General features: G+C 72.4%; 99 protein-coding genes and 1 pseudogene (1 of these 100 only partly in view). 40 read left to right on the top strand and 60 right to left on the bottom strand.

All coding sequences use genetic code 11. From position 1 onward, the window contains the following. Positions 1-261 precede the first annotated feature (261 nt). The 4 genes from ACIP5O_RS07395 to ACIP5O_RS07380 form a co-directional block, all read right to left on the bottom strand. A complete protein-coding gene (locus ACIP5O_RS07395; RefSeq protein ID WP_401289682.1) occupies positions 262-780 on the bottom strand; it encodes an ATP-binding protein in 519 nt (172 codons plus the stop codon). A 135-nt stretch (positions 781-915) separates the two neighbouring features. After that, positions 916-1,683, bottom strand: a complete 768-nt coding sequence (locus ACIP5O_RS07390; protein ID WP_401289679.1) for an enoyl-CoA hydratase/isomerase family protein — start codon at positions 1,681-1,683, stop codon at positions 916-918. 84 nt (positions 1,684-1,767) lie between these two features. Continuing rightward, the gene (locus ACIP5O_RS07385) at positions 1,768-3,021 is read right to left on the bottom strand and encodes an Ig-like domain-containing protein (RefSeq protein ID WP_401289677.1); all 1,254 of its coding nucleotides are present in this window, start codon (positions 3,019-3,021) and stop codon (positions 1,768-1,770) included. 226 nt (positions 3,022-3,247) lie between these two features. Next, positions 3,248-4,465 (bottom strand): Ig-like domain-containing protein, encoded by a 1,218-nt coding sequence (locus tag ACIP5O_RS07380; RefSeq protein ID WP_401289675.1) that lies wholly within the window; start codon positions 4,463-4,465, stop codon positions 3,248-3,250. Positions 4,466-4,629: 164 nt separating this feature from the next. Between ACIP5O_RS07380 and glgX the strand changes: the two genes are divergently transcribed. Beyond that, positions 4,630-6,831, top strand: a complete 2,202-nt coding sequence (gene glgX / locus ACIP5O_RS07375; protein WP_401289673.1) for a glycogen debranching protein GlgX — start codon at positions 4,630-4,632, stop codon at positions 6,829-6,831. Positions 6,832-6,853: 22 nt separating this feature from the next. Here glgX and ACIP5O_RS07370 read toward each other — a convergent pair whose 3' ends face one another. Together ACIP5O_RS07370 and ACIP5O_RS07365 are read right to left on the bottom strand one after the other, a co-directional pair. Beyond that, positions 6,854-8,092, bottom strand: coding sequence for a hypothetical protein (locus ACIP5O_RS07370; protein ID WP_401289670.1), 1,239 nt, complete (start codon positions 8,090-8,092; stop codon positions 6,854-6,856). 93 nt (positions 8,093-8,185) lie between these two features. After that, positions 8,186-8,536, bottom strand: a complete 351-nt coding sequence (locus ACIP5O_RS07365) for a hypothetical protein (protein ID WP_401289667.1) — start codon at positions 8,534-8,536, stop codon at positions 8,186-8,188. Between the two features lie 152 nt (positions 8,537-8,688). On the opposite strand from ACIP5O_RS07365, the gene ACIP5O_RS07360 reads away from it, so the two are divergent. The 5 genes from ACIP5O_RS07360 (at position 8,689) to ACIP5O_RS07340 (ending at position 17,108) form a co-directional block, all read left to right on the top strand. Beyond that, positions 8,689-10,479, top strand: a complete 1,791-nt coding sequence (locus ACIP5O_RS07360; protein WP_401289665.1) for an ABC transporter ATP-binding protein — start codon at positions 8,689-8,691, stop codon at positions 10,477-10,479. Beyond that, entirely contained in the window at positions 10,476-12,314 is a 1,839-nt protein-coding gene (locus ACIP5O_RS07355) for an ABC transporter ATP-binding protein (RefSeq protein ID WP_401289662.1), read from the top strand. Before ACIP5O_RS07360 ends, ACIP5O_RS07355 begins: the two co-directional genes overlap by 4 nt. A gap of 464 nt (positions 12,315-12,778) precedes the next feature. Continuing rightward, positions 12,779-14,809 carry a M4 family metallopeptidase gene (locus ACIP5O_RS07350; RefSeq protein WP_401289659.1) on the top strand — a complete coding sequence of 677 codons (2,031 nt, stop codon included), beginning with the start codon at positions 12,779-12,781 and terminating at the stop codon, positions 14,807-14,809. 87 nt (positions 14,810-14,896) lie between these two features. After that, positions 14,897-15,553, top strand: coding sequence for a response regulator (locus ACIP5O_RS07345; RefSeq protein ID WP_401289656.1), 657 nt, complete (start codon positions 14,897-14,899; stop codon positions 15,551-15,553). After that, entirely contained in the window at positions 15,546-17,108 is a 1,563-nt protein-coding gene (locus ACIP5O_RS07340) for a sensor histidine kinase (protein ID WP_401289654.1), read from the top strand. The genes ACIP5O_RS07345 and ACIP5O_RS07340 overlap by 8 nt, the downstream gene beginning before the upstream one ends. 66 nt (positions 17,109-17,174) lie before the next feature. On the opposite strand, the gene ACIP5O_RS07335 is transcribed toward ACIP5O_RS07340, so the two are convergent. The 5 genes from ACIP5O_RS07335 to ACIP5O_RS07315 all read right to left on the bottom strand — a co-directional run bounded on the left by ACIP5O_RS07335 (position 17,175) and on the right by ACIP5O_RS07315 (position 20,338). Then, a complete protein-coding gene (locus ACIP5O_RS07335) occupies positions 17,175-17,954 on the bottom strand; it encodes a hypothetical protein (RefSeq protein WP_401289651.1) in 780 nt (259 codons plus the stop codon). A gap of 288 nt (positions 17,955-18,242) precedes the next feature. Further along, a complete protein-coding gene (locus ACIP5O_RS07330) occupies positions 18,243-18,497 on the bottom strand; it encodes a hypothetical protein (protein ID WP_401289648.1) in 255 nt (84 codons plus the stop codon). Between the two features lie 47 nt (positions 18,498-18,544). Further along, positions 18,545-19,093, bottom strand: coding sequence for a GNAT family N-acetyltransferase (locus ACIP5O_RS07325; RefSeq protein WP_401289645.1), 549 nt, complete (start codon positions 19,091-19,093; stop codon positions 18,545-18,547). Then, the gene (locus tag ACIP5O_RS07320) at positions 19,078-19,662 is read right to left on the bottom strand and encodes a hypothetical protein (protein ID WP_401289642.1); all 585 of its coding nucleotides are present in this window, start codon (positions 19,660-19,662) and stop codon (positions 19,078-19,080) included. The genes ACIP5O_RS07325 and ACIP5O_RS07320 overlap by 16 nt, the downstream gene beginning before the upstream one ends. Continuing rightward, positions 19,580-20,338: a helix-turn-helix domain-containing protein gene (locus ACIP5O_RS07315; protein WP_401289639.1), complete on the bottom strand. Its 759-nt coding sequence runs from the start codon at positions 20,336-20,338 to the stop codon at positions 19,580-19,582. Before ACIP5O_RS07315 ends, ACIP5O_RS07320 begins: the two co-directional genes overlap by 83 nt. A 261-nt stretch (positions 20,339-20,599) precedes the next feature. On the opposite strand from ACIP5O_RS07315, the gene ACIP5O_RS07310 reads away from it, so the two are divergent. After that, positions 20,600-20,941, top strand: a complete 342-nt coding sequence (locus ACIP5O_RS07310; RefSeq protein ID WP_401289637.1) for an ATP-binding protein — start codon at positions 20,600-20,602, stop codon at positions 20,939-20,941. Continuing rightward, positions 20,938-21,126, top strand: coding sequence for a hypothetical protein (locus ACIP5O_RS07305; RefSeq protein WP_401289635.1), 189 nt, complete (start codon positions 20,938-20,940; stop codon positions 21,124-21,126). The genes ACIP5O_RS07310 and ACIP5O_RS07305 overlap by 4 nt, the downstream gene beginning before the upstream one ends. Before the next feature lie 52 nt (positions 21,127-21,178). On the opposite strand, the gene glgP is transcribed toward ACIP5O_RS07305, so the two are convergent. Then, entirely contained in the window at positions 21,179-23,743 is a 2,565-nt protein-coding gene (gene glgP, locus ACIP5O_RS07300) for an alpha-glucan family phosphorylase (protein ID WP_401289632.1), read from the bottom strand. Between the two features lie 447 nt (positions 23,744-24,190). On the opposite strand from glgP, the gene ACIP5O_RS07295 reads away from it, so the two are divergent. The 4 genes from ACIP5O_RS07295 (at position 24,191) to glgB (ending at position 31,948) form a co-directional block, all read left to right on the top strand. Continuing rightward, complete coding sequence (locus ACIP5O_RS07295) at positions 24,191-26,176, top strand: alpha-1,4-glucan--maltose-1-phosphate maltosyltransferase (RefSeq protein WP_401289630.1); 1,986 nt, start codon at positions 24,191-24,193, stop codon at positions 26,174-26,176. Beyond that, complete coding sequence (gene treS, locus ACIP5O_RS07290) at positions 26,173-27,867, top strand: maltose alpha-D-glucosyltransferase (RefSeq protein WP_401289628.1); 1,695 nt, start codon at positions 26,173-26,175, stop codon at positions 27,865-27,867. The genes ACIP5O_RS07295 and treS overlap by 4 nt, the downstream gene beginning before the upstream one ends. 234 nt (positions 27,868-28,101) lie before the next feature. Continuing rightward, positions 28,102-29,451, top strand: a complete 1,350-nt coding sequence (locus ACIP5O_RS07285) for a maltokinase (RefSeq protein WP_401289625.1) — start codon at positions 28,102-28,104, stop codon at positions 29,449-29,451. A 166-nt stretch (positions 29,452-29,617) separates the two neighbouring features. Next, positions 29,618-31,948, top strand: coding sequence for a 1,4-alpha-glucan branching enzyme (gene glgB / locus ACIP5O_RS07280; RefSeq protein WP_401289623.1), 2,331 nt, complete (start codon positions 29,618-29,620; stop codon positions 31,946-31,948). 3 nt (positions 31,949-31,951) lie between these two features. Here the strand turns inward: glgB and ACIP5O_RS07275 are convergent, their stop codons facing one another. The 4 genes from ACIP5O_RS07275 to ACIP5O_RS07260 form a co-directional block, all read right to left on the bottom strand. Then, entirely contained in the window at positions 31,952-34,204 is a 2,253-nt protein-coding gene (locus tag ACIP5O_RS07275; protein WP_401289621.1) for a HelD family protein, read from the bottom strand. A gap of 173 nt (positions 34,205-34,377) precedes the next feature. Beyond that, positions 34,378-34,716, bottom strand: a complete 339-nt coding sequence (locus ACIP5O_RS07270) for a thioredoxin family protein (protein ID WP_401289618.1) — start codon at positions 34,714-34,716, stop codon at positions 34,378-34,380. Positions 34,717-34,721: 5 nt separating this feature from the next. Next, on the bottom strand, positions 34,722-35,150 hold the full coding sequence (locus ACIP5O_RS07265; protein ID WP_401289616.1) for a MerR family transcriptional regulator: 429 nt from the start codon (positions 35,148-35,150) through the stop codon (positions 34,722-34,724). 74 nt (positions 35,151-35,224) lie between these two features. Then, a complete protein-coding gene (locus tag ACIP5O_RS07260) occupies positions 35,225-35,764 on the bottom strand; it encodes an Lrp/AsnC family transcriptional regulator (protein ID WP_401289613.1) in 540 nt (179 codons plus the stop codon). 67 nt (positions 35,765-35,831) lie between these two features. On the opposite strand from ACIP5O_RS07260, the gene ACIP5O_RS07255 reads away from it, so the two are divergent. Continuing rightward, positions 35,832-36,794 (top strand): NAD-dependent epimerase/dehydratase family protein, encoded by a 963-nt coding sequence (locus ACIP5O_RS07255; protein ID WP_401289610.1) that lies wholly within the window; start codon positions 35,832-35,834, stop codon positions 36,792-36,794. After that, entirely contained in the window at positions 36,791-37,678 is an 888-nt protein-coding gene (locus ACIP5O_RS07250; RefSeq protein WP_401289608.1) for an aldo/keto reductase, read from the top strand. Before ACIP5O_RS07255 ends, ACIP5O_RS07250 begins: the two co-directional genes overlap by 4 nt. A gap of 127 nt (positions 37,679-37,805) precedes the next feature. Here ACIP5O_RS07250 and ACIP5O_RS07245 read toward each other — a convergent pair whose 3' ends face one another. Beyond that, positions 37,806-39,158 (bottom strand): cation:dicarboxylate symporter family transporter, encoded by a 1,353-nt coding sequence (locus ACIP5O_RS07245; protein WP_401289606.1) that lies wholly within the window; start codon positions 39,156-39,158, stop codon positions 37,806-37,808. 190 nt (positions 39,159-39,348) lie between these two features. On the opposite strand from ACIP5O_RS07245, the pseudogene ACIP5O_RS07240 reads away from it, so the two are divergent. The 4 genes and pseudogenes from ACIP5O_RS07240 to ACIP5O_RS07225 form a co-directional block, all read left to right on the top strand. After that, positions 39,349-40,977, top strand: a pseudogene (locus ACIP5O_RS07240) (ATP-binding protein); the annotation flags it as partial. A 371-nt stretch (positions 40,978-41,348) separates the two neighbouring features. After that, a complete protein-coding gene (locus ACIP5O_RS07235; RefSeq protein ID WP_401289604.1) occupies positions 41,349-42,044 on the top strand; it encodes a response regulator in 696 nt (231 codons plus the stop codon). Between the two features lie 168 nt (positions 42,045-42,212). Further along, entirely contained in the window at positions 42,213-42,821 is a 609-nt protein-coding gene (locus tag ACIP5O_RS07230) for a helix-turn-helix domain-containing protein (protein WP_401290171.1), read from the top strand. Between the two features lie 60 nt (positions 42,822-42,881). Beyond that, positions 42,882-43,628: a tyrosine-protein phosphatase gene (locus ACIP5O_RS07225; RefSeq protein ID WP_401289602.1), complete on the top strand. Its 747-nt coding sequence runs from the start codon at positions 42,882-42,884 to the stop codon at positions 43,626-43,628. Positions 43,629-43,790: 162 nt separating this feature from the next. On the opposite strand, the gene ACIP5O_RS07220 is transcribed toward ACIP5O_RS07225, so the two are convergent. Together ACIP5O_RS07220 and ACIP5O_RS07215 are read right to left on the bottom strand one after the other, a co-directional pair. Beyond that, positions 43,791-44,996 (bottom strand): helix-turn-helix domain-containing protein, encoded by a 1,206-nt coding sequence (locus ACIP5O_RS07220; protein WP_401289600.1) that lies wholly within the window; start codon positions 44,994-44,996, stop codon positions 43,791-43,793. A gap of 271 nt (positions 44,997-45,267) precedes the next feature. Further along, positions 45,268-46,293, bottom strand: coding sequence for an ATP-dependent 6-phosphofructokinase (locus ACIP5O_RS07215; protein ID WP_401289598.1), 1,026 nt, complete (start codon positions 46,291-46,293; stop codon positions 45,268-45,270). 381 nt (positions 46,294-46,674) lie between these two features. Here ACIP5O_RS07215 and pta point away from each other — a divergent pair, with 381 nt between their 5' ends. The 3 genes from pta (at position 46,675) to pyk (ending at position 51,558) form a co-directional block, all read left to right on the top strand. Further along, entirely contained in the window at positions 46,675-48,756 is a 2,082-nt protein-coding gene (gene pta, locus ACIP5O_RS07210; protein ID WP_401289596.1) for a phosphate acetyltransferase, read from the top strand. Continuing rightward, positions 48,753-50,045: an acetate kinase gene (locus tag ACIP5O_RS07205; protein WP_401289593.1), complete on the top strand. Its 1,293-nt coding sequence runs from the start codon at positions 48,753-48,755 to the stop codon at positions 50,043-50,045. The genes pta and ACIP5O_RS07205 overlap by 4 nt, the downstream gene beginning before the upstream one ends. A gap of 82 nt (positions 50,046-50,127) precedes the next feature. After that, positions 50,128-51,558, top strand: a complete 1,431-nt coding sequence (gene pyk, locus ACIP5O_RS07200; RefSeq protein WP_356542820.1) for a pyruvate kinase — start codon at positions 50,128-50,130, stop codon at positions 51,556-51,558. A gap of 78 nt (positions 51,559-51,636) precedes the next feature. On the opposite strand, the gene ACIP5O_RS07195 is transcribed toward pyk, so the two are convergent. The 4 genes from ACIP5O_RS07195 to ACIP5O_RS07180 all read right to left on the bottom strand — a co-directional run bounded on the left by ACIP5O_RS07195 (position 51,637) and on the right by ACIP5O_RS07180 (position 55,862). After that, positions 51,637-52,962 carry a hypothetical protein gene (locus ACIP5O_RS07195; RefSeq protein WP_401289591.1) on the bottom strand — a complete coding sequence of 442 codons (1,326 nt, stop codon included), beginning with the start codon at positions 52,960-52,962 and terminating at the stop codon, positions 51,637-51,639. Next, entirely contained in the window at positions 52,952-53,500 is a 549-nt protein-coding gene (locus tag ACIP5O_RS07190; protein WP_401289588.1) for a DUF6114 domain-containing protein, read from the bottom strand. Before ACIP5O_RS07190 ends, ACIP5O_RS07195 begins: the two co-directional genes overlap by 11 nt. Positions 53,501-53,620: 120 nt before the next feature. After that, positions 53,621-54,289, bottom strand: coding sequence for a DUF6230 family protein (locus tag ACIP5O_RS07185; protein WP_401289586.1), 669 nt, complete (start codon positions 54,287-54,289; stop codon positions 53,621-53,623). A 607-nt stretch (positions 54,290-54,896) separates the two neighbouring features. Next, on the bottom strand, positions 54,897-55,862 hold the full coding sequence (locus tag ACIP5O_RS07180; RefSeq protein WP_401289584.1) for a tetratricopeptide repeat protein: 966 nt from the start codon (positions 55,860-55,862) through the stop codon (positions 54,897-54,899). A gap of 308 nt (positions 55,863-56,170) precedes the next feature. Here ACIP5O_RS07180 and ACIP5O_RS07175 point away from each other — a divergent pair, with 308 nt between their 5' ends. Continuing rightward, entirely contained in the window at positions 56,171-56,806 is a 636-nt protein-coding gene (locus ACIP5O_RS07175; protein ID WP_401289581.1) for a TetR/AcrR family transcriptional regulator, read from the top strand. Positions 56,807-56,876: 70 nt separating this feature from the next. Here ACIP5O_RS07175 and ACIP5O_RS07170 read toward each other — a convergent pair whose 3' ends face one another. The 4 genes from ACIP5O_RS07170 to ACIP5O_RS07155 form a co-directional block, all read right to left on the bottom strand. Continuing rightward, entirely contained in the window at positions 56,877-58,577 is a 1,701-nt protein-coding gene (locus ACIP5O_RS07170; protein WP_356542808.1) for a methylmalonyl-CoA mutase family protein, read from the bottom strand. Positions 58,578-58,660: 83 nt separating this feature from the next. Next, positions 58,661-58,993 (bottom strand): DUF3817 domain-containing protein, encoded by a 333-nt coding sequence (locus tag ACIP5O_RS07165; protein WP_401289579.1) that lies wholly within the window; start codon positions 58,991-58,993, stop codon positions 58,661-58,663. Positions 58,994-59,036: 43 nt separating this feature from the next. Continuing rightward, entirely contained in the window at positions 59,037-59,546 is a 510-nt protein-coding gene (locus ACIP5O_RS07160; protein WP_030218756.1) for a MarR family winged helix-turn-helix transcriptional regulator, read from the bottom strand. Positions 59,547-59,555: 9 nt separating this feature from the next. Further along, on the bottom strand, positions 59,556-60,986 hold the full coding sequence (locus ACIP5O_RS07155) for an MFS transporter (RefSeq protein ID WP_401289577.1): 1,431 nt from the start codon (positions 60,984-60,986) through the stop codon (positions 59,556-59,558). A gap of 70 nt (positions 60,987-61,056) precedes the next feature. Here ACIP5O_RS07155 and ACIP5O_RS07150 point away from each other — a divergent pair, with 70 nt between their 5' ends. Next, positions 61,057-62,049, top strand: a complete 993-nt coding sequence (locus ACIP5O_RS07150) for a DUF5937 family protein (protein WP_401289574.1) — start codon at positions 61,057-61,059, stop codon at positions 62,047-62,049. Between the two features lie 77 nt (positions 62,050-62,126). Here the strand turns inward: ACIP5O_RS07150 and ACIP5O_RS07145 are convergent, their stop codons facing one another. Continuing rightward, positions 62,127-62,420, bottom strand: a complete 294-nt coding sequence (locus ACIP5O_RS07145; RefSeq protein WP_401289571.1) for an MTH1187 family thiamine-binding protein — start codon at positions 62,418-62,420, stop codon at positions 62,127-62,129. Then, the gene (locus ACIP5O_RS07140) at positions 62,417-62,761 is read right to left on the bottom strand and encodes a DUF3817 domain-containing protein (protein ID WP_401289569.1); all 345 of its coding nucleotides are present in this window, start codon (positions 62,759-62,761) and stop codon (positions 62,417-62,419) included. Before ACIP5O_RS07140 ends, ACIP5O_RS07145 begins: the two co-directional genes overlap by 4 nt. 121 nt (positions 62,762-62,882) lie before the next feature. Here ACIP5O_RS07140 and ACIP5O_RS07135 point away from each other — a divergent pair, with 121 nt between their 5' ends. The 4 genes from ACIP5O_RS07135 (at position 62,883) to ACIP5O_RS07120 (ending at position 65,570) form a co-directional block, all read left to right on the top strand. Continuing rightward, positions 62,883-63,521 carry an AIM24 family protein gene (locus ACIP5O_RS07135; protein WP_125665813.1) on the top strand — a complete coding sequence of 213 codons (639 nt, stop codon included), beginning with the start codon at positions 62,883-62,885 and terminating at the stop codon, positions 63,519-63,521. Continuing rightward, entirely contained in the window at positions 63,521-64,171 is a 651-nt protein-coding gene (locus ACIP5O_RS07130) for an AIM24 family protein (RefSeq protein ID WP_401289567.1), read from the top strand. The genes ACIP5O_RS07135 and ACIP5O_RS07130 overlap by 1 nt, the downstream gene beginning before the upstream one ends. Further along, on the top strand, positions 64,168-64,953 hold the full coding sequence (locus tag ACIP5O_RS07125) for an AIM24 family protein (RefSeq protein WP_401289565.1): 786 nt from the start codon (positions 64,168-64,170) through the stop codon (positions 64,951-64,953). The genes ACIP5O_RS07130 and ACIP5O_RS07125 overlap by 4 nt, the downstream gene beginning before the upstream one ends. Positions 64,954-65,093: 140 nt before the next feature. Then, a complete protein-coding gene (locus tag ACIP5O_RS07120; RefSeq protein WP_125665807.1) occupies positions 65,094-65,570 on the top strand; it encodes a MarR family winged helix-turn-helix transcriptional regulator in 477 nt (158 codons plus the stop codon). Positions 65,571-65,630: 60 nt separating this feature from the next. Here the strand turns inward: ACIP5O_RS07120 and meaB are convergent, their stop codons facing one another. Together meaB and ACIP5O_RS07110 are read right to left on the bottom strand one after the other, a co-directional pair. Then, positions 65,631-66,587: a methylmalonyl Co-A mutase-associated GTPase MeaB gene (gene meaB / locus ACIP5O_RS07115; RefSeq protein ID WP_401289561.1), complete on the bottom strand. Its 957-nt coding sequence runs from the start codon at positions 66,585-66,587 to the stop codon at positions 65,631-65,633. Between the two features lie 24 nt (positions 66,588-66,611). Beyond that, positions 66,612-67,823 carry an acetyl-CoA C-acetyltransferase gene (locus tag ACIP5O_RS07110; protein ID WP_401289558.1) on the bottom strand — a complete coding sequence of 404 codons (1,212 nt, stop codon included), beginning with the start codon at positions 67,821-67,823 and terminating at the stop codon, positions 66,612-66,614. A 137-nt stretch (positions 67,824-67,960) separates the two neighbouring features. Between ACIP5O_RS07110 and mce the strand changes: the two genes are divergently transcribed. From mce to ACIP5O_RS07075, 7 genes are all read left to right on the top strand, one after another. Continuing rightward, positions 67,961-68,413: a methylmalonyl-CoA epimerase gene (mce, locus tag ACIP5O_RS07105; RefSeq protein ID WP_356542784.1), complete on the top strand. Its 453-nt coding sequence runs from the start codon at positions 67,961-67,963 to the stop codon at positions 68,411-68,413. A gap of 221 nt (positions 68,414-68,634) precedes the next feature. Further along, positions 68,635-72,969: a polarized growth protein Scy gene (scy, locus tag ACIP5O_RS07100; protein ID WP_401290168.1), complete on the top strand. Its 4,335-nt coding sequence runs from the start codon at positions 68,635-68,637 to the stop codon at positions 72,967-72,969. Between the two features lie 114 nt (positions 72,970-73,083). Further along, positions 73,084-74,019: a cellulose-binding protein gene (locus ACIP5O_RS07095; protein ID WP_356542780.1), complete on the top strand. Its 936-nt coding sequence runs from the start codon at positions 73,084-73,086 to the stop codon at positions 74,017-74,019. 89 nt (positions 74,020-74,108) lie between these two features. Continuing rightward, positions 74,109-75,077, top strand: coding sequence for an ABC transporter ATP-binding protein (locus tag ACIP5O_RS07090; protein ID WP_401289555.1), 969 nt, complete (start codon positions 74,109-74,111; stop codon positions 75,075-75,077). A 3-nt stretch (positions 75,078-75,080) separates the two neighbouring features. Continuing rightward, on the top strand, positions 75,081-75,860 hold the full coding sequence (locus ACIP5O_RS07085; RefSeq protein WP_356542776.1) for an ABC transporter permease: 780 nt from the start codon (positions 75,081-75,083) through the stop codon (positions 75,858-75,860). 133 nt (positions 75,861-75,993) lie between these two features. Further along, on the top strand, positions 75,994-77,163 hold the full coding sequence (locus ACIP5O_RS07080; RefSeq protein ID WP_401289552.1) for an ABC transporter ATP-binding protein: 1,170 nt from the start codon (positions 75,994-75,996) through the stop codon (positions 77,161-77,163). Continuing rightward, entirely contained in the window at positions 77,160-77,996 is an 837-nt protein-coding gene (locus tag ACIP5O_RS07075) for an ABC transporter permease subunit (protein WP_401289549.1), read from the top strand. The genes ACIP5O_RS07080 and ACIP5O_RS07075 overlap by 4 nt, the downstream gene beginning before the upstream one ends. Positions 77,997-78,011: 15 nt before the next feature. Here ACIP5O_RS07075 and ACIP5O_RS07070 read toward each other — a convergent pair whose 3' ends face one another. Continuing rightward, positions 78,012-78,338, bottom strand: a complete 327-nt coding sequence (locus ACIP5O_RS07070) for an ATP/GTP-binding protein (protein ID WP_401289547.1) — start codon at positions 78,336-78,338, stop codon at positions 78,012-78,014. 199 nt (positions 78,339-78,537) lie between these two features. On the opposite strand from ACIP5O_RS07070, the gene ACIP5O_RS07065 reads away from it, so the two are divergent. After that, positions 78,538-79,572, top strand: a complete 1,035-nt coding sequence (locus ACIP5O_RS07065) for an LLM class flavin-dependent oxidoreductase (RefSeq protein ID WP_401289544.1) — start codon at positions 78,538-78,540, stop codon at positions 79,570-79,572. A 118-nt stretch (positions 79,573-79,690) separates the two neighbouring features. Here the strand turns inward: ACIP5O_RS07065 and ACIP5O_RS07060 are convergent, their stop codons facing one another. After that, positions 79,691-80,083 (bottom strand): SCO5389 family protein, encoded by a 393-nt coding sequence (locus ACIP5O_RS07060; RefSeq protein ID WP_356542766.1) that lies wholly within the window; start codon positions 80,081-80,083, stop codon positions 79,691-79,693. Between the two features lie 283 nt (positions 80,084-80,366). On the opposite strand from ACIP5O_RS07060, the gene nucS reads away from it, so the two are divergent. Further along, on the top strand, positions 80,367-81,038 hold the full coding sequence (gene nucS / locus ACIP5O_RS07055; protein WP_356542764.1) for an endonuclease NucS: 672 nt from the start codon (positions 80,367-80,369) through the stop codon (positions 81,036-81,038). 120 nt (positions 81,039-81,158) lie between these two features. Here nucS and ACIP5O_RS07050 read toward each other — a convergent pair whose 3' ends face one another. The 3 genes from ACIP5O_RS07050 to ACIP5O_RS07040 all read right to left on the bottom strand — a co-directional run bounded on the left by ACIP5O_RS07050 (position 81,159) and on the right by ACIP5O_RS07040 (position 85,394). Next, positions 81,159-83,813, bottom strand: coding sequence for an ATP-binding protein (locus ACIP5O_RS07050; RefSeq protein ID WP_401289541.1), 2,655 nt, complete (start codon positions 83,811-83,813; stop codon positions 81,159-81,161). 219 nt (positions 83,814-84,032) lie between these two features. Next, positions 84,033-84,356 carry an STAS domain-containing protein gene (locus tag ACIP5O_RS07045; protein WP_030210572.1) on the bottom strand — a complete coding sequence of 108 codons (324 nt, stop codon included), beginning with the start codon at positions 84,354-84,356 and terminating at the stop codon, positions 84,033-84,035. Positions 84,357-84,545: 189 nt separating this feature from the next. After that, entirely contained in the window at positions 84,546-85,394 is an 849-nt protein-coding gene (locus ACIP5O_RS07040; RefSeq protein ID WP_356542760.1) for a 3-hydroxyacyl-CoA dehydrogenase family protein, read from the bottom strand. Between the two features lie 803 nt (positions 85,395-86,197). Between ACIP5O_RS07040 and ACIP5O_RS07035 the strand changes: the two genes are divergently transcribed. Continuing rightward, a complete protein-coding gene (locus ACIP5O_RS07035; protein WP_381416994.1) occupies positions 86,198-86,770 on the top strand; it encodes a cob(I)yrinic acid a,c-diamide adenosyltransferase in 573 nt (190 codons plus the stop codon). Here the strand turns inward: ACIP5O_RS07035 and ACIP5O_RS07030 are convergent. Further along, entirely contained in the window at positions 86,687-87,349 is a 663-nt protein-coding gene (locus ACIP5O_RS07030; RefSeq protein ID WP_401289537.1) for a hypothetical protein, read from the bottom strand. The two genes, ACIP5O_RS07035 and ACIP5O_RS07030, sit on opposite strands and share 84 nt — an antisense overlap. Positions 87,350-87,501: 152 nt before the next feature. Between ACIP5O_RS07030 and ACIP5O_RS07025 the strand changes: the two genes are divergently transcribed. From ACIP5O_RS07025 to ACIP5O_RS07015, 3 genes are all read left to right on the top strand, one after another. Further along, positions 87,502-88,698 (top strand): sensor histidine kinase, encoded by a 1,197-nt coding sequence (locus ACIP5O_RS07025; protein ID WP_401289535.1) that lies wholly within the window; start codon positions 87,502-87,504, stop codon positions 88,696-88,698. A gap of 67 nt (positions 88,699-88,765) precedes the next feature. Beyond that, positions 88,766-89,419, top strand: a complete 654-nt coding sequence (locus ACIP5O_RS07020) for a response regulator (protein ID WP_401289532.1) — start codon at positions 88,766-88,768, stop codon at positions 89,417-89,419. Between the two features lie 118 nt (positions 89,420-89,537). Then, positions 89,538-91,385, top strand: a complete 1,848-nt coding sequence (locus tag ACIP5O_RS07015) for a glycosyl hydrolase family 18 protein (RefSeq protein WP_401289529.1) — start codon at positions 89,538-89,540, stop codon at positions 91,383-91,385. 70 nt (positions 91,386-91,455) lie between these two features. Here the strand turns inward: ACIP5O_RS07015 and ACIP5O_RS07010 are convergent, their stop codons facing one another. The 23 genes from ACIP5O_RS07010 to lysA form a co-directional block, all read right to left on the bottom strand. Continuing rightward, complete coding sequence (locus ACIP5O_RS07010) at positions 91,456-91,902, bottom strand: DUF2550 domain-containing protein (protein ID WP_365541405.1); 447 nt, start codon at positions 91,900-91,902, stop codon at positions 91,456-91,458. Positions 91,903-92,045: 143 nt separating this feature from the next. After that, positions 92,046-92,420 (bottom strand): F0F1 ATP synthase subunit epsilon, encoded by a 375-nt coding sequence (locus tag ACIP5O_RS07005; RefSeq protein WP_356542744.1) that lies wholly within the window; start codon positions 92,418-92,420, stop codon positions 92,046-92,048. 113 nt (positions 92,421-92,533) lie between these two features. Then, positions 92,534-93,976 (bottom strand): F0F1 ATP synthase subunit beta, encoded by a 1,443-nt coding sequence (atpD, locus tag ACIP5O_RS07000; protein ID WP_125661750.1) that lies wholly within the window; start codon positions 93,974-93,976, stop codon positions 92,534-92,536. Then, the gene (locus ACIP5O_RS06995) at positions 93,976-94,893 is read right to left on the bottom strand and encodes a F0F1 ATP synthase subunit gamma (protein ID WP_401289524.1); all 918 of its coding nucleotides are present in this window, start codon (positions 94,891-94,893) and stop codon (positions 93,976-93,978) included. The genes atpD and ACIP5O_RS06995 overlap by 1 nt, the downstream gene beginning before the upstream one ends. 20 nt (positions 94,894-94,913) lie before the next feature. Beyond that, positions 94,914-96,512, bottom strand: coding sequence for a F0F1 ATP synthase subunit alpha (atpA, locus tag ACIP5O_RS06990; RefSeq protein WP_125661757.1), 1,599 nt, complete (start codon positions 96,510-96,512; stop codon positions 94,914-94,916). Between the two features lie 148 nt (positions 96,513-96,660). Continuing rightward, positions 96,661-97,476 carry a F0F1 ATP synthase subunit delta gene (locus ACIP5O_RS06985; protein WP_356542740.1) on the bottom strand — a complete coding sequence of 272 codons (816 nt, stop codon included), beginning with the start codon at positions 97,474-97,476 and terminating at the stop codon, positions 96,661-96,663. Beyond that, positions 97,473-98,018 carry a F0F1 ATP synthase subunit B gene (locus tag ACIP5O_RS06980; protein WP_125661763.1) on the bottom strand — a complete coding sequence of 182 codons (546 nt, stop codon included), beginning with the start codon at positions 98,016-98,018 and terminating at the stop codon, positions 97,473-97,475. The genes ACIP5O_RS06985 and ACIP5O_RS06980 overlap by 4 nt, the downstream gene beginning before the upstream one ends. 42 nt (positions 98,019-98,060) lie before the next feature. Further along, complete coding sequence (gene atpE, locus ACIP5O_RS06975; RefSeq protein WP_093874070.1) at positions 98,061-98,318, bottom strand: ATP synthase F0 subunit C; 258 nt, start codon at positions 98,316-98,318, stop codon at positions 98,061-98,063. A 91-nt stretch (positions 98,319-98,409) separates the two neighbouring features. Beyond that, positions 98,410-99,219, bottom strand: a complete 810-nt coding sequence (gene atpB / locus ACIP5O_RS06970; protein WP_401289520.1) for a F0F1 ATP synthase subunit A — start codon at positions 99,217-99,219, stop codon at positions 98,410-98,412. Positions 99,220-99,441: 222 nt separating this feature from the next. Further along, positions 99,442-99,855: a hypothetical protein gene (locus ACIP5O_RS06965; RefSeq protein ID WP_401289517.1), complete on the bottom strand. Its 414-nt coding sequence runs from the start codon at positions 99,853-99,855 to the stop codon at positions 99,442-99,444. A gap of 262 nt (positions 99,856-100,117) precedes the next feature. Next, positions 100,118-101,470 carry an MraY family glycosyltransferase gene (locus ACIP5O_RS06960; RefSeq protein ID WP_401289514.1) on the bottom strand — a complete coding sequence of 451 codons (1,353 nt, stop codon included), beginning with the start codon at positions 101,468-101,470 and terminating at the stop codon, positions 100,118-100,120. Between the two features lie 107 nt (positions 101,471-101,577). Further along, the gene (gene glyA, locus ACIP5O_RS06955) at positions 101,578-102,822 is read right to left on the bottom strand and encodes a serine hydroxymethyltransferase (protein ID WP_401289512.1); all 1,245 of its coding nucleotides are present in this window, start codon (positions 102,820-102,822) and stop codon (positions 101,578-101,580) included. A 245-nt stretch (positions 102,823-103,067) separates the two neighbouring features. After that, positions 103,068-103,715 carry a protein-tyrosine-phosphatase gene (locus ACIP5O_RS06950; protein ID WP_356542728.1) on the bottom strand — a complete coding sequence of 216 codons (648 nt, stop codon included), beginning with the start codon at positions 103,713-103,715 and terminating at the stop codon, positions 103,068-103,070. Beyond that, entirely contained in the window at positions 103,712-104,359 is a 648-nt protein-coding gene (locus ACIP5O_RS06945; protein WP_401289509.1) for an L-threonylcarbamoyladenylate synthase, read from the bottom strand. Before ACIP5O_RS06945 ends, ACIP5O_RS06950 begins: the two co-directional genes overlap by 4 nt. A gap of 58 nt (positions 104,360-104,417) precedes the next feature. Beyond that, a complete protein-coding gene (gene prmC / locus ACIP5O_RS06940) occupies positions 104,418-105,299 on the bottom strand; it encodes a peptide chain release factor N(5)-glutamine methyltransferase (protein ID WP_356542724.1) in 882 nt (293 codons plus the stop codon). A gap of 90 nt (positions 105,300-105,389) precedes the next feature. Next, on the bottom strand, positions 105,390-106,466 hold the full coding sequence (prfA, locus tag ACIP5O_RS06935) for a peptide chain release factor 1 (protein ID WP_401289506.1): 1,077 nt from the start codon (positions 106,464-106,466) through the stop codon (positions 105,390-105,392). A 95-nt stretch (positions 106,467-106,561) separates the two neighbouring features. Then, the gene (gene rpmE / locus ACIP5O_RS06930) at positions 106,562-106,786 is read right to left on the bottom strand and encodes a 50S ribosomal protein L31 (RefSeq protein WP_125661789.1); all 225 of its coding nucleotides are present in this window, start codon (positions 106,784-106,786) and stop codon (positions 106,562-106,564) included. Between the two features lie 135 nt (positions 106,787-106,921). Continuing rightward, positions 106,922-107,974, bottom strand: coding sequence for an LCP family protein (locus ACIP5O_RS06925; RefSeq protein ID WP_401289503.1), 1,053 nt, complete (start codon positions 107,972-107,974; stop codon positions 106,922-106,924). 199 nt (positions 107,975-108,173) lie between these two features. Further along, positions 108,174-110,276: a transcription termination factor Rho gene (gene rho / locus ACIP5O_RS06920; RefSeq protein WP_401289501.1), complete on the bottom strand. Its 2,103-nt coding sequence runs from the start codon at positions 110,274-110,276 to the stop codon at positions 108,174-108,176. 413 nt (positions 110,277-110,689) lie between these two features. Next, positions 110,690-111,607: a homoserine kinase gene (gene thrB / locus ACIP5O_RS06915; RefSeq protein ID WP_356542716.1), complete on the bottom strand. Its 918-nt coding sequence runs from the start codon at positions 111,605-111,607 to the stop codon at positions 110,690-110,692. Positions 111,608-111,923: 316 nt separating this feature from the next. Next, positions 111,924-112,994 carry a threonine synthase gene (thrC, locus tag ACIP5O_RS06910; protein ID WP_401289497.1) on the bottom strand — a complete coding sequence of 357 codons (1,071 nt, stop codon included), beginning with the start codon at positions 112,992-112,994 and terminating at the stop codon, positions 111,924-111,926. Positions 112,995-113,000: 6 nt separating this feature from the next. Then, positions 113,001-114,302, bottom strand: a complete 1,302-nt coding sequence (locus ACIP5O_RS06905) for a homoserine dehydrogenase (protein WP_356542712.1) — start codon at positions 114,300-114,302, stop codon at positions 113,001-113,003. 144 nt (positions 114,303-114,446) lie between these two features. Further along, positions 114,447-114,796: the 3' end of a diaminopimelate decarboxylase gene (gene lysA, locus ACIP5O_RS06900; RefSeq protein ID WP_401289494.1), read on the bottom strand. Its footprint extends 1,042 nt past the window's final position; 350 of the gene's 1,392 nt are visible here — the last part of the coding sequence; its start codon lies beyond the right edge, outside the window — the gene reads right to left on this strand; its stop codon occupies positions 114,447-114,449.

Genomic DNA, 114,796 nt, shown 5'->3' with positions numbered 1-114,796 from the left:
TTACAAGGCAGGTGCCGCATGTCACCAACGATTCACAATTAGAATGTCAGCGTTTGTTCCGTTTTGCCCCGCTAGGAACTTTTGGTGATGCGGCACTTCTCTGACATAGTCGATGACACGACCCCCATTGACCCGGGCCAGGTCGACACGGCGGCCGTGGATACACCCCCCCGTCCACGGCGCATCACACGGAAGCCCCCAGCACGCCCCACCACGGCGCACGGGGGCTTCCGTGCGTTCGGGGACGGACCGCCGAGGGGTTCAGGCGCGGTCCGCGACCCGCATCTCGAACCAGGTGGTCTTGCCGCGCGGCGCCAGGTCCACGCCCCAGCGGTCCGCCAGCTTGTCGACCAGGAAGAGCCCCCGGCCGCTCGTGTCCAGCTCGTGCACCGGCATCAGACAGGGCAGCCCGCGCGAGGGGTCGCGCACCTCGATCCGGATCCACCCCCGGCGCCGCTGCAGCCGCAGCGCGAAGACCCGGGCGCCGGTGTGCCGGACGGCGTTCCCCACCAGCTCCGAGACCAGGAGGACCGCGTGCTCGGCGATCTGCGGCCCCAGCGCCCACTGGCGCATCACGACGTGCTGCGTGAGTCTGCGGGCCACCCACGCGGACTCGGGACGGGACGGCAACCGCACGTCGTCCTCGGCCGGGTTGCCGTACAACTCCACTGCTTCGGCGGCCTGTTCGTCGTCCGCGGCCAATGACCACCGCCCTGCGGCGGCGCTCGCGCGCTGCCGTGGTTGTTCTCTGCCCTCCAGGCCCGCCATGCCCCCCATCATGGCCGCACGGGGCGGACCGCGGGGGCCGTTCCGCGGGAAACGGCCCCCTACGGGCCCCGGAGAGGTGCCTTACGGGCTCCGGGCAGGTGCCTTACGGACACCTGGCCGACACCCGACGGCTCCCTTTCGGTCAGCTCAGCCGAATTTCGCCTTCCCGGGGCCCTCCTCGACGAAGCTGCGCATCCCGCGCTCGCGGTCCTCGGTGGCGAACAGAGCGGCGAACCAGGTGCGCTCGATGGCCAGGCCGGTGTCGATGTCGGTCTCCAGGCCCTGGTCGATCGCCTCCTTCGCGGCCCGCAGGGCGACGGCGGGACCCTGCGCCAGCTTCGCGGCCCACGCGTGCGCCCGCTCGTACACCTCGGCGGCCGGGACGACCCGGTCGACCAGACCGAGGGAGAGGGCCTCGTCCGCCTTCACCATCCGGCCGGTGAAGACGAGGTCCTTGGCCTTGGAGGGGCCGACGAGGCGGGAGAGGCGCTGAGTGCCGCCCGCGCCCGGGATCAGGCCGAGCAGGATCTCGGGCTGGCCGAGCTTGGCGTCGTCGGCGGCGATCCGGAAGTCGGCGCAGAGCGCCAGCTCGCAGCCGCCGCCGAGGGCGTAGCCGGTGACGGCGGCGACGACCGGCTTGGGGATGCGGGCGACGGCGGTGAAGGCGTCCTGGAGGGCGCGCGAGCGCTTGACCATGGCCACGTGGTCCATGACCTGCATCTCCTTGATGTCCGCGCCGGCCGCGAACACCTTCTCGCCGCCGTAGAGGACCACGGCCCGCACGTCGTCGCGGTCGGTCGTCTCCTGCGCGAGCTCGCGCAGCCGGTCCTGGGTGGCGACGTCCAGGGCGTTCATCGGGGGGCGGTCGAGGCGGATCGTTCCGACGCCGTCGGTGACTTCGAGGTTCACGGTCATGGGAGAAGGTTAGAGGTCGTTAACGCGGCGGGACCCGGTGCTGTTGCTCACAGCACCGGGTCCCGCCGAAAAGCCTCGGAGCGCCTAGGCGATCCACTCCGACCACGGCATGTTCCAGCCGTTGAGGCCGTTCTCCGGCTTGATCTGCTTGTCCTTGGAGTTCTTCACGACGACCACGTCACCGATGATCGAGCTGTCGTAGAACCAGGCGGCCGGGGTCGAGCCGTCCCCCGCGCCCCGGGCGTCCCGGAGGCCGACGCAGCCGTGGCTGACGTTCTCCGAGCCGAAGGTGCTCGCCGAGGCCCAGTAGTTGCCGTGCACGAAGGTGCCCGACTGGGACAGGCGCATCGCGTGCGGCACGTCCTTGATGTCGTACTCGCCGCCGAAGCCGACCGTGGCGCCGTTCATCCGGGTCACCTCGTACTTCTCGCTGATGACCATCTGACCGTTGTACGTGGTCGTGGACGGCGCGCCCGCGGTGATCGGCAGCGTCTTGACGGTCTTCCCGTCGCGCTCGACCTTCATGGTCTTCGCGCTGGCGTCGACGGTGGAGACCTGGCGGCGGCCGATGGTGAAGGTGACGGTCTTCTTCTGCTTGCCGTAGACGCCGGGGCGGCCCTCGACGCCGTCCAGGTTGAGGTGGACCGTCACCTTGGTGCCGGCGGCCCAGTACTGCTCGGGGCGGAAGTCCAGGCGGTCGTTGCCGAACCAGTGGCCCTCGATCGGGACGGACGGCACGGCCGTCACCTTGATGGCCTTCTCGACGGCCTCGGGGTCGGTGATGCCCCGGGTGAAGTTGATGGAGACCGGCATGCCGACGCCGACGGTCGAGCCGTCCTCCGGCGTGTAGTGGCCGATGAAGGTGTTCTTCGGGACCAGGGTGGTGAAGGTGGTGTCCTTCGCCGACTCGCGGCCCGCGGCGTCCTTCGCGACGGCGTGGACCTTGTACCGGGTGCCCCCGGCCAGGTGGGCGGTCGGCTGCCAGCTCGCGCCGTCCGCCGCGATCTCGCCCTCGACCGCGGTGCCCTTGGAGTCGGCGACCGTGACCGTGGTCAGCTTGCCCTGCTGGGCGGTCACCTTGAGGGCGCCGCTGGTGGCGACCGAGTCGGCGCCGTCCTTCGGAAGGATCGTCACGACGGCCTGGGAGGCCGCGTTCTCCTGCTTGGCACCGCCCTGGGCCTCGGGGCCCTTCGCGCCGTCGGCGGAGCCCCCGCCGCCGCAGGCGGTGAGCACCAGGAGCAGCGCCCCCGCCGCCAGGGCCTGGAACCGGACGCCCCCGCGTCGCCGGCCCCGTCCCGTGGTCCCTACCGATGCCCCCGATATCGGCTGCCCGTTCACTCTGGTCGTCTCCCCTCGCACGGCCCGGCACCGCCGCGGCCCCACCCCCGTGCGCATTCACTCGCGCACACGGCGCTAGATAATCACACCGCAGGACACGAAAGATCCTCGTACATGTCACCGTTCCGTCCCGATCGACGTGCTAGGACGACGGAAGCGGCGGGGGTGGCGGGGGACGACAGGAGCGACGGGGGGCGACGGGGCCGGACGGCCGGGAGCGGCGGGGTCAGCGGAGGGCGGACCCGGCCTTCCAGCTCTTCCAGTCCGTGTTCCAGCCTCCGAGCCCGTTGTCCGGAGCGACCTTCCGGTCCCGGGAGTTGACCACCTCCACCACGTCGCCGATCAGGGTCCGGTCGAAGAACCAGCCGGCGGGCGAGCGCTCGCTGCCGCCCTTCTCGTCCCGGAGCCCCACGCAGCCGTGGCTGACGTTGGCGGTGCCGAAGGTCTCGGACGGGGCCCAGTAGTTGCCGTGCAGGAAGGTCCCGGACTCGGTGAGCCGCATCGCGTGCGGCACGTCCTCGATGTCGTACTCGCCGCCGAAGCCGACCGTGGCGCCGTTCATCCGCGTCACGTCGTACAGCTCGGTGACGACCATCTTCCCGTTGTACGTGGTGGTCTTCGGCGCTCCCGCGGTGACCGGCAGGGTGGCCAGGACCTCGCCGTCCCTGCGGACCTCCATGGTGTGCGCGGCGGCGTCCACGACGGAGACCTGGGAGCGGCCGACGGTGAAGCCGACCCTCTTGCGCTGGATCCCGTACACGCCGGGCGCCCCCTCGACGTCCCGCAGGCCGATGTCGACGGTGACCCGGGTGCCGGCGGCCCAGTACCGCTCGGGGCGGAAGTCGAGCCGCTCCTTGCCGAACCAGTGGCCGACGACCTCGACCGGCGGGTCGGAGGTGATCCGGACGGCGCGCTCGACCGCGGACCGGTTCTCGACGGGGCGGTTGAAGGAGAAGGAGACGATCATGCCGGTGCCGACCGTGGAGCGGTTCTCCGGTTTGAAGTAGCCGATGAAGCGGGACTCGGGCACCACGGTGGTGAAGGCGGTGTGGCGGGCCGAGCGGCGCCCGTGCGCGTCGAGGGCGACGGCGTCCACGCTGTACTTGGCGGCCGGTGCGAGCCGGCCCGGGGCCAGGGGCCGCCAGCGCAGCCCGTCGGCGGAGACCTCCCCGGCGACCTCGGTCCGCCGGCCGTCCTCGATCCGGGCGACGGTCACCCGTTCGAGCCGGCCGCCGTCCACTCCCACCTCGACCGCCTGCCCGGTCGGGACCGCGCGGCTGCCGTCCTCCGGGGTGACCCGGATGACGTCGCCGGGGCCCCGTCCCTTGCCCGGCGGGGAGAGGTCGAAGCCCCTGCCGCCGTCCGTTCCGGTGCAGCCCGCGAGGCCCGCCACCAGTCCCGCCACCGCGAGGGCGCGTCCCGCCCGCTTCCATACAGATCTCACGCCCGGCCCAACGACGGCCACCCTCCAGGGGAAACGTGCGTGCGGGTCATGTTGGGAGCACGGCCGTACGGGAAGAACAGGAGGAGAACCACGCCCGGGGACCGGTGGCAGGGACGCCACCGGTCCCCGGGCGCGGGCCCGACGGAGCCGCGGGAGGCCGGACGGTGGCGAGCGCAGCCGAGCAGGAGGCGGTACAGCAGCGTGCCCTGGAGCGGGCGGGACCGCCCGTGTGGCCGGGGGCGCCGACGCCCCTCGGCGCCCGCTGCCGGGTCGGGCCCGGCGGGGTCGCGGGCACCAACTTCGCCCTGTGGGCGGGCGGGGCGGAGGCCGTCGAGCTGTGCCTGTTCGACGAGGACGGGACGGAGGCACGGCTGCCGCTGACCGAGCTGACCCACGAGATCTGGCACGGCTTCGTGCCCGGGATCGGCCCGGGGCAGCGGTACGGCTACCGGGTGCACGGCCGCTGGGACCCGTGGACGGGCGCCCGGTGGAACCCGGCGAAGCTGCTCCTCGACCCGTACGCGCGGGCCGTCGACGGCGAGTTCTCCCTCCCGCCCGAGGTGTACGGGCACGTGCGGGACTGGCCGCAGCAGCACGTGGCCGACACCGTCCGCGACGAGCGGGACTCCGCCCCGCACGTCCCGAAGGGGGTCGTCGTCCACGACGACGACGACTGGTCCGACGACCGCAGGCCCAAGACGCCCTGGCAGGACTCGGTCATCTACGAGGTGCACGTCAAGGGCTTCACCAAGCTGCACCCGGGCATCCCCGAGCACCTGCGCGGCACGTACGCGGGGCTCGCGCACCCGGCGGCGGTCGACCACCTCGTACGGCTCGGGGTGACGGCGGTGGAGCTGCTGCCGGTGCACCAGTTCGCGCACGAGGACCACCTGCTGCGGCGGGGCCTGCGCAACTACTGGGGGTACAACTCCGTCGGCTACTTCGCGCCGCACGCCGGCTACTCCTCCTCGGGGACGGCCGGGCAGCAGGTCGGCGAGTTCAAGAAGATGGTGCGGGCGCTGCACGCGGCCGGGATCGAGGTCATCCTCGACGTGGTCTACAACCACACGGCGGAGGCGGGCGAGCTGGGCCCGACCCTCTCCCTGAAGGGCATCGACAACCGGGGCTACTACCGGCTCCAGTCCGACGCCCGCCGGTACGCCGACTACACGGGCTGCGGCAACACCCTGCACGTGGTGCAGCCGCAGGTGCTGCGGCTCATCACCGACAGCCTGCGCTACTGGGTGACCGAGATGGGAGTGGACGGCTTCCGCTTCGACCTGGCGGCGGCCCTCGCCCGCTCCTTCCACGACGTCGACATGCTCTCCCCCTTCCTCGCGGTCATCGCCCAGGACCCGGTCCTGCGCCGGGTGAAGCTGATCGCGGAGCCCTGGGACGTGGGCAACGGCGGCTACCAGGTGGGGGCCTTCCCGCCGCTGTGGACCGAGTGGAACGACCGCTACCGGGACGCGGTGCGGGACTTCTGGCGCGGGGCGCTGCCGGACGTGCGGGACCTCGGCTACCGGCTGTCCGGCTCCAGCGACCTGTACGCCTGGGGCGGGCGCCGGCCGTACGCCTCGGTCAACTTCGTCACCGCCCACGACGGCTTCACGCTGCGGGACCTCGTCACGTACGAGCGGAAGCACAACGAGGCCAACGGCGAGGGGAACCGGGACGGCACCCACGACAACCGCTCCTGGAACTGCGGCGCGGAGGGCGAGACCGACGACCCGGAGACCGGGGCGCTGCGGCTGCGCCAGCAGCGCAACCTGCTCACCACCCTGCTCCTGTCGACCGGGGTGCCGATGCTGGTCTCCGGCGACGAGATGGGCCGCACCCAGGGCGGCAACAACAACGCGTACTGCCAGGACAACGAGATCGGCTGGCTCGACTGGTCGCTGCCGGAGGACCCCGGGCGGGCCCAGCTCCTCGCCCTGTCCCGGCGGCTGCTCGCCCTGCGCCACCGGCATCCGGTGCTGCGCCGCCGGGCCTTCTTCTCCGGTCGGCCGCAGCGCGCGGACGGGCTGCGGGACCTGGCCTGGTTCACCGCCGGGGGGACGGAGATGACGGAGGGCGACTGGTACGCGCGGACGGGGACGCTCGGCCTCTTCCTGTCGGGCCGGGACATCCCGGGCCGGGACGCGCGGGGCGAGCGGATCACCGACGACAGCTTCCTCGCCGTCCTGCACGCCGACCACCGCCCGCTGGACTTCCGGCTGCCGGGCCCGCCGTGGGCGGAGACGTACGAACTGGTCGTGGACACCGCCCGCGAGGACCAGTCGGGACCGCCGGGCACGGTCCACCGGGGCGGCGAGGTGCTCCCGGTGGGGGCCCGGTCGGTGGTGCTACTGCGGGTGTCCAGGTGAGGCCGGGACGGGGCGCGGGAGGTCAGCGGAGCCCGACGTAGCAGGTGAAGTCGCCGGTGACGGTGGCGTCGGGGCCGACGTAGGTGAAGGTGAGGTTCTCGTTCCCCGCCACCCCGTACTCGCCGGAGGGCCGTCCGCCGGAGGTCCAGGCGGCGGGCGCCGCCCGGTACGCCTTCCCGCACCGCTCGGACGCGAGCCGGTCGCCGAAGCCCTCCGGGCTCCGGCCCTTGACGGTCTCGTCGATCCGCTCCTGGCCGAAGACCCGCAGGTCCGCGTCCTTGCCGCAGGGGACGGGGCGGACCAGGGCCAGGTGGCCCAGACCGGTGTCGTGGGAGGCGCAGGCGCCGGCCTTCAGGGCGGACAGGGTGACGGTGGTCCGCTCGGCGTCCTCGACGGGCTCCCCTGCGGGCACCGGCGGGACCTCCTGTCCGCCGTGTCCGGTCAGGACGTACTCGGCGCGCAGCGAGGTGACCCCCTCGAGGAGGCCCTGTCCGCGGAGGACGCCCAGGGCCGCCCGGTAGTCGGCCTCCGCCCGCAGCAGCCGCCCGTCCTCGTCGAGGACCACGGTCAACGGGACGTCACCGGTCGGCTTCCCGCCGACGAACGCGTACGCCACGGAGTGCGGCAGCGCCTCCGCCGCGCTCCGGACGTCGACGTCGACCTCGTACCGGCGTCCGCCGTCCGGAGTGGAAGCGGGCTGCCGCTCGGGGTCGGCGTGGCGCACGACCTCGGCGAGGGTGCGTCCCCAGGGGGCCGCCTCGCCCGCGTACTCCATGAAGTCGCCGACCCTGTCGGCGAACTCCAGGGAGCCGGAGGCGTCGTAGCGCAGCCAGGTGCCCCGGGAGGTCCGGTAGGAGATGTCGTTCTTCTCCACGGCGTAGACCTCGCGGGCCCGGTCCCCGGGCGCGCGGCCGAGGGCCGCCGCCGCCGCTTCCGGGAAGCCGCGCGGCACGTCCACGGAGCGCTCGACGCGGGCGGTGTCCCGCGCGTAGTCGAGGACACCGGTGACCCGCTCCACGGCGGTGCCCCCGGCCGAGCCGTAGGTGAGGGTGGCGGTGAAGCGGGCGGAACCGCTCGCGGCGGTGGCCCGTGAGGCGGCGCCGAGCTGGTCGGAGAGCCGCTCCTCGAAGACCGGCTTCCCGGTCGGCGAAGCCGTCTTCGCGGCCGGCTCCTCCCCCGTGCCGGCCGTCTGGCAGCCGACGGCCGCGAGCAGCAGCGGCAGCGCGACGGCCGCCGTACGGAATCTCCCGGAGAGTCCCATGTCGTTCTTCCCACCCCTGAATCGATGTGCAGGGGAGGGATCCTACGGGCCGGTACCGGCCGGTGGGCGACGGGTTTTCCCGGCCCCGGGCGCTCAGGAGCGGCCCAGGATCCTCCGGTCGTACCCGGCGGCGAGGGCGCGGTCGGCGGTGCCCGGGGCGACGAGGGCGAGGGTCTCGGCCCCGTGGGCGGAGAGGGTGGTGCCGGCGGGCGGGGCGGCGGGGGCGCGGACGGCGGTCGCGGCCCGCACGGCCGTCGCGCGGTCGGTGGGGTCGGCGGCGCGGACGGCTGCGGCGCCGTCGTCGAGGGCCCGGGCCTGCTCCTGCGTCCGCCCGGCGGCGAGCCTCCCCCGGACGGCGGCCATCCGCAGGTCCTCCCAGTGGCCCCGGCGGGCCCAGCGCTCGGCGGCGGCGAGCCGGTCGGCTCCGGCGGAGTCGGGGGCCACTTCCTTCAGGCGCCGGGGGAGGACGACGGCGCGGTCGGCGCGGCCCGGGAAGGCGGCCGGAGGCGGTCCGGGAAGACTGCCGGAGGCGGTCCGGGAAGACTGCCGGAAAACCGGGTGAACGGTGTCAGTGGCGAACCGTAAGGTCGGACCTGATGCCCGAGAACCCCGTGCCCCCAGCAAGCGCCCCCGACCGGTCGGCGGTGCGCGTCCTGTTCCGTCTGTGGCCGTACGTACGTCCCGTGCGGGGGCGGCTGTTCACGGCTGCCCTCGTCGCGATAGTCGCCTCCTGTCTGTCGCTCGTCATCCCCCTCGTCCTGAAGTGGCTGGTGGACGGGCCCGTCGCGGACCGGGACCCCGGGGGCGTGTGGCTCGGCGCGCTGTACCTGCTGCTGCTCGGGATCGCGGAGGCGGTGCTCTTCGGCTTCCGGCGCTGGCTGGTGGCGCGGCCGCTCGCCGGGGTGGAGGCGCGGATGCGCTCGGACCTGTACGGCAGGCTCCAGCGGCTGCCGATCGCCTTCCACGACCGGTGGGCGTCGGGCCAGCTCCTGTCGCGCGGGACGACGGACCTGATGCTGGTCCGGATGTTCCTCGCCTTCCCGCTGACCTTCCTCCTGGTCAACGGCGTGACGATCCTCGCCGGGTACGTGCTGCTGCTCTCCCAGGACTGGTCCCTCGGCCTGGTGCTGCTGACCCCGGTGCTGCCGCTCGTGCTCGTCTGCTCGCTCTTCGAGGGCCGGTACGGCCGGGTGGCGCGCAGGGCCCAGGACCAGGTGGGCGACCTGACGACGGTCGTGGAGGAGAGCGTCCTCGGCATCCGGATCGTCAAGGGCTTCGGCCGGCACCGCAGCCAGGCGCGGGCCTTCCGCGAGCTCTCCGAGCGGCTGCGGGGCACGGAGCTGGCCAAGGCCCGGCTGCTCGCCATGATCTGGGCGGTCATCACGGTCGTACCGGAACTGGCCATCGGGGCGGCGCTCGTCCTCGGCACGGTGCAGGTCGCGGACGGGGACCTGTCGGCGGGCACGCTCGTCGCGTTCCTGTCGACGGCGCTCGCGCTGCGCTGGCCGGTGGAGTCGATCGGCTTCCTGCTTGCGATGAGCCAGGAGGCGGCGACGGCGACGGAGCGGTACTTCGAGGTGATGGACGCCGAGGAGGAGCCGGACACGGCCGCCGCCCCGGAGGCGCCGCGGACCGGCGGCCCGGACGGGATCCGCTTCGAGAACGTCACCTTCCGCTACCCGGACGCTCCCGAGGACGCCCCGCCGGTCCTGGACGGCGTCGACCTGCACGTCCGCCCCGGCGAGACGCTGGCCCTGGTCGGCGGCACGGGTTCCGGGAAGACGACGCTCACCGCCCTCGTACCGCGCCTGCACGAGACGACGCACGGCCGGATCCTCCTCGACGGCGAGGACATCGCGCGGATGGAGCGCGGCCGCCTGCGCTCCCTGGTGTCGGTGGCCTTCGAGGAACCCACCCTGTTCTCCGCCTCCGTCGGCGAGAACGTCCTGATGGGGGCCGACGACGCGGCGGGCGAGCCGGAGCTGCGGCGCGCCCTCGCCGTGGCCCAGGCGGACGGCTTCGTGGACCGGCTGCCCGAAGCCGCCGCGACCCGGGTCGGCGAGCAGGGCCTGAGCCTGTCGGGCGGCCAGCGGCAGCGGCTCGCCCTGGCCCGCGCGGTGGTCGGCCGCCCCCGCTTCCTGGTCCTGGACGACCCCCTCTCGGCCCTCGACGTGCACACGGAGGCCCGGGTGGAGGCGGCCCTGCGGGAGGTGCTGCGGGAGACGACGGCCCTGGTGGTGGCGCACCGCCCGTCGACGGTGATGCTGGCCGACCGGGTCGCGCTGCTGTCCGGGGGGCGGATCGCTGCCGTGGGCACCCACCAGGAACTGCTGCGGAGCAACGAGGAGTACGCCTGGCTGATGTCGGGCGAGAAGGAACGGCGATGACGGACACCACGCTCACGAAACCGACCGCCCCCGCGCCGGACGAGCCGGACCCCTTCGACCGCGACGACCTGCCCGCTCCCCCGGGGGCGACGGGCGCCCTGCTCCGCTCCCTCCTGTCCGCGCACCGCGTGCGGGTCGCGGTCGCGGTGCTCGTCCTCCTGGTCAAGGAGGCCGCGGTCCAGGCGGGCCCGCTGCTCGTGGCGTACGCCATCGACCGCGGCGTCCCGGCCTTCCGCGCGGGCGACCACGGCCCGGTGGTCGCCGTGGGCCTCGGCTACCTCCTCTGCGCGGCCCTCTCGGGCCTCCTCCAGTACGCCTTCGTCCGGGGAGCGGCCCGGATCAACCAGGACGTCCTGCTCGACCTGCGCGGCCGGATCTTCCGCCACGCACAACTGCTCAGCGTCGACTTCCACGAGCGCTACACCTCGGGCCGGCTGATCTCCCGCTCCACCACGGACGTGGAGTCCCTGCGCGAACTGCTCTCGGAGGGCCTCCAGGAGCTGATCGGCGTGGTCCTCTCCTTCGTCTCGATCACCCTGGTCCTGCTCTGGCTGGACCCGGGCATCGGCGCGGTGGCGACGGCGTCCTTCGTCCCCCTCTACCTCCTGGTGCAGCTCTACCGTCGCCGGGCGGGCCGGGTGTACGGCGAGCGCTCCACCGCGATCGCGGGCGTGATCGTGAAGTTCGCGGAGACGATGAACGGCATCAGGCCCGTCCGCGCGTTCCGCCGCGAACAGACCAACGACGCGGAGTTCTCCGCGCTCAACCACCGCCACGAACGAAGCAACGGCGACGCGCTCCTCGAAATGGCCCGCTACGTCGTGGGCTCGCGCCTGGTGGCGAACACGGCGGTGGCCGGAATGTGCCTCTGGGGCGCGTACCGAGTGGCGGAGGGCTCCCTGGAACTGGGCGTCCTGGCGGCGGCCGTCCTCTACATGCGGCGGCTGTACGACCCGATCGACCGCCTGGGCATGTTCCTCAACTCGTACGAGTCGGCGGCGGCGTCCCTCGCCAAGATCGCGGGCCTCCTGGCCCAGGAACCGGGCGTCCCGGAGACGACGACGCCCCGGGAGCTCCCCCGCCGCGAGGGCGCTCCGGGCCGGGAGGTGGTCTTCGACGCCGTGCGGTTCGCGTACCGCACGGGAGGCGAGGTCCTGCCCGCCTTCGACCTGAGGATCCCGGCCGGCCAGACGGTGGCGGTGGTGGGCGCCACCGGCGCGGGAAAGTCGACCCTGGCGAAACTCCTGGCCCGCTTCTACGACCCGACGGAGGGCCGGGTCCTCCTCGACGGCGTCGATCTCAGACGGTTGACGACCCCCGACCTCCGACGCGGAATCGTCATGGTCACCCAGGAGGCGTTCCTCTTCTCGGGCACGGTGGCGGAGAACATCGCGATCGGCCGCCCGGACGCGACCCGCGCCGAGATCGAGGAGGCGGCGAAGGCCATCGGGGCCCACGACTTCATCGCGGGCCTCCCGGACGGCTACGACACGGACGTGCGCAAGCGCGGCGGCCGGATCTCGGCGGGCCAGCGCCAACTGGTCGCCTTCGCCCGCGCCCTCCTGGCGGACCCGGCGGTCCTGATCCTGGACGAGGCGACGAGCTCGCTCGACGTACCCGGCGAACGGGCGGTCCAGCAGGCCATGGACACGGTCCTGAAGGGCCGTACGGCGGTGATCGTCGCCCACCGCCTGTCGACGGTCGAGGTGGCGGACCGGGTCCTGGTGATGGAGTCGGGCCGGATCGTCGAGGACGGCCCCCCGTCGACCCTGGTGACGGGAGACGGCCGCTACGCGGGCCTGCACCGGGCGTGGCGGGACAGCCTGGTGGGCTGAGGAAGACTGCGGCCGTGAGTGGGGGCCGTGGAGGGGGCCGCGTTCGGGACGTCAAGCGTGATGTGGGGCGCACAGGAACCGGTCACTCCGCCGGGACCCGCATGCGCCGTAAATCATGCAGTCCCGAACGCGACCCCCGGACCGGCCCCCACGCCCCCGAAAAACCGGAGTCCGCCCCACCGCCCAACTCCCACAGGCGAAAACGCGCCTCCGGCCGAACACCACCCGACGCCCACCCCACAGTTCACGAAACGTCCGCTTAACGAACGCGCCCGTACCAGCAGCGGACGATTTCTGGCCAACTTACATCTGCACTCATGACAGGTCCCCGTCATCCCTGTCACTCTCTCCCCGGCTCTCCGAACGAAAGTCCGGAGACCGACGAACGTGCTCAACCGCTCTCCTTGCTCTGCCCGACGGACTCACCCAAGCCCGCCGGTACCCCCCTCGCAAAAGGAGTCCGCGTGAGATCCACGCCCAGCCGTCGCGCCACCGCGACCGGTGCCCTGATAGCCGCCGCCGCCATGATCGCCGTGAGCGTCCAGACGGGCGCCGCCACCGCGGCGGACACCCCGTTCGGCGTCGCGCCCAAGGCCCAGCAGGGCACGTCGGCGAACCCGGGCAAGCTCCCGGCCGACCTCACCCCCGCCCAGCGCACCGCGCTGATCAAGGCGGCCGACGCCGACAAGGCCGCCACGGCCAAGTCCCTCGGCCTCGGCGCCCAGGAGAAGCTGGTCGTCCGCGACGTCGTCCAGGACCGCGACGGCACGACCCACACCCGCTACGAGCGGACCTACGCCGGTCTGCCCGTGCTCGGCGGCGACCTGGTCGTCGAGGAGTCCAAGGCCGGCGTCCGGCAGGGCGTCACCAAGGCGGTCCGCACGGAGCTGAAGAACGTCGACACGACCGCCGAGGTCGCCCCGGCGGCCGCCGAGAAGCAGGCCGTCGGCCTCGCCCGGGCGGACGGCTCCGACAAGGCCGCCGCGAGCCGCGCCCCGCGCAAGGTGGTCTGGCTCGCCGGGGGCACCCCCGTCCTCGCGTACGAGACCGTCGTCGGCGGCCTCCAGCACGACGGCACCCCGAACGAGCTGCACGTCGTCACCGACGCCAAGTCGGGCGCGAAGCTCTACGAGTGGCAGGCCATCGAGACCGGCACCGGCAACACGCAGTACAGCGGCCAGGTGACGCTCGGCACCGCGCCCTCGTACTCGCTGACGGACACCGGCCGCGGCAACCACAAGACGTACAACCTCAACGGCGGCAGCTCCGGCACGGGAACGCTGTTCACCAACACCACCGACGTGTGGGGCAACGGCAGCCCGTCCAACAAGGAGACCGCGGGCGCCGACGCGCACTACGGCGCCGCGCTCACCTGGGACTACTACAAGAACGTGCACGGCCGCACCGGCATCCGCGGTGACGGCGTCGGCGCGTACTCCCGGGTCCACTACGGCAACGCGTATGTCAACGCCTTCTGGCAGGACTCCTGCTTCTGCATGACGTACGGCGACGGCGCGGGCAACACCAAGCCGCTGACCTCCATCGACGTGGCCGCGCACGAGATGACGCACGGCGTCACCTCCAACACCGCCGGCCTGGTCTACAGCGGCGAGTCCGGCGGCCTCAACGAGGCCACCTCGGACATCTTCGCGGCGGCCGTCGAGTTCTACGCCAACAACGCGTCCGACCAGGGCGACTACCTCGTCGGCGAGAAGATCGACATCCGCGGCAACGGCACCCCGCTGCGCTACATGGACAAGCCGAGCAAGGACGGCTCGTCCAAGGACGCCTGGTACTCGGGCATCGGCTCGGTCGACGTCCACTACTCCTCGGGCCCGGCGAACCACTGGTTCTACCTGCTCTCTGAGGGCAGCGGCACCAAGACGATCAACGGCGTGAACTACGACTCGCCGACCTCGGACGGCCTGCCCGTCACGGGCATCGGCCGGGACAAGGCGGCGCTGATCTGGTTCAAGGCGCTCACCACCAAGTTCGGCTCGAACACCAACTACGCCGCCGCCCGCACGGGCACGGTCGACGTGGCCAAGGCGCTCTACGGCGCCACCAGCCCCGAGGTGACGGCCGTCGAGAACGCCTGGGCCGCGATCAACGTCGGCGCCCGTCCCGGTGGCGGCAACCCGCCCACCGGCAAGGTCTTCGAGAACACCGCCGACGTGTCCGTCCCGGACAACGGCGCCGCGGTCACCTCGACGGTCAACGTCACCGGCGTCACCGGCAACGCCCCGAGCAACCTCTCGGTCGGCGTGGACATCGTCCACACCTACCGCGGTGACCTCGTGGTCGACCTCGTCGCCCCCGACGGCTCGGTCTACAGCCTGAGCAACCGCTCCGGCGGCAGCGCCGACAACATCGTCCAGACCTTCACCGTCAACGCCTCCTCCGAGGTCGCCAACGGCGCCTGGAAGCTCCGCGTCCAGGACAAGGCCTCGGCCGACACCGGCTACATCAACGCCTTCAAGCTGACCTTCCCGTAACCCTCACGGGCAAGGCCGGAACGAAGCGACGGACGCCCCGGGGCAACGCCCCCGGGGCGTCCGTGCGTCCTCCGTAGGGTGGAACGCATGATCAGGGTGCTGCTGGCCGACGACGAGACGATGATCAGGGCCGGGGTGCGGGCCATCCTCACCACCGACCCCGGGATCGAGGTGGTGGCGGAGGCGGGCGACGGGCACGAGGCCGTCGAGCTCGCCCGCGAGCACCGGCCGGACGTCGTCCTGCTCGACATCAGGATGCCCCGGCTCGACGGGCTCGCCGCCGCCGAGGAGCTGCGCGGGGCCGTGCCGGGCGCGGCCGTCGTCATGCTCACCACCTTCTCCGAGGACGCCCACATCGCGCGGGCGCTCGGCTCGGGCGTCGGCGGCTTCCTGCTGAAGTCCGGGGACCCGCGCGAACTGATCGCCGGGGTGAAGGCGGTGGCCGCCGGCGGCGCCGCGCTCTCCCCGGCGGTCGCCCGCCGGGTCATCGACACGCTGGGCGGCGAGCGGTTCACCCGCGCCGCCGAGGCGCGGACCCGCCTGGAGCCGCTGACCGGCCGGGAGCGGGAGGTGGTGGCCCTCCTCGGCGCCGGGCTCTCGAACCAGGAGATCGCCGACCGCATGTACGTCGTCGAGGGCACGGTCAAGGCGCACGTGAGCGCGGTCCTGGGCCGGCTCGGCCTGCGCAACCGGGTCCAGCTCGCGGTCCTGGCGTACGAGGCGGGCCTGGTCCCCGATGCGTGAGCGCCCCCGACGGCGCATCCGTCGGCACATCCACCGGCACCTCCGGCGGCCCGCCCGCCAGCACGTCTTCGACGCGGCCCTCTGGTTCCTCCTCTGCGTCCCGGTCCTGTTGAGGTCGGACCCGAACGACGGCGGCTCCTGGCTCCAGGTCGCCCTGGGCGTGACGGTCCTCGGCGGCTGCGTCGCGGTGAGCCGGCGGTGGCCGCTGGCGCCGCTCGCGCTCGTGGTCGCGGCGAGCCTGCCCCTCACCCTGGAGCTGTTCACCCCCTCGTACGGCCCGGCCCTGGTCGCCTTCGGCTGCCTGGCGGGACGACGGCAGGAATGGACGGGGAGCGCGCTGTGGCTGTTCGCCGCGATCGCGGCGACGGGACTGCTCCTGACCACGGTCACGGGCACGTCCCTGGGCCAGTGGTTCACGCTGCTGCTCGCGCTGGCCCTGGCGGTCGTGGCGCCCTGGCTGATCGGCCGTTACGCGCGCCAGTACGACCGGCTGGTGCGCAGCGGCTGGGAGCTGGCGGACCGGATGGAGCGGGAGCAGGCGGCCGTCGCGGACCGGGAGCGGCTGCGGGAGCGGTCCCGGATCGCGGGCGACATGCACGACTCCCTCGGCCACGACCTGGCCCTGATCGCGGTCCGCGCGGGCGTCCTGGAGGTGGATCCGGGGCTCGGCCCGGACCAGCAGCGGGCGGCGGGCGAGCTGCGGCACGCGGCAGCGGACGCGACGGCCCGGCTGCGGGACGTCATCGGCGTCCTGCGCGAGGACGGCGCGGCGGCGCCGACGACCCCGCCCGGCGAGACGGTGGAGGAGCTGGTGGCCCGCGCCCGCGCGTCGGGCCTGCCCGTCACGCTCACCGCGTCACCGATGCCACCCCTCCCGGGGATGACGGGCCCCGCCCTGCACCGGGTCGTCCAGGAGGCCCTGACCAATGCGGCCAAGCACGCACCGGGCGCACCGGTCGAGGTCACGATCGCCCCGGAGCCGGTCGAAGAAACCGTACGGGTCCACGTGCTCAACGGCCCCGGAGCCACGGCCGCTTCCCTCCCCTCCGGCGGCACCGGCCTCGTCGCCCTCGACGAGCGGGTCCGCCTCGCGGGCGGCTCACTGACGCACGGGCCGACGGCGGACGGCGGCTTCGCCCTGGAGGCCGTCCTGCCCCGCAACGCCCCGCCGCCCCCACCCGCGGCCCCCACCTCCGCACGGGAACTGGACCGGGCCCGCCGCGAGGTGCGCCGGGGCCTCACCCAGGCGATCTGGGTCCCCCTGGCACTCCTCACCGCACTCGCCCTGCTGATGGGCGGGGTCGCCCTGTGGACCCAGCACCGGTCCCACCTGACACCGGAGGAGTACGCCCGCCTGCGCATCGGCCAGTCGTCCGAGGAGGCCGCCGACGCCCTGCCCGCCCGCCCCCTGGACGGCCCGCCCCACGACGCCCCCGCCGAACCGCCCGGCACGGACGAGTGCCGGTACTACCGCACAACGCTGCTCGCCGCCCTCCCGGTGTACCGGCTGTGCTTCACGTCCGGGCACCTCACCGACAAGGCCGAGGTGCCCTGAGGCGAAGGCCCCGAGCCGTGGTGATATGGCTTTCCTTCTCCTGGACAGACTCCAGAAGAACGAGGATCAGTCAGCCGAGTCGCTTCCTCGATCTGCTCGCTTCCCGATGGAACGCATCAGACCGACTGCCTGGATTCTCGCGAGAAACTTGCCGAGTTCACCCAAGGACTCCTTGGTGAGCAACGAAGGATTCGCTTCGAGCGCGGACCTGACATTTTCCCTGATCTGCTGATTCGTAAGCTTTTCCACTGCGCCCGACCTCGGGAGGGCACCCTCGTCATCGATCCGGGCATGACGCAGCACCCTCAGCTGCTCCTCACTGAAAAGCTTGGCCAGCAGGGCTGCGGCAAAGCGGGCCGACGCCTCTTCGCCGCTCATGCTCACTCGATCTTCTTCGAGTACGACACCCGTTTCTTTCGAGTTACCCGAAGGCTCGGCATCGATCAAGGTAACCGACTCGCCAGCTTCGTCCGGGCCGTCACTCTTACGGGCGCGGGAAAGTCTACCGCGCGCCGATTTCACGAACGGAAGAGCCTGACCGTTCCACCACCTCTTAAGGCGCGGCGCAGACCACTCCACAAACCTGATAAGGATGACCAGAGCTTCGACGATTTCCTCGAATTCCCATCGCTTTTCCGCTTTGGAATGCGAATCACAGTGACACTCGTCCGCAACGAAGAAGTACGATGAGGGCCCCGTCGACGAGTCCTCATCGCCAGGAATGAACCTGCCATGCCCGGCGAGAGATCCTTCGTCATCATAGAGATTTTGGTGGAGACCACCATCCTTCGACTGACCGGGCGTCAGCCCGTCAGGGTACTCAAAACTGCCACGGATGCTGACCATTCACCACTCCCCCTCAAGGCATACGGGGCGTATACACCCTCGGCCCCCGTGCTCATGCGACTCAGCCGGCGCCCATACAAGCAGCCCTCCGGCGAACGCGACGAACCCCCAGGAGCCGTGCTCCAACTCTACGTGCGACCGCTGACGCTTCCACGCGGTTTGCACATGTACGCCTCTCGTGGTCAGCCCCGGGGAAGCGGTGACCAGGCTTGAGGATCCAGCCGTCCGACTCGGCCTGTCACCGAAGTGCTCCGGAAAGCAGGGCCGACAACGAGAGGAAGGCCGGCTCTAGCTCTGCTTCTTGGACTCCAGCCACTCCACGTAGTTGTGGGAGGCGCTGCTGCCCTGCTTTCCGGGTGAGATCTTCATGATCGCCTGGTCCTTCCCCGGGGCGCCGGTGAGGTACGCCTCGGTCAGAACGTACGGCGGGCCGTCCACGTGGAAGCGGATGCTTCCGTCCGGGTAGGCACTGACGCGAATCCTTCGGCCGTCGGGAAGCGTGACGTCTTCGGTGAAGTGTGCCTCGACAGGCTGACCAGCCATAAGGACCTCCTGGTCATACAGGCTCGATGGGTTCGGCCACCGTACCGTCAGGTCTTCGTGCCCAAGGGAAGTTCGGCCAGCATGACGGCGTAGACCGGGGAGTCCGGGAAGGGCTGTCGTTCGCCCACTTTGCGGAAGCCCCAGGATTCGTACAGGGCCTGTACTCGGGGGTGCGCCGTGTCGACCAGCAGGACGGCGAGGTCCTCGTCCCGGCTGTCGAGCAGTGCCCGACTGAGCCGCTCGGCGACTCCGGTTCCCCGGTACTTCGTCCGGACCGCCAGCTCGGAGAAGGAGAAGGTGCGGTCCCTTTCCGGCGCCGGGTCGAGATGCTCCCGCCACCACTCGCGGTACCTGGTGGACGGGGCTCCGTACGCGAAACCCACTGCCTCGTCGCCGTCGTACGCGATCACGCAGGAGAAGGCCGAGGCACTGCCCCAGTGGTCGACGAACCACGGAAAGCGCTGGTTGAACTCGTCGTCCATCGCGTCCGCGTAGGCATCGGCGTGGATGTCGATGAGCGTCTGCCGGATCCGGGGCAGGTCTTCGTGGGCGTAGTACCGGAGGTTCGGCTCGACGGCCTTCACGATCGGCTCCATTCGGATCGATAGCGGTCCCCCCACTCTTGTGCGACCGTCGCATCCGGCGCAAGAGTGATCAAGTCCCTGTAGAAATCCCCGAGGCGCGACCGCATGCGGCCGGGGATCGGATGCCCCTCCATCAGCTCGAAGGCGGCCGAGGCGCTGGCGCACGCCTGGTCGACGTCGCCTTGGCGTACCTGGGCCAGAGCGAGTTGTGCCGTGGCCATCGCACGATTCCGGCGGAACTGCCGCGGGATCGCGGACAGAGCCCGGTGGGAGGCGGCTTCCGCCTCGGCGAAGTCCCCGATCCTGTTCCGGACGACGGCGGTCAGGGCTGTCAGCTCAGCCGGCCCGTAGAAGGCTGTCCAGCTCGGTCGGGGGTCGGCCAAGGCCGCCTTGCTCAGGGCTTCCTGCGCGTGTCCGAGAGACCTGAGGGCAGCCTGACGATCGTTGTTCGAGTGGCCGACGGCCGCGCGGGCGTGGGCCAGGGAGGCGAAGAGCGGGTCACGTCTGGTGATGCTCGTGGCCTGGGCCGCCATCGCCGAGTCCACCGCGTCCGCATGCGCCCCGCGCTGGTTGGCCAGCATCGCGTACAGATTTCCAGACCTGAAGCTCCGCGATGGAGTCCCGACCCATTCCGGCCAGATACAAGGCTCTGCCCAGAAGGGCGTGGGCCCGGTCCCCTCCATGGGCGTCCAGCGCGCTCCAAGCCGCCGTGGCCGTGTAATCGGCGGCCACGGAGAAGAGTCTCCTGCGGATGCGCTGAGTGGCACCGAGCTTCTGCTTCTCCAGAGCTTCAGCGGCTCCGGCCAGCGCGGCCTTCTCCAGTCCTTCGTGGCCGCCCTTGGTGTCGTCCAGGGCCATCAGCGCGTCCAGTCCGCTGCGGAGCCGGATGACGTCGGAGGTGCCGACCTGCGGAGGGGCGCCCAAGAAGGGGGCGACGACCGCGACCGTCGTGCCGCCGGCGCCGGTGAGGAAGTTCCTGCGGTCCACAGGGTCCTCCGGGGGTGTCGAGGGGCGTCTTCTCGTCGGTGGGCGGAAACCCAGCTCCTCGGCGGTGCGGCCGAACACCGCCTCCAGCGCTTCCCGCTGTCGGGGATGGGGCCACCTGGTTCTTCCGGTCAGCCAGTTGCGGACCGTCCGATCGCCGACTGTGCCCTCGTGTCCCTTGTCGATCAGGTGGGTGTTCACCGCGTCGGCCAACTCGTGCTGCTTCAAGCCGCGCTCCTGCATGGCGCTGTCGAGGCGCTCGTTCCCCTCCACATGCCCACGGTAGTGACTCGGTCTCCGTCCACGGGCGCAGATCGTGCAGAAATTTCCGGTCGGGCACGAGCCGGACCCACGGGATTTTTCCTCCTGCGACGGCCGGGACGGTCGTTCACTGAGACAAGGCCGTAGCTGCTCGGGGAAGACCGCGAGCGGTTCACCCACCCCATCGAGGTCCTGATGACTGTGACTGCCACGTCTCGCCCCACAGGGCACCCCGGGTATTCCCAGACCCTTCCGCGCGAACCGCAGAGCGCGGTGGCCGCTCGCAGGCTGGTGCGTGCGGCGCTGATCGTCTGGGGTCTGGAGTCGCTGATCGACGACGCCACCCTCGTGGTGACCGAACTGGTCTCCAACGCGGTCGATCACAGTCGGCTTCCGTCGATCCGGGTACTCGTCTCCCGGCCTTCGGCGAAAAGAATCCGTGTGGGCGTGGTCGACCGTTCCAAGACCGTTCCGATGCTGCGGACGGATTCCAACGGCGACCAGCTCCGCGGACGGGGGCTGGTGCTGGTCGACGCGCTGACGGAGCAGTGGGGCACCGAGCCGTACCGGTGGGGCAAACAGGTCTGGGCCGAGTTGGAGGAGGAAACGGCGTGAAGGACGGGAAGCCCTGGGTGGGTGATCAGGTACGCGACGAGGCCACCGGCAGGAAGGCCATCGTGACCGACGTCCGGGAGGGTTCGGTCTACATCCTGCGTCCCGTCGCGGGCGGGGGTGCCTTCTGGGAGGCCGAGGACCCCGGCAGGCTCACCGTGACGGAGCCGTCCGGAGGCGGGTTCTGAGAACCGTGGTGCCTTGGGGCGAGGCACCACGGTTCGGGAACCCGCCCCACCCCTACCGCAACAACACCCCCGCCCCCTCCCCCGTCGTCTCCTCCGGCAGGGTCGCCAGGCCCGGTTCGGAGGGGTGGGCGAGGAGGGGGTGGGTGGGGAGGACGCGGACCGTGCAGCCGAAGGAGCCGGTGCGGTCGAGTTCCAGGGTGCCCGCGTACGGGAGGCGGCCCTCCAGGTCGGGGCCGCCCGCCGGCTTGAGGGCGACCGTGCGGGGGGCGGTGAGGGTGTCGTCGGCGTCGACCCGGCCGGTGACGGCCTGGACCTCGACGTCGTCGGGGGTGAGGGTGCCGAGGGCGACCCGGACGCGGACGACCGGGGTGGCGCCCAGCTCCGCGTCGGCCACGTCGTCCGCGAGGCCGTCGCCGATCTCGACGCGGTCGACGGTCACCCTGGGCCAGGCCTCCCGGACCCGGGCCTTCCAGGCGGCGAGCTCGCGGGCCCGGTCCGGGGTGAGCGCCCGGCGGGCGGAGGCGGCGGGGGCGTAGAGCCGCTCGACGTACTCGCGGACCATGCGGTCGGCGAGGACCTTGGGGCCGAGGTCGGCGAGGGTGCGCCGGACCATCGCCGTCCAGCCGGACGGGACGCCGTCGGGGCCCCGGTCGTAGAAGCGGGGGGCGACCCGGCGCTCGATCAGCTCGTAGAGGGCGGCGGCCTCCAGGTCGTCGCGGCGCTCCTCGTCGGCGGCGGCCGCGCCGTCGGCGGTGGGGATGGCCCAGCCGAAGTCGGGCTCGAACCACTCGTCCCACCAGCCGTCGAGGACGGAGAGGTTGAGGCAGCCGTTGAGGGCGGCCTTCATGCCGCTGGTGCCGCAGGCCTCCAGGGGGCGCAGGGGGTTGTTGAGCCAGACGTCGCAGCCGGGGTAGAGGCCGCGGGCCATCGCCATGCCGTAGTCGGGCAGGAAGACGATCCGGTGCCGGACCCGGGGGTCGTCGGCGAAGCGGACGAGTTCCTGCACGAGCCGCTTGCCGCCGTCGTCGGCGGGGTGGGCCTTGCCGGCGACGACGAGCTGTACGGGCCGCTCGGGGTGGAGCAGCAGCGACCGCAGCCGGTCCTTGTCGCGCAGCATCAGGGTGAGCCGCTTGTACGAGGGGACGCGGCGGGCGAAGCCGATGGTGAGGACGTCGGGGTCGAGGACGGTGTCGGTCCAGCCGAGCTCGGCGGCGGCCGCGCCGCGCTGCCGCCAGGAGGCCCGCAGCCGGTCCCGCACGTCGGCGACGAGCCGCTCGCGCAGGGTGCGGCGCAGGTCCCACAGCTCGCGGTCGCTCGCGTCGGGGCCGAGCGGGCCGACCTCGGGGGCGACCCAGGTGGGGGCGTGGACGCCGTTGGTGATGGAGGTGATGGGCACTTCTTCGGGGTCGAATCCCGGCCAGAGTCCGGCGAACATGGCGCGGCTGACGGCGCCGTGGAGGGTGGAGACGCCGTTGGCGCGCTGGGCGAGGCGCAGGCCCATGGCGGCCATGTTGAAGACGCCGGGTTCGCCGCCGAGGGGGGTCTCGTCGCCGAGGGCGAGGACGCGGGCGGTGTCGACGCCGGGCAGGGCGCCGTCCTCGCCGAGGTGGCGGGCGACCAGGGCGCGGTCGAAGCGGTCGATGCCGGCCGGGACGGGGGTGTGGGTGGTGAAGACGGTGCCGGACCGGACGGTCTCCAGGGCGCTGTCGAAGTCGAGCCCCTCGCCCTGGAGTTCACGGATGCGTTCGAGGCCGAGGAAGCCGGCGTGGCCCTCGTTGGTGTGGAAGACCTCGGGGACGGGGTGGCCGGTGAGCCGGGTGTACGTGCGGACGGCGCGGACGCCGCCGATGCCGAGGAGCATCTCCTGGAGGAGCCGGTGCTCGCTGCCGCCGCCGTAGAGGCGGTCGGTGACGCCGCGTTCGCCGGGGGCGTTCTCCTCGACGTCGGAGTCGAGCATGAGCAGCGGGACGCGGCCGACCTGGGCGGTCCACAGGTGGGCGTGCAGGCTGCGGCCGCCGGGCAGGGCGAGGGCGACGCGGGCGGGGGTGCCGTCGGGCTCGCGGAGCAGGGTGACGGGCAGCTCGCCGGGGTCGAGGACGGGGTACTGCTCCTGCTGCCAGCCGTCCCGGCCGAGGGACTGGCGGAAGTAGCCGTGCCGGTAGAGCAGCCCGACGCCGATCAGGGGGACGCCGAGGTCGCTGGCGGCCTTGAGGTGGTCGCCGGCGAGGATGCCGAGGCCGCCGGAGTACTGGGGCAGGGCCGCGGCGACGCCGAACTCGGGCGAGAAGTAGGCGACGGCGGCGGGGAGGTCGGCGGACTGCTCCTGGTACCAGCGGGGGGCGTGCAGATAGGCGTCGAGGTCCTCGGCGGCGGCGCGGAGCCGGGCCAGGAAGTCCTGGTCGGCGGCGAGCGCGGCGAGCCGGGGGGCTTCGAGGGAGCCGAGGATCCGGACGGGGTCGGTGCCGGGCGGGGTGCCCGGCCCGGGGGTGCCGAGGGACTCGAAGAGGGCCCGGGTGGGCTCGTGCCAGGACCAGCGCAGGTTGCGCGCCAGGTCGGCGAGGGGTCGAAGGGTGTCGGGGAGGACGGGACGCACGGTGAATCGACGGATTGCCTTCACGTGTTCCACCTTCGCAGGCGAGTACGGACCGGAGCGGACGCACCACGCTGTGTGTCCGGCGTGCCGCTCCGATGGTAGCCCCGACCGGATCGGAGCAACGGGAACCGACGGGTACGGAAAGCCCTGTGACGGGCCGGGCGGGAGCAACGTCCTGATGCCACAGGGGCGGTGACGGCTTCGTGTCCGACTTCAGTCCTGGCCCGATTTGCTACGACCGGGTAGTTAACAAAGCGCCGGATTGCCCGAGGGTGCACCATGGGAAGGCTCCTCCGGTAACGCCCGGCACGCGCCCCTTCCTGACCCCCTTTCACCCCCGTTGATCGACCATCCGGGTGAACGCGGACGGGAGAGGGCACGCCCCCGACCCGCCGGCCGTCGGCGGAGCTAGAAAGAGCGCACCACCACCCGCACCCCCGTAACCCGTCAGGTGATGCTGTGAATCCGCTCATGGGACGCATTCCCGTACTGGACGTCCGCCCACTGGTCGACTGCGGCCGGCGCCCCGCGAAGGCGGTGGCCGGAGAGACCTTCGAGGTGACGGCGACCGTCTTCCGCGAGGGACACGACGCGGTCGCCGCCAATGTCGTGCTGCGCGGCCCGTCGGGCCGTCCCGGCCCCTGGATCCCGATGCGCGAACTGGCTCCGGGCACCGACCGGTGGGGGGCCGAGGTCACCCCGGACGCCGAGGGCTCCTGGACGTACGCCGTGGAGGCCTGGAGCGACCCGATCGCCACCTGGCGGCACGCGGCGAGGATCAAGATCCCGGCCGGGATCGACTCCGAACTGGTCCTCGCCGAGGGGGCCGAGCTGCACGAGCGGGCGGCGAAGGGCGTCCCGAAGAAGGGCGGCGGCCGGGAGGCCGTGCTCGCGGTGGCGGACACGCTGCGCGACCCGTCCCGCCCCGCCGCCGTGCGGCTCGCGGCGGCCCTGGCCCCCCGGGTGGTGGAGGTCCTGGACCGCCACCCGCTGCGCGAACTGCTCACCTCCTCGCCGAAGTTCCCCCTCCAGGTGGAGCGGGAGCGGGCCCTGTACGGCTCGTGGTACGAGTTCTTCCCGCGCTCCGAGGGGGCGCGGACGGTCGACGGGCGCACGGTCCCGGGGAACTTCCGCACGGCCGCCGAGCGGCTGCCGGCGGTGGCGGCGATGGGCTTCGACGTGGTGTACCTGCCGCCGGTGCACCCGATCGGCGAGACCCACCGCAAGGGTCCCAACAACTCCCTGTCGGCGTCGCCGAGCGACGTGGGGGTGCCGTGGGCGATCGGTTCGCCGGAGGGCGGGCACGACGCGCTCCACCCCGACCTGGGCACCTTCGAGGACTTCGACGCCTTCGTGGCGCGGGCCCGGGAGCTGCGCCTGGAGATCGCGCTCGACTTCGCGCTCCAGTGCTCGCCGGACCACCCGTGGGTGGAGAAGCACCCGGAGTGGTTCCACCACCGGCCGGACGGCTCGATCGCGTACGCGGAGAACCCGCCGAAGAAGTACCAGGACATCTATCCCATCGCGTTCGACCGGGACATGGACGGGATCGTCGCGGAGACCGTGCGGGTGCTGCGGCACTGGATGGACCACGGGATCCGGATCTTCCGCGTCGACAACCCGCACACCAAGCCGGTGGTGTTCTGGGAGCGGGCGATCGGGGAGATCAACAAGGACGACCCGGACGTGATCTTCCTGGCGGAGGCGTTCACCCGGCCCGCGATGATGCGGACCCTGGGCGCGATCGGCTTCCAGCAGTCGTACACGTACTTCACCTGGCGCAACACCAAGGAGGAGCTGACGGAGTACCTGACGGAGCTGTCCCGGGAGACGGCCGCGCAGATGCGGCCGAACTTCTGGGTGAACACCCCGGACATCCTGCCCGGCCTCCTCCAGAAGGGCGGCCGGCCCGCGTTCGAGGCGCGGGCGGTGCTCGCGGCGACGCTCTCGCCGTCCTGGGGCATGTACGCCGGGTACGAGCTGTGCGAGAACGCCCCGCTGCGGGAGGGCGGCGAGGAGTACCTGGACTCGGAGAAGTACGAACTGCGGCCCCGTGACTGGGAGTCGGCGGAGCGCGCGGGGCGGACGATCACCCCGCTGATCACGAACCTGAACCGGATCAGGCGCCGCCATCCGGCCCTGCGCCGGCTGCGGAACCTGACCTTCCACGAGGCGGACAACCCGCAGGTGATCGCGTACAGCAAGCGCTCCGGTTCGAACACCGTTCTGGTGGTCGTCAACCTCGACCCGCACCACACCCAGGAGGCGACGGTCTCGTTGAACATGCCGGAACTCGGCCTCGACTGGCACGAGACCGCGCCGGTGCGCGACGAGCTCACCGGCGAGACCTATCACTGGGGCAGGTCCAACTACGTACGTCTGGAGCCGGGCGTCACGCCCGCGCACGTGCTGGCCCTGCGACCGTCCCCGCAGACCGGAGGGTCACCCACCTCATGACTGTCAACGAGCCCGTCCCCGACAAGTTCGAGGACACCCCCGCCAAGGACCGCGATCCCGAGTGGTTCAAGCGGGCCGTCTTCTACGAGGTCCTGGTCCGTTCCTTCCAGGACAGCAACGGCGACGGCGTCGGCGACCTGAAGGGCATCACGTCCAAGCTGGACTACCTCCAGTGGCTGGGCGTGGACTGCCTCTGGCTGCCGCCGTTCTTCAAGTCCCCGCTGCGCGACGGAGGTTACGACGTCGCCGACTACACCTCGGTGCTCCCGGAGTTCGGCGACCTGGCCGACTTCGTGGAGTTCGTGGACGCGGCCCACCAGCGCGGCATGCGCGTGGTCATCGACTTCGTCATGAACCACACCAGCGACCAGCACATGTGGTTCCAGGAGTCGCGGCGCGATCCGGACGGGCCGTACGGCGACTACTACGTCTGGGCCGACGACGACAAGCAGTACCCGGACGCCCGGATCATCTTCGTCGACACGGAGACCTCCAACTGGACCTTCGACCCGGTGCGCAAGCAGTACTACTGGCACCGGTTCTTCTCGCACCAGCCGGACCTCAACTACGAGAACCCGGCGGTGCAGAAGGAGATCCTGTCCGCGCTGAAGTTCTGGCTGGACCTGGGGATCGACGGCTTCCGGCTCGACGCGGTGCCGTACCTGTACCAGGAGGAGGGGACCAACTGCGAGAACCTCCCGGCCACCCATGCCTTCCTGAAGCGGGTCCGCAAGGAGATCGACGAGCACTACCCGGACACGGTGCTGCTCGCCGAGGCCAACCAGTGGCCGGAGGACGTCGTCGACTACTTCGGCGACTTCCGGTCGGGCGGCGACGAGTGCCACATGGCCTTCCACTTCCCGGTCATGCCGCGGATCTTCATGGCCGTGCGGCGCGAGTCCCGCTACCCGGTCTCCGAGATCCTGGCGAAGACCCCGGCGATCCCGTCCGGCTGCCAGTGGGGCATCTTCCTGCGCAACCACGACGAGCTGACGCTCGAAATGGTCACGGACGAAGAGCGCGACTACATGTACGCCGAGTACGCCAAGGACCCGCGGATGCGGGCCAACATCGGCATCCGGCGTCGGCTCGCCCCGCTCCTGGACAACGACCGCAACCAGATGGAGCTGTTCACCGCGCTGCTCTTCTCGCTGCCGGGCTCACCGGTGCTGTACTACGGCGACGAGATCGGCATGGGCGACAACATCTGGCTGGGCGACCGGGACGGGGTGCGGACCCCGATGCAGTGGACGCCCGACCGGAACGCCGGCTTCTCCTCCTGCGACCCGGGCAGGCTCTACCTTCCGGCCATCATGGACCCGGTCCACGGCTACCAGGTGACCAACGTCGAGGCGGGCATGGCCTCGCCCTCGTCACTGCTGCACTGGACGAAGCGGATGATCGAGATCCGGAAGCAGAACCGGGCCTTCGGCACGGGGACGTACACGGAACTCCCGGCGTCCAATCCGGCGGTGCTCGCGTTCCTGCGCGAGGACGGCGATGACCTGGTGCTGTGCGTGAACAACTTCTCGCGGTTCGCGCAGCCGACCGAGCTGGACCTGCGGCGCTTCGCGGGTCTGCACCCCATGGAGCTGATCGGTGGCGTGAAGTTCCCTGCCATCGGTCAACTCCCGTACCTCCTGACCCTCGCGGGACACGGGTTCTACTGGTTCCGCCTCAAGAAGGGCTGAGACCGCGACGGTTCGGCCACGTCCGCGGCGGGGCGGTTTCGCCCGTCCCGCCGGGGGCACTGTGAACGACAGCACGATTCAGGTCCATACGGGCCTTCTTCCCGGGCCCATACGGATCTTCCCTTTCCGACACGTCCCGCACTTCCGGACAGTCCAAGACTCCATCCGGGACACTCTGCGCATTTGAACGTATACGAAAGCCAACTGCGCGCCCCGGGGAAAGGACGCGATGCCATGCCGGAGACCGCATCCGACACCCGGGCCCCGGACGCCCTCCTTCCGTCCCTCGCCCCCCTGCTCCACGAATGGCTGCCACGGCAGCGCTGGTTCGCGGGCAAGGGCCGCCGGGTCACCGGATTCACACTGGACGCGGCCACCGAGCTGCTGCCGCTGGACGGCCCGGGGCCCGGCCTCCTCCATCTGCTCGTACGGGTCGAACAGCCGGGCCGCCCGGCCGGTTCGCCCTCCGACTGCTACCAACTGCTCCTGGGCGTAAGGACCCAGCTCCCGCCCCGCCTCGCCCCCGCCCTGATCGGGCGGATCCGGCAGGGGCCGCTCGCCGGGCGGGCCGTCTACGAAGGGCTGCGCGACCCGCGGCTCGCCGGGCTCCTCTACGAGCGGCTGCGCACCCCGGGCCGGACCGGTCCGCTGCGCTTCCACGCCACCGCCGCCCTGCCGGCCGCGCTCGCGCCCCGCGTGCTCGACGCCGAGCAGTCCAACTCCTCGCTCGTCTACGGCGACGCGTACATCCTGAAGATCTTCCGGCGGGTCAGCCCCGGCGCCAACCCCGACCTGGAACTGCCGCTGGCACTCAGCCGGGCCGGCTGCGCCCGGGTGCCCGCGCCGGTCGCCTGGTTCGAGTCGGGGGCCGCGACCCTCGGCGTCCTCCAGCCGTATCTGCGGGACTCCCGGGACGGCTGGCGGCTCGCGCTCGACGCGCTGGCCGACGGCCGGGAGTTCACCGGCGAGGCGCGGGCCCTCGGCCGCGCCACGGCCGAGGTGCACCTGGCGCTCGCCGGGACGCTGCCGACGCGGCGGCTCGGGAAGGCCGAGGCCGAGCTGCTCGCCGACGCGATGGACCGGCGGCTGCACGCGGCGGCGCAGGCCGTGCCCGCGCTGCTGCCGCACGTGCCGGGGCTGCGGGCCGTCTTCGCGGCGGCGAGCGGCGCCGCCGGGGCGGGCGCGCTCCAGCGCATCCACGGCGACCTGCACCTCGGGCAGACCCTGCGGGGCTCCGACGGGGCCTGGGCGGTGATCGACTTCGAGGGCGAGCCCGCGAAGCCGCTGGACGAGCGGCGCAGCCCCCAGCCCACGGTCCGGGACGTCGCCGGGATGCTGCGCTCCTTCGACTACGCGGCCCGCACCCACCGCCCGTGGAACGCCGACTGGGCGGCCCGCTGCCGCGACGCCTTCTGCACCGGCTACGCGGAGGCGGCGGGCGCCGACCCGCGCTCGGACCCGGCGCTCCTGCGCGCCTACGAGACCGACAAGGCGGTGTACGAGGTCGTCTACGAGGCCCGGCACCGGCCGGACTGGCTGCCGGTGCCGATGGCGGCGATCGAACGGCTGGCGGCGATCCCGTGAGTACCCCGTTCGGAGCAGCGGGCCCGTCCCGCGGGCCCCGTCCCACCCGCGAGAACCCCCACCGGCCCCGTTCGGCCGAGTGTCCCGGGGTCCCCGCGGCCCGTTCCACAAGCGTGTTCCCCACGAATCCCCCCTTCCCCTCTCCCGTCCTCCAGGAGGCATCCCCGTGACCGCCCGATCCGCAGGAAAGACGTCCACAGCCAAGAAGGCGCCCGCGTCGGCCACTGCCAAGAAGGCGTCCGCGGCGGACCTGCTCGCCGTGCGGAAGGAGCCGGCGCCGGAGCGGCCCGCCGTACGGAAGGCGCCACCGCTCGACCCGGGCGACCGGGCCCGGCTGCTCGCCGGGGAGCACCACGACCCGCACGGGGTGCTCGGCGCGCACCCGGTGCGCGGCGGAGTGGTGGTGCGGGTGCTGCGCCCGTTCGCCCGGGAGGTCGCCGTCCTCGTCAAGGGCCGCCGGATCGTGCTCCACGACGACGGGGACGGGCTCTTCTCCGGGCTGCTGCCGCTGCTGCGGAAGGTGCCGGCGTACGAGCTGCGGGTGCGGTACGACGAAGGCGCCGAAGGTACGGAGCTGGAGGTGCAGGACCCGTACCGCTTCCTGCCCTCGCTCGGTGACCTCGACCTGCACCTGATCGGCGAGGGCCGGCACGAGGAGCTGTGGAAGGCGCTCGGCTCCCGGATCATGACGCACGAGGGCGTGACCGGCACCCGGTTCGCGGTCTGGGCGCCGAACGCGCGCGGGGTGCGGCTCACCGGCGCGTTCACGTACTGGGGCACGGGCCTGCCGATGCGCTCGCTCGGCTCGACGGGCGTGTGGGAGCTGTTCGTGCCCGGCCTCGGCGAGGGCACGGTCTACAAGTACGACATCGCCCGGCCCGACGGCTCGCACACGCTGCGGGCGGACCCGATGGCCCGGCGGACCGAGTGCCCGCCGAACACCGCGTCGATCGTCACCGAGTCGCACCACGCGTGGAGCGACGGCGAGTGGATGGAGCGGCGGGGCGCCCGCCCGGCGCACGAGGCCCCGCTGTCGGTGTACGAGGTGCACCTGGCGTCCTGGCGTCCTGGGCTCACCTACCGCGAGCTGGCCGAGCAGCTGCCCGCGTACGTGCGCGACCTCGGGTTCACGCACGTGGAGTTCATGCCGGTCGCCGAGCACCCCTTCGGCGGCTCGTGGGGCTACCAGGTGACGGGCTTCTACGCGCCGACGGCCCGCCTGGGCACCCCGGACGACTTCAAGTACCTGGTGGACGCGCTGCACCGGGCGGGGATCGGGGTCCTGATGGACTGGGTCCCGGCGCACTTCCCGAAGGACGACTGGGCGCTCGCGGAGTTCGACGGACGGCCGCTGTACGAGCACGAGGACCCGCGCCGGTCGCACCACCCGGACTGGGGGACCCTGGAGTTCGACTACGGCCGCAAGGAGGTGCGGAACTTCCTGGTCGCCAACGCCGTGTACTGGTGCCAGGAGTTCCACATCGACGGCCTGCGGGTGGACGCGGTCGCCTCGATGCTCTACCTGGACTACTCGCGCGAGCACGGCGAGTGGGTGCCGAACGAGTTCGGGGGCAGGGAGAACCCGGACGCGGTGGCGTTCCTCCAGGAGATGAACGCGACCGTGTACCGGCGCTGCCCGGGGATCGTGACCTTCGCGGAGGAGTCGACGGCCTGGGACGGGGTGACGCGGCCGACGGACCAGGTGGGTCCGGGCGGCTTCGGCGGCCTCGGCTTCGGCATGAAGTGGAACATGGGCTGGATGCACGACTCCCTGGAGTACGTGCAGAAGGAGCCGGTGCACCGCAAGTACCACCACAACGAGATGACGTTCTCGATGGTGTACGCGTACAGCGAGAACTACATCCTGCCGATCTCGCACGACGAGGTGGTGCACGGCAAGCGGTCGCTGGTGTCGAAGATGCCGGGCGACTGGTGGCAGCAGCGGGCCAACCACCGCGCCTACCTGGGCTACATGTGGGCCCACCCCGGCAAGCAACTCCTCTACATGGGCCAGGAGTTCGCGCAGGGCGGGGAGTGGTCGGCGGACCAGGGGCCGGACTGGTGGCTGCTCGACCCGGCGTACGGGGCGGCGGCCGACCACCGGGGCGTGCGGGACCTGGTCCGCGACCTGAACACGGTGTACACGGCGTCGCCGTCGCTGTGGGAGCGGGACACCTCGCCCGAGGGGTTCGAGTGGGTGGTCGGGGACGCGGCCGACGACAACGTCTTCGCGTTCCTGCGCTTCGACGGGCTCGGCTCGCCGCTGCTCGCCGTGTCGAACTTCTCGCCGGTGGTGCGGCACGACTACCGGCTCGGGGTGCCGGACACCTTCGCGGCCTGGACGGAGGTGCTGAACACGGACGCGGCCCGGTACGGGGGCTCGGACGTGGTCGGCACCGACCCGGTGAAGACCGAGTCGGTGCCGTGGCACGGGCGGTCGTCCAGCGTGCGGATGACGCTGCCGCCGCTGGCGACGGTGTGGCTCAGGCCGGCTTGAAGGTCACGACGCCGCTGAGGACCCGGCCGGCCTGATCACGCCCAGGCGCTGGGTGGCCCGGGTCAGCGCCACGTACAGGTCGTTCACGCCGTGCGGGGCGCCGGCCCGGATGCCGTCCGGGTCGACGACGAGGACCGTGTCGAACTCCAGGCCCTTGGCCTGCCGGGGGTCGAGCAGGACCACCGGCCGGGTGAGGTCGGGGGCCGGGCCGCGGTCGGCGTCCGGGAGGGCGCCGGCCAGGGCGGGGTGCAGCTCCGGCGGGGCGATCACGGCGAGCCGTCCGTCGGGGCGCCGCTCGGCGGCCACCGCGTCGGCGGCCTCCTTGACCGGGTCCTCGACCGTGCGGTCCCAGGGCTCGACGCCGGTGGAGCGGACCGAGCCGGGCGGCTCGAAGCCGGGGTCGTCCGCGCGCCGCACCTCGGCGGCGACGGCCATGATCTCGGCGGGGGTGCGGTAGTTGACGCCGAGCCGGACCAGGTCCCAGCGGTCCTCCACGTACGGGTCGAGGATGTCCTGCCAGGCGCCGACGCCGGCCGGGTCGCCGGTCTGGGCGGGGTCGCCGACCAGGGTCATGGAGCGGCTGGGGCTGCGGCGCATGAGGAGCCGCCAGGCCATCGCGGAGAGCTCCTGGGCCTCGTCGACGATGATGTGCCCGAAGGCCCAGGTGCGGTCGGCGGCGGCCCGCTCGGCGGCGGTGCGGTGGTCGGCCTCCTCGTGCCGCTCGGCGAACCGCTCGGCGTCGATGATGTCGTGGGCGGAGAGGACCTCGGAGGCGTCCTTGTCCTGCTCCTCCTTGTCCTCGAACTCGTAGGTGCGGGAGGCGTAGGAGACGTCGAGGACCCCCTGCGCGTACTGGATCTGCTTCTGCCGCTCGGCCTCCTGGGCGGCCCGGGCCGCCGAGTCGTCCTCGCCGAGCAGCTCGGCGGCCTCGTCGAGCAGGGGCACGTCGCCGGGGGTCCACGCGCCGCCCTCGCGCCGGATGGCGGCGGCGTCGGCGTCGGGCAGGTGGGTGGGGTCGGCGAGGTAGTCGGCGAGGAACTCCTGCGGGGTGAGGGCGGGCCAGAGGGTGTCGAGGGCGGCGTACACCTCGGCGTTGGCGGCGATGCCCTTGGCGAGCAGGGCGATGTCGTCGGGGCCGAGGAAGTTGGGGCCGCCGTAGGGGTCGGCGCCGATGCGGTCGGCGAGCTGCTCGGCGAGGGCGTCGAGGATCCGGAAGACGAAGTAGGGGCGGGCGAGGTTGTGCGGGAGGGCGGTCTCGCGGGCCTTGTGGCGGGCCTCCAGGGCCATGTCCCAGTCGACGACCAGGTCGCCGTCCTCGTGGGGGACGACCAGCGGCTCGCCGCGCTCGGGGACCCGCTGGCGGTCCCGTACGGCGGCGGCGAGGGCGTCGGCCATGGCGGCGGAGCCCTTGACGGCGGCGGCGCGCGGGGTGTCGGTGCCGGTGGCGCGGACGCCGGGGAAGAGCTCGGCGGGGGTGGCGAGGAGGACGCCGGTCTCGCCGAGGGAGGGCAGGACGTTGCCGATGTAGCCGAGGAAGGCGGGGTTGGGGCCGACGATGAGGACGGCCCGGCGGGCGAGCTGCTCGCGGTGGGCGTAGAGGAGGTACGCGGCGCGGTGCAGGGCGACGGCGGTCTTGCCGGTGCCGGGGCCGCCCTCGACGACGAGGACGCCGCGGTGCGGGGAGCGGATGATGGCGTCCTGCTCGGCCTGGATGGTCTGCACGATGTCGTGCATGCGGCCGGTGCGGGCGGCGTCGAGCGAGGCGAGCAGCACCTCGTCGGCGTCCCGGCTCTCGTGGCCGGTGCGGGTGGCGTCGGCGAGGTCGAGGACCTCGTCGTGGAGGGCGGTGACCGTGCGGCCTGTGGTGCTGATGTGGCGGCGGCGGGAGAGGCCCATCGGCTCGTACCCGGTGGCGAGGTAGAAGGGGCGGGCGACCTCGGCGCGCCAGTCGACGACGAGGGGGGTGCGGTTCGGGTCGTCCTCGCGGATGCCGAGCCGTCCGATGTGGTGGTCGCGGCCGTCGCGGAAGACGAGCCGCCCGAAGCAGAGGCCGCTCTCCCCCGCGTTGAGCGCGGCGAGCAGCCCGGACTGCTCGGCGACCATCACGTCCCGTTCGAGCCGGCCCTGGTTGCTGCCGGTGCCGGGGGTGCGCAGGGCGCGGTCGACGGCGGCCTCGGCCTGGTCCCTCAGGTCGTCGAGTCGGGTGTAGAGATCGGTGATGAATCGCTGTTCATTCCGAAATTCCTCGGTTGACAATTCGACTCCCGGCGCGATACAGTGCGTTTAGTGAACTTCTCCGTGCCTTTGCTTCACATAGACACGGAATCCACGAATATACGTGATGCGATACCCCGACTGTCAATTCTAGTCGGGGTATTTCTGTATGCACCGCGGAAAACCGGTCCCGGCCCTGACCGGCGGGACGCTCCTCAGGCCAGCACGTCCTCCAGCTCTTCCAGGAGGCGGCGCTTCGGACGGGCGCCGACCAGGGACTTCACGGGCTCGCCGTCCCGGAAGACCATGAGGGTCGGGGTGGCGAGGACCCCGTACCTCACCGTGGTCCCCGGGTTGCGGTCCACGTCGATCTCGACGATCCGGAGGCGCCCGGCCTCCTCCTCGGCGAGCGCGCCGAGCACCGGCTTCAGCTGCCGGCACGGCCCGCACCACTCGGCGGTGAACTTCACCAGGACCGGCAGCCCGGAGCCCAGCACCTCCGTGCCGAAGTCCGCGTCCGTCACCTCGGTCACGCCCGTCGTGTGCGTCGTCATGTCCGTCACTCCTCTTCCTGCGTGGCTTCTTCCACGGCTTTCTCCGTGGCCAGTTCGCACCGGGGTTCCGGGCCGTGCGGCAGTTCCGCCTCGGCCCGCAGGAGCTGGGCGCCCACCTGGGCGCGTACCGCCCGGAGCTGTTCGATCAGGCCGTCCAGCTCGGCGACCTTGCGCCGGTAGACGGCGATCGACGCGGGGCACGCGTCCCCCGCCGGGTGCCCCGCGCGCAGGCAGTCGACGAACGGCCGCGTCTCCTCCAGCTCGAACCCGAAGTCCTGAAGGGTCCTGATCTGCTGGAGGAGCCGCAGGTCGTCCTCGTCGTACGTCCGGTGCCCCAGGTCCGTGCGCCGGGCGGTCAGGAGACCGCGCGACTCGTAGTACCGCAGGGTCCGCGTGGTGGTCCCGGCCCGCTCGGCCAGCTCTCCGATGCGCATGTCCCCGACGGTAGGCCTTGACGTCGGGGTCAAGGCAAGGGGCGGTGCTCCGGGCCGGCCGGCCTCAACAGACGTCAGGGGTGTTTCCGGTCCGGCGGCAGCAGTGGTTTCCCCTCCACCGGGGAGGAGAGCACGATCGAGGTCGTGGTGCGGCCGAGGGCCGAGGTCTGCTCCAGGACGTCTTCGAGGTGGACGGTGTCGGTGACGGCGACCTTGAGGATCCAGCAGTCCTCGCCCACCACGTGGTGGACCTCCAGGACCTCGGGACGGGCGAGCAGTTCGAGGGTGCGGGGGTGCTTGAGGGTGTAGCCGCCGTGCGGGTTCACGCGGATGAAGGCCTGGATGCCGTAGCCGAGGCGGGCCGGGGAGACCCTGGCGCCGTAGCCGGTGACCGCGCCGCTCTCCTCCAGGCGGCGGACCCGTTCGGTGACGGCCGCCGGGCTGAGCCGGACGCGGCGGCCGAGCTCGCTGAGCCTGATCCGGCCGTCGGTCTGGAGGAGGTCCAGGATCTGCCGGTCGACGGGGTCGAAAGCCGCACGAGGGGCCGCCGAGGTTTCGTCGGCGGCGAACCGGAAACGCCGTGGTTCTTTCGGCGTGGTGGCCGAGACGCCCATGTTTCCCCCTTCAGGCGGCGAACGCTCAACGTAACACTTGTCCACAGAGGCAAGGGAGTGGGAGTTCATGGACGTTCTGGTCATCGGCGGAAGCCGTTATTTCGGCAAGCGGGTCATCGCGCTCCTGCGGGAATCCGGGCATCGCGTCACGGTGCTCAACCGGGGTTCCTCCGGGGCGCCTTCGCAGGGGGCCGAGCACCTCGTGGCCGACCGCGACGACGAGGCCGCGCTCGCGTCCGTGCTCGCGGGCCGCTCCTTCGACGTCGTCCTCGACCAGGTCTGCTACACCCCGCGCCAGGCGGAGGTCGCCCTGCGGGTCTTCGCGGGGCGCGTCCGGCGCTACGTGATGACGTCGACGGTGGAGGTGTACGGGGACGAGGACTCGCCCGTACCGCTCCCGGAGGCCGCCCTCGACCTGGCGTCGGTCGTCGTCGACACGGGCGCGCCCTGGGACGACCCGGAGTTCCGCGACGCCCATTACGGCGAGGGCAAGCGGCAGGCCGAGGCGGTGTTCGCGGCCGGGGCGCCGTTCGCGTGGGCCTCGGTGCGGGTGGCGCACGTCCTCGGCGGGGACGACGACTTCACCGGCCGGCTCGACCACTACGTGCGGCGCGTCCGGGACGGCGAGCCGATCGCGGTGCCGGCGGTCAACCGCCCGGCGACCTACGTGCACGTGGAGGAGATCGCCGCGTTCCTCGCCTGGGCGGTGGAGGGGGACTTCACCGGGCCGGTGAACGCGCACTCCCACGGCCCGCTCCACACCGCCGACCTCTGCGCGGAGATCGAGCGGCAGGTGGGCGGCCGGACGGTGTTCCGGGAGGTGGAGGTCGGGAAGGGCGGGGTCGGGGAGGCGGAGGCCGGGGAGGCAGACGACGGGTGCTTCTCGCCGTTCTCCTTCGGCCGCTCCTACGGGATGGACAACTCCCGGGCCAGAGAGCTCGGTTACTCCTTCACGCACTCCTCGGAGTGGCTCGCGCGGGCCGTCTCCGAGGCGGTCCGGGCGGTCGGGATCGCCGGGGCGGTGCGGTGACGTCGTTCCGGACGCTGGGGGACGTACGGGTCGGGGCGGTCGGGCTCGGCACGATGCCGCTCTCCATCGAGGGGCGGCCCGACCCGGCGCGGGCCGTCGCCACGGTGCACGCGGCCCTGGACGCGGGCGTGACCCTGCTCGACACCGCCGACTCGTACCACCCGCCGGGCGGCGGGCCCGGTGAGGGCGAACTCCTCGTGGCCCGGGCCCTGGCCTCGTACGGAGGTCGTACGGACGGGGTGCTGGTGGCGACGAAGGGCGGGCGGGGGCGGACGGCCGACGGCGGCTGGACCGTGGACGGCCGGCCCGCGCACCTGCGGCGGGCGGCGGAGGCCTCGGCCCGGCGGCTCGGCGGCGACGCGATCGGCCTGTACCAGCTCCACAAGCCGGACCCGGCCGTCCCGTACGCCGAATCGCTCGGCGCGGTGCGGGAGTTGCTGGACGCGGGCACGGTCCGGCTCGCCGGGGTCTCGAACGTGGACGCCGGGCAGATCCTGCTGGCCCGGGAGGTCCTGGGCGACCGGCTCGTCTCCGTGCAGAACCGGTACTCCCCCGCCGTCCGGGACGGCGGGGCGGAGCTGCGGCTCTGCGCGGAGCTCGGCCTCGCCTTCCTCCCGTGGAGCCCGCTGGGCGGGATCTCGCGCAGTTCCCTGGACGGGGCGTCCGCGCTGGAGGAGGACCCGGAGTTCGGGGCGTTCCACCGGGTGGCCCGGGCGCGCGGGACCAGCCCGCAGCGGGTGGCGCTCGCCTGGCTGCTCTCGCTCTCGGAGACCGTGCTCCCGATCCCGGGGGCGAGCCGCCCGGAGACGGCCCGGGACTCGGCGGCCGCGGCCGGACTCGTCCTGGCCGAGGAGGACTTGGCGGAGCTGGCGGTACGGGGGTGAACGGGAGTAAACGGGGGGACCGGGAGTGCCCCGGCCGCTCGTGGCGACCGGGGCACTCCCGTTCCCGGGGCCCGGATCCGGCTCAAGGCCCGGGACTCGGGGGGCTCTTCGCGGGGTCGGGGGCCGCTCAGACGGCCGCCGGGGCCTTCTCGCCCTCCCCGTCCGCCCGCTGGTCCGGGACCGGGGTCGGGGCGTGGTCGTCGACGAGGGTCTTCTCGTCGAAGGGGATCCGGCCGGCGAGCACCTCGGTCACCCGCGCCTTGTCGATCTCCTTCGTCCACGTGCCGACGAGGACGGTGGCGACGGCGTTGCCGGCGAAGTTGGTGAGGGCGCGCGCCTCGCTCATGAAGCGGTCGATGCCGACGATCAGGCCCACTCCGTCGACCAGTTCGGGCCGGTGGGACTGGAGGCCGCCCGCGAGGGTGGCGAGGCCCGCGCCGGTGACGCCCGCCGCGCCCTTCGATGCGATGATCATGAAGACGAGGAGGGAGACCTGCTCGCCGATCGACAGCGGGTCGCCCATCGCCTCGGCGACGAAGAGCGAGGCCATCGTGAGGTAGATGGCGGTGCCGTCGAGGTTGAAGGAGTAGCCGGTCGGCACGGTGACGCCGACGACCGGCTTGGAGACGCCCAGGTGCTCCATCTTCGCGATGAGGCGCGGCAGCGCCGACTCGGAGGAGGAGGTGGAGAGGATCAGCAGGAACTCGCGGCCCAGGTACTTCAGGAGGGCCCAGATGCTGATCCCGGCGACCAGGCGCAGGATCGCGCCGAGCACGACGAAGACGAAGATTCCGCAGGTCAGGTAGAAGCCGACCATGATGACGGCGAGGGACTTCAGGGCGTCCACGCCGGTCGCGCCGACGACGGCCGCGATGGCGCCGAACGCGCCGACCGGGGCGGCCCACATGATCATGGCGAGGACGCGGAAGACCAGCCGCTGGATGTGCCCGATCCCCCGGAGCACCGGCTCCCCGGCCGCGCCCATCGCCTGGAGCGCGAAGCCCGCGAGGAGGGCGACCAGGAGGGTCTGGAGGACCTCGCCCCCGGTGAAGGCGGAGACGAGGGTGGTGGGGATGATCCCGAGGAGGAAGTCGGCCGTGGACTCGCTCGCGCCCTCCGCCTGCTTGGCGCCGGCCTCGGCCAGCTCCTCGGTGAGGTGGAGGCCGGAGCCGGGCTCCAGGAGGTTGCCGACGAGCAGGCCGATCGCGAGCGCCACCGTCGACATGAGCAGGAAGTAGCCGAGGGCGAGGCCGCCGACGGCGCCGACCTTCGCGGCCTTCCGGACCGAGCCGACGCCGAGCACGATCGTGCAGAAGATGATCGGGGAGATCATCATCTTGATCAGGTTGACGAAGCCGGTGCCGAGCGGCTTGAGCTCGACGGCGACGCCCGGCGCCAGGAGACCGACCGCGATGCCGAGCAGTACGGCGCCGATGACGGCCAGATACAGATAGTGGGTGCGGTCCCGGCGTGCGGCCACGGGGGTCCTCCTCGTGCTGGGTGGGTGTCCCCCCGGGCGTCCGCGTCCCGGTGGACCTCCGCGACTATCCACCAGCCTGTGACCCGGGTCACGGTTGCGTACGTTTCGTTCATGGCCGAAACGACGGGGGTGGGGGACGGGGCGGGGCCGCGACGCCGCCGCGGGCGTCCGGACGTGCACACTTACCCGCATGCGTGTGCCCCTCCCCCGGCTCTCCCTCCTCTCCCGGCTTCCCCGCCCGCGCAGCCTGGCCGGCCAGCTCTTCGCGATGCAGGTCGTGCTCGTGGCCGTCGTCGTGGCGGGGTGCGCGGTCTTCGCGTACCTCACGGACCGGGCGCAGGCCGAGGAGACGGCGCGGCGCCAGGCCACGGCCACCGCCGCGGCCGTGGCCGACTCGCCGTCGGTGGCCGCCGCCGCGCGCTCGGCCGACCCGTCGGCGGCGCTCCAGCCGTACGCCGAGGCGCTGCGCCGCCACGCGGACGTCGCCTTCGTGGTGGTCATGGCCCCGGACGGCACCCGCTGGACGCATCCGGAACCGGACCAGATCGGGCGCACGTACCTCGGCCACATCGAGCAGGCGCGGCGGGGGAAGGTCTACTCCGAGACCCACCTGGGGGTCCTCGGCCCCTCCGTGCGGACGGTGGCGCCCGTCTTCGACGCCGACGGGCGGGTCGTCGCCCTGGTCAGCGCGGGCATCACGATCGCGCGGATCAGCGCGCAGGTGCGGGAGCAGGTGACCGCCCTGCTCGGCATGGCGGGCGCGGCGCTCGCGCTCGGCGGGGCGGGGACGTACGTCGTGAACGCGCGCCTGCGCCGGCACACCCACGGCATGAACGCGACCGAGCTGAGCCGGATGCACGACTACCACGAGGCGGCGCTGCACGCCGTGCGGGAGGGGCTCGTGATGCTCGACGGGCGGCGGCGGATCGCCCTGATCAACGACGGGGCGCGGGAGTTGCTCGGGCTCGACGAGGGGGTCGTGGGCCGTCCGGCGGCGGAGCTCGGCCTGCCCGCGCCGTTGACGGGGGCGCTGCTCTCCTCCGAGCCGCGCGTGGACGAGACGCACCTGACGGACGACCGGGTCCTCGTCGTCAACACCCGCCCGGTGGTGGGCGGGGAGCGGCGCGGCACCGTGGTCACGCTGCGGGACCGCACGGAGCTCCAGGCCCTGTCGGGCGAGCTGGACTCCGAGCGGGGCTTCACGGAGGCGCTGCGCTCGCAGGCGCACGAGGCGGCGAACCGGCTGCACACGGTCGTCTCGCTGATCGAGCTGGGCCGGGTGGCGGAGGCGGTGGAGTTCGCGACGGCGGAACTGGAGCTGGCGCAGGCGCTCACCGACCGGGTCGTGGACGCGGTCGGCGAGCCCGTCCTCGCCGCGCTGCTGCTCGGCAAGGCGGCGCAGGCCAACGAGCGGGGCGTGGAGCTGGTCCTCACCGAGGACAGCCGCATCGACGACGGCCGGGTGCCGGAGGCCCTGCCGGCCCGGGACCTGGTGACGATCCTCGGCAACCTGATCGACAACGCGGTGGAGGCGGCGGGCGGGACCCCGCACGCGCGCGTGACGGTGACGGTCGCGGCCCGCGCGGGGGACGGCGAGCTGTTGCTCCGGGTCTCGGACAGCGGCCCCGGCGTCCGCCCGGCCGACCGGGACGCGGTCCTCGGCCGCGGCTGGTCCACCCGCGGCCCGGGCCGCGGCCTCGGCCTGGCCCTGGTCCGCCAGGCGGTCTCCCGCGCCTCGGGCACGCTGGTCCTCACCGACGGGGAGGGGGGCGGGGCGGAGTTCACGGTACGGCTGCCGTTGCGGGGGGCGGGACCTGCGGGGGCAGGACCTGCGGAGGCCGGTGCGGGGGCGGGACCTGCGGAGGCCGGTGCGGGGGCGGGACCTGCGGAGGCCGGTGCGGGGGCGGATGTGGGGGCGGACGCGGTACGGGGGTCGGTGCCCGCGCCACGGGAGGGGGGCGGGTCCGGGGCGGGTGGCGCTCCGGGCGCGGGTGATGGCCTGGACTCGGGTGGCACCCCGGGCGTGAGCGGCGCCTCGGGCGTGAGTAGCGCCTCGGGTACGGGCAGGGCCCCGGGTACGGGCAGGGCCCCGGGTGCGGACGGCACCCCGGACCCGGGCGGGTCCCCCCGTACGAGCGGAGCCGCCCGCGCGAGTGGCGGCGACGGGTCCGGCGGGAACGAGGTGGTGTCGTGAGTGCCGTTCCCCTGCGGGTGCTGGTCGTCGAGGACGACCCCGTGGCCGCCGACGCGCACGCGCTCTACGCCGGGCGCGTCGAGGGCTTCACCGTCGTCGGGGTCGCGCACTCGCGGGCCGCCGCCGTGCGGGTCCTCGACCGGACGCCGGTCGACCTGATCCTGCTCGACCTGTACCTGCCCGACGGCCACGGCCTCCAGCTCCTGCGGGCGCTGCGCGCCGCCGGGCACGCCGCCGACGTCATCGCGGTGACCTCCGCACGGGACCTGGCGGTCGTACGGGAGGGCGTCTCCCTGGGGGTCGTCCAGTACGTGCTCAAGCCCTTCGCCTTCGCGACCCTCAGGGACCGCCTCGTGCGGTACGCCGAGTTCCGGGCGGCCGCCGGGGAGGCCTCCGGGCAGGACGAGGTGGACCGGGCGCTCTCCGCGCTGCGGGCCCCGCACCCCGCCGCGCTCCCCAAGGGCCTGAGCGCCCCCACCCTGGAGGCGGTCACCCGCACCCTCCGGGCCGCCCCGGGCGGGCTGACCGCCGCCGAGTCGGGGGCGGCCCTCGGGATCTCCCGGATCACCGCGCGCCGCTACCTGGAGCACCTCGTCACCGAGGGCCGGGCCGTGCGGGCGCCGCAGTACGGGCAGATCGGACGGCCCGAACTCCAGTACCGCTGGCTGGAGGGACCCGCACGAGGGCACTGAACAGGGAAAACGGTGTTACCGGGCGGTTCCCACGTTCCTACGAACCTCTGGCCTTGGGGGAACGCACCGTATCCACCCGTCACCCTCCGCACCTACGGTGGCCGCGTGCACAGACCCACCCCACCCTTCGACGCCCAGGCCGCGCGCCGCCTGCGCGAGGGCCTCGGCATGGCCCACGGCCACGTCGCGTACGGCCTGCGGGCGCAGTACGGCGTCTTCGCCACCCCCGAGACCGTCCTCGCCTGGGAACGGGGCCGGGCGGTCCCCACCGAGCAGGAGCTCACCGCCCTCGCGGGCGTCCTGTGGTGCTCCCCCGCCGAGCTGATCGCCGCCGCCTCCACCCTGCGCGAGCACCGGGTGGCGCGCGGGCTCGCCCCTGAGGAGCTGGCGCGGCGGGTGGGGCTCGCGGCCCCCGCGTACCAGCGGATGGAGGACGAGGGGCGCTGGCGCGGCACCGAACGCCAGACGGCCGCCCTCGCCGAGGTCCTCGGCCTCGGCCCGCGCGCCCTGATCACCGCGACCGGCGGCGACGAGCGCCTCGCCGAGCTGTTGCGCGACGCGGTCACCACCCGCTGGCAGGCGTACGTGAAACCGGTGGCGCGGGCGGTGCCGCTGCCCAGGCGGACCGTGGAGTCGGCGCTCCAGCGGCTGCACACGGAGTACAACGCCCGGATGGCGGCGGTCAGCAGCTGGGGCGCCCCGGGGACCACGGGCGACGAGGGGCGCGCGTACCTGGACGAGGTCGTCGACCACTTCTGGGCGGCCGTCGGAACGTGACCGGGGACGCGGGCCGAAGTCGCGTACCGGCGCCGCACGTCGGCGCCGTACATTGGCGCCGTGAGACGACACGTACCCTTCGAACGACTCCACAACTTCCGTGACCTGGGCGGCTATCGGACCGCCGACGGCGGAACCGTGCGGTGGGAGACCCTCTACCGCTCCGACTCCCTCGGCAAGCTCGCGGACGCCGCCCCCGCGGACCTGGAACGCTTCCGGGCGCTGCGCGTGGCCACGGTGATCGACCTGCGCTACCCGTGGGAGATCGCGGCCAAGGGGCGCCTGCCGGAGACCGAGGGCGTCTCCTGGCACAACCTCTCCATCGAGCACCGCCCGTACGACCAGGCGGAGATCGACCCCGCCCTCGACCCGTGGCGGTACCTCGCCGACCGGTTCGCCGAGGTCGCCGAGGACGGGGCCGCGGAGCTCCGTACGGCCCTGGAGGTCGTCGCCGCCGCCGACGGACCGCTCGTCTTCCACTGCGCCTCGGGGAAGGACCGTACGGGACTGCTCGCGGCGGTCGTCCTCGGGCTCCTGGAGGTCCCCGACGAGGAGGTCCTCGCGGACTTCGCCCTCACCGAGCTGGCCACGGACCGCCTGGTGGCCGACTGGCGCGCGGCCCACCCCGGCCGCGAACTCCGCTGGCCGGGCTACGGCCGCGCCCCCGCCGAGATCATCCGCCTCTTCCTCGCGGACCTGCGGGCGCGGTACGGATCGGTGTACGGGTACGCCACCGGTCACGTCGGCCTGGACCCGGCGGTGGTCGGGGAGCTGAGGGGCCGTCTGGTGGAGCCGGCCGCGGTCTAGGGGGTGTCTTGTCGATCGGGCCGGATCGGGGAGCGGCGTCCGGTGCCGTGCGTCGCAAGGCGGAGGAGGGAGTCGACGCGGTGGGGGTACCTCCCGTGCCCGAAGGGCTACGGGGGAGCCGTGCCGGGCGCCGCGAGCCCGGCATGATCGACGAGGCACCCCCTAGGGCCGGCGGTCGAAGTCGAAGAGCTGGCCGGTGGCGTCCGGTGCGCAGGGGGCCTGGGCGAGGCGGGACCAGGGGGCCGCGCGGTCGCCGACGACGGTGACGCAGGCGCCGGGGGTCGCGGAGCCGGCCGGGACGATCCGGTAGCCCCGGACCGGGGTGCCGTACGGCTCCAGGGAGAACTCCTCGATCCGGGTGGGGTCGCCGCACTCGGAGTCCTCGTACGGCGCGTCGGGCACGCGCCCGCCGGAGGGCAGCCCGGAGCAGCCGGCGCCGTGGTCGGGGTGGCCGGAGGCGATCCGCCACCGGCCGTCGCCCCTCTCCACGAGCGCGTACAGCGGGACGTCCGCGGCGGCGCACGGCATCTGGTGGATCCGGCCGGTTCGGGTGCCGCGCCGCTCGCCGAGGCAGAAGTCGGTGCCGACGACCCGGATGAGCACGTCCCCGGCGGCGGGGACGGTGGGGGTACGGGGCGGGTGCCCGGTGTGGCCGTCCCGCAGGAAGGCGACGACGCTGACGCCGGCGAACACGAGGGCGGCGACCGCGACCAGCGGGACGAGGAGGCCGTGTATGCCGTGTATGCCGCGTATTCGGCACCGTTTCCCGGGGCCGGGGCCCGGGGGCTCGTCGGCGGGGGCGCCGGGCCAGACGGGCGGGGAGTCGGGGGTGTTCTCAGGGGTGTCCCCGGGGGTGTCCTCGGGGGCGGGTGGCTCCTCGTGCGCCGGGCCGGTTTCCTCCAGGGCCGTTCTCTCGGGGTGCCTTTCGGCCGGGGCCGAGGTTTCCGGAGCCGTTTTCTCAGGGTTCTTTTCGACCGGATTCGGAGTTTCCGGGGCCGTTTTCTCGGGGTCCCCTTCGGCCGAGCCCGGAGTTTCCAGCGCCCGCCCCTCCGGGTCCGGATCCGGCCCCTCCACGTCCCCCCGCCGCCCCGCCAGTTCCCTCCGTACCGTCCGCCACCGCTCCAGCGCGGCCGGGCCGGTCCCGCACGCGCGGACGAAGGCGGTCAGGAGTTCCTCGCGGGGCAGGGTCGTGCGGGACAGCATGTTCGCCACCGTCGAGCGGGGCAGGACGTCCCCCCGCGCCTCCGCCCGCGCCGAGAGCTCGCGGTACGTCAGACCCGACCAGTCCTTGAGCGCCTGGAGGCGCGCGAGGAACTCGGCGGGGCTCCGTGCGCCCCTCGGGTCCGGGACGTGCTCCCCCGGCGTCATCCGCGCCTCCCCCTTCCCCCGGACGGGCGGACAGCGTCGGGACATGTCCGGGACAGGCCCCCAGCCTTGTTGATCTCGCGCTCCGGCTCAAGAGTGGAATCCGGCATTTACGGGGGCGGTGCCGCACGGGAACGGCCCCGACCGTCCACGGGGGGACGGTCGGGGCCGCTTCCGGCCCACGGGCCCTAGGGCCTGTCCGGCGGATCATGGCCGGGGCCGCGACCCTGATCCGCCGGACAGGCCCTAGGGGGCGTCTCGTCGATCGCTCCCCCTAGAAGACCGACTCCGCCTCGCGCATGCGGTCCGTCGGGACCCTCTTGAGCTGGGTCACGGCCTCCGCGAGCGGCACCATCTCGATGTCCGTGCCGCGCAGCGCCGTCATCCGGCCGAAGTCGCCGCGGTGCGCCGCCTCCACCGCGTGCCAGCCGAAGCGGGTCGCGAGCACCCGGTCGTACGCGGTCGGGGTGCCGCCGCGCTGGACGTGGCCGAGGATGACCGGGCGGGCCTCCTTGCCGAGGCGCCGCTCCAGCTCGACGGCGAGCTGGGTGCCGATGCCCTGGAAGCGCTCGTGGCCGAACTGGTCGATCTCGCCCTTGGCGTACTCCATGGAGCCCTCGGCCGGGTGCGCGCCCTCGGCGACGCAGATGACGGCGAACTTCTTGCCGCGCGCGAAGCGCTCCTCGACCATCTTGACGAGGTCGTCGACCTCGAAGGGGCGCTCGGGGAGGCAGATGCCGTGCGCGCCGCCGGCCATGCCGGACTCCAGGGCGATCCAGCCGGCGTGGCGGCCCATCACCTCGACGACCATCACGCGCTGGTGGGACTCGGCGGTGGTCTTGAGACGGTCCATGGCCTCGGTGGCGACGCCGACGGCGGTGTCGAAGCCGAAGGTGCGGTCCGTGGAGGAGATGTCGTTGTCGATGGTCTTCGGGACGCCGACGACCGGCATGCCGGCGTCGGAGAGCATCCGGGCGGCGGTCAGGGTGCCCTCGCCGCCGATCGGGATGAGGACGTCGATGCCGTACTGACGGGCCAGGTCGGAGGCGGACTCGGCGGCCTCGCGCAGCCGGTTCCGCTCCAGGCGGGCCGAGCCGAGGATGGTGCCGCCGCGGGCCAGGATGCCGCTGACGGCGTTGAGGTCGAGGGGCCGGAAGTGGCCGTCGAGGAGGCCCTTGAAGCCGTCCTCGAAGCCGATGACCTCGTCTCCGTGGCCGGTCATCGCCCGGTGCACGACCGACCGGATCACTGCGTTCAGGCCGGGGCAGTCGCCGCCTGCGGTGAGGACTCCGATGCGCATCGTGCTGTGTCTCCTGCTCGGTCGCGGTCCGTGTGAGCCAGGGCAATTCTCACACGGCGGGCCCGAGGGGCGCGCTCGTCGCCGTTCCGCGCGTCCTTCCCGACGGCCCTCCGGAGGCTCGCCGGAGGCCCTCCGGCGGCTTCCCGGAGCCCCTTCCGCCGGTCCCTCCGACGCACCTCGGACCGGTCTCCCGGGGCCTTTCGGCCCGTGCTTCCGGGCCCTTCGTCCGGCGGGCGACCTAACCACCACCGAGGGTATTGTCAAGGGGGTAATGCCGCCCTATCGGGGCTTTCCGAGCCCTTTTGACGGACGTACGGGCCGGGAAGGCGGAGCTGGGGCACCGCCCGGGCCCTTCCGCAGGACTGGACAGGAGACCACGGCGTGACGCGCAGCGTGTACGTGACCGGGATCGACCGCGGGGACGGCCGCCAGGTCGTCGAGCTGGGAGTCATGGAGCTCCTCACCCGCCAGGTGGACCGGGTGGGGGTGTTCCGGCCGCTGGTGCACGACGGTCCGGACCGGCTCTTCGACCTGCTGCGCGCCCGCTACCGGCTCTCGCAGGACGCCGCGACGGTCTACGGCATGGACTACCAGGAGGCGTCCGCCCTCCAGGCCGAGCGGGGCACCGACGAGCTGGTCTCCCGGCTGGTCGACCGCTTCCACGCCGTCGCCCGCGACTACGAGGTCGTCCTCGTCCTGGGCACCGACTTCGCCGCCACCCAGCTCCCCGACGAGCTGGCGATCAACGCGCGGCTCGCCAACGAGTTCGGCGCCTCCGTCATTCCGGTGGTCGGCGGCAAGGGCCAGTCGGCGGAGTCCGTGCGGGCCGAGGCGCGCAACGCCTTCCGGGCGTACGACGGACTCGGCTGCGACGTGCTCGCGATGGTGGTCAACCGGGTCGCGGCCGAGGACCGGGAGGCCATCGCGGAGCGGCTCGCGGCCCGGCTGCCCGTGCCCTGCTACGTCCTGCCGGACGAGCCGGCCCTGTCCGCGCCGACCGTCGCCCAGATCACCCACGCGCTCGGCGCCACCGTCGTCCTCGGGGACGACGCCGGGCTCGCCCGGGACGCCCTGGACTTCGTCTTCGGCGGCGCCATGCTGCCGAACTTCCTGAACGCCCTGACGCCCGGCTGTCTGGTCGTCACCCCCGGGGACCGGGCCGACCTGGTCGTCGGCGCGCTCGCCGCGCACTCGGCCGGCACCCCGCCGATCGCCGGGGTGGTGCTGACCCTGAACGAGCGGCCCAGCGAGGAGATCCTGACCCTGGCGGCCCGGCTCGCACCCGGCACCCCGGTCGTCTCGGTCGCCGGGAACAGCTTCCCGACGGCCGCCGAACTCTTCGCCCTGGAGGGCAAGCTGAACGCGGCCACGCCGCGCAAGGCGGAGACCGCGCTCGGCCTGTTCGAGCGGCACGTGGACACCGCCGACCTGCTCAAGCGGATCTCGGTGGCCCGCAGCGGCCGGGTCACCCCGATGATGTTCGAGCACGAGCTGCTCGAACAGGCGCGGGCCGACCGGCGCCGGGTGGTGCTCCCGGAGGGCACGGAGGAGCGGGTCCTGCGCGCGGCCGACGTGCTGCTGCGCCGGGACGTGTGCGACCTGACCCTGCTCGGGGACGTGGAGACCATCCGCAAGAAGGCCGCCGACCTGAGCGTGGACCTGCGCGACACGCAGCTCATCGACCCGCACACCTCGGAGCTGCGGGACGCGTTCGCGGAGAAGTACGCGGCGCTGCGCGCCCACAAGGGCGTGACCGTGGAGCTGGCGTACGACGTGGTGTCGGACGTGAACTACTTCGGCACCCTGATGGTCCAGGAGGGCCTGGCCGACGGGATGGTGTCCGGCGCGGTGCACTCCACGGCGGCGACGATCCGCCCGGCCTTCGAGATCATCAAGACGAAGCCGGACGCGTCGATCGTCTCGTCGGTCTTCTTCATGTGCCTGGCGGACAAGGTCCTGGTGTACGGCGACTGCGCGGTCAACCCGGACCCGGACGCCGAGCAGCTCGCGGACATCGCCGTGCAGTCGGCGGCCACCGCGGCCCGGTTCGGGGTGGAGCCGCGGATCGCGATGCTCTCGTACTCCACGGGCACCTCGGGCTCCGGCGCCGACGTCGACAAGGTGCGGGAGGCGACCAAGCTCGTCCGGGAGGCGCACCCGGAGCTGCGGATCGAGGGGCCCATCCAGTACGACGCGGCCGTGGAGCCCTCGGTGGCGGCGACGAAGCTGCCGGGTTCGGAGGTGGCGGGGCAGGCGTCGGTGCTGATCTTCCCCGACCTGAACACCGGCAACAACACGTACAAGGCCGTGCAGCGTTCGGCCGGCGCCGTGGCCGTCGGCCCGGTGCTCCAGGGCCTGCGCAAGCCCGTGAACGACCTCTCGCGCGGCGCGCTCGTCAGCGACATCGTCAACACGGTCGCCATCACGGCGATCCAGTCCCAGGGTCAGGAGCTCCCCGCATGACCGCGCCCACGTCCGCGTCCGTTCCCACGCGTGTCCTCGTTCTCAACTCCGGTTCCTCGTCGCTGAAGTACCAGCTCATCGACATGCGCGACGGCAGCCGTCTGGCGCAGGGGCTCGTGGAGCGGATCGGCGAGGAGACCTCGCGGCTCGTGCACACCCCGCTCGGGGCGGAGGGCGGGGGCCGGCGCGAGAAGGACGGTCCGATCTCCGACCACTCGGCCGCCCTGAAGGCGGTCGCCGGGGAGCTGGCGGCGGACGGCCTGGGCCTGGACTCCCCCGAACTGGCGGCGATCGGGCACCGGGTGGTGCACGGCGGGCTGCGCTTCACCGAGCCGACCGTCGTGAACGGCGAGGTGCTGGCGGAGATCGAGCGGCTCGTCCCGGTGGCGCCGCTGCACAACCCGGCGAACCTCATCGGCATCCGCACGGCGATGGTGCTGCGGCCCGACCTGCCGCAGGTGGCGGTCTTCGACACCGCCTTCCACACCACGATGCCGGAGGCCGCGGCCCGGTACGCGATCGACGTGGAGACCGCGGACGCGCACCGGATCCGGCGGTACGGCTTCCACGGCACCTCGCACGCGTACGTCTCGCGGGAGACGGCGCGGCTGCTGGGCAAGGCGCCGGAGGAGGTGAACGTGATCGTGCTGCACCTGGGGAACGGGGCGTCCGCCTCGGCGGTGCGGGGCGGCCGGTGCGTGGACACCTCGATGGGCCTGACGCCCCTGGAGGGGCTGGTCATGGGGACCCGCTCGGGCGACATCGACCCGGCGGTCACCTTCCACCTGCGGCGGGTGGCGGGGATGTCGGCGGACGAGATCGACGTCCTGCTGAACAAGCGGTCCGGTCTGGTGGGGCTCTGCGGCGACAACGACATGCGGGAGATCCGCCGCCGGATCGACGAGGGCGACGAGCGGGCGGCGCTCGCCTTCGACGTCTACGTCCACCGTCTGAAGAAGTACATCGGCGCGTACTACGCGGTGCTGGGCCGGGTGGACGCGGTGGCGTTCACGGCCGGGGTCGGCGAGAACGCGGCGCCGGTGCGGCAGGCGGCGATCGCGGGCCTGGAGGAGCTGGGACTCGTGGTGGACGCGGAGCTGAACGTCGCGCGCGCGGACGGGGCGCGGATCATCTCGCCGGAGTACGCGCGGGTGGCGGTCGCCGTGGTGCCGACGGACGAGGAGCTGGAGATCGCGCGCCAGAGCTACGCGCTCGTCCGGGGTTCGCGCGTGGAGGACGCGTCGGCGGGGGACGCGCTCGTACGGGAGGCGGAGGGCTCGAACGAGTGATCGCTTGAGCGGCCGCCCGCCCATTTGTACTTTCCGCCAGTCGGAATATTCCGCAGTGAAACAAACCGATAGGATCCGCCTCATGCGCCGTTCCAAAATCGTCTGCACGCTGGGCCCCGCCGTCGACTCGTATGAGCAGCTGAAGGCTCTCATCGAGGCCGGCATGAACGTGGCCCGATTCAACTTCAGCCACGGCTCCCAGGCAGAACACCAGGAGCGGTACGACCGCGTCCGGCAGGTCGCCGCGGACACCGGGCGTGCCGTCGGCGTCCTCGCCGACCTCCAGGGCCCGAAGATCCGTCTGGAGACCTTCGCCGAGGGTCCGGTCGAGCTGGTGCGCGGTGACGAGTTCACCATCACCACCGAGGACGTCCCGGGCGACAAGTCGATCTGCGGCACCACTTACAAGGGTCTGCCCGGCGACGTCTCCAAGGGCGACCAGATCCTCATCAACGACGGCAACGTCGAGCTGCGGGTGGTCGAGGTCGAGGGCCCCCGGGTCAGGGCCATCGTCATCGAGGGCGGCGTCGTCTCGGACCACAAGGGCATCAACCTGCCCGGCGCGGCCGTCAACGTCCCGGCCCTGTCCGAGAAGGACGTCGACGACCTGCGCTTCGCCCTGCGGATGGGCTGCGACATGGTCGCCCTGTCGTTCGTACGGGACGCCAACGACGTCAAGGACGTCCACAAGGTGATGGACGAGGAGGGCCGCCGGGTCCCCGTCATCGCCAAGGTGGAGAAGCCGCAGGCCGTCGAGAACATGGCCGACGTCGTCGCCGCGTTCGACGCGGTCATGGTGGCCCGCGGCGACCTCGCCGTGGAGTACCCCCTGGAGAAGGTCCCGATGGTGCAGAAGCGCCTGGTGGAGCTCTGCCGCCGGAACGCCAAGCCGGTCATCGTCGCCACCCAGATGATGGAGTCGATGATCACCAACTCGCGTCCGACCCGCGCCGAGGCGAGCGACGTCGCCAACGCGATCCTGGACGGCGCGGACGCGGTCATGCTGTCGGCCGAGTCCTCGGTCGGCGCGTACCCGATCGAGACCGTCAAGACGATGTCGAAGATCGTCACGGCGGCCGAGGAGGAGCTGCTCTCCAAGGGCCTCCAGCCCCTGGTCCAGGGCAAGAAGCCGCGCACCCAGGGCGGTTCGGTCGCCCGCGCGGCCTGCGAGATCGCGGACTTCCTGGGCGGCCAGGCCCTGGTCGCCTTCACCCAGTCCGGCGACACGGCCCGCCGCCTCTCGCGCTACCGCGTCCAGCAGCCGATCCTCGCCTTCACGACGGACGAGAACACCCGCAACCAGCTCACCCTGAGCTGGGGCGTCGAGTCCTTCGTCGTCCCGCACGTGGACAACACCGACGCGATGGTCGACCTCGTGGACGCCGAGCTGCTCAAGCTCCAGCGCTACAACGAGGGCGACACCATGGTCATCACGGCCGGTTCGCCCCCCGGCGTCCCCGGCACCACGAACATGGTCCGCGTCCACCACCTGGGCGGCGGCGAGCGCGCCTGACCGCGTGACGCACGGCGAAGCCCCCGTCCGGTCCGGACGGGGGCTTCGCCGCGTGCGGCTCCCGGAGTGGTACGGGGGTCAGCTCGGCTCGATCGTGTTGCGCAGGTCCTCGACCTTGAGGTTGCCGCCGAACTGGCCGGCCTGCTTGAGCTGGACGTGGGTGAAGAAGACGAACGGGAGGTCCAGCGGCGGCGGGGACTCCGGGCCGAAGGTGATCGGGATGATGCCCAGGAGGTTGCCCTTCAGCTCCTCCGTGTACATCGTCACCGTGCCGCCGGTGATGGTCGACGTCGAACCCTTCTTGGAACGGACGTGGCCCGTCTGTCCCGGGACGTGGTCCGTCATCTGGTGCAGGTCCTTGATGTCCACCCCGCTCGCGGTGAACTTCAGCACCTTCTTGGTCCTGCCGCCGTAGGTCCGCACCTCGACGATGCCGTGGTACTTGAGGCCCTTGAGGGTGAGCAGCGAGCTCTCCAGGCGCCACGGCTCGTCCGGGAGCAGCGGGATGCCGGGCTCCACCTCGGCCGCCGCGAGCGCCGCGTCGTCGCGCTCGGGGCACGGGAAGCGGGGCTTGGCGCCCTCGGGTATGTCCTCGTCCTTCTTGGCGTCGAGGCCCTGCGCGCTCTCCGGCAGCTCCTCGGCCCGGACGCCGGCCTTCTCGGCCGCCTCGCGGATCGCGGCCTTCGTGCGCTCCGTCGCCGGGTCGGCGGTCGGCTTCGGGGCCTTGGTGGTCTTGCGGCCGGCCGCCGGGTCGGCCGTCGGCTCCGGCGCGGCGGTCGTGGCCGAGGCGGTCGGGGCCGGGGTCGTCGGCGCCGTCGTGGGCGTGGCCGTCGCGGTGGGCGTGCCCGTCGGCTTCGGGTCCGGGCCGTCGAGGAGGTCCTTCAGCGCGTCGCCCAGACCCAGCGGGTCCAGCGGGTTCTTCGACTTCGTCGGCGTGGGTGTGGCCGTCGGGGTCGGGGTGGCGGCGGGCCCGGGGGCCGCGGTGGTCACCGTCTGCCGCGTGGCCGCCTGCGCGGTCGTCGTCGCGGTCGGCGTCGGCGTCGCGGTGGCGGAGGGGGTGCCGGAAGGGGTGGCGGAGGGGGTGGCCGAGGGGGTGGCGGTCGCGGTCGCCGAGGGGGTGGCCGTCGGCTTCGCCGTCTCCGTCTCCTTCTCCGTCTCCGAGGCCTCCGGCGTCGGCTCGTCCGAGCGGGTCACGCAGGGGCCGGGAGCGTAGGGGAGGTCCTTGTCGTCGGCGAGGGCGATCCTGGGCGTGAGGCCCATCCCCACGATCACCGCGGTCGGCATGGCGGCCAGCGCCATCGCCTTGCCCGCGGGGCCCTGGATCCTGTTCAGCAGCGTCTTGCGTGGGGCCGCGTGCCGCGGTCCGCCCTTCGCGAGCGCCGGCTGGGTCTCGTCACCCCGCACTGTTCCTCCCGCCGTCGGCGTCGATCGTCTTGTCGGTCGCGTGGTACTCCGGCCCGCGCTGCTCCGGAAGACCGGCCGTCAGCACGGCCCCGGCCTCCGCGGAGGCCTCCGGCCCGCCGGCGTCCTCCGTGTCCGCGGTCTCCTCGACCGGGGGCGCGGGCGCCCAGGCGATGGACATGCCTCCGCCGATGAGGGAGAGCAGGAACCCGACGCCGAGACCGCCGAAGTTCGACACGGGGATGGAGACCAGTCCGAGGACGATCGTCGCGACGCCCGCGAAGACCCGTACGGCGGGCTGGAACCACATCATCAGGCCGAGCGTGATGAGCAGGGCGCCGATGATCAGCGCGCTGGATCCGGCGGTCGTCTTCATCGCGAGGGTGATGTTGCCGAGCCGCATGTCCCCGTAGGGGAGGTAGGCGATCGGCACGCCACCGAGGAAGGTGAGCAGTCCCGCCCAGAAGGGCCGGGTCTGCCGCCAGACCTTGAACCGGTTCTCCTGGGGGACTTCGCGGGAGGCAGGGGTCTCGGCGCTCATGGAAAACAGCTCCCTGGAAGCGGTGTTGCTGAGAGTGAAGAGGGTGGGGAAGGTGCCCGGCGGGCGGGACCGCGCGCGGCGGCCCCGCCCCCCTCGGGACGGATCGGTCCGGAGGACCGGTCAGCCCTTGAAGCACTCCTTGTCCGTGCCCCGGTTCAGGGACAGGTTCAGGTCGGGGAGCTTGAAGGTGGCGGCCGTGGTGGCCCACGCCTTCTGCCGGACGTTGCTCAGCTCGGCGACGTCGGCGCGCTGGCCGAAGCCGTACTTGCTGGCCTCGGTGTTGGGCTGGATGCCCTGCCCGCCCTCGTGCTTCGGGAGGGAGCCGGCCGCGACGCCGATGTCGATGTTGGTGAAGTTGGCGTCGGCCTCGAGGTACGAGACGTCGAGGTAGAGGTCCTTCGCCTGGACCTTGTCCTCGTCCTTGCCGGACTTGACCGCGTCGGTGCCCGCCGTCAGGCGGAGGGTGATGTCACCCAGGACCGGAACCGGCGTCACGACCGACTGGCACATGTTGGTGATCTTGGCCGTGTCGAAGCCGGAGACCGCGACCGGGGCGCCGAACGGCGTGCCGTCCAGCTTGTTGCCCTTGGCGACGCTGCCGTACTGGACGAACTCGGTGCCCTCGAGCCGGTCGGTGGTGACCTTGAACTCCTGGCCGGAGATCGCGAACGACGCGGCGAGCGCGCCCTGCGCCAGGCCGACGCCGATCGCTGCCGTCGCGGCCACGCTGGGCACCATGACGACGGCGAAACGCTTCCATCTGGTCCCGCCACGAACCTGGGACTTCATGAGAATCCTCCTTCTCGGACGTACATCTCCAGAAGGGGCGTGGGCCCGATCTGCGATGGGAGAAGAGCTACGTCCTCGGGAAGGAGAGCGCCGAGGCATCAGAACGACGCGATGCGCTGCGCGTCCGAATCACCGGCGATCACCCCCGAGCGACAACCATGGGCCACGCGGTGCGCGTGGCCTGTTCGGACAGGCCCCGTTCGGTGAGAGCGGGAACCCCCCTGTCCGCGACCGGCGCCGGAGCGCCGGTCCGCCCGGTGGGGACCCTCCCCGCGATCCCGGTTGGTTGCCGGGGTCGTGCGGTTCGGACCGAGCGTGGCCGATCGTGGTCCATTCCGGGCGCCCGCACAAGGGGGTTCGTTACTGGCTAGTAACGGGTGGATAACCACGCCATGGCGGGACGGGACCGAACGGGCACACAGGGTGCGTTCGAAGGGAGGGGAATGTCAGGAGATCGCCTGATGAATCCGGACAGAACGCCCGGTTCGATTTACTGCAAGTAACAGCGGCCGCGATTACCAAGTTTTGGTAAAGCGCGGCCGCCGTTTGTCACCCCGCTGCCAAATCGACGGACGATCCGGCGCACGGAGCGTGGCTTCGGAACGCCCTAGAACAGCACGCGGGCCAGGGCCTGCCGGGCCGCCGTCACCCGCGGGTCGTCGGAGCCGATCACCTCGAACAGCTCCAGGAGCCGCAGCCGCGCCGCGTCCCGGTCCTCGCCGGCCGTGCGGCGCACGGCCTCCACCAGGCGCCCGAAGGCGTCCTGCACGTGGCCGCCCGCCAGATCGAGGTCGGCGGCGGCGAGCTGCGCGGTGACGTCGGCCGGGTTGTCCGCGGCGTTCTTGCGGACGGCGCCCGGGTCCAGGTCCTGCACGCGGGCGAGGAGTTCGGCCTGCGCGAGGCCGAGCTTGGCCTCCGGGTGGGCCGGGTCGTCGGCGAGCACGTTCTTGTACGCCTGGACGGCGCCGGCCAGGTCGCCCGCGTCGAGCGCGACCATGGCCGCCTCGAGGAGGGAGTCGTACGGGCCGGCCGGGCGCGCGGCGGGGGCCGAGGGGTCGGCGTCCGCGTCCACGGCGATCCCGGTGAGGCCGAAGCGCTCCTCGCCGACCGCGATGAGCTGGTCGAGGGTCTCGCGGATCTGGGCCTCGGGCACCGCGCCCTGGAAGAGCGGCAGCGCCTGACCGGCGACCACCGCGAAAACGGCCGGAATTCCCTGGATGCCGAACTGCTGCATCAGCATCTGGTTGGCGTCGACGTCGATCTTCGCGAGCAGGAAGCGGCCGTTGTACTCGACGGCGAGCCGCTCCAGGAGGGGGCCGAGCTGCTTGCAGGGCTCGCACCACTCGGCCCAGAAGTCGAGGACGACCGGGACCTCGGCGGAGCGCTGGAGCACGTCGCGCTCGAAGCCCGCCTCGTCGACGTCGATCACCAGGGCGGACGGGGGCACGGCGGCCGTTCCGCCCTGCCGGGCGGCTTCGGCGCGCGCCTGCTCCGCCTTCGTCTTGGCCTCTCCGGCCGCCTTCACCGCGGCGAGGTCGACGACGCCGCTCATGGACATGTTTCGGGGCTGCATGGCTACATCCTCCCCCTTCCGCGCGCGTAACCGTTAAGCCGTGGCCGAACCGCGCCGTCCGCCCGCCTCCCGCCGGTGTGCGAGACGCGCGGACGACACGGCTGCCCGTCTTCTGTCGTCTGGTTTCGCGCCGGGTCCCCACCCGGCACCATGGTTGTCGCTCAGGCCGCTCAATGCCTTTCGCTACGAGTCGTAGCGTAACTGCCGGGACGGAGGCGGCGGGAGGGCGCGCGGCCGATCCGTACGGTGAACTGCCTCACATCGCGGCCCTCTGGTGCCCTACCTACTGGCGGGTATGGTCGACGTTCATGTGTAGCCGCACCAACCCCCGCAGCAGCCGTACCGGGCGCCCCCGCTCCACCGAGGCCGACACGGCCATCCTGGAGGCGACCCGCGCGGCCCTGGTCGAGCTGGGCTGGTCCAAGCTCACGATGGGGGACGTCGCCGGCCGTGCCGGGGTCGCGAAGACGACCCTCTACCGCCGCTGGGCCAACAAGAGCGAGCTGGTGGTGGACGCGGTCGCCGTCCTCTTCGACGAGCTCGAACTCCCCGACCTGGGCTCGCTGCGGGCCGACATCGAGCACGTGGTGCTCCAGTTCGCGGCGCTCCTCGAACGCCCCGAGACCAAGACGGCCCTGATGGCGGTGGTCGCCGAGTCGACCCGGGACGAGCCGCTGCGCGAGCGCATCCGCGCCTCCATCGTCGACCGGCAGAAGCGGCTCGTCCTGGAGGGCCGGATGCGGGCGCAGCGGCGCGGTGAACTCCCGGCGGACCGCGACCTGTCGGCCGTCGACGCCACCGACGACCTGATCTTCGACGTGATCGCGGGCGCGGTCGTGCACCGCGCCCTGGTCAGCGCCGAGCCGGTGGACGGGCCGTGGGTGGCGCGCCTGTCGGCCCTCCTGGTGGGGGGCCTGGGCGCGGCGGCGACGACCGGGGGCTGAGAGGCCGTACGGACGCGCGACAGGGGCGGTACGGGAAGTCCCGTACCGCCCCTGTCGTGTGTCAGGCGCGTCAGAAGCCCGGGGGCTCCGTGTAGACGCCCCACTCGTCGCGCAGGGCGTCGCAGATCTCGCCGAGGGTGGCCTCGGCGCGGACGGCCTCCAGCATGGGCGCGATCATGTTCGAGCCGTCGCGGGCGGCGGCCAGCATCGCGTCGAGCGAGGCGCGGACCTTCGCGTCGTCCCGGCGCGCCTTGCGCTCGCCGAGGACGCGGACCTGCTCCCGCTCGACCTCGTGGCTGACCCGCAGGATCTCCAGGTCGCCGGTGACGGAGCCGTGGTGGACGTTGACGCCGACGACCCGCTTGTCGCCCTTCTCCAGGGCGCGCTGGTACTGGAAGGCGGACTCGGCGATCTCGCCGGTGAACCAGCCGTCCTCGATGCCGCGCAGGATGCCGGAGGTGATCGGGCCGATCGGGTGCTGCCCGTCCGGGTGGGCGCGGCGGCCGCGCTCCTTGATCTGGTCGAAGATCCGCTCGGCGTCGGCCTCGATGCGGTCGGTGAGCTGCTCGACGTACCAGGAACCGCCCAGCGGGTCCGCGACGTTGGCGACGCCGGTCTCCTCCATGAGCACCTGCTGGGTGCGCAGCGCGATCTCGGCGGCCTGCTCGCTGGGGAGCGCGAGGGTCTCGTCGAGGGCGTTGGTGTGGAGGGAGTTGGTGCCGCCGAGGACGGCGGAGAGGGCCTCGACCGCGGTCCGCACGACGTTGTTGTACGGCTGCTGGGCGGTGAGGGAGACGCCGGCGGTCTGGGTGTGGAAGCGGAGCCACTGCGCCTTGTCGGTCTTCGCGCCGTACACCTCCTTCATCCAGCGGGCCCAGATCCGGCGGGCGGCGCGGAACTTGGCGATCTCCTCGAAGAAGTCGAGGTGGGCGTCGAAGAAGAAGGAGAGGCCGGGGGCGAAGACGTCGACGTCGAGGCCGCGGGAGAGGCCGAGCTCCACGTAGCCGAAGCCGTCGGCGAGGGTGTACGCCAGCTCCTGCGCGGCCGTCGCCCCGGCCTCGCGGATGTGGTAGCCGGAGACGGAGAGCGGCTTGTACGCGGGGATCTTCGCCGCGCAGTGCTCCATCAGGTCGCCGATGAGGCGCAGGTGGGGCTCGGGCTCGAAGAGCCACTCCTTCTGCGCGATGTACTCCTTGAAGATGTCGGTCTGGAGCGTGCCGTTGAGCACGGCCGGGTCGACGCCCTGGCGCTCGGCGGCGACGAGGTACATGCAGAAGGCCGGGACGGCGGGCCCGGAGATCGTCATGGACGTCGTGACGTCGCCGAGCGGGATGTCCTTGAAGAGGACCTCCATGTCGGCGGCGGAGTCGATGGCGACGCCGCAGTGGCCGACCTCGCCGAGGGAGCGGGGGTCGTCGGAGTCGCGGCCCATGAGGGTGGGCATGTCGAAGGCGACGGAGAGGCCGCCGCCGCCGGCGGCCAGGATCATCTTGTACCGCTCGTTGGTCTGCTCGGCGTTGCCGAAGCCGGCGAACTGGCGGATGGTCCAGGTCCGGCCGCGGTAGCCGGTGGGGTGCAGTCCCCGGGTGAAGGGGTACTCACCGGGCCAGCCGATGCGCTCGAACCCCTCGTAGGCGTCCCCGGGCCGGGGGCCGTAGACGGGCTCGACGGCGTCGCCGGAGAGCGTGGTGAAGTCGGCGTCCCGCTTGCGGGCCTTGTCGTAACGGGCCTGCCAGCGACGGCGGCCTTCCTCGATGGCGTCAGCGTCCATGCTTCGAATTTACTAGGACGTCCTAGTAAATGTCGATGGCAGACCCCGCACCGGTGTGGCGCGGGGTGGGGTCACGCCCCGGATTACGCCTTGGCGGGGACCGGCTGCGCGCCGTTGACCAGCGGAAGGGTCTCGCGGTGGACCTTGCGCTCGACGAAGAAGGCGGCGAGCGGAATGGTGCCGGAGACCAGCACCCACAGCAGCTTCTCGAACGGCCAGCGCGCCTTGGAACCCAGGTCGAAGGCGAAGACGAGGTAGATGATGTAGAGGACGCCGTGGGCCTGGGAGACCGCGAAGGTGAGGTCCTCACCCGTGTGGAAGCCGTACTTGGCGACCATGCACGCGCACAGGATGAGGAGCATGACCGCGGTCACGTACGCCATGACGCGGTAGCGGGTCAGCACGCTGGATTTCATGCCGTCGAGCGTAACCGTACGTTCCGGGCGATCTTCGCGCGGGTCAGGCCTCGTCGAAGTCGTTCGCCGCCACCCGGAGCGGGCGGAGCATCGCGAAGATCTCGGCGCACTCCTCGGCGTCGTACGCGCCGAGGCCGAAGTCCATCTCCATCAGGTCGCGGGTCGCGGCCTCGACCACCTCGCGTCCCTTGCCGGTGATGGTGGCGAGGGTGCCGCGGCCGTCGTTGGGGTTGGGGCGCTTGGCGACGAGACCGGACTTCACGAGCCGGTCGACCGTGTTCGTCACCGAGGTGGGGTGCACCATCAGCCGCTCGCCGATCTTCGACATCGGCAGCTCGCCCTCCTTGGAGAAGGTGAGCAGGACCAGGGCCTCGTAGCGCGCGAAGGTCAGGCCGTACGGCTTGACGACGGCGTCGACCTCCGCGAGGAGGATCTGGTGGGCGCGCATGATCGAGGTGATCGCGGCCATCGAGGGGACCGGGCCCCAGCGCTTCTGCCAGAGTTCGTCGGCGCGGGCGATGGGGTCGAAGGGGAGACTGAGCGGCTTCGGCACGCGTCGACCTTACCCATGGGGAACATGGCGGTCAGCCCCGTCTCGTCCTTCGGTCGCCCCGGCCGCCCGCAGCTCCGCGGCGGCGGCGAGGAGACAGAGGGTCCCGACGACCCCGGTGCCCGCGACGACCGTGTGCACGGGGGCGAACTCGGCCGCGAGCCCGGCCCCCGCCATCCCGAGGCCCTGGACGGTCATCATGCCCGCCGTCATCAGGGTCATGGCCCTCCCCCGCCGCTCCTCGGGGACGGCGGCGACGAACCGGGCGTCGAGGCCGAGGGTGTACGCGCCGGTGGCGCCGGCCAGGAAGAGCGCGGCGGCGGCGAGGGCGACGCCGGGCTCGACGGCGTACAGGAGGTAGGGCAGGACGCCGGTGACGGCGAGCGGCACCACGATCCGGGAGCGGGCGGCGGCGGAGAGGAGGGAGCCGGCGAGCAGCTCGCCCGCGATGGTGCCGACGGGCAGCGCGCACATGAGGAGGCCGAGGGCGGCGGTGGAGACGCCGATCTCGTCGGCGTAGGGGGCGGCGAGCGCCTCCGGTACGACGGCGAAGAGCGGCGGCACCCAGAACATCACCATCAGGGCGCGCACGCGTCGGTCGCGCAGGACGGCCCAGGTGCCGGCGAGGCCGCCGCCCGCCCCGTCCCCGGCGCCCCGGGCGGGGCGGCGGGCGGTGCCGAGGCGGAGCAGCAGCGCCGAGGCGAGGAAGGTGGCGGCGGTGACGGCGAGGGCGCCGCGCGGCGGGACGACGGTGAGCAGGACGCCGCCGGTGGCGAACCCGGCGAGCAGGGCGCTCTGGGAGACGATCCGCAGGAGGGAGCGGCCGAGGACGAAGAGGTCGCCCTCGCCGAGGACGTCGGCGAGGGTCGCCGTACGGGTGCCGTGGAAGACGGGCGAGACGGCGGCGATGGCGCAGCGCAGCGCGAGCAGGGCGGCGACGGGGGTGGCGGGGACGGTCATCAGGACGACGCAGGCGGCGCAGACGAGGTCGCAGACGACGAGGATCCGGCGGGGCGGGAAGCGGTCGGCGAGACCGGCGAGGAGGGTGCCGCCGAGGAGGTGGGGGAGGAAGCCGAGGGCGAAGGTGAGGGAGGAGAGGAGCGGGGAGCGGGTGAGGTCGTAGACGAGCACGGTGAGCGCGAGCTCGCTGACGACGACTCCGAGCAGCGAGAACAGGTGCGCCACGAACACGAACCGGAACTCCCGCACCCGGAAGACGGCCCGGTAGCCGGGGGCGGCGGCGGGCGGGGGTACGGGGGCGCCGGCGGGCGCGGGCGGGGGCGTTCCGGCGGCCACAGGTGCGCGGGCCCCAGCAGGCGCGGGCGCCCCGGCGGGCATGGGTGCGGTCCCGGTGGTGGCGGGCTCGGGTGTCCCGGCGGGCGCGGCTCCGGTAGTGGTGGGCGTGGGTGTCCCCGGGCCCCGGGGTGCGGCGGGCTTCGGCATGGGCGCAGCCTGCCGTCGGGGAAACGGGCCGCCTAGACTTTCGGGTCCAGGCGAATCTTCCGGAGGGGTCGTGCCGTACCACCTGCGCTTCGGGGAGGCCGATCCGCTGCGGATCCGGTTCGCGATCTCGCCGCTCTGGGAGACCCACTCCGCCGTGCGGGTCCTCGCGCGCCCCCGGCAGCAGGGGTACCACCTGCCCTGGATGCGGCGGATCGCGGGCACCGCGCGGGGGCTCGGCCTGGGGCCGCTGCACCTGCTGATGCCGGCGCGCGGACACAGCCCGGACTTCCTGTACCCGCCGCCGCTGCGGCCCGCCGCCTCCTTCGAGGAGGAGATCGAGGCCGTGCGGAGGACCGATCCGGCGCTCGTCCTGGACGACTTCGAGAAGGCGCTCGCCGCGACCCCGGGGGCGGCGGAGAGCGACGAGGGGCGGCGGATGCTCGCGGACCCGGCCGGTGCGGTGGAGCGGCTCGCCGAGCTGCTGCGGGCCGCCTGGGAGGCGCTGGTCGCGCCCGACTGGCCGCGGCTGCGGGCGCTCCTGGAGGCGGACGTGGCGTACCACTCGCGGCGGCTCGCGGAGGGCGGGCTCGAACGGCTCCTGGGCGAGCTGCACCCGTCCTTCGACTGGACGGCGGAGACGGCCACGCTCCGGGTGGACCACCACGGGGAGCACGTGCGGCCGCTGGACGGGCAGGGCCTCGTCCTGATGCCGTCCGTGTTCACCTGGCCCGAGGTGGTGAGCGGTTTCGACCCGCCGTGGCAGCCGACGGTGGTGTACCCGGCGCGCGGGATCGGCGGGCTGTGGACGGACGCCCGGGGCCGCACCCCGGAGGCCCTGGGGCGGCTGCTCGGCCCGGTGCGGGCGGACGTGCTGTGCGCCCTGACGGAGCCGATGGGGACCACGGCCCTCGCCCACCTCCTCGGCCGGGCGCCCTCCACCGTCTCGGCGCACCTGGCGGTGCTGCGGGACGCGGGACTCCTCGCCTCCCGGCGCCACGGCCACCAGGTGCTGTACGAGCGGACCCCGCTGGGCCTGGCGGTGTCGCGGCCCGAAGCGGAGTGACCTCCGTGCCGGGACGGTGCGGAGAAGCCCCCGCCCCGGAGGACCCGGGCGGGGGCTTCGTGCGAAGACGGGGGCGCTCAGCCCTCCAGGTGCCGCTCGACGGTGGCGACCTTGCCGTTCAGGCCGTCCGTCACGCCGGGGCGGATGTCGGCCTTGAGGACGACGGAGACGCGGGGCGCGCGGGCCTCGACGGCGGCGACGGCGCGCTTGACGACGTCCATCACCTCGTCCCACTCGCCCTCGATCGAGGTGAACATGGCGTCGGTGCGGTTCGGCAGGCCGGACTCCCGGACGACCCGGACGGCGTCGGCGACGTACGCGCCGACCTCCTCGCCCACGCCGAGGGGGGTCACCGAGAAGGCGACGATCACGCGTTCACCGTGCCCTCGCGGCGGGCGCGGGACGCGATGACCGCGTCCTCGGCCTCGCGCTTCAGCTTCCGCTCGGCGTAGAAGCCGCCCAGGGGCAGGACCGAGAGGACGAAGTAGAGGGCGGCGGTCCCGAAGCTCCACTTGGTCCGGTTCCAGGCGTCCAGCCAGAACAGGACGTACAGGACGAACAGGATGCCGTGGATCGCTCCCATGACCGGCACCGCGTTGAACTCCGTCGTCCGCTTGAGCACCGAGCAGACGAGCAGGAGCAGGAACGAGACGGCCTCCGGCGCGGAGACGAGCCGGAGCCGGTGGAGGGAGGAGGCGGTCTTGATGTCCACGGAGGGGGATCACCTTCGTTCGGTCTTGTGACGCGATCTTGTGAACGGATGCACAAGGGCCCGTCCATTGTGCACGGCGACTTTGCTGTCCCTTTAGGCGGGTCCCCAGTACCTTCGGGCCGTGGCAACGTTCCGACTCCAAGGCAGCAAGGTGCTCGCCGTCTCCCTGACCGGCGACGCCGTGAAGGCGAAGAACGGCTCGATGGTCGCCTACGACGGCCAGATGGCGTTCAAGAAGATGAGCGGCGGCGGTGAGGGCCTGCGCGGCATGGTGACCCGCCGGCTCACGGGTGAGCAGATGGAGGTGATGGAGGTGCGCGGGCAGGGGACCTGCTGGTTCGCCGACCGGGCCTCCGAGATCAACCTCGTCTCCCTGCACGGCGACAAGCTGTGGGTGGAGGCCAGCAACCTGCTCTGCACCGACGCGGGGCTGCGCACCGGCACCACCTTCACGGGCCTGCGCGGCGGGGCCACCGGCAACGGCCTCTTCACCACGACCGTGGAGGGGACGGGCCAGGCGGCGCTCCTGTCGGACGGCCCGGCGGTGGTGCTGCGGGTGACCCCGCAGTACCCGCTCCAGGTCGACCCCGGCGCGTACATAGCCCACCAGGGCAACCTCCAGCAGCACTTCCAGTCGGGTGTGACCTTCCGCACCTTCCTGGGCGAGGGCGGCGGCGAGGCCTTCCAGATCCGCTTCGAGGGGGACGGCCTGGTGTACGTCCAGCCCAGCGAGCGGAACACGATCGGGGGCGACGTCTGATGCCGTTCCGCGAGATCAACTCGAAGATGGTCGAGGCGACCGTCGTCCCGGGGCAGCGGCTGTTCAGCCAGCGCGGTGCGATGCTGGCGTACCGGGGTGACGTCAGTTTCACGCCGAACGTGGCGGGCGGACAGGGCGGCCTGATGTCGATGATCGGGCGCCGGGTGGCCGGCGAGGCGACCCCGCTGATGACGGTGGAGGGCAGCGGCACGGTGATGTTCGGGCACGGCGGCCACCACATCCAGGTGATCGCGCTGACCGGCGACACCCTGTACGTGGAGGCCGACCGGCTGCTCGCCTTCGACGGGACCCTGGAGCAGGGCACGATGTTCATGGGCTCGCAGGGCGGGGTCATGGGCATGGTCCGCGGCCAGGTGACCGGCCAGGGCCTCTTCACCACCACCCTGAAGGGCCACGGCTCGGTGGCCGTGATGGCGCACGGCGGCGTGATCGAGCTGCCGATCGTCCCGGGCCGTCCGGTCCACGTGGACCCGCAGGCGTACGTGGCCCACCACGGCGACGTGCGCAACAAGCTCTCCACCGCGCTCGGCTGGCGCGACATGGTGGGGCGCGGCTCGGGCGAGGCGTTCCAGCTGGAGCTGAGCGGCAGCGGCGCGGTGTACGTCCAGGCCTCGGAGGAGAAGCTGTGAGCACCCCTGTCATCCACGACCCGCACACCCTGCCGTCGGACGACAACGTCAACCCGTACACCTTCTGCGTGGAGCTCAAGGGCTCCCAGTGGTTCCTGCAGAAGGGCAAGATGATCGCCTACTACGGGCGGATCGAGTTCAACGGCATCGGGCACGGGCGGCTCGACCGGCTGGTGCGGACGTCCTTCCACTCGCCGCTGCACGCGAGCGACTGGGTGGTGGCCGAGGGCAGCGGCAAGATGCTGCTCGCGGACCGGGCCTTCGACGTGAACTCCTTCGACCTGGACGAGGGCAACCTGACGATCCGGTCCGGGAACCTGCTGGCCTACCAGCCGACCCTGGCGCTCAAGCAGTCGATCGTGCCGGGCTTCGTGACGCTGATCGGGACGGGCAAGTTCGTGGCCGCGTCGAACGGTCCGGTGGTCTTCATGGAGCCGCCGCTGCGGGTGGACCCGCAGGCGCTGGTCGGCTGGGCGGACTGCCCCTCGCCCTGCCACCACTACGACCACGGCTACATGACGGGCGTGATGGGCGGCGTGCGGGCCCTGACGGGTCTGGGCGGCAGCTCGGGCGAGGAGCACCAGTTCGAGTTCGTGGGAGCGGGCACGGTGCTGCTCCAGTCGACGGAGCTGCTGATGGCGGAGCGGGACACCGGCGCGCCCCCGGCCCAGGCGGGCGTCCCGGGCGGTCACGGCGGGTACGGTTCAGGCCACGGGCAGCAGGGCTCGGTACCGCGCCTTCCCGGCCAGCTCGGAGACCTCCAGCGTCGCTTCGGGCTGTGAACGGTAGTCTGCGGAGTGTGACGCCCTCGAACGTCTGCGCCGGTGGCGCGGCGGGGGCGGTGTCCGGATGGGGCCCCGGGTGCGCGGCGTCACGCTCCCAGACTTCGTCAAGAATTCAACTTCTTAGGTAGAATCCATACATGGAGACCGAGACGGCCACCCCGTGGCTCACCGACGGCGAGCAGTGTGCCTGGCGCACCTTCCTGGACGTCCAGAGGATGCTGACGCACCAGTTGGAGAAGGACCTCCAGCCCTTCGGCCTGACGATGAACGACTACGAGATCCTGGTGAACCTCTCGGAGTCGGCCGAGCGCCGGCTGCGCATGAGCGACCTCGCCTCGGCCACCCTCCAGTCGAAGAGCCGCCTCTCCCACCAGATCACCCGGATGGAGAACGCCGGCCTGGTCCGGCGCGAGAACTGCGAGTCCGACCGGCGCGGCCTGTACGCCGTCCTCACCGACCAGGGCATGGAGACCATGCGCAAGGTCGCCCCGCACCACGTCGAGTCGGTGCGCAGACACTTCATCGACCAGCTCACCCCCGAGGCGCTCGGCGACCTCCACGAGTCCCTGAAGCCGATCGCGGAGCAGCTGCGCGGCCGGCGCGGCAAGCCGTAGCACCCGTACGAGGAAGGGCCTCCCCGGATCGCCGGGGAGGCCCTTCCTCGTGCGTGCCGCTCAGGTGCCCGTCAGCTCCGCCACCAGCTCGTCGGCGGCCGCGTACGGGTCGAGGCCGCCCGCCGTGATCCGCTCCGCGAGCGCGTCGAGCCGGCGGTCGCCGCGCAGGTCCCCGATCCGCTCGCGCAGGGCCGTGACCGCGATGGTCTCGACCTCGCGGGCGGCGCGGGCCCGGCGGCGCTCCGCCAGGACCCCGTGCTCCTCCATCCAGGCGCGGTGCTTCTCCAGGGCCTCCACGACCTCGTCGACGCCCTCGCCGCGGGCCGCGACCGTCTTCACGATCGGCGGCCGCCAGTCGCCCGGGCCGCGCGCCTCGCCGAGGCCCAGCATGTGGTTGAGCTCGCGGGCGGTGGCGTCCGCGCCGTCCCGGTCGGCCTTGTTCACCACGTACACGTCGCCGATCTCCAGGATGCCCGCCTTCGCGGCCTGGATGCCGTCGCCCATGCCCGGCGCGAGCAGGACCACGGAGGTGTCGGCCTGGGAGGCGATCTCGACCTCCGACTGGCCGACGCCGACGGTCTCCACGAGGATCACCTCGCAGCCGGCCGCGTCCAGGACGCGGATGGCCTGCGGGGCGGACCAGGCGAGGCCGCCCAGGTGGCCGCGGGTGGCCATGGAGCGGATGTAGACGCCCGGGTCCGAGGCGTGGTCCGACATCCGCACCCGGTCGCCGAGCAGCGCCCCGCCGCTGAACGGGGAGGACGGGTCGACGGCCAGGACGCCGACCCGCCTGCCCGCCCGCCGGTAGGCGGTGACGAGCGCGGACGTCGAGGTGGACTTGCCGACGCCGGGCGAGCCGGTCAGGCCCACCACGTACGCGCCGCCGGTGAGCGGCGCGAGCGCCGCCATCACCTCGCGCAGCTGCGGGGACGCCCCCTCCACGAGCGAGATCAGCCGGGCCACGGCCCGGGGCCTGCCCTCGCGCGCCTGGGCGACGAGTGCGGGGACGTCCACCATGTGCGGAACTCCTTGCCTGGGTGCTTACTTGCCGGAGACGCCGGGCACGCGGACGATCAGGGCGTCGCCCTGGCCGCCGCCGCCGCACAGGGCCGCCGCGCCGACGCCGCCGCCGCGCCGCTTGAGCTCCAGGGCGAGGTGGAGCACGAGCCGGGCGCCGGACATGCCGATCGGGTGGCCGAGCGCGATGGCGCCGCCGTTGACGTTCACCTTGTCGGCGGTGACGCCGAGGTCCTTCATGGACTGGACGGCGACGGCGGCGAAGGCCTCGTTGATCTCGATCAGGTCGAGGTCGCCGACGCTCAGGCCCTCCTTCTTGAGGGCGTGCAGGATCGCGTTGGACGGCTGCGACTGGAGGGAGTTGTCGGGGCCGGCCACGTTGCCGTGGGCGCCGATCTCGGCGATCCACTCCAGGCCCAGCTCCTCGGCCTTGGCCCTGCTCATCACGACGACGGCGGCGGCGCCGTCGGAGATCTGCGAGGAGGTGCCGGCGGTGATCGTGCCGTCCCTGGTGAAGGCCGGGCGGAGCTTGCCGAGGGACTCGGCGGTGGTCTCGGCGCGGATGCCCTCGTCCTTGGCGAAGATCACCGGGTCGCCCTTGCGCTGCGGGATCTCGACCGGGGTGATCTCGGCCTCGAAGACGCCGTTCTTCTGGGCGGCGGCGGCGCGCTGGTGCGAGAGGGCCGCGACCTCGTCCTGCTCGGGGCGCCGGATGCCCAGGCGGGTGTTGTGCTTCTCGGTGGACTCGCCCATGGCGACGCCCTCGAAGGAGTCGGTGAGGCCGTCGTACGCCATGGCGTCGAGCATCTCGATCGCGCCGTACTTGAAGCCCTCGCGGGACTTCGGGAGCAGGTGCGGGGCGTTGGTCATCGACTCCTGGCCGCCGGCGACGACCACGTCGAACTCGCCGGCGCGGATCAGCTGGTCGGCCAGGGCGATGGCGTCGAGCCCGGAGAGGCACACCTTGTTGATGGTGAGGGCCGGGACGTTCATCGGGATGCCGGCCTTGACGGCGGCCTGGCGGGCGGGGATCTGACCGGCGCCCGCCTGGAGCACCTGGCCCATGATCACGTACTGCACCTGGTCGCCGCCGATGCCGGCCCGGTCGAGGGCGGCCTTGATGGCGAAGCCGCCGAGCTCGGCGCCCGAGAAGGACTTGAGCGAGCCGAGCAGGCGACCCATGGGCGTGCGGGCGCCCGCGACGATCACTGAGGTGGTACCGGTCGTTCCAGACATGAGGCACGGCCCCTAGGGATGAGAAGTGAACGAGGGTTTACCGCCAATGTACTGAGCGGCCCGGCGCCCGGTCATCGGCCCGACGGTGTGACGGCGCGCACGTTGCGTAACCACTCCTCCGGGGTTGCACTGGAGCCATGCTGACGCGAATCGACCACATCGGGATCGCCTGTTCCAACCTCGACGCGACCGTCGAGTTCTACCGCGCGACCTATGGCTTCGAGGTCTTCCACACCGAGGTCAACGAGGAGCAGGGCGTCCGCGAGGCCATGCTCAAGATCAACGACACCTCGGACGGCGGGGCCTCCTACCTCCAGCTCCTGGAGCCGACCCGGGAGGACTCGGCGGTGGGCAAGTGGCTCGCCAAGAACGGCGAGGGCGTGCACCACATCGCCTTCGGCACCGCCGACGTCGACGGCGACGCCGAGGCCATCCGCGGCAAGGGCGTCCGGGTCCTCTACGACGAGCCGCGGACCGGCTCCATGGGCTCCCGGATCACCTTCCTCCACCCCAAGGACTGCCACGGCGTCCTCACGGAACTGGTCACCTCGGCGGAGCCGTCGGCTGACCACTCCTCAGCGGAGCACTGACCTCCGGATTCCCGGCCCGGTAGAGTGGGCGGCTCCGGGCCGGGGCCGGTCGGGGCCGCTCCGCGTGGCACCCAAGTCGGGATGTCGGGGTCGTCCGATCTGCCACGATTCCCCGGGGGCCCGTCCCCGGCCGAGGGGGCGGCGCTCGTGAGTGTTGCGACCAGGGTTGGGGTCTCCCCTGCTCGAACGCGTTGAGAGCTCGGGGAAGGATGGACCGCGCAGTGCGGGGCTACGAACGCCAGGAGAGCCACCGAGCTGAAGACGACCATCTCGCCCGGTTCGAAGCCGAGATGGACCGGCTGAAGACCGAGCGGGAGAAGGCCGTCCAGCACGCCGAGGACCTCGGTTACCAGGTCGAGGTCTTGCGCGCCAAGCTCCACGAGGCGCGCCGCACCATCGCGTCCCGGCCCGCGTACGACAGCGCCGACATCGGCTACCAGGCCGAGCAGATGCTGCGCAACGCCCAGGCGCAGGCCGAGCAGCTCCGCCAGGACGCCGAGCGCGAGCTGCGCGAGGCCCGCGCCCAGACCCAGCGCATCCTCCAGGAGCACGCCGAGCACCAGGCGCGGCTCCAGGCCGAGCTGCACAACGAGGCCGTCCAGCGCCGCCAGCAGCTCGACCAGGAGCTGAACGAGCGCCGCCAGACCGTCGAGGCCCACGTCAACGAGAACGTGGCCTGGGCCGAGCAGCTGCGCGCCCGTACGGAGTCCCAGGCCCGCCGGTTGATGGAGGAGTCCCGCGCGGAGGCCGAGCAGGCGCTCGCCACCGCCCGCGCCGAGGCCACCCGGCTCGCGGAGGAGACCAGCCGCCGCGTCGGCGCCGAGGCGGAGGCCGCCCGTGCCGAGGCCGAGGCGATCCTGCTGCGCGCCCGCAAGGACGCCGAGCGGCTCCTCGCCGGCGCCGCGGGGCAGGCCCAGGAGGCCACCAGCCACGCCGAGCAGCTCCGCTCCTCCACCGCCGCCGAGACCGACCAGGCCCGCCGCCAGGCCACCGAGCTGTCCCGCGCCGCCGAACAGCGCATGCAGGAGGCCGAGGAGCGGCTGCGGCTCGCCCGCGCCGAGGCCGAGAAGGCGCTCACCGAGGCCAAGGAGTCCGCCGCCCGGCAGCTCTCCTCCGCCGAGTCGGTCAACGAGCAGCGCACCCGTACGGCCAAGGCGGAGATCGCCCGGCTCGTCGGCGAGGCCACCAAGGAGGCCGAGACCCTCAAGGCCGAGGCCGAGGAGAAGCTGCGCGAGGCGACCGCCGAGGCGGAGAAGCTGGTCGCGGAGGCCTCCGAGAAGGCCCGTACGGCCGCCGCCGAGGACTCCGCCGCCGCGCTCGCCAAGGCCGCCCGCAGCGCCGAGGAGATCCTCACCAAGGCGTCCGAGGACGCCCGGGAGACCACCCGCAAGGCCGCCGAGGAGGCCGAGCGGGTCCGCCGCGAGGCCGAGGCCGAGGCCGACCGGCTGCGCTCCCAGGCCGAGGAGCAGGCGGACGAGCTGCTCGGTTCGGCCAAGGACGACACCAAGGAGTACCGCGCCAAGACCGTCGAGCTCCAGGAGGAGGCGCGGCGGCTGCGCGGCGAGGCCGAGCAGCTGCGCGGCGAGGCCATCGACGAGGGCGAGCGGATCCGCGGCGAGGCCCGCCGCGAGGCCCTCCAGCAGATCGAGGAGGCGGCCAGGACCGCCGAGGAGCTGCTGTCCAAGGCCCGTACGGACGCCGAGGACCTGCGGTCGAAGGCCGGCGCGGAGAGCGAGAAGGTCAAGTCCGAGGCGATGGAGCGCGCCCAGACGCTCCGGGCCCAGGCCGAGGAGACCCTGGAGCGCACCCGCGCCGAGGCCGAGCGGCTGCGCGCCGAGGCCGAGGAGCAGGCCGATGCGGTGCGGACCGCGGCCGAGGCGGCGGCGGCGACGCTGCGCGCGGACGCCGAGCGGGCCGCCGAGGCCCGGCGCGCGGAGGCCGCCGAGGAGCTGGCCCGGCTGCACGCCGAGGCCGGGGCGAAGGTGGCGGCCGCCGGGGAGGAGCTGACCGACGCGCGCGCCGAGGGCGAGCGGATCCGGCGCGAGGCCGCCGAGGAGACGGAGCGGCTGCGGACCGAGGCCGCCGAGCGCATCCGCACCCTCCGGGAGCAGGCCGAGCAGGAGGCCGAGCGGCTGCGGAACGAGGCGGCGGCGGACGCGGGCGCCGCGCGCGCCGAGGCCGAGGCCGTGGCCGTACGGCTGCGTACGGAGGCGTCCGACGAGGCCGAGCGGCTGCGGACCGAGGCCCAGGAGACCGCCGACCGGGTGCGGGCGGAGGCCGGGGCCGCCGCCGAGCGGGTGGCCGCCGAGGCCGCCGAGGCGCTGGCCGCCGCGCAGGAGGAGGCCGTACGGCGCCGCCGGGAGGCCGAGGAGACGCTGGAGTCGGCCCGTTCCGAGGCCGGCCGGGAGCGCGAGCTGGCCCGGGAGCAGTCCGAGGAGCTGCTCGCCGCCGCCCGCAGGCGGGTCGAGGACGCCCAGACCGAGGCGCAGCGCCTGGTCGAGGAGGCGGACGCGCGGGCGACCGAGATGGTCGCGGCGGCCGAGCAGACCGCCCAGGAGGTGCGGGACTCGGTGGCCGGTCTGCGCGAGCAGGCCGAGGAGGAGGTCGCCGGGCTGCGGTCGGCGGCCGAGCACGCCGCCGAGCGGACCCGCACCGAGGCGCAGGAGGAGGCGGACCGGGTCCGCGCCGAGGCGCATCAGGAGCGGGAGCGGGCGGCCGAGGACGCGGCCGGCGTCCGGGCGCGCGCCCAGGAGGAGTCCGAGGCCGCGAAGGCGCTGGCCGAGCGGACGGTCACGGACGCGCTCGCCGAGTCGGAGAAGCTGCGGTCGGACACCGCCGAGTACGCGCAGCGGGTGCGGACCGAGGTGACGGACGCGCTCGCCTCGGCCGAGCAGGACGCGGCCCGTACGCGGGCGGACGCCCGGGACGACGCGAACCGGATCCGTTCGGAGGCCGCGGAGCGGGCCGAGACGGTGGTCGGCGAGGCGCGGGCCGGGGCGGAGCGGCTCACCGCCGAGGCGGTCGAGCTCATGGAGACCACCGAGCAGGACGCCCTGCGCATCCGTACCGAGGCCGAGCAGGTCAAGGCGGACGGCGAGGCGCACGCGGAGGCGCTGCGGGCCGCCGCGCTCGCGGACGGCGAGCAGGTCCTCGACGAGGCCCGCAGGGCCGCCGACAAGCGCCGCGCCGACGCCGCCGAGCAGGCCGACGCGCTCATCGCCGAGGCCACGAGCGAGGCCGAGCGGCTCACCCGCGAGGCGGCCGAACTGGCCGAGCGGGTCACCACGGAGGCGACGGCCGGGGCCGAGCGGCTCACCGCCGAGGCGGTCGAGCTCATGGAGACCACCGAGCAGGACGCCCTGCGCATCCGCGCCGAGGCCGAGCAGGTCAGGACCGACGGCGAGGCGCACGCCCAGGCGCTGCGGGCCGCGGCCCTCGCGGACGGCGAGCAGGTCCTCGACGAGGCCCGCAGGGCCGCCGACAAGCGCCGCAGCGACGCCGCCGAGCAGGCCGACGCGCTCATCGCCGAGGCCACCAGCGAGGCCGAGCGGCTCACCCGCGAGGCGGCCGAACTGGCCGAGTCGGTCGTGGCGGAGGCGCGCGCCGAGGCGGAGGCCACGGTGGGCTCCGCGCGGCGGGACGCCGAGGAGGTCCGCGCCGGGTCGGAGCGGCTGAAGGCGGACGCCGAGGCGGCGGCCGAGCGGATGCGCGCGGAGGCCCGCGAGGAGGCGGACCGGGTCCTGGACGAGGCGCGGGAGGCCGGGGCCAAGAAGCGCGCGGACGCGGCCGAACAGGCGGACCAGCTCGTCGCCAAGGCCCAGGAGGAGGCGCTGCGCGCCACCACGGAGGCCGAGTCGCAGGCGGACCTGATGGTCGGCGCGGCCCGCAAGGAGGCCGGGCGGATCGTCGCCGAGGCGACCGTCGAGGGCAACTCCCTGGTGGAGAAGGCCCGTACGGACGCGGACGAGCTCCTGGTCGGGGCGCGCAGCGACGCGACCGCGATAAGGGAGCGGGCCGAGGAGCTGCGGGGCCGGATCGAGGGCGAGATCGAGGAGCTGCACGAGCGGGCGCGGCGCGAGACGGCCGAGCAGATGAAGACGGCCGGCGAGCGGGTCGACAAGCTGGTGAAGGCGGCGACGGAGCAGCGCGCCGAGGCCGAGGAGAAGGCGAAGGAGCTGGTCTCCGACGCGAGTTCGGAGGCGAGCAAGGTCCGGATCGCCGCGGTGCGGAAGGCCGACGGGCTCCTCAAGGAGGCCGAGCAGAAGAAGGCGTCGCTCGTCGCGGAGGCCGAGGCCATCAAGGCGGAAGCCCAGCGGATCCGGGCCGAGGCCGAGGCCGAGGCGGCGGAGACGATCGCGGAGGGCAAGCGCGAGCTGGAGGTGCTCGTGCGCCGGCGCAAGGACATCAACGCCGAGATCTCCCGTGTCCAGGACGTCCTGGAGGCGTTGGAGTCTTTCGAGACCCCGGGCGGCGGGAAGTCCTCCGGTTCGGTGGGCGCGAGAGCGGGGGCCTCGGCGGGTTCCACCCGGACGAGTGGCAAGTCCCAGGACGGCTAGCCACTCAAAAGGCTGGACATTCTCCCGACCAAACAGGCATACGCTCGATGACACGCCGCTTCGGCCCCTAGGATTCCCTCTAACACCTCACCGGTCTCATTCGACAGGAACCCCATGAGCGACACTTCCTCCCCCTTCGGCTTCGAGCTCGTGCGGCGCGGTTACGACCGCGGTCAGGTGGACGACCGCATTACCAAGCTCGTGGCCGACCGCGACAGTGCTCTTTCGCGCATCACCTCTCTGGAGAAGCGCATCGAGGAGCTCCACCTCGAAACGCAGAACGCCCAGGCACAGGTCACCGACGCCGAGCCGTCGTACGCGGGGCTCGGCGCCCGGGTCGAGAAGATCCTCCGGCTCGCCGAGGAGGAGGCGAAGGACCTGCGCGAGGAGGCCCGTCGCGCCGCCGAGCAGCACCGCGAGCTGGCCGAGTCGGCCGCCCAGCAGGTGCGCAACGACGCGGAGTCGTTCGCGGTGGACCGCAAGGCCAAGGCCGAGGACGAGGGCGTCCGGATCGTCGAGAAGGCGCAGGGCGAGGCCAACTCGCTGCGTGCCGAGGCGCAGAAGGACGCGCAGTCGAAGCGTGAGGAGGCGGACGCCCTCTTCGAGGAGACCCGTGCCAAGGCCGCCCAGGCCGCCGCGGACTTCGAGACCAACCTGGCGAAGCGCCGCGAGCAGTCGGAGCGGGACCTGGCCTCCCGTCAGGCGAAGGCCGAGAAGCGCCTGGCGGAGATCGAGCACCGGGCCGAGCAGCTCCGCCTGGAGGCCGAGAAGCTGCGTACGGACGCGGAGCGCCGGGCCCGCCAGACGGTGGAGACCGCGCAGCGCCAGGCCGAGGACATCGTGGCCGACGCGAACGCCAAGGCCGACCGCATCCGCAGCGAATCGGAGCGCGAGCTCGCGGCCCTGACGAACCGCCGGGACTCGATCAACGCGCAGCTGACCAACGTCCGCGAGATGCTGGCGACGCTGACCGGTGCCGCGGTGGCGGCGGCCGGCTCCCCGATCGACGACGAGCGCCAGACCGGCGTCCCGGCCCAGCAGACGCGGTAACGACCGTCCGGGCGACGGCCCGGTCACGTCTCGCGAAACCCTCCGTCATTCCGGTGGCGGGGGGTTTCGCGCGCCCGTAGGTTGTACGCATGATCGAGCTGGAGGGCCTGACCAAGCGCTACGGGACGAAGACCGCGGTCGACCACCTCTCCTTCCAGGTGCGGCCCGGTGTGGTGACCGGCTTCCTCGGGCCGAACGGGGCGGGCAAGTCGACGACGATGCGGATGATGCTGGATCTGGACAACCCGACGAGCGGGACGGTCCGGATCGACGGGAGGCACTACCGGGAGCTGCACGAACCCCTGAAGCACATCGGGGCGCTGCTCGACGCCAAGGCGATGCACGGCGGCCGCTCGGCGTACAACAACCTGCTGTGCCTGGCGCAGTCGAACCGCATCCCGCCGAGCCGGGTGGACGAGGTGCTCGCCCTGGTGGGACTGACGCCGGTCGCGCGGAAGAAGTCGAAGGGTTTCTCCCTCGGCATGGGGCAGCGGCTCGGCATCGCCTCGGCGCTCCTCGGTGATCCCGAGATCCTGATGTTCGACGAACCCGTCAATGGTCTGGACCCCGAGGGAATTCACTGGATCCGCAATCTCATGAAGGCGTTGGCGGCCGAAGGCCGGACGATCTTCGTTTCCAGCCATCTGATGAGTGAAATGGCGCTGACGGCCGATCACCTGATCGTGATCGGACAGGGAAAACTGCTGGCCGACACGTCGATGGCGGATTTCATCCAGCAGAATTCCCGGAGTTATGCACGCTTGCGTTCACCGCAGCAGGAACGGCTGCGGGACGTGCTGCACGCCAACGGATTCGTCGTGGTCGAGGCGGACGGCGGCGCCCTGGAGGTGGACGGGGCGACGACCGAGAAGCTGGGCGAGCTGGCGGCGGAGAACGGGCTCGTCCTGCACGAGCTGAGCTCCCAGCGCGCCTCGCTCGAAGAGGCGTTCATGCAGATGACGGCGGGCGCGGTGGAGTACCACGCGCACGGCACCGACGTACACGGCGGCGCGGCGGCGCCCGGCCCCCGCTGGGGCGCGACCTCCGAGGGAGACTGAACGATGGCAGTGGCGTCCGCGGTCCTCCGGTCCGAGTGGACCAAGATCCGGACGGTGTCGTCGACCGTCTGGACGCTGGCGAGCGCGCTGCTCGTCACGGTGGCGATGGGCGCGGCCCTGTCCGCGGTCCTGGCGTCGCAGTTCGACGACCTGGGCGAGGCCGAGCGCCTCACCTTCGACCCGACCCTGGTCAGCTTCTCCGGGACCGCCCTGGGGCAGCTGGCGATGGTGGTCTTCGGCGTCCTGGTGGTGGGGACCGAGTACTCCTCCGGCATGATCCGCACCTCGCTGGCGGCCGTGCCGCGGCGGGGGACGTTCCTCTTCTCGAAGATCGCGGTGGCGGGCGTGCTCGCGCTCCTGGTGGGGCTGGTGACGAGCTTCCTCACCTTCTTCCTGGGGCAGGCGCTGCTCGGCGACCACGGGACCACGATCGGCGCGGAGAACGTGCTGCGGGCGGTGGTCGGCGGCGGGATCTACATGGGCCTGATCGCGGTCTTCTCCATGGGGGTGACGGCGATGCTGCGCTCGTCGATGCTCTCGCTCGGCATCCTGATGCCCTTCTTCTTCCTCGTCTCGAACATCCTCGCGGCGGTGCCGAAGGCCAAGGAGGTGGCCCGCTACTTCCCGGACCAGGCCGGATCGAAGATCATGCAGGTCGTGCCGGGCGCCATGGACTCGGACAAGGCTCCGTACGGTCCGTGGGGCGGGCTCGGGATCATGCTGCTCTGGGTGGCCGCGGCGCTCCTCGGCGGCTACCTGGTGCTGCGGAAGCGGGACGCCTGACCCCGGGTCCGCTCCCCCGGTTTTCGCCGGAACCGTCAACGGCTGGATAAGCTCCTAGCTCATACGGGGGGCTCCGGCCGACGGACGTCGCGCCCCGGCACGGATGCGACCGACCTGTCGATGGGGCTGCAGAATGATCGAGGCAGTCGGCCTGACGAAGCGCTACGGCGCCAAGACGGCCGTGTACGACCTTTCCTTCCGGGTGAGGCCCGGCGTGGTCACCGGCTTCCTGGGGCCCAACGGCTCCGGCAAGTCGACGACGATGCGGATGATCCTCGGGCTCGACCGGCCCTCCGCGGGCCACGTGACGATCGGCGGCCACCCCTTCCGGCAGCTGCCGAACGCGCCCCGGCAGGTGGGCGCGCTCCTCGACGCCAAGGCCGTGCACGGCGGTCGGAGCGCGCGCAGCCACCTGCTGTCCCTCGCCCAGCTCGCCGGCATCCCGGCGCAGCGGGTCGACGAGGTCCTCGGCGTGGTCGGCCTCCAGGACGTGGCCAAGCGGCGCTCGAAGGGCTTCTCGCTCGGCATGGGCCAGCGGCTCGGCATCGCGGCGGCGCTCCTCGGCGACCCGCAGGTGCTGCTCTTCGACGAGCCGGTCAACGGTCTGGACCCCGAGGGCATCCTCTGGGTGCGCAACCTCATGAAGAAGCTGGCCGCGGAGGGCCGGACGGTCTTCGTCTCCAGTCACCTCATGAGCGAGATGGCGCTGACGGCCGACCACCTGATCGTGATCGGCCGGGGGCAGCTGCTCGCGGACATGAGCGTCAAGGACTTCATCTCGGCCAACTCCGCCGACTTCGCCCGGGTGCGGACGCCGGGGACCGAGCCGGCGCAGCGGGAGAAGCTGACGGCGGCCCTGACGGAGGCCGGCGGCCAGGTCCTCTCCGAGCCGGACGGGGCGCTGCGGGTGACGGGCCTGCCGCTGCCGAGGATCAGCGACCTGGCGCACGACGCGGACGTACGGCTCTGGGAGCTGTCCCCGCACCAGGCGTCCCTGGAGGAGGCGTACATGCGCCTGACGCAGGGCGCCGTGGACTACCGCTCCACCGACGACCGGCTCGCCCACCTCCGGCCGCCGCTCCAGCCCGGGCAGGCGGGGTACGGGGTGCCGCCGCAGCCGGTGGTCCAGGACGTGCCGCAGCAGGGCTGGTACGCCCCGCCGCCGCCCGGGCAGAACCCGTACGCCACGGCACCGCAGGCACCCGGCGCACCCGGCCACGCGCCCGCGCCGCATCCGTACGCCCCTCCGGCCCAGCCGCCGGGCGCCCCCCGGCCGAGCGACACCCCCAAGGACGCCCGATGACCGCCCCCGCCCATCCGCAGTACGCCCCGGCGCCGCACGCCTACGTCTCCCCCATCCCGGTCCGCCGGGCGCACCTCGGGGACGCCCTCGCCTCCGAGTGGACGAAGATCCGCTCGGTGCGCTCCACGGTGTGGACGCTCGGCGTCATGGTCCTGCTGATGCTGGCCATCGGCCTGGGCGTGGCGGCCATCGCCTCGACCGCCGAGGCGTCGACGGGCGAGGAGTCGGCACTCGCCTTCGGCTTCTTCGGGATGCTGCCGGCGTCGATCTGCGTGATCACGCTCGGGGTGCTCACGATCGCCTCGGAGTACGGCACGGGCATGATCCGCACGACGCTGACGGCGTGCCCGAGCCGGGCCCGGGTCCTGACGGCGAAGGCGATCGTCTTCTTCGCGCTGGTCTTCACGGTCACCACGGTGGTGGCGACGCTGGTCGCCCTGATGCAGGTCGCCATGGTGGACGGGGCGGAGCCGACGGGCAGCGAGTGGCTGCGCGCGACGGTCGGCGCGGGCGCCTACCTGGCCGCGCTCGGTCTGCTGTCGCTGGCGATCGGCACGGTCATCCGGCACTCGGCGGGCGCGATCACGGTGATGATCGGTCTGCTGCTCCTGCCGCTGGTGGCGGCCCTGTTCATGTTCTCCGAGGCGCTGAAGTCGGTGCAGGAGTGGCTGTTCACGTACGCGATCCCGTCGCAGATGATCGCGCTCTACAGCTCGCGGCCGCCGTTCGGCGAGGACGGTCCGGCGGGCTGGGAGCCGCTGCTGATCATGGGCGGCACGGCGGCGGTGGCGCTGGCCGGTGCCTACGCCCTGCTGAACAGCCGGGACGTGTAGCCGGTCCGGTGCTCCTCAGTACCTCGGCGCGTTGCGGGACCGCTGCACCCGGCTGGTGCGGCGGTCCTTCGCGTTCCAGCAGGCCTTGTGCCAGTGGCGCCGGTCGTCCACTCCCCCGTACTCCGGCCAGGCGACCACGTGCGGGGCGCCGGGCGGGATCTCCTGGTCGCAGCCCGGGCAGCGGTAGCGCTTGCCGGGCGCGCTGGCCCCGGCGACGAGGCGGACGTACCACTCCTCGCCCTGCCAGCTCTCGGTGCCCTGCGCCCCGCCGTACCGGTCGCCGTGGTCGTCCTGCGGCGCGGGCTTCTCGCGGTCTCGGGCGCGGTTGTGACGCGGGGACACGGGCACACCTCACGGGATCGGGGAACACGGACGGTTCCCTCCAGCCTACGGGCCGCCACGCGGTGCCCCGGGCCCGGTGGGCCGGGGGCCGGTCGAAAATCGCAAGAACTTCATGAACGGCCGTTGCCTTTGGCACGTGTCAGGCGTTGGTGCCAGTGCGAGGGGGAGATTCGCGTCGGCCGCAAGGAGGCACAAGGCGATGCGCGTGGGTACGTTCGTTCTGGCCGCCCAGTTCCCGGGCCAGGGGCAGGGTGAGGTGCTGCACCGGGCGGTGCGGACCGCCGAGGTCGCCGAGGAGGCGGGGCTCGACTCCGTCTGGCTCGCCGAGCACCACTTCGTGCCGTACGGGGTGTGTCCCTCGGCCGTGACGCTGGCGGCGCTGCTCCTCGGCCGCACCCGGCGGCTGCGGGTCGGCACGGCGGTGAGCGTGCTGCCGACCGTGCACCCGGTCGCCCTGGGCGAGCAGGCGGCGCTGCTGCACCTCACCTCGGGCGGCAGGTTCACCCTCGGGGTGGGCCGGGGCGGGCCGTGGGTCGACCTGGAGGTGTTCGGCGCGGGTCTGGAGGCGTACGAGAAGGGGTTCCCCGCCTCGCTCGACCTGCTGCTCCGCTGGCTGACCGAGCCGCGCGTCGGCGCCGAGGGGGAACGGTTCTCCTTCCGGGAGGTGCCGGTGGTGCCCCGGCCGGACGAGCTGATCGGCGGGGAGCCGGCCCCGGAGGTGGTGGTGGCGTGCACCTCGCCGAAGAGCGTGCGGCTGGCGGCCGAGCGCGGCCTGCCGATGCTGCTCGGGATGCACTGCGGCGACGAGGACAAGGCCGAGATGGTCGCGGCCTGGACGCGCTGGTCGCGGGAGTCCGGGCGGGGCCCGGACGAGACGGCCCGGATCGGCTCCCACCACGTGTCGGCGGGCGTGGCCCAGCTGGCGGACCGGCGCGAGGACGCGGTCGAGGCGCTGGTGAAGGCGATGCCCGGCTGGCTGAGGCAGGGGCTCGACGCGCACGTGACGGTGGACGGCCGGCACCGGTCGATGCGGGACCCCGTGGCGTACACGGAGCTGCTGTGCGGGCTGCACCCGGTGGGCACGCCCCGGCTCGCGGCGGACCGGCTGGCGGCGACGGCGGAGCGCACGGGCATCACGCGCTTCGCCCTGCTCGCGGAGGGCTCGGGCGACCTCGCGGCGACCGAGGAGAACGTCCGGCGCCTGGGCGCGGAGGTCCTGCCGCTCGTGGTGTGAGGCGGTGCGGTTCTGTTCTTCCGGTGACCGTGCTGCCGCTCCGGCATCCCTTCGCGCCGGTGCGCGTCGACCCGCACCGGCCCCCTTCTCCCGCGACGGGGAGCGGCAGCACCGTGTCTCAGCAGTCGCGCAGTTCCGGGGACTGGTTCAGGAGCTGTCCCCTGATGGAGGTGAAGCGGGCGAGCCTCTCGTCCACCGCCGGGTCCAGCGGGAAGACCGCCACCCGGTGGCAGTTCTGGAAGGCGAGACGCACGCCGAAGTGCCGCTGCAGGGCGCCACGAATGGCGTCGCTCGCGAGCGCGCGCAGCAGCTGACCGCGTGCCTGCTCGTTCGGCGGCGGCGTCTGGTTGTCGGCGAACTCTCCGCCGTCGACCTTCAGCTGGGCCACCAGAGAGCTGATCATCTCCCATGCGTAGGGCAGGGAGGTCCGGACGCAGTCGACGAAGTCGGCTTCGTCGACCTCGCCTCGCTCGGCCTGTTCCAACAGGGCCGGTGAGACGTCGAGCGACATGGGTTCTCCTCTCGCGACCCCGCGGGCGGGGTCTTGCGGGCAGGGCCGAAGGCCGGGCCGTGCGCCACGCAGCGTGCACGGACGACGACCTCCAGCTTCCACGGTAAGCGCGCAGTCCTGGCCGCACCAGAAGATGGGGAACACAACCGGCTGATAACCGACGGGTGTTCGGCTCATGAAGATCCCTGTCCGGGGTCCGGTCATCACCCGGCCGCCGACCGACCACCACCCGGCCTCCGCCCGAATCGCGCGGAGGAGCGCCCGTCTTGTAGCGTTGCCGACCATGCGTCTCGTCATTGCCCGCTGTTCCGTCGACTACGCGGGCCGGCTCACCGCCCACCTGCCCTCCGCGCCCCGTCTGATCCTGGTCAAGGCAGACGGCAGCGTCTCCATCCACGCGGACGACCGGGCGTACAAACCGCTCAACTGGATGTCCCCTCCGTGCACGCTGAAGGAGGGCGTGGACACCGAGGCCGGCGTCTGGACCGTGATCAACAAAGCGGGCGAGAAACTGATCATCACGATGGAGGAGATCCTCCACGACTCCTCGCACGAGCTGGGCGTGGACCCGGGCCTCATCAAGGACGGAGTGGAGGCGCACCTCCAGGAGCTGCTCGCCGACCGCATCGAGACCCTCGGCGCGGGCTACTCCCTGATCCGCCGCGAGTACCCGACCGCGATCGGCCCCGTGGACATCCTGTGCCGGGACTCGGACGGCGCGACGGTCGCGGTGGAGATCAAGCGGCGCGGCGAGATCGACGGCGTCGAGCAGCTCACCCGCTACTTGGAGCTGCTCAACCGCGATCCGCACCTGGCGCCGGTGAAGGGCGTCTTCGCGGCGCAGGAGATCAAGCCGCAGGCGCGGGTGCTCGCGACGGACCGCGGCATCGGCTGCGTGGTCCTGGACTACGACGCCCTGCGCGGCATCGAGGACGACAAGCTGCGGCTGTTCTAGGGCCTGTCCGACCCTGGTCCGCCGGACAGGCCCCAGGAGCGGCGGTACGGCGGAAGGGGCCGGCCCCGGGTGCGGTGGACGCGCCCGGGGCCGGCCCCTTTCCCGTGTGCCGGTACGGGGTCAGGCGGGGGTCTCCGTGGCGGTGGAGCCCGCGGGGGCGGGCGGGCCGCCGAGGGAGGCGGAGGCGGAGTTGCTGGGGCTGCCCTCCTGGGACGTGGAGGTGCTCGGCTCCGGGTCCGGTTCGGTGGTCGGCGGGGTCGCCGGAGTCGTCGGGGGGTCGACCGGGGGCTTCGTCGGCGGCTTCGTCGTCTTCGTCGGCGAGGTGGTCGGCTTCGGGGACGTCGTCGTCGGGTCCGGCGTGGTCGGTCCCGTCGGCGGCGTCGCGGGCCGTGTCGTCCCCGTCGGGTCCGTCGTGGACGACGGGTCGTCCGAGGGCGAGGAGGAGGGCGGGCCGCTGGTGGTGCCGGGGCTCGTGGAGGAGGACGGCGGGGCGCCGCCGGAGCCGGAGGGGCCCGGGGTGCCGGAGCCGGTGGGCGCGGCCGTCTCCCCCGGTGCGGCGTCCTCGGGCGTCCCGTCGGCGTCGGTCTCCTCGTCGGGGACGCCCTGGGTCGGGGTGCTGTCGGAGGTGACGCGCTGCGGGGTCGGGTCCTCGGCGTTGCCGGAGGTGGCGCCGAGGGTCACGACGGTGCCGAGGACGGCGACGAGGAGGGCGCCCGCGCCGACGGCGACGAGGTTGCGGCGGGCGCCGTGGAGGATGCCGGTTCCGAGGCCGGGGCGGCCGTCCCCCCGGACGGGGACGGGGACGGGGCGCGTGGCGGGCGCCGGGCCCTTGTCGGCGAAGCCGGGGAAGTCGGGGAAGGAGGAGGCCGGGCTCCGCACGGGTCCGCCGGGCAGCGGGGCCGTGACCGGCTCCGGGGCCGGGAGGGCGGCGGGGCGGGCGGCCGGGGTGCCGCGCGGCGGGGAGACCGGCTCCTCGGCGCGGGGCGGGGCCGGGACGGCGTGGTCTCCGGAGAGGTCGGCGACGAGGGCGAGCGCCCGGCGGCCGGCGACGGTGCCGCGCTTGTCGGCGAGCACCCCGCGCATGCCGATGGAGGCCTCCAGTTCGGCGCGGGCCCGCTCCAGGTTGCCCGCGCAGATCGCGAGGACGCCGAGCTCGTGGTGGAAGTAGGCCTCCTCCGCGACGTCCCCGGTCAGCCGGGCGGCCTCCTGTCCGGCGCGCAGGGCCCGCTCCCAGGCGCCCCAGTGGAGTCCGGCGGCGAAGGCGGGGGCGGCGGCGCGGGCGAGGAGGACGGCGGTGGCCCGGCGCTCGGCCTCGGGCTCGGTGCCGTTGGCGTTCCCGTTCCCGTTCCCGTTGCCGGTGAGGAGCGCGGTGAGGGCGGCGAGCAGGGCGTCGGCCTCGGCGGCGGCCCGCTCGGGGGTGACGGAGGGGTGGGCGGCCCACCAGGCGTAGTGCTGGGCGGCGGTGTGGGCGCGGTCGGCGGCCTCGTGCTCGTACCCCTGGGCGAGGAGCTGGGTGAGGACCCCGGCGGCGAGCCGGTAGCGGGGGCCGGCCGGGGAGAGCAGGCCGCAGGCCATGAGTTCGCCGAGGGCGGCGTCGGCGTGGGTGTCGCCGACCAGGGCCGGCAGGTGGGCCTGGTGCGGGAGTTCGCCGCCGAGGGCGACGGCGAAGCGCAGGGCGGTCTGGGCGGAGCGGCTGAGCCGGGAGGCGAGGAGGCCCGCGGGGGCGGCGCCCTCGCCGAGGGTGGGCAGGGGTATCTCGCGCAGTTCGACGTCGGGGTCGTCGACGCCGTCGAAGGCGGCGGCCGCGGCCTTCGCCGCCGCCGCGGGGTCGGTGGGTCCGAAGGCCTCTTCGAGGGCGCCGAAGGCGTCGAACTCGGCGGGGGTGACGCGCAGTCGGTCGCGCTGGCGGAGCAGGGCGCCGGCCTGGACGAAGCGGAGGGGCAGGCCCTCGGACTCGAACCACAGGTCGCCGGCCCAGTTCGCCTCCTCGTCGGTGAGGGTGCGGCCGACGGCGCTCTCCAGGAGTTCGAGGGCGGGGCCGCGGCCGAGGCCGGCGAGGAGGACCTCCTCCAGGTGGGTGCCGGCCGAGGGGGCGGGGGTGTCGGGGGTCACGGCGAGCAGGAAGGCGCACTCGGGGGCGGCGGCGAGGAGTTCGTCGAGGGCGGCGCCGCCGAACTCCAGGTCGTCGACGACGACCACGGCGCCGGCGTCGCGGAGCCGTGCGAGGAGTTCGGGCCGGTCGGGACGGTGGCCGGGGGCGTACCGGACGGCGGCGAAGAGTTCGTGGAGGAGTTCGCCGGGGGTGCGGTGGTGGCCGGAGAGGCGGACGACGCCGTCGGGGGCGAGGTCGGCGCAGTCGGCGGCGACCGCGTCGAGGAGGGCGGTGCGGCCGGAGCCGGGGACGCCGAGCAGCCGGGCGGAGCGGCCCCGGCCGAGGACGGCGGTGAGCCGCTCGCGCTCCTCCTGGCGTTCGAGGAGCGGCAGGACGGGGGCGGCGGGGCCGGGCGGTACGGGCGGGGCGAGGGCGCGGGCGGCCTCGGCGCGCTCCTCGGGGGTGCGGGGGCGGGGGGCCTCCGGCTCCTGTCCGGGCGGGCAGGGCTCGATCTCGCTGCCGTCGACGGGGTTGACGGTGAGGAGGAGCTCGCCGGAGACGAGCCGGACGACGCGGGCGCGCGCGGGCGCGGCCGCGGGTGCGGGCACGCCGCGGCCCTGACGGGCCTCCTCGCCCTCGGTGTCGTGACCGTACTCCTCCGACCCAGAGTTGATCGGGTCCATGGTCCTAGCCCCCAAGAAGCGGTGTGCGGGCCCGCCGGGTGGGTCGCGTCCTCGTGCGGACGGCCAATGTGCGGACGGCCGAAACCCTAGACCGTGGCCGGACGGCCGGGAACAGTCGGGGTGGTCCCGAGACCAAGACGTCATGGTCTCGTGAGGATCGGGCGTGACGCCCGGTGCGCGCCGTCGGTCCGCTCCGGCCTCCCGCAGGGGGGGCGGGTCTCAGACCCGGGGCAGCGATTCCAGGGCGAGGCCGCCCTCGATGGCGAGGATGCGGTGCAGCCGGGTGGCGACGAGGAGGCGCTGCATCTGGGGCGGCACCCCGCGCAGGACCAGGCGCCGGCCGCAGCGGCCGGCCCGCCGGTGGGCGCCCATGATGACGCCGAGACCGGTGGCGTCCCAGGAGTCGAGCCCTGTCAGGTCGAGCACCAGGTCGCCGACTCCGTCGTCGACGGCCGAGTGCAGGACCGTACGGGCGTCCGCCGCGCTGCGGACGTCGAGGCGGCCCCCGACGACCAGCTCGACGTGGTCGCCCCTGATGTGCATATGCGCTCCCCGAGAGTGCTCCGTCTTCGCAACAACTGACTGCCGCATTGGCAGAAGCGTTGCGCCTTGTCAGCGATCCGGTACCGAAATTCACCCCACGGAGTGAGGCGGGACGGGCGGGCCGGGACCGGTGGCCGTTCCGCGGGCCCGTGTGCCCGTGCGGGCGGGGCCCCGACAGCCCCGGTCCGCTCAGTACGTGTAGTAGCCCTGCCCGCTCTTGCGGCCGATGTCACCCGCGTCCACCATCCGGCGCATCAGCTCCGGCGGCGCGAACTTCTCGTCCTGGGACTCGGTGTAGATGTTGTTGGCCGCGTTCACCAGGATGTCGATGCCGGTCAGGTCGGCGGTGGCGAGCGGGCCCATGGCGTGGCCGAAGCCGAGCTTGCAGGCGATGTCGATGTCCTCGGCGGTGGCGACGCCCGACTCCTGGAGCTTGGCGGCCTCGACGACGAGGGCGGCGATGAGCCGGGTGGTGACGAAGCCGGCGACGTCGCGGTTGACGACGATGCAGGTCTTGCCGACGGACTCGGCGAACGCGCGGGCGGCGGCGAGGGTGGCGTCGCTGGTCTTGTAGCCGCGCACCAGCTCGCAGAGCTGCATCATCGGGACCGGGGAGAAGAAGTGGGTGCCGACGACGGCCTCGGGGCGCCCGGTCACCGCGGCGATCTTGGTGATCGGGATCGCGGAGGTGTTGGAGGCGAGGACGGCGCCGTCCTTGGCGACCTTGTCGAGCGAGCGGAAGATCTCGTGCTTGACGTCGAGGTCCTCGAAGACGGCCTCGACGATCACGTCGGCGTCCGCGACGGCTTCGAGCTCGGTGGTGGCGGTGATCCGGCCGAGCGCGGCCTCCGCGTCGGCGGCGTCCAGCTTGCCCTTGGCGACGAAGCGGTCGTACGACGCCTTGATGCCGTCGGTGCCGCGGGTCAGGGCGGCGTCGGTGACGTCGCGCAGGACGACGTCCCAGCCCGCCTGCGCCGAGACCTGTGCGATGCCGGATCCCATGAGTCCGGCCCCGATGACGGCGAGCTTCCTGGCCACGATGTTCCACCCCTCCACGCCTGTTCACTTCTGGCTCTCCGGCGGAGATTAGCGGTCCGGGGGCGCCATGTGACCGCTAAGTAATGCGCGTCACGCCCTCTTTGACGGACGTCACACTCGCGACAGGCGACGGGCGGCGGGCGGCGGGCGGCGGGCGGCGGGCGGCGATCAAAATTCCGCGGAGGGAGGGGAGCACGCCCCGCCGAACCGGCGACGCGCACGCGAAGCCGTCCGGCCACCCGGCTCGGGGCGACACGTGCGGTCGCGCACGCGCTTCGGGCCTGTCTCCGCCAAGGGCCGAGAACCGGCCGCTTCTCGGCCCCGGCCCGCAGGACGTCTTGCCGACCGGTCGCGCGAGGGCCCGCCCACCGTTGCGCACGGTGGACGGGCCCTCCGTCCCTCAGGCCGGACCGGGGGCCGTCCTCGGAGAAGTGCGGTCGGGGTGCGACGGTGTCGCCCGGACCGATCTTCAGGTGCGCCTGCATGAAACCCACGCTGTCCGGGTGCACCTCCTTCGGTACCGGCGGCATCCGCTTCCGCCACAGCTTCTCGTCACGGGCGACGGCATCCGGTGCGCGCATCGCCACCTCCGCCGCCGGGAACGGGCGGCTCCGGGACCGCTCTCCCCTGCACCGACCGAGGAAGTCACCGCCCGCACTCCCCTCGGCCCGATCGCGGCGGCGCACGCGATCCGCTCCGCCCGGGACGGAAAGACCGTCGGCCTCGACGCGACCGGCCGCTCTCGACCGTGACGGTCGGCACACGGACGTTCCGGAGCGCGGGCGCCTGGCTACGCTGGCGTCATGGTCAATCTGACGCGCATCTACACCCGTACCGGCGACAAGGGCACCACGGCGCTCGGCGACATGAGCCGGACCGCCAAGACGGATCTGCGGATCTCGGCCTACGCCGACGCCAACGAGGCGAACGCCGTGATCGGTACGGCGATCGCCCTCGGGAAGCTCGACGAGGAGGTCGTGAAGGTCCTGGTCCGCGTCCAGAACGACCTCTTCGACGTCGGCGCGGACCTCTCCACCCCCGTCGTGGAGGACCCGCAGTATCCGCCGCTGCGGGTGGAGCAGTCCTACGTCGACAAGCTGGAGGCCGACTGCGACCGCTTCCTGGAGGAGCTGGAGAAGCTGCGCTCCTTCATCCTGCCGGGCGGCACGCCCGGGGCGGCGCTGCTGCACCAGGCGTGCACGGTGGTCCGGCGGGCGGAGCGCTCCACCTGGGCGGCCCTGGAGGTGCACGGCGAGACGATGAACCCGCTGACCGCCACGTACCTCAACCGCCTATCGGACCTGCTCTTCATCCTCGCGCGCACGGCCAACAAGGAGGTCGGGGACGTCCTTTGGGTCCCGGGCGGGGACCGCTGAGGCCTTCTCGGGGTCCTTCCCGGGGTGGTCCTTCCCGGAGTCCTTCTCCGGGGCCTTCTTCGGCCAGATCGCGTAGCTGAGCGCGATCAGGCCGTGGATGCCGGCCGCTCGCCAGGCGACGAGGATCCAGCCGCGCAGGCTCTCGGTGTTCCCGTCGTCGCCGACGTACCGGGCCGCCAGGAGCAGCAGACCCGAGGCGACGGCGGCGGCGGCCACCGAGCCGAGCCAGACCGCGCCCTCGTGGCGGGCGCGGGCCATGCCGTACCGCGGGGGTTTCACGGGCGGCGGGGCGCCGCCGAGGCGGTGGGCGGCGTGGCCGTCGAGCCACTTCACCGTGCGGTGGCCGTGGCCGACGGTGTAGCCGATGTAGAGCGCGGCGAGGCCGTGCCGCCAGTCGGGGTCCGCGCCGTCCTTCAGGTCGATCGCGGTGACGACGAGGAGCAGGACCTCCAGGAGCGGTTCGCACAGGAGCAGGGCCAGGCCCGTCCGGGGCATCTTCAGCAGGTAGCGGACGGCGAGGCCGGCGGCCAGCAGGACCCAGAAGCCGACCTCGCAGACGACGATCAGCGTGACGATCACGAGGGTTCCCCTTTCGGTTCCCCCTCAGCGTCCCGTGGGACCGGGCGCGGTTCGTCGTCGCCGGTGACGAATCCCGTCTACATCGTTCGACGGAGGCGCGGATCGGCCCGGACGAGGAGGCCGGAGCGGGGACGGGCGTGTTGGATGAGTGCGTGACGCTCCCCCGCCCGCACCGCTTCGACCTGCTCATGGGCTCCCTGGGGCTCGCCTGCGGGCTGCTCCTGTGGTCCTTCGGCCTCTACACGACGGGCGACCGCCTCCTCGACCAGCGGTGGGCGCCGCTGGTCCCGCTCGCGGCGACGGCCGGGGCGGAGGTGGTGCGCCGGACGCTGCCGCAGACGGCGCTGACCGTCGCCACGGCAGCGATCGTCGCCGACCAGTTCACCCACGGGAACCTGGTCACGATCCTGATGTTCACGGACGTGGTCTACGCGGCCGTCGTGTACGGGAACCCCGCCTCCGCGCGCCGGATCCCGTACTCGACCGGGCTGGTCACGGTCGCCGTGACGGTCGGCTTCCTCGTCTGGTGGCAGAACGCGATCGCCCTGGTCGTCGGGGTGATCACGGGCATGATCTCCTTCATGCCCGCCCTGACGGGCGCCGCCGTGCGCAACCACCGGGAGGTGGCGGAGGCGGCCCGGCTGCGGGCCGAACAGACGGCGCTGCTCGCCGAGATGGACCGCACGCAGGCGGTGGTGGCGGAGCGGGCCCGGATGGCGCGGGAGCTGCACGACGTGGTCGCCAACCACCTGTCCGCCATCGCGATCCACTCGACGGCCGCGCTCTCGCTCGACGAGCCGGGCACGACCCGACGGGCCCTGACGGTCATCCGGGAGAACAGCGTGGCGGGCCTGTCGGAGATGCGCCGGCTCATCGGGCTGCTGCGGGAGGGCGGCGAGGACGCGGAGCCGGCGGCCGCGCCGACGCTCGCCGGCCTGGACGCGCTGCTCGCCCGGGCCGGGGCGAACGGCGGGCCGAACGGTCTGTCCTTCGTGCTCGACGACACCCGGGAGGAGGAGCGGGGGCTTCCCGCGCCGGTGGAGCTGGCGGCGTACCGGATCGTGCAGGAGTCGCTGACGAACGCGCTCAAGCACGCGGCGCCCGGCGAGGTCCGGGTGGTCCTCGCCCGGGAGCCGGACGCCCTCGCGGTCGAGGTGACCAGTCCGTACGGGGAGCGTCCGGGGCCGACCGCGCCCGGCTCGGGGGCGGGCCTGGTGGGGATGCGGGAGCGGACGGCCCTGCTCGGCGGGGTCTTCGAGGCGGGCCCGGCGACGGACGGCGGGGGACGCGGACTGTGGCGGGTGCGGGCGGAACTGCCCGTGGACGTGAACGACGAGGAGCGGGCGTGACGGTGCGGACGGCAGTCGACGGGGAAGCGGGCATGACGGTGCGGGTAGCGGGCGACGGAGGGCGGGCGTGACGGTGCGGGTGGTGGTCGCCGAGGACCAGAGCGCGGTACGGGCGGGCCTGGTGCTCATCCTGGGCAGCGCGCCGGACGTCGAGGTGGTCGGGGAGGCGGCCGACGGGGAGCGGGCGGTGGAGCTGGCGCGCGAACTGCGCCCCGATCTGGTCCTGATGGACGTGCAGATGCCCCGGATGGACGGGGTGACGGCGACCGGGATCGTGGTCGCGGAGGGCCTCGCGGACGTGCTCGTCCTGACCACCTTCGACCTGGACGCGTACGTCTTCGGGGCGCTGCGGGCGGGGGCGGCGGGCTTCCTCCTGAAGAACGCCGACGCCCGGGAGCTGATCGAGGCGGTGCGGACGGTGGCGCGCGGCGAGGGGCTGATCGCCCCGGCGGTGACGCGGCGGCTCATCGCGGAGTTCGCCGCGTCCGGGAAGCCCACCGCGGCGGAGCGGGGGACGGACCCCGCCGTCCTGGACGCCCTGACGCCCCGGGAGCGGGAGGTCCTCTCGGCGCTCGGCCGGGGCCTGTCGAACGCGGAGATCGCGGTACGGCTCGACATGGCGGAGGCGACCGTGAAGACGCACGTCAGCAAGGTGCTCGGGAAGCTGAAACTGCGCAGCCGGGTCCAAGCGGCGGTGCTCGCACAGGAGTTGGGCGTATAGGAGCACCTACCGACGTTGGTCTGGACCTCTTGACGATTGGTCCAGACCTTCCTACGCTCGCGGGGCGCGCGCATCTTCACGGACCACCCCCACCCCGTCCGCAACTTGAGGAGCACCGTTGAGCACTCAAGCACCGACGCGCAGAGCAGGGTTCAGACACCGGGCCGCTGCCGGTCTGACCGCCCTCGTGCTGCCGCTGGCCGCCATGGTCGGCCTCGCCACCCCCGCCGAAGCGGCCACCTCGGCCACGGCCACCTACACCAAGACCCAGGACTGGGGCACCGGTTTCGGCGCCAACTGGACGGTCAAGAACACCGGCACCACCACCCTGACCTCCTGGACCGTCGAGTGGGACTACCCCGCCGGCACCTCGGTCACCTCCGCGTGGGACGCCTCCGTCACCAGCTCCGGCACCCACTGGACCGCCAAGAACGTCGGCTGGAACGGCACCCTCGCCCCCGGCGCCTCGGTCTCCTTCGGCTACAACGGCGCGGGCCCCGGCGCGCCCAGCGGGTGCAAGATCAACGGCGCTCCGTGCGACGGCTCCACCCAGCCGGGCGACAACCCGCCCTCCGCCCCCGGCACCCCGGTCGCCTCGAACGTCACCGACACCTCGGTGAAGCTCACCTGGACCGCGGCCACCGACGACAAGGGCGTCAAGAACTACGACGTGCTGCGCAACGGCACGAAGGTCGCCACCACCACGGGCCTCACCCACACCGACACGGGTCTGACCGCCGGCACCGACTACAGCTACACGGTCGTCGCCCGCGACACCACCGACCAGACCGGCCCCGCCGGCGGCCCCGTCCAGGTCCGCACCACCGGCGGCCCGGACGTCCCGCCGCCGCCGAACGCGGTCAAGCTGGGCTACTTCACCAACTGGGGCGTCTACGGGCGCAACTACCACGTGAAGAACATCGTGACCTCGGGCTCCGCGTCCAAGATCACGCACATCAACTACGCCTTCGGCAACGTCCAGGGCGGCAAGTGCACCATCGGCGACTCCTACGCCGACTACGACAAGGCCTACACCGCCGACCAGTCGGTCGACGGCGTCGCCGACACCTGGGACCAGCCGCTGCGCGGCAACTTCAACCAGCTCCGCAAGCTGAAGAAGGCCTACCCGCACATCAAGGTCCTCTGGTCCTTCGGCGGCTGGACCTGGTCCGGCGGCTTCGGCCAGGCCGCGCAGAACCCGGCCGCCTTCGCCCAGTCCTGCTACGACCTGGTCGAGGACCCGCGCTGGGCCGACGTCTTCGACGGCATCGACCTGGACTGGGAGTACCCCAACGCCTGCGGTCTGACCTGTGACACCAGCGGCCCGGCGGCCTTCAAGAACCTGATGCAGGCCGTGCGCGCCAAGTTCGGCTCCACCAACCTGGTCACCGCGGCCGTCACGGCCGACGCCTCCTCCGGCGGCAAGATCGACGCCGCCGACTACGGCGGCGCCGCCCCGTACTACGACTGGCTCAACGTCATGACGTACGACTTCTTCGGCGCCTGGGACGCCAAGGGCCCGACCGCCCCGCACTCCCCGCTGACCTCGTACGCCGGCATCCCGCAGGCGGGCTTCAACTCCGCCGAGGCCATCGCCAAGTTCAAGGCGAAGGGCGTCCCGGCCAACAAGCTGCTGCTCGGCATCGGCTTCTACGGCCGCGGCTGGACCGGCGTCACCCAGTCCGCCCCCGGCGGCACGGCGACCGGCGCGGCCCCCGGCACGTACGAGGCGGGCATCGAGGACTACAAGGTCCTCAAGAACACCTGCCCCTCCACCGGCACGATCGCCGGCACCGCGTACGCCCACTGCGGCACCAACTGGTGGAGCTACGACACCCCGGCCACGGTCACGTCCAAGATGTCCTGGGCCAAGAGCCAGGGCCTGGGCGGCGCCTTCTTCTGGGAGTTCAGCGGTGACACCACCAACGGCGAGCTGGTCGGCGCGATCAACAGCGGCCTGAGCTAGCCCGTACGGGAACGAAGAAGCGGGGGACGGCGCAGCACGCCGTCCCCCGCTTCCGTCACTCTCGAAAGATCTAGGCCACGTTGACCCTCTGCCCGGGAGGCGCCGCCTCCAGCCAGGCCATGAAGCCCGTCCGGGCGTCCTCGCTCATCGCGAGCTCCAGGCGGACGCCCTCGTACATGCAGGGCTGGATCACCGCGTCCGAGAGCAGCGCGAGCTCCTCCTCGCCCGCCGGCATCCGGCGCTCCAGGGCCACGATGGAGGAGCGCTCCAGGACCCGGCGCGGGCGGGGCGCGTACGAGAAGACGCGGAACCAGGCGATCTCGTCACCGCTGTAGCGGGCGACGCCGTACACCCAGCCCTTGCCGGCCGGATCCGGCTCGTCGGGGACGTTCCAGCGCAGGGAGCAGTCGAACGTCCCCCCGGCCTTCTGGATCAGTCTCCGGCGCAAGCCGAAGACGAAGAGCCCGATCACCACCAGTGCGACGACCAGGCCGCACACGAGCAGAGCGAGGAACATCTTCACCGACCTCCTCGCTGCGTCCCGTAGCCGGACCAGCCGGCCGAACCGAATACAACCTGCACCTGCATCGCCTCAGCCGCGGCACGGTCCGGAAAATTCCGGACCGTGCCGCGGCTGAGGGCACTACTCCGCGCGGACCGTCAGCGGCCCGCTACCGCGCGCAGCCGGACGTCGGCGCGCCGCTCGGCGGCGGCGTCGGAGTCCGACTTCGCACGCTCGAGCGCGCGCTCGGCGCGCTGGGCGTCGATCTCGTCCGCCAGCTCGCAGACCTCCGCGAGCAGGGACAGCTTGTCGTCGGCGAACGAGATGAATCCGCCGTGGACGGCGGCGACGACGGTCTCGCCCTCGCTCGTACGGATGGTCACCGGGCCCGACTCCAGCACACCGAGCAGCGGCTGGTGGCCGGGCATGACGCCGATGTCGCCGGAGGTGGTACGCGCGATGACCAGGGTGGCCTCGCCGGACCAGACACTCCGGTCCGCGGCGACCAGCTCGACGTGCAGCTCAGCGGCCAAGGGTGGCTCCTCGGGTCACCACCCGGCGGTCGTGCCGGGTGTTGGGGTCGATTCTAGGGGGCGTGGAGAGGGGGGCGGGACGGATCCCGCCCCCCTCGAGGCGAGCACGGGGCTCAGGAGACGCCGAGCTCCTTGGCGTTCTTCTTGAGGTCCTCGAGACCACCGCACATGAAGAAGGCCTGCTCCGGGAAGTGGTCGAACTCACCGTCGCAGATCGCGTTGAACGCGGCGATCGACTCGTCGAGCGGAACGTCCGAACCGTCCACACCGGTGAACTGCTTGGCGGCGTGGGTGTTCTGCGACAGGAAGCGCTCGACGCGGCGCGCGCGGTGGACGACGAGCTTGTCCTCCTCGCTGAGCTCGTCGATGCCGAGGATCGCGATGATGTCCTGGAGGTCCTTGTACTTCTGCAGGATCCCCTTGACGCGCGTGGCGGCGTCGTAGTGCTCCTGCGCGATGTAGCGCGGGTCCAGGATCCGGGACGTGGAGTCCAGCGGGTCCACGGCCGGGTAGATGCCCTTCTCGGAGATCGGACGGGAGAGCACCGTCGTCGCGTCGAGGTGGGCGAAGGTGGTCGCCGGCGCCGGGTCGGTGAGGTCGTCGGCGGGGACGTAGATCGCCTGCATCGAGGTGATCGAGTGACCACGGGTCGAGGTGATGCGCTCCTGGAGGAGACCCATCTCGTCGGCCAGGTTCGGCTGGTAGCCCACCGCGGAGGGCATGCGGCCGAGCAGGGTCGACACCTCGGAACCGGCCTGCGTGAAGCGGAAGATGTTGTCGATGAAGAACAGCACGTCCTGCTTCTGCACATCGCGGAAGTACTCCGCCATGGTCAGACCGGCGAGGGCGACACGGAGACGGGTGCCCGGGGGCTCGTCCATCTGGCCGAAGACCAGGGCGGTCTTGTCCAGAACGCCGGACTCCTCCATCTCCGCGATGAGGTCGTTGCCCTCACGCGTGCGCTCGCCGACACCGGCGAAGACGGAAACGCCCTCGTGCAGCTTGGCCACACGCATGATCATTTCCTGGATCAGAACGGTCTTGCCGACACCGGCGCCACCGAACAGACCGATCTTTCCACCCTTGACGTACGGGGTGAGGAGGTCGACGACCTTCAGGCCGGTCTCGAACATCTCGGTCTTCGACTCGAGGTCCGCGAACGCCGGGGCCTTGCGGTGGATGGACCAGCGCTCGCCGACCTCCGACTCCGCCTCGGGCTCGTTCAGGATCTGGCCCAGCGTGTTGAACACGCGACCCTTGGTGACGTCGCCGACGGGCACCGTGATGCCGTCGCCGGTGTCGACCACGGGGGCCTGGCGGACCAGACCGTCGGTGGGCTGCATCGAGATGGTGCGGACGATGCCCTCACCGAGGTGCTGCGCGACCTCGAGGGTCAGCGTCTTGAGCTTGCCCTCCTCGGCCGGGTCGGCGACCTCGACGTGCAGGGCGTTGTAGATCTCCGGCATCGCGTCGACGGGGAACTCCACGTCGACGACCGGGCCGATGACCCGGGCGACGCGGCCCGTGGCGGCGGCCGTCTCAACAGTGGTCGTCATTACTTGTCACTCCCCGCGGTCGCGTCGGCCAGGGCTGCGGTGCCACCGACGATCTCGCTGATTTCCTGGGTGATTTCGGCCTGGCGGGCCGCGTTGGCAAGTCGGGAGAGGTTGTTGATCAAGTCTCCCGCGTTGTCGGTGGCCGACTTCATCGCGCGGCGCGTGGCGGCGTGCTTGGAGGCAGCCGACTGGAGCAGCGCGTTGTAGATCCGGCTCTCGACGTAGCGCGGCAGAAGGGCGTCGAGGACGTCCTCCGCCGACGGCTCGAAGTCGTACAGCGGACGGAGGGTGTCCGGCTCGCCGGCCTCCTTCGCCACCTCGTCGAGGCTGAGGGGCAGCAGCCGGGCCTCGATGGCCGTCTGGGTCATCATCGAGACGAACTCGGTGTAGATGATGTGGAGCTCGTCCACACCGCCCTCGGCCGTGTCCTTCTCGATCGCCTCGATCAGCGGTGCCGCGATCTTCTTGGCGTCCGCGTACGTGGGCTCGTCCGTGAAGCCGGTCCACGTGTCGCTCAGCTTCCGCTCACGGAAGTTGAAGTGCGCGACACCGCGGCGACCGACGACGTAGACGTCGACCGTGCGGCCCTTGCCCTCCAGCTCCCTGATGAGCTTCTCCGCCGCCTTGATGGCGTTGGAGTTGAAGGCGCCGGCCAGACCGCGGTCGCTCGAGAGGAGCAGGACCGCGGCACGGCTCGGGCTCTCCGCCTCGGTGGTCAGCGGGTGCTTGTCGTTCGCACCCGTGGCCACCGCCGTGACCGCGCGGGTGAGCTCGGTCGCGTACGGAGTCGACGCCTGCACCTTGCGCTGCGCCTTGACGACACGCGAGGCGGCGATCATCTCCATCGCCTTGGTGATCTTCTTCGTCGCGGTGACGGATTTGATGCGACGCTTGTAGACCCGGAGCTGCGCTCCCATGAGTCAGGTCCCTTCCGTCGTCACTTCGAGACGTTGACGGCGGCAGGGGCGTCCGCGCCGAGCAGCTTGCCGTCGGACGTCTCGAACTGCTGCTTGAACTCCGCGATGGCGTCGGCGACGGCCGTGAGGGTGTCGTCCGACATCTTCTTGCCCTCGCGGATGGAGGTCATGAGACCGGAGTGGTTCTGGCGCAGGTACGCCAGGAGCTCGGCCTCGAAGCGGCGGATGTCGGCGACCGGGACGTCGTCCATCTTGCCGGTGGTGCCGGCCCAGACCGAGACGACCTGGTTCTCCGTGGGCATCGGCTGGTACTGAGCCTGCTTGAGCAGCTCGACCATCCGCTGACCGCGCTCCAGCTGCGCCTTCGAGGCCGCGTCCAGGTCGGAACCGAAGGCCGCGAAGGCCTCCAGCTCACGGAACTGGGCGAGGTCCACGCGGAGGCGGCCGGCGATCTGCTTCATCGCCGGGTGCTGGGCGGAGCCACCGACTCGGGAGACCGAGATGCCGACGTTCAGGGCCGGGCGCTGGCCGGCGTTGAACAGGTCGGACTCCAGGAAGCACTGGCCGTCGGTGATGGAGATGACGTTGGTCGGGATGAACGCCGAGACGTCGTTGGCCTTCGTCTCGACGATCGGCAGACCGGTCATCGAGCCGGCACCCAGCTCGTCCGAGAGCTTCGCGCAGCGCTCCAGGAGACGCGAGTGCAGGTAGAAGACGTCACCCGGGTAGGCCTCACGGCCCGGCGGGCGGCGCAGCAGCAGCGACACGGCGCGGTAGGCGTCGGCCTGCTTCGACAGGTCGTCGAAGACGATCAGGACGTGCTTGCCCTGGTACATCCAGTGCTGACCGATGGCGGAGCCGGTGTACGGCGCCAGGTACTTGAAGCCGGCCGGGTCGGACGCCGGGGCGGCGACGATCGTCGTGTACTCGAGCGCACCGGCCTCTTCCAGGGCGCCGCGAACGGACGCGATGGTCGAGCCCTTCTGGCCGACGGCGACGTAGATGCAGCGGACCTGCTTGTTCACGTCGCCCGAGCGCCAGTTGTCACGCTGGTTGATGATCGTGTCGACGCACAGCGCGGTCTTGCCGGTCTGACGGTCGCCGATGATCAGCTGACGCTGACCGCGGCCGACCGGCGTCATGGCGTCGACGGCCTTGTAGCCGGTCTCCATCGGCTCGTGCACCGACTTACGGGCCATAACGCCCGGGGCCTGCAGCTCGAGGGCGCGGCGGCCCTCGGTCGCGATCTCGCCGAGACCGTCGATCGGGTTGCCGAGCGGGTCGACAACGCGGCCGAGGTATCCCTCGCCGACACCGACGGAGAGGACCTCGCCGGTGCGCTGCACCGACTGCCCCTCCTCGATGCCGCTGAACTCGCCGAGGACGATCGCACCGATCTCGCGCTCTTCGAGGTTCAGCGCGAGACCGAGGGTGCCGTCCTCGAACTTCAGCAGCTCGTTCGCCATGGCCGAGGGAAGACCCTCGACCTTCGCGATGCCGTCGCCGGCCAGGCTGACCGTGCCGACCTCCTCGCGCGAGGCCGCGTCCGGCTGGTACGACTGGACAAAGGTCTCCAGTGCGTCCCGGATCTCCTCCGGCCGGATCGTGAGCTCCGCCATCTGGGTTCCCTGCTCTCCTTGTTGGGCCCGAAGTTTCTTAAGGGGTCTGGGGGCCGACCCCCAGGAATCTTCTGCAATCTCTGCACGGCCCAACCGGGCCGCTGGTGATGCTGTGATGCTGTGATGCTGTTCTGCTGTGGTGACCGCGTCAGCCGGCCAGTCGACGGGTCGCCTCGTCGAGGCGCTCCGCGATGGTGCCGTTGATGACCTCGTCGCCGACCCGCACCGTGATCCCGCCGAGGACCGCGGGGTCCACGTCCAGGTTCAGGTGCATCTCGCGGCCGTACAGCTTGGCGAGGACGGCTCCGAGGCGCTGCTTCTGCCGGTCCGACAGCGGCACCGCCGAGGTGACGACCGCGACCATCCGGTCCCGGCGCGCCGCGGCGAGCTTGGACAGGGACTCGAGTCCCGCTTCCAGGCTACGTCCCCGGGGCTGGGTCACCAGACGGACGACCAGGCGCTCGGTGGTCGCGTGGGCCTTGCCGCCCAGCAGGCTGCGGAGCAGCGTGCCCTTGGCGGTGGCCGTGGCGGCCTTGTCCGTCAGCGCCGAGCGGAGCTCGTTGCTGGAGGACACGATCCGGGCGAAGCGGAACAGCTCGTCCTCGACGTCGTCGAGCGCGCCCGCCCTCTGCGCCGCGGTGAGGTCCGCGGTGTTCGCCAGCTCCTCGGTCGCGTCGACCAGGTCGCGCGAACGCGACCAGCGCGAACGGACCATGCCGGAGACCAGGTCGGCGGTCTCGCCGCCCACCTGACCGGCCAGGAGTCGCTGCGCGAGTGCGGCCTTGGCCTCACCCGGCTGAGCGGGGTCGGTCAGGACCCGGCGCAGCGACACCTCGCGGTCGAGCAGCGCGGTGACGGCGGCGAGCTCGTCCGCGAGCTTCGTCGCGTCGACCGGGGTGTTGTCGGTCAGCGCGTCGAGGGACTCGCGTGCGGCGGCCAGTGCCTCACGGCTCGCTCCGTTCATCGGACGGCCTCGGCCTTCTCCTCGAGCTCGTCGAGGAAGCGGTCGATCGTGCGGCTCTGGCGGGCGGTGTCCTCGAGGGACTCGCCGACCAGCTTGCCGGCCAGGTCGGTGGCGAGCTTGCCCACGTCCTGGCGCAGCGACGCCGACGCGGACTTGCGGTCCGCCTCGATCTGCGCGTGACCGGCCGCGATGATCTCCTCGCGCTGGCGCTGGCCCTCCGCCTTCATCTCCTGGATGATCGCGGTGCCCTGCTCCGTCGCCTCCTGGCGAAGACGCGCGGCCTCGTGGCGGGCCTCGGCGAGCTGGGCCTTGTACTGCTCCAGCACACTCTGAGCCTCGATCTGGGCCGACTCGGCCTTCTCGATGCCACCCTCGATGGCCTCGCGGCGCTCGTCCAGAACCTTGTTGATGTTCGGGAGGAGCTTCTTGGCGAGGAAGCCGAAGACGATGACGAAGGCGATCAGGCCGATGACGAGCTCGTCAAGATGCGGGATCAGAGGAGGCTGGGGCTCCTCCGCCGCCGCAAGAAGCAGAGCGTTCACATCAGTGCCTTCCGTAAAAAGAATCGGGCTGTCGGTCCGGGCTTACTGGTAGACGAAGCCCATGACGATGCCGATGAGGGCGAGCGCCTCACAGAAGGCGAAGCCCATGATCTGGTTGGTGCGGATCAGACCGGCGGCCTCGGGCTGGCGGGCGAGGGCCTGCGTGCCGTTACCGAAGATGATGCCGACGCCGACGCCGGGGCCGATCGCGGCCAGGCCGTAGCCGATCGAGGCGACGTTGCCGACGACGTTCTCCTTGGCGCCGGCGGCGAGGTTGACCATGTCGAGAGCAGCGGACATGCCGTTACTTCCTTCTCTTTCAATGACCCGGTGGGGGTTGGCCACCGGACGACTGTTGGCTTGGGGGTGGAGCAGCGGGACCGGGTCGGGCTCAGTGGTGCTCGGAGAGCGCGCCCTGGACGTAGCTGCAGGCCAGGAGGACGAAGACGTACGCCTGGACGGCCTGGATGAAGAGCTCGAACGCGGTCATCACGAGGACCATCACGAACGAGGCGCCGGCGTAGACGAAGCCCAGGCCGTTCATGAGGTACCAGGTGGCCAGGGAGAACATCACGATGAGCAGGTGACCGGCGAACATGTTCGCGAACAGTCGGACCGCGTGCGTGAAGGGCCGGATGAGGAGGTTCGAGAAGAACTCGAGGACGACGACCATCGGGAGGATCGCGCCGAGCGACTTGTCGTAGCCGACGATGTTCTTCCAGCCGCCCACGAAGCCGTGCTTCTTGAAGGTGAGCGAGATCCACAGGACGTACACGATCAGCGCGAGACCGGCCGGGAAGGCGATCAGCGAGGTGACCGGGAACTGGGCGAGCGGAACGATCGACCAGAGGTTCATGATCCAGACGAAGAAGAACAGCGACACCATGAAGGGGACGTACTTCTCGCCGTCCTTCTTGCCGATGATCTCGTAGACGATGCCGCGGCGCACGAAGTCGTAACCGGCCTCGCCGACCATCTGGAGCTTGCCGGGGATCAGCTTGGGCTTGTTGAAGGCGGCCCAGAAGAACCCGACGACCACGATGGAGCCGAGGATGGCGAGCAGCATCGGCTTGGTGAACTCGATGCCGCCCACCGTCGCGATGGGCTCGTACATGAACGTGTGCAGGCCCGGCGCCGGGAAGCCACATCCACTGAAGATGTGGCAATCCGGGTCGAAGGCAAGCGTCTGGTCAGCACTCACCGCGGGCTCCTTCAGCGTGGCGCATAGGTACGGCAACCTCGTTGTGTCGGCGCGGCACGCAGCCGCGGGTCGGCACTGGACTGGTCTTACGGATAAGGGGGCGGCGGTTCGGCTTCGAGCCTCGCGCTGGGACAGGCCTCTCGGATGCCCGCGCCCGCAGTGCCGCAGTTGGCACCGGACGATAGCAGGAAGCCGAAGGCGGCTTTATCCCGGCCCTACCCTTCACGACTTCGACCCCGTGTTTCCGGGGTCGATGTAAGCGATCTTGGCCTTCATGTAGGCCCGGGCCTGAGCGGCGACCCACACGATGGTCGTCGCGAGCAGCGTGAAGGCGAAGGCCTTGAAGTCGAACAGCGTGGTGTTCTTGAGCAACGCCAGGAAGATGAAGAGCACCAGGAGCTGGGCCGTGTAGAGCATCAGCCCCATCGCCTGGAACAGGTGCGGGAAGGACTTGGCCGTCCGCTGGAGGACCAGCTGCCCGATCCCCATGAAGAGGACGACCACCAGGGTGCCGACGACCGCGCCGAGCGCGCCCTTGCCACCGGCCACCGCCCCACTGACGACCGTGGCGATCGCGCCGACGGCAACAGTGGGGACGGCGGTGTGCAGCAGGATGCGTGCGTCGTTGGACGGCATGGCGGTGTCTCCGCTTGATGGAGGGGGCGATGGTGTCGTCATGGACGAGCGTAAGCCCGGTCCGAGGTGGGTCTCGGGGCCAACGGACCGTCGCACTACGGTCTTTCGGCACTGTCGCCGGGTCTCGTGAACGGTATCACAAACTATTTGAATAGGTCTTTACCCATAAGGTGTGCCAGTTGTCACACATGAGGGTTACGCCGCGCGTGTGTGCACGACAGCGGAGCGTCTTGTCTGGTAATGACCGCTGCTGCGGCTTTCGTCAACTCGGCGTTCCGGCCTTCCGCCGGTCGGTGAAGCGCGCGCGGTTGCCGATGGCGGTGGCGCCGTTGATGCCGGCGGGCACCGGGATCCGCTCGTCCTCCCCGGCCGCGGCCGGCCCGGAAGCCGTCTCCGGGTCCGCCTCCGGTTCCGTCCCCGGCTCCGCCTCCGCGGCGGGGGCCGGCTTGCGGCGCCGGTAGCGGGGCGGCACCACGGACTCGGCCCAGCGGGGCGCGCGCGGCCTGAACCGCGGCAGCAGGAGCAGCACCAGACCGATCGCGCTGAGCGCGACGACCCCGAGGACGATCCACATCGAGGTCGAGTGGACCGAGTACGCCAGCGTCCCGAAGGCGATCAGGGCCGACCAGAAGTACATGATCAGCACCGCGCGGCTGTGCGAGTGGCCGATCTCCAGGAGCCGGTGGTGCAGGTGGCCGCGGTCGGCCGCGAACGGCGACTGGCCCTTCCAGGTGCGGCGCACGATCGCCAGGACCAGGTCCGCCATCGGGATCGCGATGATCGTCAGCGGCAGCAGGAGCGGAATGAAGACGGGCAGGGCGGCGTGGGTGGCCTCGCGGGTCGAGCCCTCGAAGAGCCGCAGGATGTCCGGGTCGACCTGGCCGGTGATCGAGATGGCGGAGGCCGCCAGGATCAGGCCGATCAGCATCGAGCCGGAGTCGCCCATGAAGATCCGCGCCGGGTGCATGTTGTGCGGCAGGAAGCCCAGGCACATGCCCATGAGGATGGCGGCGAAGAGGGTCGCGGGGGCGGCGGCCTCGATCGTGTAGCCGTACCAGAGGCGGTAGGCGTAGAGGAAGAAGGCCGCGGCGGCGATGCAGACCATGCCGGCGGCGAGGCCGTCGAGGCCGTCGACGAAGTTCACCGCGTTGATCGTGAGGACCACCAGGGCGACCGTGAGGAGCGTGCCCTGCCCGGGGGTGAGCGCGACGGTGCCGATGCCGGGGATCGGGAGCCACAGGATCGTCAGGCCCTGCGCGACCATCACGCCGGCCGAGATCATCTGCGCGCCCAGCTTGATGAGCGCGTCGAGCTCGAACTTGTCGTCCAGGACGCCGATCAGCCAGATCAGCGCGGCGCCGGAGAGCAGCGCGCGGGGCTCGTTGGACAGCTCGAAGACGCTGCCGAGGTTCTGCAGGTGGGCGGCGACGAGCAGGCCCGCGCACAGCCCGAAGAACATGGCGATGCCACCGAGCCGCGGAGTCGGTTCTCGGTGTACGTCGCGGGCGCGGATCTCCGGCATCGCCCCGGTCGCGATGGCGAACTTGCGCACCGGTCCGGTGAGCAGGTAGGTCACCGCGGCCGTGACGCAGAGCGTCAGCAGGTAATCACGCACGGGCTGCCCCACAGGAATCGCTGGCCATCTCAGCCCCACACCCTAGCCGTGCCGTCCATGTGCTGGGAGACACGCGGGTCGCCCGGACGGTTGCACCGGGCCTTCGCTCAATGTTCGTACGGCGGAAATCGGCCGGTCAGCGCGCGTACCTCCGCCCGTACCCGGGCCGTCTCCTCCGGGTCGTCGCGGAGCGCGGCGGTGAACAGGCCGGCGATCCTGGCCATTTCGGGGATGCCCATGCCCTGGGTGGTGACGGCGGCCGTGCCGAGCCGGATCCCGCGCCCCTCCCCGTACGGGAGCGCGCAGGTGTCGAGCACGATGCCGGCGGCGGCGAGCCGGGCGCGGGCGGTGCGCCCGTCGACGCCGAGGGGGGCGGGGTCGGCGGTGATGAGGTGGGTGTCGGTACCGCCGGTGGTCACCGCGAAGCCCTCGGCGACGAGGGCGGCGGCCAGGACCCGGGCGTGCTCGACCACCCGGTGGGCGTACGCGGTGAACGCGGGGGCCGCCGCCTCGCCGAAGGCCACGGCCTTCGCCGCGATCGTGTGCATCTGGGCGCCGCCCTGGCTGAACGGGAACACCGCCCGGTCGATCCGGCCCGCGAGCTCCTCCCCGCACAGGATCATTCCGCCGCGCGGGCCGCGCAGCACCTTGTGGGTGGTGGCGCAGACGACGTCGGCGTACGGGACGGGGCTGGGGGCCGCTCCCCCGGCGACCAGGCCGATGGTGTGGGCCGCGTCGGCGATCAGGTAGGCGCCGGTCTCGTCGGCGATCTCGCGGAACACCGCGTGGTCGAGGTGGCGGGGGTAGGAGATGGAGCCGCAGACGATCGCCTTGGGGCGGTGGTGGCGGGCGAGGGCGGCGACCTGCTCGTGGTCGACGAGCCCGGTCTCGGCGTCGACGCCGTAGGGGACGAAGTCGAACCAGCGGCCGGAGAAGTTGGCGGGCGAACCGTGGGTGAGGTGCCCGCCGTGCTCCAGGCCCATGGCGAGGACCGTGTCACCGGGCCTGAGAAGGGCCGCGTACGCCGCCAGGACGGCCGAGGAGCCGGAGTGGGCCTGGACGTTCGCGTGGTCGGCTCCGAAGAGCGCGGTGGCCCGTTGCACGGCGATCCGCTCGACGGCGTCGGCGTACTCGCAGCCGCCGTGGTGCCGGGCGCCGGGGTAGCCCTCGGCGTACTTGTTGGCGAGCGGGGAGCCGAGGGCGGCGAGGACGGCGGGCGAGGTGAAGTTCTCCGCCGCGATCAGCTGGAGGCTGTCGGCCTGCCGCCGCTCCTCGCCGAGCAGCACGTCGGCGACCTCAGGGTCCTGCCGGCGCAGGACGTCGAGCTCGTCGGGGGGCGCGGTGACCGGCATGGCTGACTCCGGGCGTGGAGGGATGTCAGCACCAATGTAGACAAACCACCCCCACCTCGCCCGCCGGGAGTCAGCGCCGCGCCGTCAGCGCCGTCAGCGCCGTCAGCGCCGTCACAACGGGGTCGAGCGCCTGGTTGAGCCCCGCTCCCGACGCGCCCCTCGCGCCGCTCGGCCCCGGAGGGCCTCCCGGGCTTCGGGTCGCTGCGCCGGACTCCGTCCGCCGGACGTGGCCGGGCCGGATCGGCTCAGCGCCGCGCCGTCACCCCCGTCAGCGCCGTCACCACGGGGTCGAGCGCCTGGTTGATCTCGTCGCCGATCGAGCGGAAGAACGTGATGGGGGCGCCGTACGGGTCGTTGACCTCGTCCGCGTCCGGGGACGGGGCCAGGAGCCAGCCGCGGAGGGCCGCGGCCGCGCGGACCAGGGCGCGGGCGCGTTCGACCATGCCCTCGTCGCGGGGGTCCGGGAGCGTGGCCGGGTCGATGGCGCGGACCAGGCGGGTGAACTCCTTCAGGGTGAAGGTGCGCAGGCCCGCCGAGTGGCCCATCGAGATGACCTGCGCCCGGTGGTCCCGGGTCGCCGTCAGGACGAGGTCCGCGCGGATGACGTGCTCGTCGAGGAGCTCGCGGCCCACGAAGCCGCTGTAGTCCGCGCCGAAGTCGGCGAGGACGAGTTCCGCGTTGGCCTCCATCGGGGCCCCCTCGTGCCCCCAGGTGCCCGCGCTCTCCACGATCAGGCCGCCGCCGAGGGGGTCCCCGAGCCGGTCGCTCAGGGCGTGGCGGGTCAGCCGCTCGGTGATCGGCGAGCGGCAGACGTTGCCGGTGCTGACGTGGAGGATGCGGAAGGTGTCGCTGTCGTCGTGCCCCGCTATGCCACGCCCCTCAGGGGCGGTCAACTGGCCACCTCGAGGTCGGGTACGACCTTCCGGAGCTCCTCCGCGGAGAGCGCCCCCTGCCGCAGCAGCACCGGCACCGGGCCGGTCACGTCGACGATGGACGAGGGGACGTTCCCGGGCGTCGGACCGCCGTCGAGGTACACGGAGACGGAGTCGCCGAGCATGTGCTGCGCGGCGTCGCAGTCCTCCGGCGACGGGTGGCCGGTGAGGTTGGCCGAGGAGACGGCCATCGGGCCGACCTCGGTGAGCAGCTCGATCGCGACCGGGTGCAGCGGCATCCGGACGGCGACGGTGCCCCGGGTGTCGCCGAGGTCCCACTGGAGGGACGGCTGGTGGCGGGCGACCAGGGTGAGCGCGCCGGGCCAGAAGGCGTCGACGAGCTCCCAGGCCTGCTCGGAGAAGTCGGTGACCAGGCCGTGGAGGGTGTTCGGGGAGCCGATGAGGACGGGCGTGGGCATGTTGCGGCCGCGCCCCTTGGCGGCCAGCAGGTCGGCCACGGCCTCGCCGCTGAAGGCGTCCGCCCCGATCCCGTACACGGTGTCGGTGGGCAGCACGACCAGCTCGCCCCGGCGGACGGCGGACGCGGCCTCGCGCAGGCCCGTCAGTCGGTCGGTCGCCTCGTTGCAGTCGTATCGCCGTGCCATCAGTTCCCGGCCTCCTCGTACGCGTGGTTCGTCATGGCGGCGATGACGGTCGGGGCCGTCATGGCGTCGCCTTGCGGGCGGTCGCGAAGCGCGGCCGGTTGTTCAGGTCGGGGTGGTCGGCGGCGTCCGCCCAGCCGGCCTCCTCGTTGAAGATCCAGGGCACCTGGCCGCCCTGGGTGTCCGCGTGCTCGATGACGACGAGGCCGCCGGGGCGGAGCAGGCGGTGGGCGGTGCGCTCGATGCCGCGGATGGTGTCGAGGCCGTCCTCGCCGGAGAAGAGGGCCATCTCCGGGTCGTGGTCGCGGGCCTCGGGCGCCACGTACTCCCACTCGGTGAGCGGGATGTACGGCGGGTTGGAGATGACCAGGTCGACCTGGCCGTCGAGCTCGGGCAGGGCGGTCAGCGCGTCGCCCCGGTGGACGGTGACGCGGGAGCCCTCGGCGTTCTTCCGGGTCCAGACGAGGGCGTCCTCGGAGAGCTCGACGGCGTGCACGCGCGAGCGCGGCACCTCCTGGGCCATGGCGAGGGCGATGGCCCCGGAGCCGGTGCACAGGTCGACGATGAGCGGCTCGACGACGTCCATGGCGCGCACGGCGTCTATGGCCCAGCCGACGACCGACTCGGTCTCCGGGCGCGGCACGAAGACGCCGGGGCCCACCTGGAGCTCCAGGTAGCGGAAGAACGCCCGTCCGGTGATGTGCTGGAGGGGTTCGCGGGCCTCGCGGCGGGCGACCGTCTCCCAGTAGCGGGCGTCGAAGTCCGCGTCCTTGACGTTGTGCAGCTCCCCCCGCTTGACGCCGTGCACGAACGCGGCGAGCTCCTCGGCGTCGAAGCGCGGGGAGGGGACGCCGGCGTCGGCCAGCCGCTGGGTGGCCTGGGCCACCTCGGCAAGCAGCAGACTGCGGGGGCCTGGGGGTCGCCCCCCAGAAAGTGACTGCACGCTGGTCCTCCGTGGTGCGGGGTGGGGCTCGGGGGAAGCCGTACGGGGTCTCGGGCGGCTCCGGACTCCGTACGGCCTTGTGCGGGTGCCTTACGCCGCGGCGAGCTTCGCCGCCGAGTCGGCGTCGACGCAGGCCTGGATCACCGCGTCCAGTTCGCCGTCGAGCACCTGGTCCAGGTTGTACGACTTGAAGCCGACGCGGTGGTCCGAGATGCGGTTCTCCGGGAAGTTGTACGTCCGGATCTTCTCGGAGCGGTCGACGGTGCGGACCTGGCTGCGGCGGGCGTCGGCGGCCTCGGCCTCGGCCTTCTCCTGGGCGGCGGCGAGGAGCCGGGAGCGCAGGATGCGCATGGCCTGCTCCTTGTTCTGGAGCTGGCTCTTCTCGTTCTGGCAGGAGGCGACGATGCCGGTCGGCAGGTGGGTGATGCGGACGGCGGAGTCGGTGGTGTTGACCGACTGGCCGCCGGGGCCGGACGAGCGGTAGACGTCGATCCGCAGGTCGTTGGCGTGGACCTCGACCTCGACCTCCTCGGCCTCGGGCGTGACGAGCACGCCGGCGGCGGAGGTGTGGATGCGGCCCTGGGACTCGGTGGCGGGCACGCGCTGGACGCGGTGCACCCCGCCCTCGTACTTGAGCCGGGCCCAGACGCCCTGGCCGGGCTCGGTGGCGCCGTTGCCGCCCTTGGTCTTCACGGCGACCTGGACGTCCTTGTAGCCGCCCAGCTCGGACTCGGTGGCGTCGATGATCTCGGTCTTCCAGCCGACGCGCTCGGCGTACCGGAGGTACATGCGGAGCAGGTCGCCGGCGAAGAGCGCGGACTCGTCGCCGCCGGCGCCGGCCTTGATCTCCAGGATGACGTCCTTGTCGTCGCTGGGGTCGCGCGGGACGAGGAGCAGGCGGAGCTTGTCGGTCAGCTCCTCCCGGTCCTTCTCCAGCTGCTTGACCTCGGCGGCGAAGTCGGGGTCGTCGTGCGCCAGCTCGCGGGCGGTCTCGATGTCGTCACCGGTCTGCTTCCAGGAGCGGTAGGTGCCGACGATCGGGGTCAGCTCGGCGTAGCGCTTGTTGAGCTTGCGCGCGTTCGCCTGGTCGGAGTGGACCGAGGGGTCCGCCAGCTTCTTCTCGAGGTCGGCGTGCTCGCCGACCAGTTCCTCGACCGCCTCGAACATCGGGGGCTCCTGGTTTTCGTCAGTTGCTACGGGGACGCCAAAGCGCCGGTCCCGGCCACCCGCGCGGGGCGACCGTGGACCGGCGCAGGGGCTCGCTACTTGCTGGCGGAGCCGGCGGCCTTGCCGAAGCGGGCCTCGAAGCGGGCGACGCGGCCGCCGGTGTCGAGGATCTTCTGCTTGCCCGTGTAGAACGGGTGGCACTCGGAGCAGACCTCGGCACGGATGGTGCCGTCGGTGAGGGTGCTACGGGTGGTGAACGACGCGCCACAGGTGCAGCTGACCTGGGTCTCGACGTACTCGGGGTGGATCTCGCGCTTCAAGGTGTCTCCTATGTTCCGGGAGGGCACCGGGTCGCTACCGCGGGTTGCGGCATGCGTGAACCGGGGCCGACGTACCAGTCTGCCAGGACCGGCCGCATCTCCCCAAACCGGGGTCGGGCCGGAGGTATTCCCGGGCTACCCCACGATGCCGTCGGCCGCCCCGGTGGCGGTGTCCTTCGTCGCGGCGGCGGGGACGGCCGCGTCGTCCTTGAGGGCCTGCCAGACCTGCCCGGACTGCTTCTCCAGGGGGACGACCCGGTTGGGGTCGATCCGGTCGTACGCGACGGGCAGGGTGACCATGTGGACGTTCGCGGCCTCGATGCCGGAGAGGCCCTTGGCGAAGCCCGTCAGCTCCTGGACGGAGTCGAGTTCGGAGTCGGGGGTGATGGCCTTGGTGGCGGCGTCGGCGAGGCCGAGGAGCTTCGTGGCGTCGCTCAGGACGCCGACGTCCCTGACCTGGGCGACGAAGGCCTTCATGAAGGCCTGCTGGAGCTGTATGCGGCCGAGGTCGCTGCCGTCGCCGACGCTCTTGCGGGTGCGGACGAGGCCGAGGGACTGCTCGCCGTCGAGGGTGTGGCGGCCCGGCGCGAGGTCGAGGTGGCTCTTGCCGTCCTCGATGCGCTCGGTGGTGGTGATCTCGACGCCGCCGAGCTCGTCGATGATCTCCTTGAAGCCGGTGAAGTCGACCTCGACGTAGTGGTCCATGCGGATGCCGGACATCGCCTCGACGGTCTTCACGGCGCAGGCGGGGCCGCCGACCTCGTACGCCGTGTTGAACATGGCGCGGCGCCGGCCGGGGACCTCGTCGCCCCGGGCGTCGGTGCAGTCCGGTCTCGTGACGAGGGTGTCGCGGGGTATGGAGACGACGCTGGCCTTCTTGTGGCCCTCGTGGACGTGGACGACCATCGCGGTGTCGGAGCGGGCGCCGCCCTCGTCCTTGCCGTAGGCGTCGTTGTCGCCGGAGCGCGAGTCGGAGCCGAGGACGAGGATGTCCATCGAGCCGTCGTCGACGTCGACGGGGCGCTGGGGGCCGAGTTGGGCGTTGATGTCGACGCCCTGGATGTTGTGGTCGAGCTTCAGGTAGTAGGCGTACCCGGCCCCGGCTCCGCCGAGGAGGAGGACCACGAGGGTCCCGGTGAGGAGGAACGTCGCCTTGCGGCGTCTGCCGCTGTTCTTCTGCTCGGTCATCGCCCGTCCTTCGGCCTTGGATTCACCTTCTGTGACGGCGGTGCGTCCGAAAGGGTTGCGCGCGACTCCACGGGCTTCGGGCGGGGAAAAACACCGCGCCCACCGTGCGGGCACGGTGGGCGCGGTGGTCGGCGCAGGTCACGGCGGGGCCACGGGCCGGGCCCGGCCCCGCCGTGTGACGTGGATCTCGTGGACCGCGTCAGTCGTTGTTGTTCGCTCCGGGGGTGGTCTTCTGGATCTGGAGGAGGAACTCGCCGTTCGACTTCGTCTGCTTCATCTTGTCGAGGAGCAGTTCGATCGCCTGCTGCTGGTCGAGCGCGTGCAGCACGCGGCGCAGCTTCCAGGTGACGGCGAGCTCGTCGCTGCCGAGGAGGATCTCCTCCTTGCGCGTGCCCGAGGCGTCGACGTCGACGGCCGGGAAGATGCGCTTGTCGGCGAGCTTCCGGTCGAGCTTGAGCTCCATGTTGCCGGTGCCCTTGAACTCCTCGAAGATCACCTCGTCCATGCGCGAGCCGGTGTCGACGAGCGCGGTGGCCAGGATGGTCAGCGAGCCGCCGTCCTCGATGTTGCGCGCGGCACCGAAGAAGCGCTTCGGCGGGTAGAGCGCGGTCGAGTCGACACCACCGGACAGGATGCGGCCGGAGGCCGGGGCGGCGAGGTTGTACGCGCGGCCCAGACGGGTGATCGAGTCGAGCAGGACGACCACGTCGTGACCCAGCTCCACGAGGCGCTTGGCGCGCTCGATGGCCAGCTCGGCGACGGTGGTGTGGTCCTCGGCCGGGCGGTCGAAGGTCGAGGAGATGACCTCGCCCTTGACCGACCGCTGCATGTCGGTGACCTCTTCCGGACGCTCGTCGACCAGGACGACCATCAGGTGGCACTCGGGGTTGTTGTGGGTGATCGCGTTGGCGATCGCCTGCATGATCATGGTCTTGCCGGTCTTCGGCGGGGCCACGATCAGACCGCGCTGGCCCTTGCCGATCGGCGACACGAGGTCGATGATCCGCGTGGTCAGCACGCCCGGGTCGGTCTCCAGGCGGAGCCGGTCCTGCGGGTAGAGCGGGGTCAGCTTGTTGAACTCCGGGCGGCCGCGGCCGGAGTCGGCGGCCATGCCGTTCGCGGAGTCCAGACGGACGAGCGCGTTGAACTTCTCGCGGCGCTCGCCCTCCTTCGGCTGGCGCACGGCACCGGTGACGTGGTCGCCCTTGCGCAGGCCGTTCTTGCGGACCTGGGCGAGGGAGACGTACACGTCGTTCGGGCCGGGCAGGTAGCCGGAGGTCCGGATGAACGCGTAGTTGTCGAGGATGTCGAGGATGCCCGCGACGGGGATCAGGACGTCGTCGTCCGCGACCTGCGGCTCGCCGGCCTGGAAGTCGTCGCGGCCACGGCGCCCGCGGCGGTCGCGGTAGCGGCCGCGACGGCCCCGGCGGCCGCCGGCCTCGTCGTCGTAGTCGTCCTGCGGACCGGCCTGCTGGCCGCCCTGCTGACCCTGGCCGCCGCCCTGGCCCTGACCCTGGCGGTCCTGGCGGTCCTGGCGGTCCTTGCGCTGACCGCCGCCCTGCTGGCCGCCGCCCTGCTGGTCGTCGCCCTTGCGGTCGCGCTGGCGGTCCCGGCGGTCGCGGCGGTCACCGCGCTCGCCGCGGTCCCGGCGGCCGCGGCCCTCGGCGCCGTCGACGGCGCCGTCGGTCCGGGTGTCGGTCTGCGCCTCGGCCCTGACCTCGCGGGACTCGGTACGGGCTTCCGTACGGGGCTCGGTCTTGACGGCCTGCGCGGTCTCGGCCGGGGCGGCGCCGTCCGGCGAACCGGCGGGGGCGGTGGCGCGGCGACGGCGGCGCTCACCGGCCGGCTGGTCGTCGCCGGCGCCCTGCTCCGACGGGGTCTTGGGCGAGGGCTGGCCCGGGATGTCGATCTGCTGCTGGCCGGCGATCTTCTCGACCGGCTCCGCCTTGGCGGCGGCCTCGACGGCCGACGCGGCGGCGGTCTCGCCCGTACGGGCCTTGGAGGTGGCGCGGCGCTTCGGCTTGGCCTCGGCGGCCTCGGCGGTCTTGGCCGGGGCGGCGGAGCCCCCTCCGGCCTGCGCCTCCTTGATGACCTCGATCAGCTGGCTCTTGCGCATGCGCGCGGTGCCCCTGATGCCGAGGCCGGACGCGACCTGCTGCAGCTCGGCCAGGACCATGCCCTCGAGGCCGGTGCCGGAGCGGCGGCGCCGTGCGGTGCCGCCGGTGGCAGCACCTGCGGCGGGCGCGGCGTTGTCGACACTGTTGTCGGCAGTCACGCCCATCAGATCGGTGGTGTCGCTCACGAAGGGTCCTTCCCTGGAGCGGACGTCGGCCATCTGGCTCGGCGACCGGTTGTGCTGTCCGGCAGGGTCCTGGTGTGTGGACCGAGTCCGGGGCGGTGGTCCCGCCGGGTGCGGCGGAAGAGAGAAACGTGCTGTGGGTCCGGCCCGAGGCCCCCTGCTCGGCCCTCACGAGAGAAGAGCGAGGGGTGTCGTGCCGGTTCCGGAGCGTGCTCGAAACTGCTCAGGCGGGCTGCTCAGGCAGTTGGGGAGGCTCCCGGAAGAATGGGTGGTCCCTGAGGGGACACTCCGCACCGCTCCACAAGGAGGTCGGGTGCAGACTTGAGGTTAACACTACCGGCTCCAACAAACATTCCCCCTCTCCCTCACCGGCAATCTCCTGTCCCGGGCGCCACCCGGCGCCCCGGTCCCGTCACCTAGGGCGCCAGCGGCAGGACGCACGCGCCGGACGCGTCGAGGTCGAGCCGGTTCGCGGCCCATCCCTCGCCCGCGAGCAGGGCGACCTTGTCGGCGGTCCCCCGCTCCGCGAGGGCGAGGACCGTGGGGCCCGCGCCGGAGACGACCGCGGGGACGCCGTCCGCGCGCAGCCGGTTCACCAGGGCGATGCTCTCGGGCATCGCGGGGGCGCGGTACTCCTGGTGCAGCCGGTCCTCGGTGGCCGCGAGCAGCAGCTCGGGGCGGCGGGTCAGGGCCTCGACGAGGAGGGCGGCGCGGCCGGCGTTGGCGGCGGCGTCCACGTGCGGGACGGTGCGCGGCAGGAGGCCGCGGGCGGTCTCGGTCAGCACGGGCTTCCCGGGGACGAAAACCACCGGAACGATGGAATCGGAGGGGTCCATCCTGATCGCCCGCGCCGCGCCGGACTCGGTCCAGGCGAGGGTGAATCCGCCGAGGAGACAGGCGGCGACGTTGTCGGGGTGGCCCTCGATCTCGGTGGCCAGCTCCAGGAGGGCGGCCTCGTCGAGCTTCGCGTCGCCGCCTATGGTCACGGCGCGGGCGGCGACGATGCCGGCGCAGATGGCGGCGGAGGAGGAGCCGAGGCCGCGTCCGTGCGGGATGCGGTTGGCGCAGACGACCTCCAGGCCGCGCGGCTGCCCGCCGAGCAGGTCGAAGGCCGTGCGCAGGGAGCGTACGAGCAGGTGGCTCTCGTCGCGCGGGAGCGTCTCGGCGCCCTCTCCGGCGATGTCGACGTGCAGCCCGGAGTCGGCGACCCGGACGACCACGTCGTCGTAGAGGCCCAGCGACAGGCCGAAGGCGTCGAAGCCCGGGCCGAGGTTGGCGCTGGTGGCGGGGACGCGCACCCGTACGGCGGCGGCGCGGAACGCTGGACCGGCCATCGCTCGATGACTCTCCTTGATTGCGACAACGGGTATTTCAACGGGTATTTCAAGAGAAGTACACCGGGACCCGGCGGGCCGTTTCGGCCACGGGGGGCGACAACGGCAACGACACCGCGCATATGCGTCGGGGCGGGTCGGTACAGCCTATCGAAGGAAGGTTCTGTGGCGACATAGGGCGCACAGGAGGCGCACGATGCGTGTCGCGGGCCAACCTGTGCCCCTCTGTGCGTTCCTGATCGGGTTTCGCTCCGTGCGCCTTCCCGTACGGGGGACGCTCCGGCGAAGGAGGCGTCCCCCGTGGGGAGGAACGGGATCAGGCCAGGCCGAGGCGCTCGGCGGCGGCCGCGGCGTCGACCGGGACGGTGACCGGCTGCGGGGCGCCGGCGACGGCCCAGTCGGGGTCCTTGAGGCCGTTGCCGGTGACGGTGCAGACGATCCGCTGGCCGGGGTCGACCTTGCCCTGCTCGGCGGCCTTCAGCAGACCGGCGACCGAGGCGGCCGAGGCGGGCTCGACGAAGACGCCCTCCTGCGCGGCCAACAGGCGGTAGGCGCGCAGGATCTCACGGTCCGTCACCTCGTCGATGAAGCCGCCCGACTCGTCGCGCGCGGCGATCGCGTAGTCCCACGAGGCCGGGTTGCCGATGCGGATCGCGGTGGCGATCGTCGACGGGTCCTTGACGACCTCGCCGCGCACGAGCGGGGCGGAACCGGAGGCCTGGAAGCCCCACATGCGCGGCCGGCGGGTGGCGAGGCCGTCCTCGGAGTACTCGCGGTACCCCTTCCAGTACGCGGTGATGTTGCCCGCGTTGCCGACCGGCAGGACGTGGATGTCGGGGGCGTCGCCCAGCATGTCCACGATCTCGAACGCGGCGGTCTTCTGGCCCTCGATGCGGACCGGGTTGACCGAATTGACCAGCGCCACCGGGTAGTTCTCGGAGAGGGCGCGGGCCAGGGTGAGGCAGTCGTCGAAGTTGCCGTCGACCTGGAGGATCTTCGCGCCGTGCACGAGGGCCTGGCCCATCTTGCCGAGCGCGATCTTGCCCCGGGGCACGAGGACGGCGGACACCATCCCGGCGCGCACCGCGTAGGCGGCGGCGGAGGCCGAGGTGTTGCCGGTGGAGGCGCAGATGACGGCCTGCGCGCCCTCCTCCTTGGCCCGGGTGATGGCCATGGTCATGCCCCGGTCCTTGAAGGAGCCGGTGGGGTTGGCGCCCTCGACCTTGAGGTGCACCTCGCAGCCCGTGCGCTCGGAGAGGATCTGAGCCGGAACGAGCGGCGTACCGCCCTCACGGAGCGTGATGACCGGCGTCGTGTCCGTGACCGGAAGGCGGTCCCGGTACTCCTCGATGATGCCGCGCCACTGGTGGGTGCCCTTGCTGGTCATGGGTCCTTACTCCCCTTCAACACGCATGATGCTGGCGACACCGCGCACGGTGTCGAGCTTGCGCAGCGCCTCGACGGTCCCGGAGAGGGCGGCGTCGGGCGCGCGGTGGGTGACGACGACGAGGGAGGCCTCGCCGCCTCCGTCCGGTCGTCCGTGCTGGCGCACGGTGTCGATGGATACGCCGTGCTCGGCGAAGACCGTCGCCACCTGGGCGAGGACGCCCGGCTTGTCGGCCACGTCGAGACTGATGTGGTACCGCGTGACGACCTCGCCCATGGAGCTGACGGGCAGCTGGGTGTACGCGGACTCCCCGGGGCCGTTGGCCTCGTTGAGCTTGTTGCGGCACACGGCGACGAGGTCGCCGAGCACGGCCGAGGCGGTCGGCGAACCGCCGGCGCCGGGGCCGTAGAACATGAGCCGCCCGGCGGCCTCCGCCTCGACGAAGACCGCGTTGTACGCCTCGCGGACGGAGGCCAGCGGATGGCTGAGCGGGATCATCGCGGGGTGCACGCGCGCGGTGACGGACCCGCCGTCGGCGGCCCGTTCGCAGATGGCGAGCAGCTTGACGGTGCAGCCCATCTCCTTGGCGGAGGCGAAGTCGGCGGCGGTGACCTCGGTCATGCCCTCGCGGTAGACGTCGTCGAGGCGCACGCGCGTGTGGAAGGCGATCCCGGCGAGGATGGCGGCCTTGGCGGCGGCGTCGAAGCCCTCGACGTCGGCGGTCGGGTCGGCCTCGGCGTACCCGAGGGCGGTGGCCTCGTCGAGCGCCTCGGAGTAGCCGGCGCCGGAGGTGTCCATCTTGTCGAGGATGAAGTTCGTCGTGCCGTTGACGATGCCCATCACCCGGTTGATCTTGTCGCCGGCGAGGGACTCGCGCAGCGGCCGGACCAGCGGGATGGCGCCGGCGACGGCGGCCTCGTAGTACAGGTCCTGCCCGTGCCGCCCGGCGGCCTCGTGGAGGGCCGCGCCGTCCTGGGCGAGCAGCGCCTTGTTGGCGGAGACGACGGAGGCGCCGTGCTCGAAGGCGGTGGTGATGAGGGTGCGGGCCGGCTCGACGCCGCCGATGACCTCGACGACCACGTCGACGTCCCCCCGTTTGACCAGGGCGGTGGCGTCGGTGGTGACCAGCTCCGGGGCGATGCCCTCGCGGACCTTGTCGGGCCGGCGGACCGCCACGCCGGCGAGCTCGACCGGGGCGCCGATGCGCGCGGCGAGGTCGTCGGCGTGCGTCGTCATGATGCGCGCCACCTCTGAGCCGACCACTCCACAGCCCAGCAGCGCCACCTTCAGCGGACGCGTACGCATCATCCGACCTCGTTTCTCGTCCTGCTTCGTATTTCTACGGTCGTGTTTCCGGAGTCCCTACGGTGAGGACCAGTCTCACTCACCGGACGGGGGATTCCGCCCCTCGTCCGGATCGTGAGACATGGATTCCATCACCCGACTATTTCATCACCCGACGTCCAGACGCAGGAGATCTTCCTCCGTCTCGCGGCGGACGATGACGCGCGCCTCGCCGTCGCGGACGGCGACGACGGGCGGGCGGAGCGCGTGGTTGTAGTTGCTGGCCATGGAGCGGCAGTACGCGCCGGTGGCCGGCACGGCGAGGAGGTCGCCGGGCGCCAGGTCGGAGGGCAGGAAGGCGTCCCGCACGACGATGTCGCCGCTCTCGCAGTGCTTGCCGACGACGCGGGAGAGCATCGGCTCGGCGTCGCTGGTCCGCGAGACCAGGCTGACGCTGTACTCGGCGTCGTACAGGGCGGTGCGGATGTTGTCCGACATGCCGCCGTCGACGCTCACGT

The organism is Streptomyces sp. NPDC088915 (assembly GCF_044749825.1).
Classification (GTDB): domain Bacteria; phylum Actinomycetota; class Actinomycetes; order Streptomycetales; family Streptomycetaceae; genus Streptomyces.
Note: the sequence above shows the minus strand (reverse complement) of the source record. Positions and strands in the feature narration are given on the sequence as shown.

Bases quoted from the DNA above. Each gene is read 5' to 3' on its own strand.
- ACIP5O_RS07205 (WP_401289593.1), top strand. From the start codon at position 48,753: ATGACCGCGCCCACGTCCGCGTCCGTTCCCACGCGTGTCCTCGTTCTC.
- ACIP5O_RS06905 (WP_356542712.1), bottom strand. From the start codon at position 114,302: ATGATGCGTACGCGTCCGCTGAAGGTGGCGCTGCTGGGCTGTGGAGTG.
- thrC (WP_401289497.1), bottom strand. From the start codon at position 112,994: ATGACCAGCAAGGGCACCCACCAGTGGCGCGGCATCATCGAGGAGTAC.
- ACIP5O_RS07130 (WP_401289567.1), top strand. From the start codon at position 63,521: ATGCCGTTCCGCGAGATCAACTCGAAGATGGTCGAGGCGACCGTCGTC.
- prfA (WP_401289506.1), bottom strand. From the start codon at position 106,466: ATGTTCGAGGCGGTCGAGGAACTGGTCGGCGAGCACGCCGACCTCGAG.
- ACIP5O_RS07175 (WP_401289581.1), top strand. From the start codon at position 56,171: ATGTGTAGCCGCACCAACCCCCGCAGCAGCCGTACCGGGCGCCCCCGC.
- ACIP5O_RS07170 (WP_356542808.1), bottom strand. From the start codon at position 58,577: ATGGACGCTGACGCCATCGAGGAAGGCCGCCGTCGCTGGCAGGCCCGT.
- ACIP5O_RS07340 (WP_401289654.1), top strand. From the start codon at position 15,546: ATGCGTGAGCGCCCCCGACGGCGCATCCGTCGGCACATCCACCGGCAC.
- ACIP5O_RS07010 (WP_365541405.1), bottom strand. From the start codon at position 91,902: ATGTTCCTCGCTCTGCTCGTGTGCGGCCTGGTCGTCGCACTGGTGGTG.
- ACIP5O_RS07325 (WP_401289645.1), bottom strand. From the start codon at position 19,093: ATGGAGCCGATCGTGAAGGCCGTCGAGCCGAACCTCCGGTACTACGCC.
- ACIP5O_RS06985 (WP_356542740.1), bottom strand. From the start codon at position 97,476: ATGAACGGAGCGAGCCGTGAGGCACTGGCCGCCGCACGCGAGTCCCTC.
- ACIP5O_RS07260 (WP_401289613.1), bottom strand. From the start codon at position 35,764: ATGGGCGTCTCGGCCACCACGCCGAAAGAACCACGGCGTTTCCGGTTC.
- ACIP5O_RS07215 (WP_401289598.1), bottom strand. From the start codon at position 46,293: ATGCGCATCGGAGTCCTCACCGCAGGCGGCGACTGCCCCGGCCTGAAC.
- ACIP5O_RS07120 (WP_125665807.1), top strand. From the start codon at position 65,094: ATGGAGACCGAGACGGCCACCCCGTGGCTCACCGACGGCGAGCAGTGT.
- ACIP5O_RS07185 (WP_401289586.1), bottom strand. From the start codon at position 54,289: ATGAAGTCCCAGGTTCGTGGCGGGACCAGATGGAAGCGTTTCGCCGTC.
- atpD (WP_125661750.1), bottom strand. From the start codon at position 93,976: ATGACGACCACTGTTGAGACGGCCGCCGCCACGGGCCGCGTCGCCCGG.
- ACIP5O_RS07270 (WP_401289618.1), bottom strand. From the start codon at position 34,716: ATGACGACGCACACGACGGGCGTGACCGAGGTGACGGACGCGGACTTC.
- ACIP5O_RS07395 (WP_401289682.1), bottom strand. From the start codon at position 780: ATGATGGGGGGCATGGCGGGCCTGGAGGGCAGAGAACAACCACGGCAG.
- ACIP5O_RS07370 (WP_401289670.1), bottom strand. From the start codon at position 8,092: ATGGGACTCTCCGGGAGATTCCGTACGGCGGCCGTCGCGCTGCCGCTG.
- ACIP5O_RS07360 (WP_401289665.1), top strand. From the start codon at position 8,689: ATGCCCGAGAACCCCGTGCCCCCAGCAAGCGCCCCCGACCGGTCGGCG.
- pyk (WP_356542820.1), top strand. From the start codon at position 50,128: ATGCGCCGTTCCAAAATCGTCTGCACGCTGGGCCCCGCCGTCGACTCG.
- ACIP5O_RS07355 (WP_401289662.1), top strand. From the start codon at position 10,476: ATGACGGACACCACGCTCACGAAACCGACCGCCCCCGCGCCGGACGAG.
- glyA (WP_401289512.1), bottom strand. From the start codon at position 102,822: ATGCCGGTCACCGCGCCCCCCGACGAGCTCGACGTCCTGCGCCGGCAG.
- ACIP5O_RS07155 (WP_401289577.1), bottom strand. From the start codon at position 60,986: ATGCCGAAGCCCGCCGCACCCCGGGGCCCGGGGACACCCACGCCCACC.
- thrB (WP_356542716.1), bottom strand. From the start codon at position 111,607: ATGGCCGGTCCAGCGTTCCGCGCCGCCGCCGTACGGGTGCGCGTCCCC.
- ACIP5O_RS06945 (WP_401289509.1), bottom strand. From the start codon at position 104,359: ATGGCACGGCGATACGACTGCAACGAGGCGACCGACCGACTGACGGGC.
- nucS (WP_356542764.1), top strand. From the start codon at position 80,367: ATGCGTCTCGTCATTGCCCGCTGTTCCGTCGACTACGCGGGCCGGCTC.
- ACIP5O_RS07345 (WP_401289656.1), top strand. From the start codon at position 14,897: ATGATCAGGGTGCTGCTGGCCGACGACGAGACGATGATCAGGGCCGGG.
- ACIP5O_RS07220 (WP_401289600.1), bottom strand. From the start codon at position 44,996: ATGACGCCGGGGGAGCACGTCCCGGACCCGAGGGGCGCACGGAGCCCC.
- meaB (WP_401289561.1), bottom strand. From the start codon at position 66,587: ATGGTGGACGTCCCCGCACTCGTCGCCCAGGCGCGCGAGGGCAGGCCC.
- treS (WP_401289628.1), top strand. From the start codon at position 26,173: ATGACTGTCAACGAGCCCGTCCCCGACAAGTTCGAGGACACCCCCGCC.
- ACIP5O_RS07065 (WP_401289544.1), top strand. From the start codon at position 78,538: ATGCGCGTGGGTACGTTCGTTCTGGCCGCCCAGTTCCCGGGCCAGGGG.
- atpE (WP_093874070.1), bottom strand. From the start codon at position 98,318: ATGTCCGCTGCTCTCGACATGGTCAACCTCGCCGCCGGCGCCAAGGAG.
- ACIP5O_RS07060 (WP_356542766.1), bottom strand. From the start codon at position 80,083: ATGTCGCTCGACGTCTCACCGGCCCTGTTGGAACAGGCCGAGCGAGGC.
- ACIP5O_RS07390 (WP_401289679.1), bottom strand. From the start codon at position 1,683: ATGACCGTGAACCTCGAAGTCACCGACGGCGTCGGAACGATCCGCCTC.
- ACIP5O_RS06965 (WP_401289517.1), bottom strand. From the start codon at position 99,855: ATGCCGTCCAACGACGCACGCATCCTGCTGCACACCGCCGTCCCCACT.
- ACIP5O_RS07265 (WP_401289616.1), bottom strand. From the start codon at position 35,150: ATGCGCATCGGAGAGCTGGCCGAGCGGGCCGGGACCACCACGCGGACC.
- ACIP5O_RS07050 (WP_401289541.1), bottom strand. From the start codon at position 83,813: ATGGACCCGATCAACTCTGGGTCGGAGGAGTACGGTCACGACACCGAG.
- ACIP5O_RS07090 (WP_401289555.1), top strand. From the start codon at position 74,109: ATGATCGAGCTGGAGGGCCTGACCAAGCGCTACGGGACGAAGACCGCG.
- ACIP5O_RS06925 (WP_401289503.1), bottom strand. From the start codon at position 107,974: ATGACCGAGCAGAAGAACAGCGGCAGACGCCGCAAGGCGACGTTCCTC.
- ACIP5O_RS07085 (WP_356542776.1), top strand. From the start codon at position 75,081: ATGGCAGTGGCGTCCGCGGTCCTCCGGTCCGAGTGGACCAAGATCCGG.
- ACIP5O_RS07320 (WP_401289642.1), bottom strand. From the start codon at position 19,662: ATGCTGGCCAACCAGCGCGGGGCGCATGCGGACGCGGTGGACTCGGCG.
- ACIP5O_RS07335 (WP_401289651.1), bottom strand. From the start codon at position 17,954: ATGGTCAGCATCCGTGGCAGTTTTGAGTACCCTGACGGGCTGACGCCC.
- ACIP5O_RS07295 (WP_401289630.1), top strand. From the start codon at position 24,191: ATGGGACGCATTCCCGTACTGGACGTCCGCCCACTGGTCGACTGCGGC.
- ACIP5O_RS07035 (WP_381416994.1), top strand. From the start codon at position 86,198: ATGGTCAATCTGACGCGCATCTACACCCGTACCGGCGACAAGGGCACC.
- mce (WP_356542784.1), top strand. From the start codon at position 67,961: ATGCTGACGCGAATCGACCACATCGGGATCGCCTGTTCCAACCTCGAC.
- ACIP5O_RS07075 (WP_401289549.1), top strand. From the start codon at position 77,160: ATGACCGCCCCCGCCCATCCGCAGTACGCCCCGGCGCCGCACGCCTAC.
- ACIP5O_RS06995 (WP_401289524.1), bottom strand. From the start codon at position 94,893: ATGGGAGCGCAGCTCCGGGTCTACAAGCGTCGCATCAAATCCGTCACC.
- ACIP5O_RS07180 (WP_401289584.1), bottom strand. From the start codon at position 55,862: ATGCAGCCCCGAAACATGTCCATGAGCGGCGTCGTCGACCTCGCCGCG.
- ACIP5O_RS07110 (WP_401289558.1), bottom strand. From the start codon at position 67,823: ATGTCTGGAACGACCGGTACCACCTCAGTGATCGTCGCGGGCGCCCGC.
- ACIP5O_RS07255 (WP_401289610.1), top strand. From the start codon at position 35,832: ATGGACGTTCTGGTCATCGGCGGAAGCCGTTATTTCGGCAAGCGGGTC.
- ACIP5O_RS07045 (WP_030210572.1), bottom strand. From the start codon at position 84,356: ATGCACATCAGGGGCGACCACGTCGAGCTGGTCGTCGGGGGCCGCCTC.
- ACIP5O_RS07285 (WP_401289625.1), top strand. From the start codon at position 28,102: ATGCCGGAGACCGCATCCGACACCCGGGCCCCGGACGCCCTCCTTCCG.
- ACIP5O_RS07080 (WP_401289552.1), top strand. From the start codon at position 75,994: ATGATCGAGGCAGTCGGCCTGACGAAGCGCTACGGCGCCAAGACGGCC.
- ACIP5O_RS07230 (WP_401290171.1), top strand. From the start codon at position 42,213: ATGGCCCACGGCCACGTCGCGTACGGCCTGCGGGCGCAGTACGGCGTC.
- ACIP5O_RS07190 (WP_401289588.1), bottom strand. From the start codon at position 53,500: ATGAGCGCCGAGACCCCTGCCTCCCGCGAAGTCCCCCAGGAGAACCGG.
- ACIP5O_RS07330 (WP_401289648.1), bottom strand. From the start codon at position 18,497: ATGGCTGGTCAGCCTGTCGAGGCACACTTCACCGAAGACGTCACGCTT.
- ACIP5O_RS07165 (WP_401289579.1), bottom strand. From the start codon at position 58,993: ATGAAATCCAGCGTGCTGACCCGCTACCGCGTCATGGCGTACGTGACC.
- atpA (WP_125661757.1), bottom strand. From the start codon at position 96,512: ATGGCGGAGCTCACGATCCGGCCGGAGGAGATCCGGGACGCACTGGAG.
- ACIP5O_RS07095 (WP_356542780.1), top strand. From the start codon at position 73,084: ATGAGCGACACTTCCTCCCCCTTCGGCTTCGAGCTCGTGCGGCGCGGT.